Source organism: Brevibacillus fortis (assembly GCF_003013395.1).
In the GTDB taxonomy this organism is placed as follows: Bacteria; Bacillota; Bacilli; order Brevibacillales; family Brevibacillaceae; genus Brevibacillus; species Brevibacillus fortis.
The window spans coordinates 57,672-173,014 of the sequence record NZ_PXZM01000022.1; the positions used below are offsets into that span (position 1 = coordinate 57,672).

General features: G+C 47.8%; 107 protein-coding genes and 2 other annotated features (2 of these 109 cut by a window edge). Of the genes, 14 read left to right on the forward strand and 93 right to left on the reverse strand.

The window, feature by feature from the left end; genetic code table 11:
- The 3 genes from secF to C7R93_RS13675 form a co-directional block, all read right to left on the reverse strand.
- On the reverse strand, positions 1–281 hold the start of the coding sequence (gene secF / locus C7R93_RS13665; protein WP_106839327.1) for a protein translocase subunit SecF. The gene continues 637 nt to the left of window position 1, outside the view; 281 of the gene's 918 nt are visible here — the first part of the coding sequence; it begins with the start codon at positions 279–281; its stop codon lies off the left edge, out of view.
- Positions 271–1,509, reverse strand: a complete 1,239-nt coding sequence (gene secD, locus C7R93_RS13670; RefSeq protein ID WP_106839328.1) for a protein translocase subunit SecD — start codon at positions 1,507–1,509, stop codon at positions 271–273. The genes secF and secD overlap by 11 nt, the downstream gene beginning before the upstream one ends.
- A gap of 185 nt (positions 1,510–1,694) precedes the next feature.
- Positions 1,695–1,931 carry a post-transcriptional regulator gene (locus tag C7R93_RS13675; RefSeq protein WP_106839329.1) on the reverse strand — a complete coding sequence of 79 codons (237 nt, stop codon included), beginning with the start codon at positions 1,929–1,931 and terminating at the stop codon, positions 1,695–1,697.
- 87 nt (positions 1,932–2,018) lie between these two features.
- Here C7R93_RS13675 and spoVB point away from each other — a divergent pair, with 87 nt between their 5' ends.
- Positions 2,019–3,605 (forward strand): stage V sporulation protein B, encoded by a 1,587-nt coding sequence (gene spoVB, locus C7R93_RS13680; protein ID WP_106839330.1) that lies wholly within the window; start codon positions 2,019–2,021, stop codon positions 3,603–3,605.
- A 3-nt stretch (positions 3,606–3,608) separates the two neighbouring features.
- Here the strand turns inward: spoVB and C7R93_RS13685 are convergent, their stop codons facing one another.
- On the reverse strand, positions 3,609–4,322 hold the full coding sequence (locus C7R93_RS13685) for a DUF421 domain-containing protein (protein WP_106839331.1): 714 nt from the start codon (positions 4,320–4,322) through the stop codon (positions 3,609–3,611).
- Positions 4,323–4,393: 71 nt separating this feature from the next.
- On the reverse strand, positions 4,394–5,371 hold the full coding sequence (corA, locus tag C7R93_RS13690) for a magnesium/cobalt transporter CorA (protein WP_106839332.1): 978 nt from the start codon (positions 5,369–5,371) through the stop codon (positions 4,394–4,396).
- A gap of 130 nt (positions 5,372–5,501) precedes the next feature.
- On the opposite strand from corA, the gene C7R93_RS13695 reads away from it, so the two are divergent.
- Positions 5,502–5,918, forward strand: coding sequence for a TIGR04086 family membrane protein (locus C7R93_RS13695; RefSeq protein WP_106839333.1), 417 nt, complete (start codon positions 5,502–5,504; stop codon positions 5,916–5,918).
- A gap of 49 nt (positions 5,919–5,967) precedes the next feature.
- Here C7R93_RS13695 and yajC read toward each other — a convergent pair whose 3' ends face one another.
- From yajC to C7R93_RS13740, 9 genes are all read right to left on the reverse strand, one after another.
- Positions 5,968–6,288, reverse strand: coding sequence for a preprotein translocase subunit YajC (yajC, locus tag C7R93_RS13700; protein WP_106839334.1), 321 nt, complete (start codon positions 6,286–6,288; stop codon positions 5,968–5,970).
- A gap of 18 nt (positions 6,289–6,306) precedes the next feature.
- On the reverse strand, positions 6,307–7,437 hold the full coding sequence (gene tgt, locus C7R93_RS13705) for a tRNA guanosine(34) transglycosylase Tgt (protein WP_106839335.1): 1,131 nt from the start codon (positions 7,435–7,437) through the stop codon (positions 6,307–6,309).
- Positions 7,438–7,555: 118 nt separating this feature from the next.
- Complete coding sequence (gene queA / locus C7R93_RS13710) at positions 7,556–8,584, reverse strand: tRNA preQ1(34) S-adenosylmethionine ribosyltransferase-isomerase QueA (RefSeq protein WP_106839336.1); 1,029 nt, start codon at positions 8,582–8,584, stop codon at positions 7,556–7,558.
- A gap of 43 nt (positions 8,585–8,627) precedes the next feature.
- Positions 8,628–10,562 (reverse strand): SpoIID/LytB domain-containing protein, encoded by a 1,935-nt coding sequence (locus C7R93_RS13715; protein ID WP_106839337.1) that lies wholly within the window; start codon positions 10,560–10,562, stop codon positions 8,628–8,630.
- A 158-nt stretch (positions 10,563–10,720) separates the two neighbouring features.
- Positions 10,721–10,939, reverse strand: a complete 219-nt coding sequence (locus tag C7R93_RS13720) for a DUF2905 domain-containing protein (protein WP_106839338.1) — start codon at positions 10,937–10,939, stop codon at positions 10,721–10,723.
- Positions 10,936–11,934 (reverse strand): Holliday junction branch migration DNA helicase RuvB, encoded by a 999-nt coding sequence (gene ruvB / locus C7R93_RS13725; protein WP_007724532.1) that lies wholly within the window; start codon positions 11,932–11,934, stop codon positions 10,936–10,938. Before ruvB ends, C7R93_RS13720 begins: the two co-directional genes overlap by 4 nt.
- A gap of 4 nt (positions 11,935–11,938) precedes the next feature.
- Positions 11,939–12,556: a Holliday junction branch migration protein RuvA gene (gene ruvA / locus C7R93_RS13730; RefSeq protein WP_106839339.1), complete on the reverse strand. Its 618-nt coding sequence runs from the start codon at positions 12,554–12,556 to the stop codon at positions 11,939–11,941.
- Entirely contained in the window at positions 12,553–13,053 is a 501-nt protein-coding gene (gene ruvC, locus C7R93_RS13735) for a crossover junction endodeoxyribonuclease RuvC (RefSeq protein ID WP_047072773.1), read from the reverse strand. Before ruvC ends, ruvA begins: the two co-directional genes overlap by 4 nt.
- 163 nt (positions 13,054–13,216) lie before the next feature.
- Positions 13,217–13,408: a hypothetical protein gene (locus C7R93_RS13740; RefSeq protein ID WP_047072775.1), complete on the reverse strand. Its 192-nt coding sequence runs from the start codon at positions 13,406–13,408 to the stop codon at positions 13,217–13,219.
- Between the two features lie 129 nt (positions 13,409–13,537).
- On the opposite strand from C7R93_RS13740, the gene C7R93_RS13745 reads away from it, so the two are divergent.
- Positions 13,538–14,626, forward strand: coding sequence for a hypothetical protein (locus C7R93_RS13745; RefSeq protein ID WP_106839340.1), 1,089 nt, complete (start codon positions 13,538–13,540; stop codon positions 14,624–14,626).
- Positions 14,627–14,711: 85 nt separating this feature from the next.
- On the opposite strand, the gene C7R93_RS13750 is transcribed toward C7R93_RS13745, so the two are convergent.
- Positions 14,712–15,284: a BofC C-terminal domain-containing protein gene (locus tag C7R93_RS13750; protein WP_106839341.1), complete on the reverse strand. Its 573-nt coding sequence runs from the start codon at positions 15,282–15,284 to the stop codon at positions 14,712–14,714.
- Positions 15,285–15,498: 214 nt separating this feature from the next.
- Here C7R93_RS13750 and C7R93_RS13755 point away from each other — a divergent pair, with 214 nt between their 5' ends.
- Positions 15,499–17,487, forward strand: coding sequence for a bifunctional 2',3'-cyclic-nucleotide 2'-phosphodiesterase/3'-nucleotidase (locus tag C7R93_RS13755; protein WP_106839342.1), 1,989 nt, complete (start codon positions 15,499–15,501; stop codon positions 17,485–17,487).
- A 47-nt stretch (positions 17,488–17,534) separates the two neighbouring features.
- Here the strand turns inward: C7R93_RS13755 and C7R93_RS13760 are convergent, their stop codons facing one another.
- The 7 genes from C7R93_RS13760 to C7R93_RS13790 form a co-directional block, all read right to left on the reverse strand.
- Positions 17,535–18,563: a phosphotransferase gene (locus tag C7R93_RS13760; RefSeq protein WP_106839343.1), complete on the reverse strand. Its 1,029-nt coding sequence runs from the start codon at positions 18,561–18,563 to the stop codon at positions 17,535–17,537.
- 12 nt (positions 18,564–18,575) lie between these two features.
- A complete protein-coding gene (locus C7R93_RS13765; protein ID WP_106839344.1) occupies positions 18,576–20,243 on the reverse strand; it encodes a LysM peptidoglycan-binding domain-containing protein in 1,668 nt (555 codons plus the stop codon).
- Between the two features lie 115 nt (positions 20,244–20,358).
- The gene (gene pheA, locus C7R93_RS13770) at positions 20,359–21,222 is read right to left on the reverse strand and encodes a prephenate dehydratase (protein WP_106839345.1); all 864 of its coding nucleotides are present in this window, start codon (positions 21,220–21,222) and stop codon (positions 20,359–20,361) included.
- Between the two features lie 22 nt (positions 21,223–21,244).
- Positions 21,245–22,174, reverse strand: coding sequence for a homoserine kinase (thrB, locus tag C7R93_RS13775; protein WP_106839346.1), 930 nt, complete (start codon positions 22,172–22,174; stop codon positions 21,245–21,247).
- Positions 22,171–23,253, reverse strand: coding sequence for a threonine synthase (thrC, locus tag C7R93_RS13780; protein WP_106839347.1), 1,083 nt, complete (start codon positions 23,251–23,253; stop codon positions 22,171–22,173). The genes thrB and thrC overlap by 4 nt, the downstream gene beginning before the upstream one ends.
- Positions 23,253–24,554 carry a homoserine dehydrogenase gene (locus tag C7R93_RS13785; protein ID WP_106839348.1) on the reverse strand — a complete coding sequence of 434 codons (1,302 nt, stop codon included), beginning with the start codon at positions 24,552–24,554 and terminating at the stop codon, positions 23,253–23,255. Before C7R93_RS13785 ends, thrC begins: the two co-directional genes overlap by 1 nt.
- Before the next feature lie 39 nt (positions 24,555–24,593).
- Positions 24,594–25,037, reverse strand: coding sequence for an ACT domain-containing protein (locus tag C7R93_RS13790; RefSeq protein ID WP_106839349.1), 444 nt, complete (start codon positions 25,035–25,037; stop codon positions 24,594–24,596).
- Between the two features lie 185 nt (positions 25,038–25,222).
- On the opposite strand from C7R93_RS13790, the gene C7R93_RS30325 reads away from it, so the two are divergent.
- Complete coding sequence (locus C7R93_RS30325) at positions 25,223–25,375, forward strand: hypothetical protein (RefSeq protein WP_167402472.1); 153 nt, start codon at positions 25,223–25,225, stop codon at positions 25,373–25,375.
- Between the two features lie 50 nt (positions 25,376–25,425).
- Here C7R93_RS30325 and C7R93_RS13795 read toward each other — a convergent pair whose 3' ends face one another.
- From C7R93_RS13795 to C7R93_RS13835, 9 genes are all read right to left on the reverse strand, one after another.
- Entirely contained in the window at positions 25,426–26,604 is a 1,179-nt protein-coding gene (locus C7R93_RS13795) for an NAD(P)/FAD-dependent oxidoreductase (RefSeq protein WP_106839350.1), read from the reverse strand.
- A 42-nt stretch (positions 26,605–26,646) separates the two neighbouring features.
- On the reverse strand, positions 26,647–27,102 hold the full coding sequence (locus tag C7R93_RS13800) for a helical membrane plugin domain-containing protein (protein WP_007728644.1): 456 nt from the start codon (positions 27,100–27,102) through the stop codon (positions 26,647–26,649).
- Positions 27,103–27,396: 294 nt separating this feature from the next.
- Entirely contained in the window at positions 27,397–28,062 is a 666-nt protein-coding gene (locus C7R93_RS13805; RefSeq protein ID WP_106839351.1) for a PilZ domain-containing protein, read from the reverse strand.
- A gap of 8 nt (positions 28,063–28,070) precedes the next feature.
- Positions 28,071–29,348, reverse strand: coding sequence for a GTPase ObgE (gene obgE, locus C7R93_RS13810; RefSeq protein ID WP_106839352.1), 1,278 nt, complete (start codon positions 29,346–29,348; stop codon positions 28,071–28,073).
- Between the two features lie 13 nt (positions 29,349–29,361).
- A complete protein-coding gene (locus C7R93_RS13815; protein ID WP_106839353.1) occupies positions 29,362–29,946 on the reverse strand; it encodes a Spo0B C-terminal domain-containing protein in 585 nt (194 codons plus the stop codon).
- A 108-nt stretch (positions 29,947–30,054) separates the two neighbouring features.
- Positions 30,055–30,348 carry a 50S ribosomal protein L27 gene (gene rpmA, locus C7R93_RS13820; RefSeq protein WP_005832382.1) on the reverse strand — a complete coding sequence of 98 codons (294 nt, stop codon included), beginning with the start codon at positions 30,346–30,348 and terminating at the stop codon, positions 30,055–30,057.
- 7 nt (positions 30,349–30,355) lie between these two features.
- Positions 30,356–30,706 (reverse strand): ribosomal-processing cysteine protease Prp, encoded by a 351-nt coding sequence (locus C7R93_RS13825; protein WP_048032113.1) that lies wholly within the window; start codon positions 30,704–30,706, stop codon positions 30,356–30,358.
- 13 nt (positions 30,707–30,719) lie between these two features.
- A complete protein-coding gene (gene rplU / locus C7R93_RS13830; RefSeq protein WP_106839354.1) occupies positions 30,720–31,031 on the reverse strand; it encodes a 50S ribosomal protein L21 in 312 nt (103 codons plus the stop codon).
- Between the two features lie 10 nt (positions 31,032–31,041).
- Positions 31,042–31,120 (reverse strand) — a sequence feature (ribosomal protein L21 leader region).
- 57 nt (positions 31,121–31,177) lie between these two features.
- The gene (locus C7R93_RS13835) at positions 31,178–32,653 is read right to left on the reverse strand and encodes an Rne/Rng family ribonuclease (protein ID WP_106839355.1); all 1,476 of its coding nucleotides are present in this window, start codon (positions 32,651–32,653) and stop codon (positions 31,178–31,180) included.
- A gap of 107 nt (positions 32,654–32,760) precedes the next feature.
- Here C7R93_RS13835 and aac(6')-35 point away from each other — a divergent pair, with 107 nt between their 5' ends.
- Positions 32,761–33,300 carry an aminoglycoside 6'-N-acetyltransferase AAC(6')-35 gene (gene aac(6')-35, locus C7R93_RS13840; protein ID WP_106839356.1) on the forward strand — a complete coding sequence of 180 codons (540 nt, stop codon included), beginning with the start codon at positions 32,761–32,763 and terminating at the stop codon, positions 33,298–33,300.
- 10 nt (positions 33,301–33,310) lie between these two features.
- Here the strand turns inward: aac(6')-35 and C7R93_RS13845 are convergent, their stop codons facing one another.
- The 22 genes from C7R93_RS13845 to C7R93_RS13955 form a co-directional block, all read right to left on the reverse strand.
- Positions 33,311–34,147: a M50 family metallopeptidase gene (locus tag C7R93_RS13845; protein WP_106839357.1), complete on the reverse strand. Its 837-nt coding sequence runs from the start codon at positions 34,145–34,147 to the stop codon at positions 33,311–33,313.
- Positions 34,140–34,925: a M23 family metallopeptidase gene (locus C7R93_RS13850; RefSeq protein WP_106839358.1), complete on the reverse strand. Its 786-nt coding sequence runs from the start codon at positions 34,923–34,925 to the stop codon at positions 34,140–34,142. The genes C7R93_RS13845 and C7R93_RS13850 overlap by 8 nt, the downstream gene beginning before the upstream one ends.
- A gap of 158 nt (positions 34,926–35,083) precedes the next feature.
- Complete coding sequence (locus C7R93_RS13855; protein WP_106839359.1) at positions 35,084–35,284, reverse strand: cold-shock protein; 201 nt, start codon at positions 35,282–35,284, stop codon at positions 35,084–35,086.
- 310 nt (positions 35,285–35,594) lie between these two features.
- Positions 35,595–36,725, reverse strand: a complete 1,131-nt coding sequence (gene rodA, locus C7R93_RS13860) for a rod shape-determining protein RodA (RefSeq protein WP_106839360.1) — start codon at positions 36,723–36,725, stop codon at positions 35,595–35,597.
- Positions 36,726–36,783: 58 nt separating this feature from the next.
- Positions 36,784–37,578 (reverse strand): septum site-determining protein MinD, encoded by a 795-nt coding sequence (minD, locus tag C7R93_RS13865; protein ID WP_106839361.1) that lies wholly within the window; start codon positions 37,576–37,578, stop codon positions 36,784–36,786.
- A gap of 20 nt (positions 37,579–37,598) precedes the next feature.
- Complete coding sequence (gene minC, locus C7R93_RS13870; RefSeq protein ID WP_026042972.1) at positions 37,599–38,276, reverse strand: septum site-determining protein MinC; 678 nt, start codon at positions 38,274–38,276, stop codon at positions 37,599–37,601.
- A gap of 151 nt (positions 38,277–38,427) precedes the next feature.
- Complete coding sequence (locus tag C7R93_RS13875; protein ID WP_106839362.1) at positions 38,428–40,866, reverse strand: peptidoglycan D,D-transpeptidase FtsI family protein; 2,439 nt, start codon at positions 40,864–40,866, stop codon at positions 38,428–38,430.
- A 21-nt stretch (positions 40,867–40,887) separates the two neighbouring features.
- Positions 40,888–41,412, reverse strand: coding sequence for a rod shape-determining protein MreD (gene mreD, locus C7R93_RS13880; protein ID WP_106839363.1), 525 nt, complete (start codon positions 41,410–41,412; stop codon positions 40,888–40,890).
- Entirely contained in the window at positions 41,412–42,365 is a 954-nt protein-coding gene (gene mreC / locus C7R93_RS13885) for a rod shape-determining protein MreC (RefSeq protein ID WP_106839364.1), read from the reverse strand. The genes mreD and mreC overlap by 1 nt, the downstream gene beginning before the upstream one ends.
- A 14-nt stretch (positions 42,366–42,379) precedes the next feature.
- Positions 42,380–43,423, reverse strand: a complete 1,044-nt coding sequence (locus C7R93_RS13890) for a rod shape-determining protein (protein WP_106839365.1) — start codon at positions 43,421–43,423, stop codon at positions 42,380–42,382.
- Between the two features lie 118 nt (positions 43,424–43,541).
- On the reverse strand, positions 43,542–44,240 hold the full coding sequence (gene radC / locus C7R93_RS13895; protein ID WP_047072826.1) for a RadC family protein: 699 nt from the start codon (positions 44,238–44,240) through the stop codon (positions 43,542–43,544).
- Positions 44,241–44,341: 101 nt separating this feature from the next.
- Positions 44,342–44,929: a Maf family protein gene (locus C7R93_RS13900; protein ID WP_106839366.1), complete on the reverse strand. Its 588-nt coding sequence runs from the start codon at positions 44,927–44,929 to the stop codon at positions 44,342–44,344.
- Positions 44,930–44,937: 8 nt separating this feature from the next.
- Positions 44,938–45,177, reverse strand: a complete 240-nt coding sequence (locus C7R93_RS13905) for a DUF4321 domain-containing protein (protein WP_026042971.1) — start codon at positions 45,175–45,177, stop codon at positions 44,938–44,940.
- A 159-nt stretch (positions 45,178–45,336) separates the two neighbouring features.
- Entirely contained in the window at positions 45,337–46,629 is a 1,293-nt protein-coding gene (locus tag C7R93_RS13910) for a hypothetical protein (RefSeq protein ID WP_106839367.1), read from the reverse strand.
- Positions 46,630–46,746: 117 nt separating this feature from the next.
- Entirely contained in the window at positions 46,747–47,181 is a 435-nt protein-coding gene (locus tag C7R93_RS13915; protein ID WP_106839368.1) for a prepilin peptidase, read from the reverse strand.
- Between the two features lie 106 nt (positions 47,182–47,287).
- Complete coding sequence (locus C7R93_RS13920) at positions 47,288–48,283, reverse strand: ketoacyl-ACP synthase III (RefSeq protein ID WP_106839420.1); 996 nt, start codon at positions 48,281–48,283, stop codon at positions 47,288–47,290.
- Positions 48,284–48,775: 492 nt separating this feature from the next.
- Positions 48,776–50,158, reverse strand: a complete 1,383-nt coding sequence (gene murC, locus C7R93_RS13930; RefSeq protein WP_106839370.1) for a UDP-N-acetylmuramate--L-alanine ligase — start codon at positions 50,156–50,158, stop codon at positions 48,776–48,778.
- Between the two features lies 1 nt (position 50,159).
- Positions 50,160–51,533 carry a bifunctional folylpolyglutamate synthase/dihydrofolate synthase gene (locus C7R93_RS13935; protein ID WP_106839371.1) on the reverse strand — a complete coding sequence of 458 codons (1,374 nt, stop codon included), beginning with the start codon at positions 51,531–51,533 and terminating at the stop codon, positions 50,160–50,162.
- 43 nt (positions 51,534–51,576) lie between these two features.
- A complete protein-coding gene (locus C7R93_RS13940; protein ID WP_106839372.1) occupies positions 51,577–54,249 on the reverse strand; it encodes a valine--tRNA ligase in 2,673 nt (890 codons plus the stop codon).
- Between the two features lie 57 nt (positions 54,250–54,306).
- Positions 54,307–54,548, reverse strand: a binding site (T-box leader).
- A 58-nt stretch (positions 54,549–54,606) separates the two neighbouring features.
- Positions 54,607–54,933 (reverse strand): STAS domain-containing protein, encoded by a 327-nt coding sequence (locus tag C7R93_RS13945; RefSeq protein ID WP_007726674.1) that lies wholly within the window; start codon positions 54,931–54,933, stop codon positions 54,607–54,609.
- A 107-nt stretch (positions 54,934–55,040) separates the two neighbouring features.
- Complete coding sequence (locus tag C7R93_RS13950) at positions 55,041–56,279, reverse strand: ATP-binding protein (RefSeq protein WP_106839373.1); 1,239 nt, start codon at positions 56,277–56,279, stop codon at positions 55,041–55,043.
- Positions 56,280–56,306: 27 nt separating this feature from the next.
- Complete coding sequence (locus tag C7R93_RS13955; RefSeq protein WP_106839374.1) at positions 56,307–57,509, reverse strand: PP2C family protein-serine/threonine phosphatase; 1,203 nt, start codon at positions 57,507–57,509, stop codon at positions 56,307–56,309.
- 250 nt (positions 57,510–57,759) lie between these two features.
- Here C7R93_RS13955 and C7R93_RS13960 point away from each other — a divergent pair, with 250 nt between their 5' ends.
- A complete protein-coding gene (locus C7R93_RS13960; RefSeq protein WP_327950762.1) occupies positions 57,760–57,942 on the forward strand; it encodes a hypothetical protein in 183 nt (60 codons plus the stop codon).
- Between the two features lie 39 nt (positions 57,943–57,981).
- Here C7R93_RS13960 and C7R93_RS13965 read toward each other — a convergent pair whose 3' ends face one another.
- From C7R93_RS13965 to C7R93_RS14015, 11 genes are all read right to left on the reverse strand, one after another.
- A complete protein-coding gene (locus tag C7R93_RS13965; protein ID WP_106839376.1) occupies positions 57,982–58,977 on the reverse strand; it encodes a protein kinase family protein in 996 nt (331 codons plus the stop codon).
- Complete coding sequence (locus tag C7R93_RS13970; protein ID WP_106839377.1) at positions 58,964–59,962, reverse strand: phosphotransferase; 999 nt, start codon at positions 59,960–59,962, stop codon at positions 58,964–58,966. Before C7R93_RS13970 ends, C7R93_RS13965 begins: the two co-directional genes overlap by 14 nt.
- Before the next feature lie 14 nt (positions 59,963–59,976).
- Positions 59,977–61,461 carry a LysM peptidoglycan-binding domain-containing protein gene (locus C7R93_RS13975; RefSeq protein ID WP_106839378.1) on the reverse strand — a complete coding sequence of 495 codons (1,485 nt, stop codon included), beginning with the start codon at positions 61,459–61,461 and terminating at the stop codon, positions 59,977–59,979.
- Between the two features lie 94 nt (positions 61,462–61,555).
- Positions 61,556–62,965, reverse strand: a complete 1,410-nt coding sequence (hemY, locus tag C7R93_RS13980) for a protoporphyrinogen oxidase (RefSeq protein ID WP_106839379.1) — start codon at positions 62,963–62,965, stop codon at positions 61,556–61,558.
- 12 nt (positions 62,966–62,977) lie between these two features.
- The gene (hemH, locus tag C7R93_RS13985) at positions 62,978–63,910 is read right to left on the reverse strand and encodes a ferrochelatase (protein ID WP_106839380.1); all 933 of its coding nucleotides are present in this window, start codon (positions 63,908–63,910) and stop codon (positions 62,978–62,980) included.
- Positions 63,911–63,927: 17 nt separating this feature from the next.
- Positions 63,928–64,965 carry a uroporphyrinogen decarboxylase gene (gene hemE / locus C7R93_RS13990; RefSeq protein WP_106839381.1) on the reverse strand — a complete coding sequence of 346 codons (1,038 nt, stop codon included), beginning with the start codon at positions 64,963–64,965 and terminating at the stop codon, positions 63,928–63,930.
- Between the two features lie 138 nt (positions 64,966–65,103).
- The gene (locus tag C7R93_RS13995) at positions 65,104–65,952 is read right to left on the reverse strand and encodes a DUF4097 family beta strand repeat-containing protein (RefSeq protein WP_106839382.1); all 849 of its coding nucleotides are present in this window, start codon (positions 65,950–65,952) and stop codon (positions 65,104–65,106) included.
- 1 nt (position 65,953) lies between these two features.
- Complete coding sequence (locus C7R93_RS14000) at positions 65,954–66,505, reverse strand: HAAS signaling domain-containing protein (RefSeq protein ID WP_106839383.1); 552 nt, start codon at positions 66,503–66,505, stop codon at positions 65,954–65,956.
- Positions 66,492–66,821: a PadR family transcriptional regulator gene (locus C7R93_RS14005; RefSeq protein WP_017247513.1), complete on the reverse strand. Its 330-nt coding sequence runs from the start codon at positions 66,819–66,821 to the stop codon at positions 66,492–66,494. The genes C7R93_RS14000 and C7R93_RS14005 overlap by 14 nt, the downstream gene beginning before the upstream one ends.
- Positions 66,822–66,928: 107 nt before the next feature.
- Positions 66,929–68,803, reverse strand: coding sequence for a bifunctional metallophosphatase/5'-nucleotidase (locus C7R93_RS14010; RefSeq protein WP_106839384.1), 1,875 nt, complete (start codon positions 68,801–68,803; stop codon positions 66,929–66,931).
- Between the two features lie 86 nt (positions 68,804–68,889).
- Positions 68,890–69,681, reverse strand: a complete 792-nt coding sequence (locus C7R93_RS14015; protein WP_106839385.1) for an alpha/beta fold hydrolase — start codon at positions 69,679–69,681, stop codon at positions 68,890–68,892.
- Between the two features lie 106 nt (positions 69,682–69,787).
- Between C7R93_RS14015 and C7R93_RS14020 the strand changes: the two genes are divergently transcribed.
- A complete protein-coding gene (locus C7R93_RS14020) occupies positions 69,788–70,465 on the forward strand; it encodes an alpha/beta fold hydrolase (RefSeq protein ID WP_106839386.1) in 678 nt (225 codons plus the stop codon).
- Between the two features lie 54 nt (positions 70,466–70,519).
- Here the strand turns inward: C7R93_RS14020 and C7R93_RS14025 are convergent, their stop codons facing one another.
- The 7 genes from C7R93_RS14025 to hemA form a co-directional block, all read right to left on the reverse strand.
- Positions 70,520–70,996, reverse strand: coding sequence for a GyrI-like domain-containing protein (locus tag C7R93_RS14025; RefSeq protein ID WP_106839387.1), 477 nt, complete (start codon positions 70,994–70,996; stop codon positions 70,520–70,522).
- 121 nt (positions 70,997–71,117) lie between these two features.
- A complete protein-coding gene (gene hemL, locus C7R93_RS14030) occupies positions 71,118–72,407 on the reverse strand; it encodes a glutamate-1-semialdehyde 2,1-aminomutase (RefSeq protein WP_106839388.1) in 1,290 nt (429 codons plus the stop codon).
- A 7-nt stretch (positions 72,408–72,414) separates the two neighbouring features.
- Positions 72,415–73,389 (reverse strand): porphobilinogen synthase, encoded by a 975-nt coding sequence (gene hemB / locus C7R93_RS14035; RefSeq protein WP_106839389.1) that lies wholly within the window; start codon positions 73,387–73,389, stop codon positions 72,415–72,417.
- Positions 73,373–74,185, reverse strand: a complete 813-nt coding sequence (locus C7R93_RS14040; RefSeq protein WP_106839390.1) for a uroporphyrinogen-III synthase — start codon at positions 74,183–74,185, stop codon at positions 73,373–73,375. Before C7R93_RS14040 ends, hemB begins: the two co-directional genes overlap by 17 nt.
- The gene (gene hemC, locus C7R93_RS14045) at positions 74,182–75,111 is read right to left on the reverse strand and encodes a hydroxymethylbilane synthase (RefSeq protein WP_106839391.1); all 930 of its coding nucleotides are present in this window, start codon (positions 75,109–75,111) and stop codon (positions 74,182–74,184) included. Before hemC ends, C7R93_RS14040 begins: the two co-directional genes overlap by 4 nt.
- Before the next feature lie 24 nt (positions 75,112–75,135).
- Entirely contained in the window at positions 75,136–75,954 is an 819-nt protein-coding gene (locus C7R93_RS14050; protein WP_106839392.1) for a cytochrome C assembly family protein, read from the reverse strand.
- Positions 75,955–76,054: 100 nt separating this feature from the next.
- Entirely contained in the window at positions 76,055–77,419 is a 1,365-nt protein-coding gene (hemA, locus tag C7R93_RS14055) for a glutamyl-tRNA reductase (protein WP_106839393.1), read from the reverse strand.
- 233 nt (positions 77,420–77,652) lie between these two features.
- Between hemA and C7R93_RS14060 the strand changes: the two genes are divergently transcribed.
- Entirely contained in the window at positions 77,653–78,594 is a 942-nt protein-coding gene (locus C7R93_RS14060; RefSeq protein WP_341866934.1) for a DMT family transporter, read from the forward strand.
- 48 nt (positions 78,595–78,642) lie between these two features.
- Here C7R93_RS14060 and C7R93_RS14065 read toward each other — a convergent pair whose 3' ends face one another.
- The 12 genes from C7R93_RS14065 to racE form a co-directional block, all read right to left on the reverse strand.
- A complete protein-coding gene (locus C7R93_RS14065) occupies positions 78,643–79,995 on the reverse strand; it encodes a protein O-GlcNAcase (protein WP_106839395.1) in 1,353 nt (450 codons plus the stop codon).
- Between the two features lie 39 nt (positions 79,996–80,034).
- Complete coding sequence (gene yihA, locus C7R93_RS14070; RefSeq protein ID WP_106839396.1) at positions 80,035–80,682, reverse strand: ribosome biogenesis GTP-binding protein YihA/YsxC; 648 nt, start codon at positions 80,680–80,682, stop codon at positions 80,035–80,037.
- Positions 80,679–83,018, reverse strand: coding sequence for an endopeptidase La (gene lon, locus C7R93_RS14075; protein ID WP_106839397.1), 2,340 nt, complete (start codon positions 83,016–83,018; stop codon positions 80,679–80,681). Before lon ends, yihA begins: the two co-directional genes overlap by 4 nt.
- Before the next feature lie 247 nt (positions 83,019–83,265).
- Entirely contained in the window at positions 83,266–84,963 is a 1,698-nt protein-coding gene (gene lonB / locus C7R93_RS14080; protein WP_106839398.1) for an ATP-dependent protease LonB, read from the reverse strand.
- Positions 84,964–85,161: 198 nt separating this feature from the next.
- The gene (gene clpX, locus C7R93_RS14085; RefSeq protein WP_007722243.1) at positions 85,162–86,427 is read right to left on the reverse strand and encodes an ATP-dependent protease ATP-binding subunit ClpX; all 1,266 of its coding nucleotides are present in this window, start codon (positions 86,425–86,427) and stop codon (positions 85,162–85,164) included.
- Between the two features lie 20 nt (positions 86,428–86,447).
- Positions 86,448–87,029: an ATP-dependent Clp endopeptidase proteolytic subunit ClpP gene (clpP, locus tag C7R93_RS14090; RefSeq protein ID WP_007722241.1), complete on the reverse strand. Its 582-nt coding sequence runs from the start codon at positions 87,027–87,029 to the stop codon at positions 86,448–86,450.
- Positions 87,030–87,161: 132 nt separating this feature from the next.
- Positions 87,162–88,454, reverse strand: coding sequence for a trigger factor (gene tig, locus C7R93_RS14095; protein WP_106839399.1), 1,293 nt, complete (start codon positions 88,452–88,454; stop codon positions 87,162–87,164).
- Between the two features lie 125 nt (positions 88,455–88,579).
- Entirely contained in the window at positions 88,580–89,119 is a 540-nt protein-coding gene (locus C7R93_RS14100) for a metallophosphoesterase family protein (protein ID WP_106839400.1), read from the reverse strand.
- A gap of 30 nt (positions 89,120–89,149) precedes the next feature.
- The gene (locus C7R93_RS14105) at positions 89,150–89,743 is read right to left on the reverse strand and encodes an XTP/dITP diphosphatase (RefSeq protein ID WP_106839401.1); all 594 of its coding nucleotides are present in this window, start codon (positions 89,741–89,743) and stop codon (positions 89,150–89,152) included.
- Entirely contained in the window at positions 89,736–90,497 is a 762-nt protein-coding gene (rph, locus tag C7R93_RS14110) for a ribonuclease PH (protein WP_106839402.1), read from the reverse strand. The genes C7R93_RS14105 and rph overlap by 8 nt, the downstream gene beginning before the upstream one ends.
- 215 nt (positions 90,498–90,712) lie before the next feature.
- Positions 90,713–91,765, reverse strand: a complete 1,053-nt coding sequence (locus C7R93_RS14115) for a GerMN domain-containing protein (RefSeq protein WP_106839403.1) — start codon at positions 91,763–91,765, stop codon at positions 90,713–90,715.
- 96 nt (positions 91,766–91,861) lie between these two features.
- Positions 91,862–92,674: a glutamate racemase gene (racE, locus tag C7R93_RS14120; RefSeq protein ID WP_106839404.1), complete on the reverse strand. Its 813-nt coding sequence runs from the start codon at positions 92,672–92,674 to the stop codon at positions 91,862–91,864.
- A gap of 170 nt (positions 92,675–92,844) precedes the next feature.
- On the opposite strand from racE, the gene C7R93_RS14125 reads away from it, so the two are divergent.
- On the forward strand, positions 92,845–93,876 hold the full coding sequence (locus C7R93_RS14125) for a superoxide dismutase (RefSeq protein ID WP_106839405.1): 1,032 nt from the start codon (positions 92,845–92,847) through the stop codon (positions 93,874–93,876).
- 79 nt (positions 93,877–93,955) lie between these two features.
- Here C7R93_RS14125 and C7R93_RS14130 read toward each other — a convergent pair whose 3' ends face one another.
- Positions 93,956–95,062: a peptidylprolyl isomerase gene (locus C7R93_RS14130; RefSeq protein ID WP_106839406.1), complete on the reverse strand. Its 1,107-nt coding sequence runs from the start codon at positions 95,060–95,062 to the stop codon at positions 93,956–93,958.
- A gap of 245 nt (positions 95,063–95,307) precedes the next feature.
- Here C7R93_RS14130 and C7R93_RS14135 point away from each other — a divergent pair, with 245 nt between their 5' ends.
- The 4 genes from C7R93_RS14135 to C7R93_RS14150 all read left to right on the forward strand — a co-directional run bounded on the left by C7R93_RS14135 (position 95,308) and on the right by C7R93_RS14150 (position 98,195).
- Complete coding sequence (locus C7R93_RS14135) at positions 95,308–96,048, forward strand: Gmad2 immunoglobulin-like domain-containing protein (RefSeq protein WP_106839407.1); 741 nt, start codon at positions 95,308–95,310, stop codon at positions 96,046–96,048.
- A 103-nt stretch (positions 96,049–96,151) separates the two neighbouring features.
- Positions 96,152–96,670 (forward strand): sigma-70 family RNA polymerase sigma factor, encoded by a 519-nt coding sequence (locus C7R93_RS14140; RefSeq protein ID WP_106839408.1) that lies wholly within the window; start codon positions 96,152–96,154, stop codon positions 96,668–96,670.
- Positions 96,654–97,595, forward strand: coding sequence for a DUF4179 domain-containing protein (locus C7R93_RS14145; RefSeq protein ID WP_244191541.1), 942 nt, complete (start codon positions 96,654–96,656; stop codon positions 97,593–97,595). The genes C7R93_RS14140 and C7R93_RS14145 overlap by 17 nt, the downstream gene beginning before the upstream one ends.
- A 153-nt stretch (positions 97,596–97,748) precedes the next feature.
- Positions 97,749–98,195, forward strand: a complete 447-nt coding sequence (locus C7R93_RS14150; protein ID WP_106839410.1) for an acetyltransferase — start codon at positions 97,749–97,751, stop codon at positions 98,193–98,195.
- A gap of 273 nt (positions 98,196–98,468) precedes the next feature.
- Here the strand turns inward: C7R93_RS14150 and C7R93_RS30330 are convergent, their stop codons facing one another.
- The 9 genes from C7R93_RS30330 to C7R93_RS14190 all read right to left on the reverse strand — a co-directional run.
- On the reverse strand, positions 98,469–98,630 hold the full coding sequence (locus tag C7R93_RS30330) for a hypothetical protein (protein ID WP_164724411.1): 162 nt from the start codon (positions 98,628–98,630) through the stop codon (positions 98,469–98,471).
- A gap of 2 nt (positions 98,631–98,632) precedes the next feature.
- Positions 98,633–99,193 (reverse strand): MauE/DoxX family redox-associated membrane protein, encoded by a 561-nt coding sequence (locus tag C7R93_RS14155; RefSeq protein WP_106839411.1) that lies wholly within the window; start codon positions 99,191–99,193, stop codon positions 98,633–98,635.
- Positions 99,194–99,208: 15 nt separating this feature from the next.
- Positions 99,209–100,993, reverse strand: a complete 1,785-nt coding sequence (locus C7R93_RS14160; protein WP_106839412.1) for an ABC transporter ATP-binding protein — start codon at positions 100,991–100,993, stop codon at positions 99,209–99,211.
- On the reverse strand, positions 100,990–101,523 hold the full coding sequence (locus C7R93_RS14165; protein ID WP_106839413.1) for a TlpA family protein disulfide reductase: 534 nt from the start codon (positions 101,521–101,523) through the stop codon (positions 100,990–100,992). Before C7R93_RS14165 ends, C7R93_RS14160 begins: the two co-directional genes overlap by 4 nt.
- 256 nt (positions 101,524–101,779) lie before the next feature.
- Complete coding sequence (locus C7R93_RS14170; RefSeq protein ID WP_106839414.1) at positions 101,780–102,217, reverse strand: hypothetical protein; 438 nt, start codon at positions 102,215–102,217, stop codon at positions 101,780–101,782.
- A gap of 584 nt (positions 102,218–102,801) precedes the next feature.
- Positions 102,802–103,104, reverse strand: a complete 303-nt coding sequence (locus C7R93_RS14175; RefSeq protein ID WP_244191542.1) for an immunity 53 family protein — start codon at positions 103,102–103,104, stop codon at positions 102,802–102,804.
- 2 nt (positions 103,105–103,106) lie between these two features.
- Positions 103,107–108,515 (reverse strand): RHS repeat-associated core domain-containing protein, encoded by a 5,409-nt coding sequence (locus C7R93_RS14180; RefSeq protein ID WP_106839415.1) that lies wholly within the window; start codon positions 108,513–108,515, stop codon positions 103,107–103,109.
- 58 nt (positions 108,516–108,573) lie between these two features.
- Entirely contained in the window at positions 108,574–109,572 is a 999-nt protein-coding gene (locus tag C7R93_RS14185) for an RCC1 domain-containing protein (RefSeq protein ID WP_244191543.1), read from the reverse strand.
- A 6-nt stretch (positions 109,573–109,578) separates the two neighbouring features.
- On the reverse strand, positions 109,579–115,343 hold the 3' portion of the coding sequence (locus C7R93_RS14190; protein ID WP_106839416.1) for an Ig-like domain-containing protein. The gene runs 4,801 nt beyond the window's last position; only the last 5,765 of its 10,566 coding nucleotides appear in the window; its start codon lies off the right edge, out of view; it ends in the stop codon at positions 109,579–109,581.

A 115,343-nucleotide genomic window follows, 5' to 3' on the forward strand; every position in this document is an offset into this window, starting at 1 on the left:
AAACGTGTATAGGCCTGATTTGTACCGTACGGAGTAACCTTGCTAAAATTCACATCCGGAATCTCTTTCTTGATTACTGTTTCTAAATCTGTCGGATTGAATTCTTTTCCAATGAACATATCCAAGCGAGTTCCTGCCTTAAAGTCAACGCCAAGGTGAAGCCCTTGAAATAGCGTAAACAGAAGGCCGATGATAATAATCGCAGAGGAAGCGATAAAAAACTTCCTGCGATTTTTCACGATGTCAAATCGGACTACAGTATGGTCTTTATCATAGCTCACGGATCTCACTCTCCTTTACCCCGAACCAGAACGGCTTTTTAAACATGTTGGAACGGACAACCAGCCAGAGGAGGAAGCGAGACCCAAACACGTTGGTAATGATACTTACGATAATCGTCATCGCCAATACAACCGCGAAGCCTTGTACGGAGCTCGTCCCGAAAAAGAACAGTACGCCCGTTGCAATCAGTGTCGTCACGTGAGCATCGATAATCGTAACCAAGGATCGACGTTCACCTGCACGGAAGGCAGAGAGGACTGTCTTGCCAGAACGAATTTCTTCCTGGATGCGCTCATATGTAATGATGTTAGCATCCACGGCAATCCCCACGGCCAAAATAAATCCAGCAATACCTGGCAGCGTCAGCGTTGCATTCATCCAGTCGAGTACGACCATACAAAAATAGGTAAATCCAGCCAAGGTAATGTTCGCAATCATACCTGGCATACGGTAAACAACTACCATGAAAATAAAGATCAGCGCAGCTCCGATATACCCTGCATACAAGGTCTTCTCCAGAGCCAGAGTTCCCAAGGAAGCACCTACGGACGTTACTTGCTTCTCAACCAGCTTGGCTGGCATCGCACCGGAATTCAGCAAATCTGCCAATTCCTGTGCCGTTTCCTGTGTGTAATCTCCAGAAATTTGTGCGCTGCCACCGGTAATGACCGATTGAATAATCGGATTGGTTTGCATCGTCTCATCCAAAAAGATGGCCATTGGCTTGTGCAGGTTTGCACGTGTGACTTCCTCTAGCTTCTTCGGATCAGAGAATTTCAGAGTAACGAGCGGTCGTTTCAGTTCGTCGTAACCAACTGCTGCCCCGTTTGGAGCCAAGTCACTACCTTGCAGCATAATCTTGCCATTTTCATCACGGAACGTCAGATGAGCTGGTTTTCCGATCAACTCACGAAGCTTGTCCTGATCCGCCGATTGTGATGCAATTTGTACACGAATCCGGTTTGGCAATTCCGTCGTGGTGACTGGTTCAGCCACGCCACCGATGTTAATCCGCTTTTCAATCATGTGTGCTGTTGATTTCAAAAGCTCGATATCAACTTGGTGTCCAGCCTCGAGAGGCTCTACCTCATACAGAATCTCAAACCCGCCCTGCAGGTCCAGACCGAGTGTGATGTTTCCTGCCACCTGTTTGGTCGTAGTTGCAATAAGCGTACCCAATAGCCCTACAACGACCAGAAACAGGAGGAATCTTCCCCATTTTATCATCCTAGTAATACCCCTCTTTCCTAACAGGGTCTCGTCCTAGACGAGAAACCAATATGCCCATTATAACGAAGTACAAAAAAACGTGTCAATTATTGCTGGAAAAGTCAACCATGGTAACCAACCCCTTGCGTTTTTCACGACATGTACGTATACGAAAAGGGCAGCCGGAAGTTTCTATAAAATCGCTAAGAATTTTTGTACATTTGAATCATGAGGTAATTCATATACTTGTTTGGTTTCAATGACAAAATGTCGTTGACAAGCTGGTGTATCGGTGGCATTTCTTTATAGCCGTTCGTGACGCATTCCCAAACGTCTTCAGCTGCCACATTGTCGTACCCCAAGAGAGCAAATTCCTCGGCCTTGCTTACACAAAGACTTGCGACTTGCCCATACCATTCCTGTTTTTGCGCTTGGTCCATCCCAATTTCCCCCTCAAAGTAGTCATGCCGACAGCGGCACGTCCATATTCTTTACTGAGTGAATTTATCCTTGCAAAGGAGCCTTCCATGAAACAATCCTTCTTTTACGGAACGGTCATCCTCATTATTGCTGGTGGCATTACCAAAGTGTTTGGCTTTGCTCACAGGATCGTGTTGTCGCGCATTATCGGAGCGGAAGGAATGGGGCTTTATCAGATGGTTGTGCCCCTTTTATACTTTCTGATTACTGTGACGACATTCGGACTTCCGGTTGCCATTGCGAAGCAAGTGGCAGAGACGGAAGCGGCTAATAATCCGCGACTGACTCGCCGGTTTCTGTTAGTAGCCTTGTCTGTCACAGGCGGGATTAGCCTCATCATCTGTGTCCTGCTCCTCTTGTTCTCCCAATGGATTTCCGGAATGCTATTCGCAGACCCTCGTGCACACATTGTACTGCTTGCGGCCATTCCGGTCATCCCGATTTCCGGTATTTCTCTTGTCCTGCGAGGATACTTCCAAGGCAAGCAAAACATGATCCCTACTGCGGTCTCTCAGCTTGTAGAGCAAGTCGTCCGTATGGCACTGGTCGTTGTCATGACGATGTCATTTCTTTCGGCAGGTATTGAGTACGCCACAGCAGGTGCTGTCGCCAGCATTATTTTTGGAGAAGCCGCTGGTCTCCTGTACATTCTCTGGCAGTATCGCAAAGGCAGCAAAAAAGCAGCAGCCGAGCTCCTGGATAAGCCCTTGCTCATGACGGTTTCAGCAAGCAAAAAGAGCTTGTCGCAACTCATCCATGTCGCACTCCCTGTCACGCTAAGCCGCGTCATCGGCTCCATTGCTTACGTGCTAGAGCCTATGCTCGTACCCTACGCGCTCGTCATTGCTGGTTTTACCACCTCGACGGCTACTGGTTTGTACGGACAGTTTGCCGGGATGGCCGTTCCTTTGTTGCTTTTCCCCACTTTTTTAACGTATTCCTTGTCCGTTTCTCTCGTTCCTGCCGTGGCCGAAGCGGCCTATCAAAAAAATGCCCCACTCGTGCATCGCCGCATTTATCAAGCCATGCGGATTACACTCGTCATCGGAGCACCTTGTACCGTCTTGCTCACTATTTTTGCAGAACCTTTATGTGTCCTGCTTTACGGCAATCAGTATCGGGAGGTTGGCGTGCTGCTAAAAGAGCTGGCACCGTTCTCCGTCTTCCTGTTTTTCCAAGCACCGCTTGCCGCCGCCTTGCAAGGCCTCGATTTCGCCCAGGTCGTTTTTCGAAATACGCTGATCAGTGCCATCGTCAAGACTGTCGCCATGTTTTTTTTCACCGCGCATCCAGCCTTCGGCATTCATGGCGCTGTCATTGCTCTTAATATCGGCATTACGCTTGGGACATTATTGCATTTTGCTAGCCTGATCAAAAAAATCGGGTTTACCATCGACCTTTGGGAATTCGGCAAAATCGCTGTCGCCATGCTACTTATGGGGTACTCCGGTTCCTACATTGCCAAGCACTGGTTTATGGACATATCGATTGGACAGCTACTGACTGCAAGCACCTTCATCAGCACCTTGCTTTATGTTGTCCTGCTCGTCGCCATGCGCGTCTTGGGCAAGCAAGACGTGCGTCGCATTCCGTGGATCGGCGAACAACTCGCCGTGTTCTTCCCTCGCCGCTAGCGCTTATTGCAGCGGCTTGTCTTTTTTGTCCAAATACATGATTCCACGTTCGTCAATGCTGCAAAAAGAAATCTCTCGAATGTCCTTAATTCCGTATTTCCGGATCTCTCGTTTCAGCCAAAGCTGGTTTTGTCCGATCTTGTTCAATGCCTCCGTTCTCACTTTTCCATCGAGAATCAGTGGGATAGGCAGACCTTTGTACGAGACAGGACCGACTTGCGGCCTCTTCATCAACGATAAATCTTCCCTCGTAATCTTTTCTTTTTGCTCCTTCAAAAACACACTCATCTGTCCGGTTGGCTCCAATAACGCAAATTCAACATCGGCAATGTTTTTTACGTCTTTTTGCCGCAGATGTACCATCAAATCATCCATGTTCAAGCGATTGCGCCGCATCGCCTGTTCCCTGATTTGCCCATTTTCTATAATCAAGTCGGCAGAGCCGTCCACTGTATCGCGGAATTTCTTGCTCTTCAATGACAGATAAGCAAAGGCGACCTCCAATAAGGCAATCAGCAGCATCGGCAAATAAAACCGAAGAGCAGGCTTATCAACATCCTCAATCGCCAGTGCAGCCATTTCTGCAAGCATGATCGAGATGACCACATCAAAAACGGACAGCTTTCCCAATTCCCGCTTCCCCATCAACCGCACTAAGATCAGGAGGAAAAAATACGAAAAAAGGGTGCGAAGTAACACCATTGTAAGATTATCCACTTGCGCTGCCCCCCAAAGAACAACATTTGATACTAGTGTTCAACAGGGGGCAGGGAAAGTATTAGCACCAATTACAGCCACTTTCGCTTGCGGAAAATATGAAGCATGGTAAACGTCATGGCTAGCATAATCACGAGAGCCACGATCAGCATATACGGCTCTGCTTCTTCACCCAGCCATGCGAAAGTATTCATCCCGAATAGTCCGGTGATAAATGTCAACGGAAGGATGATCGTAGAGATAATCGTAAGAACCCGCATCGTCTCCGTTGTTTTGGCGCTAATGATGGTGTAGTACGTATCCAATGCACCGTTAACAAGATCACGGAAGGTTTCGGTCGAATCCGAAATCCGCTCCAAGTGGTCTGTTAGGTCGGTGTAGAACGGAACGTTTTCCTCGGAAATGTCGAAGGAGTAACGACCGTTGACGTTTGCGAAAATTCTTTTTTGCGGCATAATCACACGCCTGATTAAAATAATCGTTCGCTTCAACGCCAGGAACTCTTCGGTAATTTCCTCCATCTGATGTTCATAAATCTCGTCCTCCAGCTCGTCAATCCGCACACTAATCCGATCAATAATAGGAAAATATTCATCGGTAATCCCGTCTACAATGGCATACAACAAATAGTCAGGACCTCTGTTCAAGTAAGAAATGTTGCGGTGACACATGGCAGCGATCCGACCGATCGTATTCATCGGTGACTTGTGGATCGTCACGATGTAGTTAGGGCCGAGAAAAACGTTCAGTTCTACCGTTGTGATCTCGTCATCGCTTTCTTCATTGTAACGCAGGGCGTGAAAAACGAAGAAATAGTAGTCATCGTACTTGTCTACCTTGGCACGTGGACTGACGTGCAAGCAGTCCTCAATTGCCAACGGGTGAAAATCAAAGATCTTGGCAATATAGGGCAGCTCATTGTTTCCCACATCATACAGATCGATCCAGAGTAGATCCTCTGGTGATTTCAGCCATTGATCCTTCGTCGCTAGATCAACGTCGTGAAACATCTTCTGTTCCGAGTGGTTATAAAAGTACGTTTTGATCAATCTTCCTCACCCCCGTCTCGTTCCCCATCCATCATACGAAAATTCCTATCAATGTTCAACGCGAAGATGAATACGTGAGCCAAGCCTCTCATATAGATGTACAAACACTTCCAATGAGGGGGTAAATACCGTGCGAAGTGCATCCACCTCTGTGCTGACAGGTCTATTGTATACGACATGTCTTGTTTTAATTGGAGCGTTGCTTGCGACCTTGCTCCTTAGCTTCACCTCGATACGGGAAGGCACGCTGCCCTATTTTACGTATGTGATCAATGCGATCGCGCTTTTGACCGGGGGATTCGTCACTGGACGTCGTTGCGGCGGCAAGGGCTGGTACTACGGCGGACTTACCGGACTCACTTACTTCCTCTTCATCCTCTTGATCGGCTTCCTCGGCTTTGACGCCCCGATGCAATGGGGGACCTTCCTGTTCTTGTTCGGCGCTTTTGGAGTGGCTGCGTTAGGTGGGATTCTCGGCGTGAATTCGGCTAATTCCAACAACAAGCATAAAGGCGGTAAACCTAAAGTTATCAAGCCTCGCCGCTAAAACAAGACAGAAAAAAGCAGGTGGATTACCCACCTGCTTTTCGCATGTATTATTTGGATTCTTCTTTTGCTTCTTCGCTTTTCGCTGGTTCACTCTTTGCAGGTTCGTTGCTGGAAGAAACTACGCTGTTGATCGCACCACGATCGAACGTAACGTTTACGTTGTGAGCAATACGCAACGTGACAGTATCATCAGACAGGTCTTGGATCGTTCCATGCACTCCACCGATTGTTACGATCTTGTCGCCTTTTTTAATAGCTGCAAGCATAGCGTTGCGTTGTTTTGCCTTCTTTTGTTGCGGACGAATCAGCAAGAAGTAAAAAATCGCAAACATGATGATAATCGGTAAAAACTGAGTCAAGCCTTCCATGAAAAAAATCCCCCTCGATTAAAAAGATCTATCTTCACCCAATCCATATTGAGCGAAAAACTGGTCGCGGAAATCTTGCAAGCGGTCTTCGGCAATCGCCTGACGCACTTGTTCCATTAACTTCACCAAGAAGTGCAGGTTATGGTAAGTAGTTAATCGAATGCCAAAGGTTTCCTCCGACTTGACCAGGTGTCGGATGTAAGCACGTGTGTAATTTTTGCAGGTGTAGCAATCGCAATTTGGATCAAGTGGGGTAAAGTCGCGCGCGTATTTTGCATTGCGGATGACCAGTCTTCCCTGGCTTGTCATGCATGTCCCATTGCGGGCAATTCTTGTCGGCAACACACAATCAAACATATCGATGCCTCGGATCGCTCCATCGATAAGAGCATCTGGTGAACCTACCCCCATCAAATAGCGGGCTTTGCTTGTCGGAAGCAGTGGAACGGTATGCTCCAGCACTTCGTACATCAAAGGAAACGGTTCTCCCACGCTCAAACCGCCGATTGCGTATCCCGGGAAATCCATGGACACGAGATCTCGTGCACTTTGTGCGCGCAAATCGTTGAACATTCCACCCTGAACGATTCCAAACAACGCTTGTTCGTTTGGACGAGTATGCGCCTTCAAGCAACGCTCTGCCCAGCGGGTTGTTCTCTCCATCGATTTTTTTACGTAATCGTACTCCGCAGGGTACGGGGCACACTCATCGAATGCCATGAAAATATCGGCACCCAACGCGTTTTGAATCTGAGTAGCCTCTTCCGGGCCAATAAACAGCTTTTCTCCGTTTAGATGGGAACGGAAGGATACTCCTTCCTCCGTAATCTTGCGGAGGTTACTAAGGCTAAATACTTGAAAACCGCCGGAATCTGTCAGAATGGCACGGTCCCAATTCATAAAGCCGTGCAATCCGCCTGCCTCACGAACAATTTCATGCCCTGGACGAAGAAACAAATGGTACGTATTACTGAGGATGATGCCCGCGCCAATAGCTTTTAACTCCTCGGGGCTCATCGTCTTTACTGTCGCTTGTGTACCGACAGGCATAAAGACAGGGGTGTCAATCGTCCCATGAGGGGTATGTAGCTTACCGAGACGTGCACCAGTTTGCTTGCATGTTTTGATTAACTCGTAGCGTACAGCCAAATCTTTTGCACTCCTCAAGCTATGTATGTAAGTCTTACCTATTATAGAAAAACTTCTGGGTGAAGTAAACCCACCTGACTAATAAGTATACACTTATACAGGTGGGTTGTTCACATTTTTATAGAATTAACATCGCATCGCCAAAACTGAAGAAGCGATACTCCTCTTCCACAGCCGTTTTATAAGCACGCATCACATTCTCTTTCCCAGCCAAGGCACTCACTAGCATCACAAGCGTAGACTTCGGCAAATGGAAATTCGTCAGGAGCCCGTCCAGGATGGAAAACGTGTAGCCCGGATAAATGAATATATCCGTCCAACCGGAGGTCGCGACCAGCTTTCCTCCATTCGCGCGCCCTACTGTCTCCAATGTGCGGCATGATGTCGTCCCGACAGCGATGACTCTTCTACCTTCGGCTTTTGCCAGGTTCACCAGCTCTACTGTTTCCTCGGGAATCTCATAGTACTCCGCGTGCATGACATGCTCTTCCACGGAATCCGCTGACACTGGTCGAAAAGTCCCAAGTCCCACATGCAGTGTCACGTAAGCCAACTGTATTCCCTTTGCAGCGATTTGCTCCAAGTACGACTTCGTGAAATGCAGTCCGGCTGTCGGAGCTGCTGCTGAGCCGCGCTCCTTCGCATAGACTGTCTGGTAACGCTCGCTGTCTTCCAATTGTGCGTGAATATACGGAGGCAAAGGCATCGAGCCTAATTGGTCGAGAATCTCATAAAAGATTCCTTCGTACAAAAAGCGAACGATCCGTCCACCCGTCTCTGTCACGTCTTCACAAACACAACGCAAAAGACCGTTGCCAAAAACCACTTCTGTCCCCGGCTTCATCCGCTTTCCGGGCTTCACCAGCGTCTCCCAGCGATCGTCACCGAGTGATTTCAACAATAGGATTTCTATTTTCGCACCAGTATCAGCCTTTTCTCCAATCAATCTGGCAGGTAATACGCGGCTGTCATTCATGACGAGTACATCCCCTGCCTGGAGGTGATCGATTAAATTGGTAAATTGCTGATGAATGATATTGCCTGTTTGTTTCTCTAACACGAGCAATCTCGATGATGTTCGGTCTTCTAAAGGGTGCTGGGCAATCAAATGCTCCGGCAAATCAAAATCAAATTGTTGCACGTCCACGAAATCGTTACTCCTTTTTGCGGTAGATCTTGTGGCAAACGACTTACTTTTCGATTGTCACATCCTGGTAGTAGTGTTGCAAGATATCTTTGTAGTCATACCCTTCTTCTGCCATCGCACGAGCTCCGTATTGCGAGACGCCAAGACCGTGCCCAAAACCAGTACCACGGAAGATGAATTGTGAACCATTAATCATTTCCACTTCAAACTTCGTACTGCGCAGAGAAGTCCCACCCTGTTGGAAAACGGAACGGAATGCATCTGGCGAGGAAACGACGATTGGCGTACCATTGGCTTCCATCGCAATGACACGTCCCGATGGCCCCCGCTCCGTCACTTTCAGGCTCGTTACGTTTCCTGAAATACGTGGAGCTTTGTTCTTGTCATGCGCAGCATTGATCATGGCTGCAATCTCTGTAGAGGTAAACGGACCGCGCGTCCATGCATACGCATTTTCTTCTTTTACTTCTGAGAGGATGGTTACCTCCGCGCCAGTAGGGAGTACAGACAACACACGATGAGTCGTTGTACTTGGACCTGAGCGCAAATTGGTATTTTCGGTCGAAATGACCGCCATTCTTTGTCCCTCTGAATTGCTCTGGCCTGTTTCGGTTACCAGATCATTTCTTACATAGCCCTGCGTTCCATCAGCTAAAGCCACGCGATACCATATGCTCGCATTCTCCATTGGATATGTGTCTTTACTCTCGACAGAACGCAAATAAGGAACCGGATTGCCCCATACTTCTGTGCCGTCTGCAGTCATACCGCCTGCATTGGAATAGAATAGCGACTCAGCTGGTTTGCCTTGGTAGTAAATGATTTTGCCTTCTGTCTCGTCGACGGCCTCACGTACATCATCAGACTCTTTTGTATAGCCATAATACGCCTGTTCGAAAACCGTATCGGACACATTGGCAACTCCATACTTATTGCCTTGCCACACAGCACGAGTTCTCGACAGGACCGCCTGCGTTTTCAATGCTTCTATCGGCCAGCCTGGAGCCATTTCAGACCCTACAACTCCATACAGATACTCTTCCATCGGAAGTTCATTTACTAGTGTCAAGTGACCATTGTATTCCGATAGCTCCATCTCGCCGCGATATGTGCGCTGCTCTCGTTCGATAACACCTATCACAGATGCATCGCCTGCTTTAATCGCTTCAACTGTCAGCTTTACTTGAGGGGAGAATACATACTTCCAAATCACTTCATCTGGTGATCCGTATACATCCTGCTTCAATATAACATAAGATTGGCTGTCTGGCTCCTGGTAGGAGAAAGAAGGGAATGCGGCACTTGCTCTTCGCTTCAATTCTTTCACGGCATCAGGACTAGCTTCGTCCCCGATCCAAACCGCATATTTGACTTTATCCCCATCTGAAACCATCACGGGATAAGCAGGAATACCTGCTGCTTCAAATGACGCTTGCCATTCTTGTGCTTCCTTTAAGCTTTTGAATTTACCCGCTTCGAGTCGAAGTGGACCTTTTACCAGCGGATTCTGCCCGATCGCTTGGGCAACCGTTTTTGCCTGATTGGCTGCAGCCTGATACGTGTCATAAGTTCCGCTTACGACCTGATAGACGGTCTGACCATTGCGCTTTGTCACCTGGATTGAGCCCTCGTATTTTCGTTGGCTCATTTGCTGTGCAATCTGCTGAGCGCGATTCCAGTCACTTGTTTCAGCAACGATCAGATGATATTCATCAACTCGGTAACGAGCTGCTTCTCCCTTTAATTCAGGTAAATCTGTCTTGCCCTCGGGTCCATTGAGTACAACTTCCATTCCGTTTTCAGCGGTTAGCGTAATGGAAGGAACGACTCCCCGATACCCTTGACCTGTATCCACAAATAGCGCAACTCTGATATTGTCGCCGGCTGCCTGCGCTGGTACTTGTCCTCCTACGAGAACTACTGTTAGTAGGCCCACTGAAAGGACTTTCCCCATCCATTTCTTTCTCATGTCGTCCATTGTCCTTTCTTCACCTGATTTTCAACAAAAATTGGCATGTCTTCCCATGTTTTTCGACAATCCCAGGCTGATCTCCTGCCTTTTTCGTAAAATGGGACCAAACACCCGCACACAAAAAAGCCACCGGAACATTGAGCTCCGATGGCCTTCACACTTGCCTATTTGAACAGCCGAAATAAATACATGCCAAGAGACAGGACGATACTAATCACAATACAAGTCACAATCGGAAAGTAGAACTTGACGTTTTCCTTTTCTACCACGATATCTCCCGGCAAACGCCCCAGCGGAAAAAATCTGCCTCCTACCTGCCACAAAAGACCGATTACGATTAAAGCAGCACCACCGATAATAAGTAGCTTGGCTACAGGATTCACGACTTCATCTCCCGACCAAAGTGCTGGTACGCACTCGGGGTAAGAACACGCCCCCGCGGCGTCCGCTGCATAAAGCCAATCTGCATGAGGTATGGCTCGCAAACATCTTCCACCGTTTGTGACTCTTCTCCGATTGTTGCTGCGATGGTATCTAGTCCAACCGGTCCACCGTCAAAGCGATCAATAATCGCTAGCAACAGTTTATGGTCGATATGATCGAGACCGCAGGTATCCACTTGCAATCTTTCCAGCGCTTCTTTGGCAATCTCTGTCGTAATGACGCCTTCGCCTTTTACTTGGGCAAAATCGCGCACCCGCTTCAGCAAACGATTTGCCACCCGGGGTGTCCCACGTGATCGTCTGGCGATCTCCTCTGCTCCGCCTTCTCGAATGACGACCTGCAAGATGTCGGCTGCCCGCGAAACGATAAAGGTCAATTCCGGGACCGTATAAAACTCCAGGCGATTTACAACCCCGAAGCGATCTCGAAGCGGCGCGGACAGCATTCCAGCTCGCGTCGTGGCCCCGACCAGTGTAAATGGCGGCAAATCCAAACGAACACTGCGAGCGCTTGGCCCTTTACCGATAATGATGTCCAGCGCAAAATCCTCCATAGCCGGATACAGAACTTCCTCTACGCTTCGGTTAAGCCTATGAATCTCGTCAATAAACAGGACGTCACCCTCTTGCAAATTCGTCAAAATCGCTGCCAAATCACCCGGACGCTCAATTGCTGGACCAGACGTCGTGCGGATATTCACACCTAGCTCATTTGCGATAATTTGCGACAGGGTCGTCTTTCCCAGACCTGGCGGACCGTACAGCAGTACGTGATCCAACGATTCTTTACGCATTTTGGCTGCTTCAATAAAAATTTTCAGGTTTTCCTTCACGTGCTGTTGACCGATGTATTCGTTTAAATAACGAGGACGGAGGCTCAGCTCCGCCGCATCTTCTTCCCAATTCATATGCGTCGTGATGATCCGAGAATCCAAAATCCTACCCCCTCATGAGCAACGCAAGCCCTTGTTTGATGAGCTTTTCTACACCATCGCCCTCTTTTGATTTCTCAGACAGCGTGTTTCTGATTTTTTGCAGTTCACCATCAGAGTAACCTAGTGCGGTCAATGCATCGAGTGCTTCGTTCAGTGCAGACACAGCTTGCTCGCCTGCTGTCAAATCACCCGCTGCAACAGTCAGAATCGCAGATGGCGTGTACCCTACCAATTTATCCTTCAAATCGAGGATAATGCGCTGGGCAGTCTTTTTCCCAATCCCCGGAAATTTCGTCAAATAGGTAACATTCTCCTGTTGAACCGCCATCACCAGCTGCTCAGGCGTCGCCGCAGCCAGAATTGCCAATCCGCCCTTTGGACCGATTCCACTTACATCAAGCAGCTTGCGGAACAAATCGCGTTCGTCACGAGTAGCGAAGCCGTACAGCAGGATGGCATCTTCCCGAACATGGTGGTGGGTAAACAATTTGGTTTTAATGCCTTCATACCGAACGAATTGATACGGGTTTGGGCAAAACAGTCGATAACCGATTCCGCCGGTTTCGATGACTATGTATTCCGAATCGAGATAACAAAGTGTGCCTTCTACAAAATCAATCATTTCTGGACCCCTTCCGAAATGGAAATGAACGCGCGAAACTGTGCGTGCGTAATAGCAATGCCCAATGCGTCCGCCACGTCGTCAGGCTTTGGTACTTCTTTTAACCGCAATAGGAGCTTCGTCATTTCCTGTATTTGTTTCTTCTCTGCTCCCCCGTAGCCAGTCACGGCTTGCTTGACCTGCATTGGGGTATATTCATATACCGGCACTCCAGCCAGCTCTGCCGCAAGCAAAATTACCCCTCGCGCTTGACCAACTGTAAAGGCCGTCGTCACGTTTTTATTGAAGAAAAGCTTTTCGACGGACATTTCATCGGGACGATATGTTTCCAGAAGACTCTGCATCGCCTCAAAAATTTGTTTCAATCTAAGCGGCACTGGCAATCCTGCTTCTGTCTGAATGCTTCCATATTGGACGGGACGCAATTGGCTGCCCTCTTTATCCACAACCCCGAAGCCAACAATCGCAATGCCAGGGTCAATTCCTAAAATGCGCATAGTCCACTCTCCGTGAGCAAAGATTCTACTCTCTACTGTAACACAAAGCACCTAAAAAGCGAACGTGTATTTCCATTTGAAATCCAAGTTCAATAAGTCGACTTTTTGAACTACCTAATAAAAAACCCGCTCCCTATAAAAGGAACGGGTGATACGGTGTCTGTTAGTGTTTGTTCATTCCGAGTGAATCCGACACATCATGCTGCATGTGGGCATAATCGTCCACACCACTTTGCATGTGCTCTTTGATCTTGTTGATCTGTTGGTAATTGAGCTTGTTGTGTCCCTGGTTCAACTGAACGTACAAACGCTGATGGAACTGGTCTTTGTAGCTACCTCTAGGCATGGTAGACATGGTCTAAAGACTCCTCCTTCGATCACCGTATGAAATCAGTATGGCGTAAGCGCAGTAGCGTTATGATACCAAGATTTACGCTACATGTATCAGACATATTAATGAAACGATAAGCAGTGGAGGTGTTGAATGTTGCGAAGCAAAGTCCTTATTTTTTGTATATGCCTATTCGTAATCGCTCTTTCAATGCCGCACTTTGCTTATGCCAAGGTCAAGAATGACATCACGGTCACCGTTTCGGTGTCACCTGAGTCCTCCTTCCAAACTACAATGCCCTTTCGTGATCAAAATCATTTTACGAAGCGGCTATTGCGCTCTTCTACCGTGGTTGCCTCCTACAACTTGCACTGGATACGTGCAACATTGACAGTCAAAAAACGAACGTATGTATATGATCACGATGGGCAGCTTTATGAAAAAGAAATGCCTCGTCGCTATGTATTGGGAAACGACGTTCGCCAGCGGATCGAAGAAATGGTCAAGTCTGTAGAGGCTGTCCATTTTGCACAAGCCATCCCTTGGGAACAGGTGAAAAAAACGTTGAAACGGATGGAATTCGGTACCGTGATTGACTTAGAGACAGGCCAACGTTTTGATGTCCAGCGCAGAGCAGGCAGTCGCCATGCCGATGTTCAACCGTTGACACGCAAGGACACCCAGATCATGAAGAACATTTATCAGGGGAAATGGTCGTGGAAACGCAGAGCTATTCTGGTAGAGGTAGACGGTACGTATTTTGCAGCATCCATGCACGGAATGCCTCATGGCGCTGGTGCGATTAAAGGAAATGAATTCCCGGGGCATTTTTGCATCCACTTCTTCGGCAGCTCCACCCATCGACGCACAGAGCCAGATCCTAGTCACAGTATGATGATTCTCAAGGCTTCTGGAGCACTTGCGGCTACAATTAAAGGGGCGTCACCTGAAGAGTTGGTCGGCTTTTTCCTCACCGCTCTGCATGAGCACGACACCCATACGATGCGGATGACAACGGACGGATTCTCACTTCCAGAAGGGCTGTCCTCGATCGAATCTGTGCGTACGTCAGAAATCATCATTCCGTCAGACGAACGCGGTCCCCTCTTGATAGAGGTTCCTGTTCGGCTCACGTATATCGACCGGGAAGGCGGAAATTTTCGTAGGACATGGCAGTTTCTTTTGCGCCGGGAAGTGCCGTGGGACCGCTGGAGAATCATTGCGGTTGAGCTGAATCCATAGCGGTTGAAACAAAAATCCCTTTCCATCCAATACGTGCTTGTTACACGAAAGGCTCGAAAGGGATTGTTTTTCGGTCCACCAGATTTCATCGTCCACTCCATTGGAATTCGCCATAGGTGGACACTACACTGTTATACTCTGCCAAATTCCGAATGCGAATCCCTCGTTTCAGATTCTCCCATTCCTCTTTTGGCAGACTCGCTTCCATTTTCGCCGTATCAATTCGATAAAAGGTTTGCACGACATCTTGTTCAGCAGGCAGGCCATGAAACAGGGCAAGCATGCCGTCCGCCGCTATTCCGATATGTCCATTTTCTTTGCACGCTGGCGCTATATCCTGCTCTCGCTTCATCAGGGTCATCTTGATAGGTTCTGCACGGACAATTTCCCAACCATTGTAATTGCCCATGATGTCTGCCAGTTGATTGGTACGAACTGACACCTGTTCTTCCTCTCGCACTCCACACAAATAATGGCGAGCTAAAACCAACTCGTACGACGTACCCGCGACTACGTCCGCTTTGCCTGCATGGGTCAGTAAGCGAGCAAGAAGCGAATCATTTCCGTCCTTTCCTACTAACAGAATGCCGACTACGACTCCCGTGGCTAATGCAGCACCCCAGGTAGCGTATACCATCCACTTTTTCTTCTCAGTCACACTGAACCCCTTCTCTATAGTCTTTTCTTCCTATTATTTCCACAAGAGAAGAGGGACATACGCGACCATTGGGGGATTGACCTTTTATTTTTTTATTTTTGTCAATACAAAAAATTAATATACTATTTCATCAAGCTATCTATCCAGCGTCCGAATCTAGTGATAAACTAATTTTGCTTGGCATTATTGTAAACTTATGGAGGTCATTTCAAACATGAAAAAAACGAACAAAAAAATGCTGACTGCTTTCCTCCTCAGCACTTCTTTGGTTGTTGGCGCACTCTCTTTTCCTCTTACTCCTGTAAGCGCGCAAACAGATTCTGTCCTCAAGCTCCGCCTGTTGGAAACGACAGATATCCACACTAACATCGTTAACTATGACTACTATCAAGACAAAAACACAGACGAGTTCGGCCTTGCAAAAACAGCTACATTGGTTAAAAAAGCAAGAGAAGAAGTGAAAAACAGCATCCTGATCGACAACGGTGACTTGTTGCAAGGAAACCCATTGGGCGACTACGTAGCAAAAATTGATCCGTTGAAAGCTGGCGAGACTCACCCTGCTTACAAAGCAATGAACCTGATGGACTACGATGTTGCCAATATCGGTAACCACGAGTTCAACTTTGGTTTGGAGTTCTTGGACACCAGCTTGAAAGGTGCGAAATTCCCTTACATAAACTCCAACGTCTATGTAGACGACAAGGACAAAAACCCTGACAACGACAAAAACAAGTACACTCCTTACGAAATCTTGGAGCGCACATTTAAAGATGAGAACGGTAAAGATGTAAAACTCAAAGTGGGCGTAATCGGTTTTGTTCCGCCACAAATCATGCAGTGGGACAAGGCTCACCTGGAAGGAAAAGTAATTGCGAAGGACCTCGTGGAAACCGCAAACAAATTCGTACCTGAAATGAAGAAAAAAGGTGCGGACATCATCATCGCGGTTCCTCACTCCGGAATCGGCCCTGTTGAGGGTGGTGCCCAATTGGAAAACGCTAGCTACCAGCTGAGCAAAGTAGATGGTATCGATGCGATCCTGTTTGGACACTCCCACTCCGTATTCCCTGGTCCTGGATTCGACAAAATTCCAGGCGTTGATGCAGAAAAAGGAACAATCAACGGCAAACCAGCAGTGATGCCTGGCTTCTGGGGTAACCACCTCGGCGTAATCGACCTGACGCTGAAACAAGAAAACGGAAAATGGAAAGTGGCTGAGTCCGCTACTAAAGTAGTTCCGATCTACGACAAAGCAAACAAAGCATCCTTGGCTGATGCAGACAAAGCAATCGTAGATGCAGTGAAAGAAGATCACGATAAAACAGTGGAATGGGTTCGTTCTGCTGTTGGGAAAACATCTTCCCCGATCTACAGCTACTTTGCACTCGTGCAAGATGATCCATCTATCCAAATCGTAACCAATGCACAAAAATGGTTCGTTGAGAAAAACGTGAAGGGTACAGAATACGAAGGCATTCCAGTTCTGTCTGCTGGTGCACCATTTAAAGCAGGAGGCCGTAACGGTGTAAGCTACTACTCCAATATCCCAGCTGGTACGATCGCCATCAAAAACGTATCTGACCTGTACATCTACCCGAACACATTGAAAGCTGTTCTGGTCGATGGAGCAACGGTGAAAGAATGGTTGGAGCGCTCCGCTGGACAGTTCAACCAAATCGATGTGAAGAAAACCGAAGAGCAAGCGCTTGTCAACGAGACTTTCCCAACTTACAACTTTGACGTAATCGACGGTGTTACTTATCAAATCGATGTAACCCAACCGTCCAAATACGCTGTAGATGGAAAAGTAGCAAACAAAGATGCAAACCGCATCAAAAATCTGTCTTACGATGGCAAACCAGTAAAACCTGAAGACAAATTCATCGTTGTAACCAACAACTACCGTGCAAGCGGAGGCGGTGCGTTCCCAGGTCTGGATGGCAAAAACATCGTAATCGATTCTCCAGATGAAAACCGTCAAATCGTAATCGACTACATCCTGAACCAAAAAAATATCGACCCAGCAGCAGACAACAACTGGTCTTTTGCTCCAGTAGATGCGAAGCTGAACGTTACATTCACTTCTTCTCCTGAAGCGAAACCATTCGCTGAAAAAATGTCCCACATCAAGTTTATTAATGTGTTGGAAACTGGCTTCGCGAAATTCTCTATTGATTTGTCCAAGCCTGCTTCCAAGTAAGTTTGTCACCAACACAAACATCCCTCTTTCGAGAGGGATGTTTTGTTTTATCCGACAAAATGGTAATGACCCCATGGAGAGCGCTGGAAAATTCGTTCTCCGTCGTTTAAAAAGCGTTGGCGATTCGCCATCACTTTGCCTTCCATTTGGAGCAGCTGCATGACGCCCCGCATGTGGTAGCCTGGGCGATGGCTATACAAGCCCGTTACCTCCCGCAAAAAATTATCTGGATAGCGAAGCAATTGATGAACAGCCCAAATCTGTGTATCCGATAAATAGTTGACGTTACTATAGGCTTCCATCGCTTCCACAAAGGAATCCATACGGTACTCTTGCATCAATAGCATCCGCGACATCAATTGTACGAGGTCAACAAGCTGAAGATCATGGCCTACTGTATCAAGGTCAATCAAATAGCAACTGCCTCGCTCCGTAAGCAAGAAGTTATGACTCGCCACGTCTCTGTGTGCGAGTGTCCCCCTCTCCATCGCTAAAAACATTTCTGGTGTCAAAGGCAACTTGTAGGCAGATTGCAGCAGCTCCTTGCCATCTTGAAGGACGTGATCTGCCTGTTGGGAAATGAGTTGCTCCAGTTTGCTCTGGGGTCCTTTATGTTCGATCGACCACATCAACCGCTCAAAGTATTCCAAGCGGCTCTCCCATTTATCTAAAAGAGCCGTTTTTCCTTCATACACATACGAATGGGCAATAGGAAAGCCCTGAGCTGCAACATGAAAACGTGCCAATGCTTCTGCTGTTTTTTTGACATCGAAAAGAGAAGCGTTATCTGCTTCCTGCCCATCAATCATTTTCATGATGGTGTAATGACGGTCTTCAAATGCAAAAATTTTGGACCCTTCATGATTCCCCACATATTGCACGGTATGATGAAAGCCCTTCTCATGTAGTGCATCCGCTAACTCAGTCACCCACACAGCTTTTTCGACCTGCTTATATCCCTTGAGTATCCAGTGGCCCCGGTCTGTTTTTAACAGGTTGACGTTTCGCTTCGGCTTCACCCCGTAGATTTGACAGCGAAAAGCCTTTTCAATGATGGATAAGATTTCTTTGTTCATCCCATACCCTCTTTAGTAAGAAGAGGATTCTTCATGCCCATCTCCCCAGTTCGGCCAAACCCCTTGTTCAGGCATGGAAGCCATACACGGGGAAGGCGGAAACATCTTGTTATTGTGAATCTCCTGTGGAGAACGATTGTACTTGCCTTTTCGGCCTTTGTACTCCGGGACTTCAGAAGAACACTCACATGAAGATGACTCCACTGGTTCCGGGCACACAGGCTTCTTCGCTCGGTGCCGCTTTAATGGCATGGGTGGAAATGGTGGTGGGCATGGATAAGGAAACGGCATCGGTCTGACCGGTGGAGGGCCGATCGGAAATGGCGTGATTGGTCGAAGGTGTTCTGGACTCACAATCGGTCGATTTGGAAAAAACGGGCGAATCCACGGGTTTCCGCACGGTGGGCACGGCGGAAATGGCGGGCATGGTGGCGGGAACGGTGGTGGGAATGGCTGGATCGGACGCACCTGTGGTGATGGCCTGCGCTCTTGCTCTGGACTTACTTTCGTCGATGGCTTCAGCTTCTGTTGTGGGCTCACTTTAGAAGGTGGCTTGAGCTGCTGTTGTGGACTCACCTTCGAAGGCGGCTTAAGCGGTCGCAACGGGCTCACCCGTGGCGGTGGGTAGTTTGGCTGCATCGGTTGCATCGGACTTACCCGTGGTGGCGGATAGTTTGGCTGCATCGGTTGCATCGGACTTACCCGTGGCGGTGGGTAGTTCGGCTGCATCGGTTGCAACGGACTTACCTGTGGTGGATAGTTTGGGTACATCGGTTGCAACGGACTTACCTGTGGTGGATAGTTTGGCTGCATCGGTTGCAATGGACTTACCCGTGGCGGTGGATAGTTTGGCTGCATCGGTTGCAATGGACTTACCCGTGGCGGTGGATAATTTGGCTGCGGGCAAGGTGGGCAATATGATGGCGGCCGTGTTGGCTGTAATGGCAAGACCTGTGTCGGCGGTCTATATGGAATGTTCGGCACATTTTGATTCGGTGGAAACGCTGGTGGATAAATATACGGGCTCACTCTGGTTGGAGGTGGAGTCGGTATGAGTGGACGTATAGGAACAGGCGGAATCGGAGGCAGCACATTTGGCTTGCCGGAAATGTTCGGCGGCTTATACGGTGTTGGCTTCTCAATCGGTTCTACAGGTTTTTCGATTGGTTTTTCGATTGGTTTTTTAATCGGCTCTGTTGGTTTTGGAATCGGCCGTGTCGGTGGTGGCGGCGGTAATGTTGGTGGTGCCGTTGGCCTGACTACCTCTGGTGAAATAGTAGGGACTGGCGGCCTTGGCATCTCCTTGGGTGGTCTCGTAGGAATGGGAGCCGGCGGTCGAATAGGACGGGGCTCCTCTCTGGACTCGATTTCCACCTCTCCTGATTCTTCCGGCTCAATTGGCCGCCTCTCGATTTGTTGCGGTACCTCCATCTCTTCCTCTTCCGTAATCGGTCTTTCTTTCACGTAAGGGGCCGCCTCACTCATTCGATGGGGGGGCGTCGTTCTTTGCTGTGGTCGGACGGGAACTTGTTTCGCCGGAATCTTGATTCTCGCTCCAGGATAAATTGTATCGGGAGTTTTTAATTGACTATTAAGGCGTAACAGTTCTTTGTAATCGACGCCATATCTTTTGGCGATCTTCCACATCGTATCGCCTTTTTGGACGATGTGTATTCTCAATGTTTTTCTCCTCCCTTGCACCAAACTCCCTAACATCGTATGCAGTCATGGGCGTTTTGCTCCTTGACGCCACTCCTTTGTTGGGAGGGAGCAGAAAAAGAAAAAACCAATCCCTCTAGGAATTGGTCTGATGCATATAAAATGGATACGTCCCGAGCTGACGAACTTGACAACCAATGGCTTCAATCTCCGCAAACGCTCCTGGTAGCAAAACGTCGTCCATCTTCTGCTCAATGTCGATGACAAAAAAATAGCTTCCGAGTGCTTTTTTCGTCGGACGTGATTCGATACGAGACAAGTTGACTTTTCTCCAAGCAAAAGCAGCCAGCACTTGATACAAGGCTCCTGGGAAATCTTCCGGCAGCGTGACCAGTATTGTCGTCTTTTCCTTGCGAGATACCGGCAGATCAAGACTTTCCTGACCGACAAGAACAAAGCGCGTGTAGTTATTCGAATAATCTTGAATTTGTTCACGCGCAAACTCCAGTGGATAGATCTCTACATTTAATCGAGTACCTACAGCAGCCCACGGCTCTTCTGGATGCTCACTCACCATTTTTGCAGCCAATGCCGTACTGTTTACCGTTTCGATCGCTGCTCCTGGCAAATTCTCACGCAAAAAGTTATGGCTTTGTGCAATCGCTTGAGGATGTGACAACACTCTCGTAATCGCTGACAAAGGCAACGGGTGCTCTCTTTTTGCCACCAGCAAGTTTTGCGTAATGGGCAGTGCAAGCTCTGCCAAAATGGGCAGATCTACTTCGTGAATGAGCCAATCCAATGTGGAATTGACTGTTCCTTCAATGGAGTTTTCCATCGGTACGACACCATATGCCACTTCATTTTTGGAAACAGCGTCTAGTACTTCAATAATACTTGGGTACGGAACGAAAGATAGCTTTTGTCCGAGCGACAATATTCTCGCTGCTTCTTCGGTGAAGGTTCCACGCGGTCCTAGAAAAGCAAGTTTCTTCTCCATGGCTACTCCTATCCACTATGCTCTATCTCTGATGGATTTCTACCTGTACGCCATTTTCGTCTGGTTGCAAGATCATCACGCGGTACGAGATGTCGTGCCCTTTCATCACTCTGTCCACAAATGCACGCAGCTTCTCTAATTCTTCATCCGAAGAGAAAAAGCAGAGGATCGTCGGTCCAGCACCACTCAAAGCAGCCCCCAGTGCGCCGTGTTCAGTCGCTTTGTCCAGGATTTCGTTCAGGCCAGGTACAAGCTTTGCTCGATACGGCTGATGCAGCCGATCAGACATTGCCCGCCCCATCAGGTCTAGTCTGCCTTGTGCCAGTGCAGCAACCAGCAAACTACTATGACCCACATTATATACAACATCCTCTCTGCTGTACACATGCGGCAAGACGTTCCGCGCTTTTTCTGTCGAGAGCATGAATTCTGGGATCACGACGAGCGTCTGCAATCCCGCAGGGGCAGAAAACCGTACATAAGGAATGGGTTCCCCAGGTACTTCAGGCATCGTCGCAACAATGATACCGCCAAACATCGAAGCTCCTGCATTATCCGGATGCCCTTCCAGGCGTGTTGCCTTTTCAAACAACTGTTCACGAGTAAATGGTTCGCCAGCGAGATGGTTGGCTGCTACGAGTGCACCTACAATCGCTGCAGCACTGCTCCCCAATCCCCTGGTCAGGGGAGCGTCACTGGAAGCGCGGATCGCGAGCTCAGGAATGGCGAGACCAGCTTCCTGAAACAAACCCGCCGCAACTTTGTAGAGAAGATTGTTTTTGTCCGTCGGTGTTCCTTGCAGCTCCTCGCCTACCATCTCCACTGTCGTATGCTCACTGATTTCCATTTCTACGACAGAATACAACTGGAAAGCCATTCCCAGCGCATCGAATCCCGGTCCCAGATTCGCTGTCGTTGCCGGTATAGTTACTTTTACACGTCGTCCATTCATGATACAAATTCTCTCCCACCTTGACGAACCAGCTCCATCACAGCTTCATGTGTCGCCGGAACAGAACGTGGCTCTTCACCTACCAGCTTCAACGCGATATTCGGATCTTTCAGTCCGTTTCCAGTCAGTACGCATACGATCTGACTGCCAGGTTGAAGCCTTCCAGCCTCATGTAGCTTGATAATACCAGCCAGCGATGCTGCCGAGGCAGGCTCACAAAACACCCCTTCACTCTTGGCCAGCAAATGATACGCGTGCAATATTTCTTCGTCCGTCACACTATCGACGAGACCGCTTGATTTCGAAATGGCATTCAAAGCGCCATCCTTGCTCGCCGGGTTGCCGATGCGAATAGCTGTCGCAATCGTTTCAGGGTTGGCTACTGGTTCGCCATGAACCAACGGAGCTGCACCCGCTGCTTGGAATCCGTACATCTTAGGCAAACGACTCGATTTTTTGGCTGCGAAATATTCCTCGAAGCCCTTCCAGTATGCTGTAATGTTACCTGCGTTGCCAACTGGAATCGCCAAAATTTCAGGTGCGTCTGACAGCGCATCGCACACTTCAAATGCCCCGGTCTTTTGTCCTTCGATCCGGTATGGGTTCACGGAATTCACCAGTGTAATCGGCTCTTTCGCTGTGATTTCGCGAACGATATCCAGCGCTTCATCAAAATTACCGTCAATAGCGATGACTTCTGCACCATAGGCGATAGCCTGTGCCAGCTTGCCCAGCGCGATATTGCCATTCGGGATCAGGACGATGCAACGCAAACCTGAGCGTGCCGCATACGCCGCTGCTGCTGCTGATGTATTCCCCGTCGAAGCGCACATGATCGTGTTGCTTCCCTCTTCTACCGCTTTGGCTACAGCCATGACCATGCCTCTATCTTTGAAAGAGCCTGTCGGATTGAGCCCCTCGTACTTGACGTACAGCTCCACCCCAAATTGTTTGGATAGGTTCGGGGCATGGATCAGAGGAGTGTTTCCTTCATGCAAACTGATCAATGGAGTTTTTTCGGTAATCGGGAGAAATTCCCGGTAACGTGCCAGGATGCCAGACTGTCGATCAGAACCCATTATTTGTCCCCTCCTTCTACACGGTAGCAGCTCTGCACAGTTGATACGATATCCATCTGTTCCATGTAAGCCAGTACCGCATCCATGTCACTTTTGGAAGACATGTGTGTAATCATGATAATCTCCGCTTCACGTCCATTGTTAAACGGCTGCTGGATGACCTGCTCAAGGGAAATATTTTTGTCAGCCAAAAGCTGTGTAATTTGAGCAAGAACACCGCGTTTATCTGCAACTACGATGCGCAAGAAGTATTTAGAGAATTTTTCGCTGTCTTCTTTCAATACTTTTTCTTTGTATGGAGCAACCATTCCGCGTCCATTCACTCCTAGCTTTCTGTTTTTGACGACAGTGACCAGGTCAGACACAACGGCGGTAGCAGTCGGCAATTCACCTGCGCCCGGCCCGTAAAACATGGTTTCTCCTACTGCTTCCCCATGTACGTACACGGCATTAAAGACGCCATTTACGGAAGCGAGTGGATGGGATTTCGGAACCAGAGTCGGCTGCACACTTACCTCAATCGCCTCTTCGTCACGACGAGCCAGTCCGAGCAGCTTGATTTCATAGCCCAGTTGCTTGCCATAGGCGATATCTTCCTTGCTCACGGAGCTGATCCCTTTTACGTCCACATCTTCGAGTTTCATCGGTACACGGAAGCCCAATGTTGCCAGAATCGCCATTTTGCGGGCGGCATCAAAGCCTTCCACATCGGAGGTAGGGTCTTGCTCCGCATAGCCCAGCGCTTGCGCTTCTTTCAATACCTCGCTATAGTCCGCGCCTTCCTGACTCATTTTGGTCATGATGTAATTGGTGGTCCCGTTGACGATTCCCATCATTTTCGCGATACGGTCTGAGGAGAACCCTTCTACTAACGCACGTAAAATCGGTATTCCACCTGCCACGCTTGCCTCGTAGAAAACGTCACAGCCCTTTTCTTGCGCCTTCTCTAAAATTTCGGCGCCGTGCAAAGCCATCAGATCTTTGTTGGCTGTTACTACGTGCTTGCCTCGTTCGAGTGCACCCAAAATGTATTCCTTTGCAGGGTGAATTCCGCCAATCACTTCTACGATGACTTCAATTTCTGGATCATCCAAAAGACTAGCTGGATCAGTGGTCAGTGCGCTCTCCATGGATGGAATATTGCGAGATTTTTCCGCGTCCTTAACAAGAATGCGGGAAATCTCTATACTGAGGCCGGTTTGCTTTTGCAAATCCTCCTGATGCGCTTGAATAATGCGTACTACACCAGTCCCGACTGTCCCAAAACCCATTAATCCCAATTTAATGCTCTGCTTCTCCATGTCTCTCTCCCCTGCCTTTTCTTTGATTATTTTTTTTGCTTAGCCTCTACCGACGATCATCGCTTTGCGAACGCCTGGGATCTGTTGCAAGTTATCCAAAAACTCCGTGCTAGATACGCGAAGATTAGCCATATCGACTGACATGGATATGGTAGCAATCCCTTGTAGTGGTATCGTCTGATTGATGGTCAATACGTTTCCACCTTGATCTGCTACATATGTGAGCACTTTGGACAAGTAACCTGACATGTGATCCAAAGAGAAAGTAAACGTCATAATTTTTTCGCTCATCATCGCATTGAACGGAAAAATGCCATCTTTGTATTTGTAAAAAGCACTGCGGCTCAATCCCACTCGTTCAACCGCTTCATTCACGGTATCCACTTCGCCGGATTCAAGCATCTTCTTGGCTTCAATCGTTTTGGCAATCGATTCTGGCAGGATGTCAGATCGAATCAAGTAGAATTTTTCTTCCTTTTTCATGCCTTATGTCCTCCTGAGAAAAACAGTTGTTTCTTCATAGGGGACATTATAACGGAAAGCACGTAATGTGACAATCCTTATCCATCACTTTTTTTCATCGGATCATATTTGGTTTACTTTGATTACATGAGGGGGAGCTTCTTCGCGCACAATAATGCGTATCGCATGGAGGAGGTGAAAGGCAAATGGCCGGACGTGGAAAGTCAGATAAATCGGAGCGCCGTAATAATCACCCCGCTGGTAAGCCAAGCAGTCTCGAACAGTTTGGCAATGACACCCGAGGCAAAAAGATGGCACAATCCCCAAACGTGATTGAAGATCCTAGCGGTAACGGATAAACAAGCACAAAAAACCCGGGACATCATGATCCCGGGTTTTCCTGATTCGATTAGTATGCCAAAGAGGACAGACCGTTGATATGAGTCAAGTACCGAACGTTACTCGCTTCTTTCATCAAGGTTGCAGGCAAGCCTTTCAACTTCAGTTGGCTTGCACCAATCGTTCCGATCGCGTCTTTACGGCCCAGGCTACCCAGTGTACCGGAGAATACCGGTTTGAAGGTATCCATTTTGGTGCCGTTGAAGTGTGCGAAGAGATTGTGACCCACTACTTCACCCATTTGCCAAGCCAATTGGGCAGTTGGAGGGAATGGACGACCTTCTGGCCCCATTACTACCGCACTGTCACCTGCGAGGAATACATCAGGGTGAGAAGTGGATTGCAGGAATTCTGTAACAGTTGCACGCCCGCGATTTACTTCCACGCCGCACTCTGCTACCACGCGATTTCCTTGGACGCCACCTGTCCATACCATTGTTTTGGTTTCAATGGTACCGCCATCTTTTAAGCAAACTGTGGTTTCTTTCATTTCCGTTACAGGTACGCCTGTCAGGAACTGAACGCCACGTTTTTCCAAGCTCGTTTTCGCACGCTCAACCAGGTCAGGAGCAAAACCAGCCAAAATGGATGGACCTGCTTCTACGCAGTAGATGGAGACGTCTGCAAAATCTACACCGTGTTTGTGGCACAGATTTGGCAGCATATCAGCGAATTCCCCAACAAGCTCGATACCTGTCAGGCCGCCACCACCTACAACGAAGGTAGCATCTGCTTTATTTTTGCTCGTCTTGTATTCAATCACGCGCTCTTCGAGGTGTGCACGCAGACGATTTGCTTCCTCTACAGACTTCAATGTGAAGCTGTACTCTTGGAGGCCTGGGATTCCGAAGAATGCTGTTTCGCTACCAAGTGCAATCACCAATGCATCGTATTTGATGGACTCGCCGCTCGCCAGTGTTACGCGTTGGGAATCGAGACCAATATTTTCTACCGCGTCTACTACCAGATTAATCTCTTTGCCACGCAGCAATCTTTCCAGAGGGAGCGCCACGTTTTGTTCAGACAGGTTTCCTACTGCCAAGCGGTGCAGTTCCGTAATGATTTGGTGAGTAGGAAAACGGTTTACCACCGTGATCGACGCTTCTTCAGCCGTCATGTATTTACGTGCAGTCAATGCGCTGAGCAAACCGCCATAACCGCCGCCTAGAATCAGAATATGCTTCGCCATGCCCAATCCTCCGTCCTTGTCTTACATTCCATAATGAAAAAACTAGCGTTTTTGTTGTTGACGTTCTGCCGATACTTCCAAGAATGCTTGTGCGAAACGTAATGTTTTTTGTACTTGCGGATCTTTGAGCATTTTGAGAATACCGAACAAACCGATAGTAGACTCTTCTACGTGAACACGGTCATTGGCTTCAATGGCTGCTTGCGCAATACCTTTCGCTTTATCAGAGATCGGTTTTACGAACTCTTCCATTCCGCCTTTGATGTCGTCGATCAATACGTGATCATTTGCTACCGTTTGTACCAAATCATATGTTTTGGTCAAAAGAGTTGTCAGTTCCGCCAATTTAGGCAGGTTCGCCACCAATACGTTAAGTGACTCTTGGATTTCTGGTTTCATCAACTGATCAAGTACATCTTGTTGTTGCGCTGGTGCCAGAGTTGCAGTGCTTGCTACTTCAGCAGCAGCTTGAGCTTGTTGCGTAGTTGTTTGAGACATAAAAAAAACGTCCTCCTTTGCTTTGGAATAGAGGCCTTTCATTCTCGATGCCTGTTCATACGAGTAACGGCCGCTATTCTCCCTGAAAATCCGGTAATAAACTCGTTTGTAACATTTTTCACAAAGTTAAACAGACAACGGATTCGAATAATTAAAAGTGAATGATTTCACAAGAATTTATTCAGATGAAAGCGTACACAACAAATCCATTAAGTGAACAGGCTCGATTTAGAACTCTATGTACTCTACTATATACCTTCTTCACAGGAACATCAAAGGAAAAAAACCGCTTCCTTAGGAAGAAGCGGTAGTTGAGAGCTTTTTATAGTAATCTTTGATGAGTTCATGGTGCTTTTCATTGATATCTGTAAAGATTAATTCAATGATCGATTGTTTGTCTTGAAACGTTTTTTCCACGATTTTCGCCATCATGACGATCTCCTGCGCTTGCTTCGGTATCTTGAAAGACAAGTGGAGAAAATCGCCTTTCGACACATAACCGTCCGTTCCCAAAACAAGACGGGTAGGAGAAAATTTCAGCAACACTGCCTCGCCTTTTTCTTCGATCGGTCTAGCTCCCATCACCTTGTAAGGGACAGAAATACCGAGATCTGGGGAGATAGGATCCTGCTTACGCTTTGGTGTAATTTCTACCCCTACACTAATCGGAATCATCCCTAAAAGCTTGATTGGCCAAAGCGTTTGCTCCGAAACCACTTCCAAATCAATTGTGTTCACTGCCGCATCCGTTTCCCAACGAATGCGTACAGTTGATCCGAGGAGCTCTGCTTTCGTTTCAAGCTTCATCTCATAGGAAGCTACGAGATAACTGCCCTTTACATGTTCGACCAAAACTTGGACAGGTGACGTCACCTGTTTGGAGATGATTAGCGGTAGCATCGCACCGCGTTGGAGTCGTTTATCCCCCATAAAGGGATTCAGTGATGGGACATCAATCATGGTTTTTGTCACTCCACAAAGTCAAACTCTAATTTTCCGATCCGGACGGTATCCCCGTCTTTTGCTCCAAGCTTACGCAGAGCATCATCTACACCCATGCTGCGCATTTGTCTTGCAAAACGCTGGGCTGCATCATAGCTGTTCAGATTGGTCATGCGTACGAGCTTCTCAATTGCCTCGCCGCTGACGACAAACACTTCGCTATCACGCGTAATTTCGAATGCCTCTGGTTCTTTTTCTGCTCGGAAGACCACGCGCTCTTCCACTTCCGCAACTTCCTCGACAGCAGGCTTGTCCGGAATCGTCGCCAAGGTATCCCCAATCGCATACATCAATTCTTGTACGCCTTTACGGGTTGCAGCGGAAATCTCGTACACCTTAACATCTGGAGCCTTTTCCTTGAAAATCCGCAGGTTTTCCTCTGCTTCTGGCAGTTCCATTTTGTTCGCGACTACAATTTGCGGACGATCTTCGAACTTCAGGTTATACATAGTCAGCTCTCGGTTGATCTGCAAATAATCCTCGTACGGATCGCGTCCATCTACCGCTGCCATGTCAATCACATGGACGATCAAGCGCGTACGCTCTACGTGACGCAGGAATTGGTGACCAAGACCCACACCTTCGTGTGCCCCTTCAATCAATCCTGGCAAGTCAGCCAGCACGAAGCTCTGCTCGCCCAAGTCCACAACACCCAGATTCGGTGTCAGTGTTGTAAAGTGGTACGCAGCGATTTTTGGCTTCGCCGCAGTTACACTGGACAACAACGTGGATTTTCCGACACTCGGATAGCCAACCAAGCCCACATCAGCAATCAGCTTGAGCTCCATGACAATGTAACGCTCTTGACCTGGCTCTCCGTTCTCCGAGATGTGTGGGGCTGGATTCGAAGAGTTGGCAAAACGAATATTGCCTCGTCCACCACGTCCGCCTTTTGCAATCACAGCACGTTGTCCCTGCTCCACGAGATCGACAATCACTTCTTTGGTATCATCATCAATGACAGTTGTTCCCGGTGGCACGCGCACGACCATATCTTCCGCGCCTGCTCCGTGCTGAGATTTGTTGCGCCCATGCTCTCCGCGAGGTGCTTTGAAATGTCGTTGATAGCGGAAATCTACCAGTGTGCGCAGACCTTCATCCACGACAAACACGACATCTCCACCTAGACCGCCATCTCCACCTGCTGGACCTCCCAGCGGTACGTACTTCTCCCGGCGAAAGGAAACGGCTCCGTTACCACCGTCCCCGCCTTTTACATATACTTTTACCTGATCGACAAACATGGTGTCACCTCTTTCATTCCGCGAATGGGACCACCAATTTCAGGACCCATTCTTCTTCCGTATGTATCCACTCGGTGACCTCCACCGTACTCTGTTCGCTTTTACGTATCAGCTTTTCCAATTCTTCCATTCCGGATGCACGAAGTACACCGGCCAGGTCAAAACGAAAATGAACGCCACCCTCATCCATCTGCAAGCTTACCTGCATGCTGGCTGCTTCGTACCCGCTCTGGTCTACATGATCGTTCACTGTGCATAATATCTCTGACACCAACTGAAACAAGTCTTGCTCGTTCAAAACTACTCGCGTGAGATCCACATGATTGCACACGTCTACTTCTAAAAGCAATTCATTGTTCAGTGCATTAAATGTCAAGAAGAAGACGGACAACAAGGAGCTCTTCAATCGGGCAACCATCGATTCCTGCATCGCCATCTGTGCGATGCGCTTCAAATGGGCCTCTCCTTGTTCAGTACGGTTCAAATGCAAATAGCCGAGCAGAACCTGAACGTGGTTCAACCAGTCATGCCGCTGCCTGTTCAGAACGGTCAGCATTTGGTCTGTCTGATGCGTAAACAGCCTCCGCTCGTCCCCCATCACATTCACCCAAGTCGATAAGAATATCTTTCCCATCTATTGTACCATAAAAAAGAGCCGGACAAAAAGAAAACCCAGCTATATCGCTGGGTTTTTCTTAACAAATATTTACGCTTCAGAAGCAACTGGCTCGATCACAACTTGTTTGCGATCACGGCCCAGACGCTTGAAACGAACAACACCATCTGCAGTTGCAAACAGAGTGTCGTCTCCGCCTTTCATTACGTTCGCACCTGGGTAAATCTTTGTTCCGCGTTGACGAACGAGAATGTTACCAGCAGTAACGAATTGCCCGTCGCCACGTTTCACGCCCAGACGTTTGGAAATGGAATCGCGACCGTTCTTTGTGGAACCTACCCCTTTTTTCGATGCGAAAAACTGAAGGTCCAAGTTAAACAGCATGTTCATATCAGACACCTCCCTGCCATTTACGATCATTTACTTTTACGTATTTACCGTAATTCGCCTCAACTGACAAAAGAGCAATTACCATGCTCTCTGCCAAAAGCTGTTGTTTCTCGCGCGTAGCCTCATCATCCGAAGAAGAAAGACTCCACTTCAAGAACCCACCGCCTTCTTGTGCGACAGCGACATCAGGAGTGATGCCGGTCAAAGGTTGGATGGCGTTTAATATACCAAAGCTGATGCCTGATACAGCAGAACAAACGATGTCTGCCCCATAGGCACCCGCATTGGCATGTCCGGAAATACTAATTTCATGGATACCGTGCTGCGCACGGCTCACGATCACTTCAATCATAACAAGTCACCAATTAAGCGTTGATCTTTTCGATCACAACTTTAGTGAATGGTTGACGGTGACCTTGTTTGCGACGGTAGTTTTTCTTGGCTTTGTATTTGTACACGATAATTTTTGCAGCTTTACCGTGTTTTTCTACTTTACCAGTTACCGTAGCACCAGCTACTGTAGGAACTCCTGCAGTAACTTTGCCGTCTTTGTTTACGAGAAGAACCTTGTCAAAAGTAACTACTTCACCTTCAACGTCAGCCAATTTCTCGATGAAGAGAACTGCTCCCTCTTCAACTTTGTATTGCTTTCCACCGGTTTCGATAATTGCGTACACTGTGTGCACCTCCTATACTCAGACTCGCCTTTACAGGTGCGTCGACAAGCGACGGCTTATGTACCTGATTCGTGCGGTTACAGTATGCACGAGGCATATCTGCATGACAACCATTAGGTTATCATAGCTACAATAGCCCAGTCAAGTTATTTCGATTGTAAACGCTGTGCCTCTGCCCGATTTCCGACGTATCCAATTCGAAACTCGTCTGGGCTCATCACAGGGACAAGCTGCTTGTAGACATGGACAGGCCATGTAATTGCTTCTGCCCTTTCCCACTCCTCTATCATGTCCAACAATCTTGGCGGCATGTCCACGAGAACAGCCTCCGCATCCTGGCTCTTTGCCAATGCGGTAACTTCGGCGTACAAGCGCCGGAACAGCTCGTCTACACGCCAAACTCTCCCCTGTCCCTTACATGCAACACACGGCTCCGTCAGCCGCTCCGTCAGACTCGCACGGACTCTTTTCCGCGTCATCTCCACTAATCCAAGCGACGTCATCCCGAGAACAGTCGAAGGGACACGGTCTTTCGCCAGCTCTTGTTTCAATCGCGAGATCACTCGCTCCTTATTACTTTGCTCCTTCATGTCGATGAAATCAATGATCACGATGCCACCGATGTCTCGCAGCCGCAGCTGCCAGGCGATTTCCGTTGCCGCCTCCAAATTGGTCGCCGTCACTGCCTGCTCCCGCTGTTGCCCTCCCCCACCTGTGAACGAACCGGTATTTACATCGATGACCGTCATCGCTTCCGTCCTGTCGATGACCAAGGACCCTCCGCTCTTGAGCGGCACTTGACGATCACGAGCACGAGTCAGCTCCGCCTCTACACCCAAGAAGTCAAAGAGCGGCTGTTTGCCCTGATACCAGCGAAGCTTCTCTTGTACTTCCGGAGCAAAAGCAGCCACCGCCGCTTTTACCTGCTGATGAGTCGCCGCCCCTTCTACCAACAGCTCATCCATGCCATTTGCCAAGCCATCTCGGAGCGCCCCCTCAATCAACTCTGCATCCTGAAAAATCCGCCCGGTCGAGCGCAGTCCTTCCGCTGTTCGCAGCATGTCCTGCCAGCGATTACGCAAATAGGCCAATTCACTAATGAGTGCCTGCTCTTCTGCTTCCGCCGCTTCTGTGCGCAGAATACACCCTTCTCCTTGCTCTACTGTTGAAGAGATCACCTGTAACAGTCGTTTTCGTTTTGTATCATCGGTTATTTTACGTGAAAGCGATATGCCCTCTTCAGTCGGAAGGTACACCAGGAAACGACCCTGCAAGCTGATTCGCATCGTGATTTTTGGCGCCTTCATTTCCAACGCCTCTTTACTCACTTGAACCAATACCTTTTGCCCTGCGTGAACGCGTTCTGCAATGCTTGGTTTCGCTGCTCCACCTGACTCCATACCAATCGTATCATCTACGTACAAATAAGCATTTTGGTCTATACCGATATCAACAAAGGCGGATTGGATGCCAGGCTTCACATCCGCGATGCGTCCTTGGTAGATGTCGCCAACGCTTGCGTGTGCCCCCACATCCTGTGTACGCCATTCCTGCAATCTTCCGTTTTCCATAAATGCGATGCGGATGGTGCCACCTTGTGCACTTATCGCTATTTGCTTCACTGCCTTCACTCCTTATTCCCCGTACAAACGTTGCCCAAAAGAAGGATAACCGGGCTCATAGGAAGTAATCTAACATAGCTACCAAGTCAAGGTAAAGGAGATAATCCATGATTCATGCTGGTGATCTAAAAATAAGAGCCTTATCACCCAATGATACCGTTCACTTAGTCAAATGGCTTTCTGACGAGCGCGTTTTAGCCTATTATGAAGGTCGTGATCGGCCACATGACGAGACCCTTGTGCAACAAAGCTTTTTTCCAGAAGACGACGGTGAAACTCGCTGCCTGATTTTGTATGCGGACAAACCGATTGGGTATGCGCAATTTTATCCAATTGATGCCCCGGAAAAACAACTGTATGGGTATGCAAATGACGACGTTGTCTACGGCATGGACCAGTTCATCGGAGAGCCTGCTTACTGGAATCGCGGTATTGGCACTCAGCTCGTTAAAGCCATCCTCCACTTTCTCCACAAGGAAAAACGAGTACAAAAAGTAGCGATTGACCCGCAAGCCTGGAATGAACGAGCCCTGCGTTGCTATGAAAAATGCGACTTTCGAAAAGTAAAAGAGCTTCCTCTGCACGAATGGCACGAAGGAAGCATGCGTGATTGCTGGCTAATGGAATGGATCTCTCCTGCTGAGTAAGGACGAAAGACTAAAGGAGCTTGCCCACTGCCGCGTCGTGCTTCTGCTCAAACAGAAGGGCATACAGAAGCTGTTCCTCTGCCAAGAGACCCGCTCCTTGCACGTAGAAAAGATGGGAGCATCCCCGCCGCAGCTTATGTGAGACAGCCAGTACCGTTTCCTCGGGATGCACGCGTATCGCTTGAACGGCAGCTTCTTCTTGCTGCCGTTCGTATTTCTCCACAAGAAAGCGAAAAAATTGATAAGGAAACCGTAAAAATGCCTGAATGTTCAACGCCAATAAATAAATCCCGATCACTGCCAAATTGTACTTCAAATCCAAGCTGGACAACCCCACCATAATCCCCGCAAACAGCGTACTGCCTGTCATCGATATCATCGTCGCCTGCCTATACGACATAAACCAACAAAGAATGGCCAACAAAATTCTTCCGCCATCCAAGGGCCAGATTGGCAACAGGTTAAACAAAGCAATCGTCAAATTGCTTATCAAGAAAAAGCGAGCCCACTCCTCCGTCCATATTCCCATAAACCAAAACAAGTACGACGCAGCCATCATCACCATATTTAAGAAGGGCCCTGCGAGTGCCACGACAATCTCATCCATTGGGTCCGTGGCGTACGAGTCTTCCATCGTCGCTACTCCACCAAAAGGCAGAAGCTGCACTTCTTTTACGGTCCACCCGAGCTCACGCGCCATCGCAACATGCCCCAATTCATGGATCAGTACGATGACAAACAAGGTAATGACCTCCAAAAAATGGCCTGTCACCACGGACAAGCCGATCACCGCCCAAAATAGCAGGTGAATGCGAAACCGAATGTCCAGCCAGCCTCCCCTATTCAAACGGAATCACTTCCAGAGGATTGACAAATTGCTCATTCGCTTTCGCCCCTAAATACAGATGACGTGATGTCTGGTCCATTACTCGAGCAGTTCCGATGACTTGACCAGGCATAAGGACCTCGTCCTTCGCCACCCCTATACTATCGAGATTACCCAGCCATATTTCCCGCCCTTTGGTTAGACGGACAATCACTGTCGTCCCATAATCAGGCTTTTCTCCGACAAAAGCGACCCAGCCAGCTTCTCCAATCGTGATTTGATCGTTCATTCCCGTATGCAGGATCACATTTGCGCTCGCTGGATCATAGGATTTTACGACTTTCCAGCTGCTGGGGAGCTTCCACACAGCAGCTGCGTCCTTTGATGTACTCGTTGCTGGCACGGCAGGAGGACTCGTAGGTATCGTAGGAAGCATCGTGGGAATCGGACCAAATCTCGCTTCATACCAGTCCGCTACCCCAGAAAAATTAAAGTCCCGTGTCATGACTTCCCGCGCAGAGCTTTTCCAAGAGGCAGGGATCAGCGTTGTTTGAAACAAAACATAAGCAGCACCAATCAATAAGACAGATGCAAAAATTTGCACGCCCCACTTTTCATGGGACGGTGGCTGGTCCATCATATCGTTCTCGCGTGGCGAGTAACTGAATGGGTCTGGCGTTTCTTCGATGGGATCTTTCCAATCGTCGACGTAGGGAGTATAGCTGTCTCGTGACTGTGTGCGGATTCTTTCCAACCGCTCCCTCCGTCTTTCTTTTACTCGATCTACTCTTTCAAACATGTCCATCCCTCCGCAGGCCAAGCCTTTAGTATCATCCTATGACTTGTCTACCTGCTTTATGACGACCGTTGCCGCTCTCCAACGGCCCGGCATATCGGGCGAGAACACGCAAAAAAGACAGTCTCCCCATTGAGAGACTGCCTTTGAATCTGTCGATTTTACAGTTTAGTTACGCTAGCAGCTTGTGGTCCACGGCTACCTTGAACGATTTCGAACTCAACCTTTTGACCTTCGTCAAGAGATTTGAAACCTTCTGACTGGATTGCGCTGTAGTGTACGAATACGTCGTCGCCACCCTCAATTTGGATGAAGCCGTATCCTTTTTCTGCGTTAAACCATTTTACGATACCTTGTTGCATGAAACAAAACCTCCCTGAACATTACGCCCCACGAGGCGAAAGAGTGTAGCGTTAACCTCTTTTTTACAGATAAGCCTTTTGCGTCAAGGAAAAAAAGTCATACGAATTGGATTGACAATTGGTGACGTCACTCACAATACGTACGACTCCATACCAATCAATCAAACACTATAACTTGTAAAAATGGTTAACTTAGGATAATTTTAACATGAGTTTTTGCATTTGTCACGCATTTCATGAGTGTTCAAAAAGTCTTCCATTCGGCACCGAGAAATTGGCGTGAACCTGAAGACTTTTTGAACAGCCTCATTTAATCAAAACGTAACTTATCCTTGCGCATCCCAATATTGAGCACCACACCAATGATCAGGAAGTTGGTTAAGAGCGAACTCCCTCCGTAGCTAATGAACGGAAGTGGAATACCCGTAATCGGCATCAACTGAATCGTCATCCCAATGTTCTCGAAGATCTGGAAGGTAAGCATCCCTACGACACCTGCTACAACGTAGGAGCCGAACGGATCTTTAGCCTCCATCGCAATGCGGATCATTCGGTAAATCAAGACGAAAAACATAATCATCAGCAAGCCCGCTCCGACAAAGCCCAGCTTCTCTGCGATGACAGTAAAGATAAAATCACTTTCTCCTACCGGCACCCATCCAAAGCTCGCTTGCGTCGGCGTATCAATCCCTTTTCCGAATAATTGCCCTGAACCAATGGCAATCAATGCTTGCTTGAGCTGGAACCCTCGTCCCATCGGTTCAAGATCCGGGTTCATCCAAAACAGGATCCGATCCCATTGATACGGCTTGATAATCTTGAAAAAGATATCCTGCTTGTATTGATACAACAGCGTCATGGCGGCAAAGAAGCTGCCGACCAATCCTCCCATGTACAATACATGCCTCATCCGTATGCCACCCACGATTAGCATGGTGGCAAGCATTCCTGTAAAAACCATGGCCGTACCCAAATCGGGCTGAACCAAAATCAAAAGCAATGGTACACCAACCAAGGCCAATACCGGAATCAGCTTGTAAAAATAGTAAAACCGATCTGGCTCGTTTGCTCTCTTGGACAAGAAGCGAGCCACTGTTATTATCGTGAACAGCTTCATCGGTTCAGAAGGCTGAACCAACACAGGACCTAGGTCATACCAGCTCGTCGTATTGTTAATGGGCTTCGTTTGAAATACCCCAATCAAAAGAATCAGACCGAGAGCATATAAAACATAGGCCATGTTGTGGAATAGACGATAGTCAAATAGCAATGTCACCCCTAGCACAATAAAACCGATGACATACCAAAGGACCTGCTGATGCGCCTTATCTACACCTGCCGCAGAACCGGAAATCCCCAAATAGCTGAAGACACCCAGCCCTGCCAAAATCAAAATGATGGTCCAGTCAATTGTTTTTAGATGACGTTTTTCCAGGTCCATCCGTTTCCTCCTAGAAAACGTGACTCCCCTCTATAAAAAGAAGGGAGCCATGTATTACCTATTTTAATCCAAAGAATTTACGCATTTTGTGAAGCACACCCGCTTTTTCTTCCAATGGTTGTAATGGAACAGCTTCACCCAAAAGGCGACGAGCTACGTTCCGATACGCAATGGAAGCACGCGATTCGTGATTCATCACAGCCGGCTCACCTTGGTTCGCGGATTTAATGATATGATCATCATCCGGCACTACACCAATTAAGTCAATGGCTAACAAATCCAAAATGTCTTCTACATCCAGCATGTCGCCATTTTTCACCATGTGGGAGCGAACGCGATTGATTACTAGCTTAGGCATTCCGATTTTTTCACGCTCTAATAGGCCAATAATCCTATCAGCATCACGCACAGCGGCTTTTTCTGGTGTAGTCACGACGATCGCTTGATCAGCCCCTGCCACAGCATTGCGGAAGCCTTGCTCAATACCCGCAGGACAATCGATGATGACATAATCATATTCCCGCTTTAGTTGCGTGATGATTTCCTCCATCTGTTCGGGAGATACTGCTGACTTGTCTTTCGTTTGTGCAGCCGGAAGCAATGCCAGATTGTCAAACCGCTTGTCTTTGATCAGAGCTTGCGGCAGTCGGCATGCGCCTTCTGCAACGTCCACCAGATCATAAATAATTCGGTTCTCAAGTCCCATGACTACATCCAGATTGCGCAAGCCAATATCGGTATCTACCATGCACACTTTTTGTCCCAACAATGCGAGCGCAGTTCCCAAATTGGCGGAAGTGGTCGTCTTACCCACGCCGCCTTTACCGGAAGTTACGACAATTCCAATCCCCACGTCCGTTCCTCCTCTTTCCCTCAACCCTCACGCTTTTTCTCACCCAGATCAGGGCGGATTCGCGACAAGTAGTTCATTTTCGCTACCAGCATGATCTCATTTTCCAGATAGGCAAATTCTGTGCCTCCGGAATTATTCGTCCATTCCTCTCCCGGCTTGCTGATCACATCTGCAATCCGCAACTGGGTAGGACTCATGACTGCAGCCGCAATAATTACCTGTGAGTCACCGGAAATACCTGCGTGCGCGTACCCTCTGAGATGCCCCAGCACGTAGATGCTTCCTGTACTGCGAACCGTTCCCCCGGGATTGACATCCCCCAATAAGAGCAAATCACCGTCAAACTCCAGTACTTGCCCAGAGCGTACCGTATTTACCTGTATGGAAAAATGGGTTTTCAGGCGTTCAGCCATTGCTTCTTCCCGCGTGATCAAATCAGATTCGATTGTATGGATCACCAGGTTGCCCTTCGTTCGAATAATTTGAGTCAACTGCTCTTGTTGCTCGGGTGAGCAGTATCGTTTTCCCAATTTTATAGATACCCGTATGAGTGGCCCCGACAAAATCTGTTGGTGGCTATGCTCTATTTTTTCACGCATATCGGCCAGCAGTTCGTCGAAGGAACAGGTATCATCCATAAAGAAGACGAGACCCTCTTTAGTCCCTTTGATCGTGACCTTGCTTTTCACAGTCGTCACCGGTTTCACCTCGACCGATACCATTCGCCATGCAGAAAGATTTTTCCTGCTCTACGTGAAAAAATTGCCGAATTGGGTCAGATACTGGCACTTTACAAGAGCTGGACTCCATTATTCTCTTGGGCTTGATTGCTCTGGACAACCATCGTAGTTACTTCGAGGACGGTGGATTAGGCTTCGGAACCCCACCAGTAAGTACACCTGGATTCAATTCATTGTAAGCTTCGAGCAATCGACGTGAGATTGGACCTGTAGCATCAGAACTGGATGTACCGTCTCTCAAACTGTTCGGCGCAATGACGACGAAAACAAGTTGAGGATTTTCATAAGGCGCAAAGCCGACAACCAGTGCATTTTCCGCTGGCTGCGACGTTTGTGCCGTACCAGACTTGGCTGCAACCGTGAAGGGCAAACCATTAAATCGTTGAACGGTACCACCTGGCTGAGTAACCATCCGCATTCCTTCTTTTACTACCTGTATATGCTTCGGATCGATATCAACCCGGTTGAGCACTTGTGGTTCAATTACCGAGAGTGTTTGTCCCGGCTTTTTCGGATCGGTGGTTCCCGTGCGAATTTCTTTTACAAGGTGTGGGCGTATCCGGTACCCCCCATTGGCAATGGTTGAAACGTATTGGCCCAACTGCATCGGCGTGAACAGATCATATTGACCAATCATCACGTCCGCCAAGTTCCCGTAGTAAAGGTTTTGGTTTTCCCAACCGGTATGTTCATTCGGTAAGTCCACACCTGTTTTCACGCCAAGACCAAACTGGGCATTGTAGTAATCATAGACAGAAAACTGCTCCTCCCAGCCGTTTTTCCCTTTTCTTGCCAAGCGAATCGCCATTTCGTACATGTACGTATTGTTCGACACCTGCAAGGCACGTCGAGCGTTAACGGGTCCGTGACCACTTGCCTTCCAGTTACGTTTATACGTATTACCGACATTCAAGCCGCCTCGGTCATAGATGACTTCGTTCGGTGTAGTCAACCCTTCCTGAAGCGCAATCATGACAGACAAAGGCTTATACGTAGAAGCAGGTGGATACGGCGTATAAATGAACCGGTTTGATTCATTCGGCAAAATTAGAGAGGTGTAATTCTCGTTGAATTTCTTGCGGTCGTAATACAGATTCAAATTGTAATCTGGATAACTCGCCATCGCCAATATTTCACCCGTATTCGGATTCATCACCAATACGTGTGCGTCTTTAAATTCTTTGGGCGTAGTCGGGCGCTTCTTGAAAGATTCTACCTCTTCTTTCAAGATGGCCTCTACCTTGCTTTGATAACGCCAGTCCATCGCCAATACAAGATCGTTTCCTGGCTTAGGGGCTTGGTCTGGACGCATCTTTTTCTCTACCGTCTCCGAATTTTTGTTCACGTGCACTTCCATAATTCCGTTTTTGCCGCGCAAATAACGTTCATAGGAACTCTCCAAACCCGTTACACCGACTCGGTCGATAGCGTTGTAACCTTGTGCCTGGTACTCTTTCAAGCTCTCAGGGCGAATCGCATTGATGTACCCGAGAAAGTGAGTACCAAATGCCGAACCATCCGGGTCTTCGAAAATCTGGCGAACAGGCTCGAGTTCCACACTAATCCCCGGCAGTTCGGTGCGTCGTTCTTCGATTTGGAACATTTCCTGCTCCGTGATGTTGACTTTGACACGTCTAGGAATGTAGCTGGCCATCTGCGGCGAACGCATCTCCTGCAATAACGAGAGCTTGTGCCACTGAAATTGGCGTTGCTGCTCTGTCAACGGCAGTTTGATGTCCATATCGAACAACGAGGCATAGCGCAGCAAATCCATATCAGACTTCTCTGCTAAGCCTTCGGGTGTTGGCAAAACTTTGATCTGATCCTTCACTTTTTTGGCGAGATCGCTACGATCTTCCTTGTCCAATTTCAGTGTGAGGGTCATATTGGCGTTTATCGCCATCTTTAACAGCTCGAAATCCGTAGTGTTCGCTTCTGTAATAGCAGGTGTACCCGGCTTGGCAGCATTCAGTTTCTTAATAAGGTCTGCTCTCTCTTTGTCATCAAAGGGAGAACGAACGCGCATCCCGACATACACGGCAGTTTTTACCAGCTCAAAGTCCGACATCTGATCGACGGCCTCCACTTTCGGAACGGCTTTCAGCTTCGCCGCAACCTTTGCCTTGAGATCGCTTGTTTCCTGAGCATTAAAAGCAACGGGCAAGGTTGATTTCAGTTCGATCGTCTTCTTTAACAGTTCCTTATCCGTCCCAATTTTGCCGCCATCGGGGATGAGGATTTTTGCCAGACGATCCGCTACTTTCTCTTCATCAATGTCCTGCCCTTGTTCTTCTACGTATTGAACGGTGTACACAGGCTTATTCGAAACGAGTACCTCGCCATTTTTATCCAAAATACGGCCACGAGGAGCGGAAATCGGCAGTTCGCGAATACTAAACTTTTCCAATTCGTGCATGTACTGTTCGCCTTCCACCAGCTGCACAAAGGCTAGCCGCAAAATAATGGCGGCGAAGAACAAAAATACAATCACAAACAATATATTGAGCCGAATAGGTATGTCTGATTTCGGTTCTTTGACTTCTTCCACGAACTCTCCTCTCCTTTGCCCTTACTGCATGTGCATTTCCTTTTTCGCCAGAATCTTGTTGCATACATTCTTGATCGGAAAGTATACCAGTAAGCCAAAAGCGAGATTTAACAGCACACTAGGCAAAATTTGATGTGTCAAAATCCATTGAACATCGAAGGGGGCAGCGGAAAACAAGCGGAACAAGGAATACAAAAGCCACTCATGTCCGAACAAAATCAGGAAGCTGGTAATGAAAACCATCCCGAACCCTCTCTGGAACAAAAGAACGATCATCCCTGCAAAGTAGCTGGCCACCATCATGGACATGGTATAGATTCCAATTAGTTGCCCAAACAGGACATCTTGTAAAAATCCGAAGACGATCCCGTAATACAAACCTTCGCGCCTACCGAGATACATCGAAATAAAGATACAGCAGACAAGCGCAAACCGGGGTACCGCCATCCAAGACAGACCCCATGTATCAGGCGTAAATACTTGCATCACAGTTCCTTCCAAAACAAACATGATCACAACGCCCAACGTCAATAAAAACCGAGCCATTACTGACCACCCCCGCTAGCAGGTGGAGCCGGAGGCACAGATGTCTGTGTCTGGCCAGCTGGCTGTTGGGGGATCAAATCACCATTGGGAGCGATTGTAAAGTCTCGTTCCACTACCATGACTTCATTCAATTGTGAAAAATCAGCGCTTGGCTGGATGTAAGCGGTTTGAGTCAAGCCATAATCATCTGGTTCTACGCGAACGATATAGCCGATCGGCAAATTGCGAGGTACAACTCCTCCCAAACCTGATGAAATGACTTGCTGATCTTTTTTAATTGCCTGTCCCCAAGGGATTTTGCGCATGACGAGCAATCTCTTTTGCGGGTCGTATTCTTCAATGACACCACTAATTGGACGGAACACTGTCTTCCCTTCGACCACTTGCTGCGTCAATATATCCGCTGAAATGTGGTCACGTCGTTCGTAGCTCGTCAACAATTCAACGGTAGCCGAAAAATTGGCTACACTTTGTACGCGGCCGATCATCCCTTTGGCTGTAATGACCGCCATATCCTTCTTGATGCCATGTTTCAGCCCTTTGTCGATCGTGATGACGTTGTTCCATGTATCAGGGTTTCTCGCCACGACTTCCGCATAGCGGAGGCGGTAAGACTTGAGTGAATCTTTTGCCTGCAACATGTCTCGAAGGCGATCATTCTCAGCCTTGAGCGTGTGCAGTTCAGCACTTAGCTGGGCGTATTGATCCAGCCCTGCCTTAAGTGCCTTGTTTTCTTCATATACGCCGTACGCTTCTTCAATTTCCTGAAAAAAGCCAGAAACAGCCTGGGCAGGGCGATAGAAAAAGCCCTGCACCACGCTGAAGGTATCTTTGAAGAACATTTCTGGCCAGGTCAGGCTAACCCGTTCACGAGAAGTGAAGCCCACGACGGAGATAAGCAGGACCAAGCCTACAAGTACAATGATAAGCCGCTTATTCCCGAAAAACGACATGCCCTACCCTCCGTTTATTTACCCCGTTTTAGTCGGGAAGAGGTGATGCCTTGCTTGGATTTGAACAGATGAATGTTCTCCAATGCACGACCTGTTCCAATCGCTACGCAATCCAGTGCGTTTTCCGCGACATGCACGGGCATACCCGTTTCCTTAGCTAACAGGCGATCCATGTTACGCAAGAGCGCACCACCGCCTGTGAGTACAATTCCACGATCCATGATGTCCGCCGCGAGCTCAGGCGGGCTTTTTTCGAGTGTTACCTTCACCGCTTCCACGATAGCAGAAATGGTTTCCGCCAATGCTTCGGCAATTTCTGTGCTGCTTACCGAGAGCGTTTTTGGCAATCCGGTTACAAGGTCACGACCGCGAATGTCAACGTTTTCGACCTCATCAGGAGCAATCGCAGAGCCGATCTCGAGCTTCAAGGTTTCTGCTGTCCGTTCCCCGATCATCAAGTTGTAACGGCGCTTGATGTACTGAATGATCGCCTCGTCCATCTCATCCCCGGCCACACGAATAGAGCGGGATGTAACAATCCCTCCGAGCGAAATGATTGCAACTTCTGTTGTACCGCCGCCAATGTCAACGACCATACTTCCAGTCGGTTCCCATACTGGCAAGTCTGCACCGATCGCTGCTGCAAACGGCTCTTCAATCGTATGTGCTTCCTTCGCCCCAGCCTGTTTCGTAGCGTCTTCGACTGCGCGCTTTTCCACCGCAGTAATGCCGGAAGGTACACAAACCATTACGTTAGGACGACGTGTAAACAGACCTTGATTTTTTTGTGCTTGATTGATGAAATAGCGCATCATCGTCGCAGTCGTATCAAAGTCAGCGATAACCCCGTCTTTCATTGGACGAACCGCTACGATATTACCTGGCGTACGACCAATCATACTTTTCGCTGCATTCCCTACTGCTTCAATGGAATTGTTATTGGTACGAATCGCTACTACAGAAGGCTCACGCACCACAATTCCTTTGCCCTTCACAAAAACAAGTGTATTGGCAGTGCCGAGGTCAATCCCCAAGTCACGTGTAAATCCACCAAACATAAAAAAACTCCTTCCAAATATTAATCCATTTGACAAGCATAAGAAAACCTCTATCGAGGTCTCTCCAAGGTAGAGCGACCGCGTTTTTGTGGAAGGTTTTCATGCGCACAAAAACATGTTACAAGTACCCTTGCTCTTTGAGACTCACGTACTTGCCTTCCCCGATAATAACATGATCCAACAATGAAATCCCCACCAGTTCACCAGCGTCACGCAATGTATGCGTAATCGCGATGTCTTCCCTGCTAGGTGTCGGATCGCCGCTCGGATGGTTATGTAGGCATATCACCGATGCGCTGCTACGACGGATCGCTTCTTTAAAGACTTCTCTCGGGTGTACGATGGAAGCGTCCAGACTGCCTACGAAAATCGTCTGCTTGCCAATCACGTGGTTCTTGGTATTCAGAAAGAGACAGACAAAATGTTCCTGTGTCAAATGAGCAAGCTCTGGCGACATCAAATCAGCTACGTCCCGTGGTAAACGGATAGAAGCCCTATATTCTCGAGGCACTCCCATCAATCTACGCCCAAGCTCAAACGCAGCATGCAATTCAATCGCTTTGACTGGACCAATTCCTTTTAGCTCCGTTAACTCAGCATGAGAGGCTTGGGCTAAACCACGCAGGTCTCCAAACCTGGCTAACAAGCGCTGAGCCAGCTGATGAGCCGTCTCTTGTTCCCTGCCTGTCCGCAGTAAAATGGCAAGAAGTTCAGTATCAGACAGATGGACCGCTCCTTCGCGAAGCAGTCGTTCACGTGGACGGTCATAGTAAGGGACGTTTTTCAACAGCGTTTTGTTACAGGTATTTGTTGCCATTTTATAACCGCCTCCAGCCATATTCACATTTTCGAAAACGGCTGACATGGAGATGTTCATGAGGCGTATGGCCGTCGTCGCTTGCTTCAAGCATGACAACTTTACAATATTGGCATCCCAAAACGTGTCAAAAGGGTAGATGTCAGGCCTAACGGAAGACCAACAACAGTGAAGTAGTCTCCGGTTATTCCTTCTACGATCGTGGCTCCAATACCCTGAATGGCGTATGAGCCCGCTTTGTCCATCGGCTCACCTGTCGCAATGTACGACTTGATTTCTTGCTCCGTTAAAGCTCGAATTCTTACGTGTGTTAGACTATGAGAGACTTCCGCACGGCCTGTCTCCACATCTATCAAGGCGACTCCACTATAAACGGTATGCTCTTGCCTCTGGAGCATGGACAACATGCGATATGCGTCCATTTCGTCAACGGGCTTGCCCAATATTTGGCCATCAAGAACGACTACCGTATCAGATCCTAAAACGACGCCTTCCGTCAAGCGAGAAGCCACTTCCTTGGCCTTGCGCAAAGACAATTCTTCTACTACTTCCCTCGCAGATAAATGCTCTGCTGTCGTCTCATCTACATCACTGGTGATGATGGTAAATGATAAGCCTAAAGTTTGCAGAAGCTCCCTTCGACGCGGCGAAGATGAAGCCAGAATGAGAGAAACATTTTTTTTCGTCATTTTTCAACCTACTTTATTCGTCGATGTATCCAAAATGCGAGGGCTAAGCCTCCGATACTGGCTAGATTTAGTTTTACCTGAAAGTTCAGTTCGTACTTCAAAATTTCTAAATCTGCCGCAGGCGACCAAGTAATCACTTTGCTCTTGGTCAAAAAAGGTAGCCAGGGACTCAAAATCTCCCCGATAATGCTGCCAAACAAAAGTCCACTCACCAACAGAAACACGAGAATAAGCGTTTCTTTCCCCATTTTCCCAACTCCCTTTTTATAAGGGATTCTCTTTTTGCCAAACATAAGTTTAGCAAATGGGGAGAAGCGAAACAATCCCTGATTGCTCTTGGTAGTTACTGTATAGAAAGAAAAGGCCTCCTGCAAGAAAACCTTGCGGAAGACCATATAAACATGCATTTATGTGGATGAACCTGCATTTTGAATCCAGCTCGCGTAGCTCTCGAAAAAGGCAAGGATACCTGCCTGTACCTGCCACGCATAGGATTCGGCGCTTTCCACCTTTTTGCCTGCGCTTGCTTCTGCCATTTTGTCCCTGGCTGCCAACGCTTGATTCACCCCATTTACCATCCCATCTAATAATGGCTTCCAGGCTTCCTTTCCTTCAATACGGCGGCTTTCCTCCAAAAATTGGCGATGAATTTCTTTTAATTCTGCCGTTTCTTTTGCCGTTGGCGAAAGTTGACCGGTCGTTATTATCAGCCCTGATTGTGCTGAAAGTGTTTGGATGAGTTTGACTCCGTGGGTGAAAAAGGCATTGACGTTAGGGTCAGCGGATGCGTTGGCAGCTTTTCCGACAGGGACAGACCCTTCAAAAGCGGGAAAGGAAAATTCTTTGACGTATATGTCCATGCCTTTGTTTTTCAGGCTGGCGGCAAAGCCAAGCACAGCATCTCTTGTCGGAGCAGCGGCGGCGAACATGTACTGCTTGCTTGCGTCCTTATAAAGCAGATGAGGAATGCCGGCTTTCTCCAACGGCTCCACAGCTGTTTGCGGCGATGCATCCGGCTGGAATACACCTGCTTGTGCGACATACATGTTTATGGCTGGCAGTTGTAAAGCTACCTCTTTTAGACCTACTGCGCTACCATTCGCCTGCGCACCTTGCGTTTGCTGACTTTCATCAGCCAGAGTGGGACCTGCCACGCCATTTTTCACGTTCGCTTGTTCAGTGCCTGCACCGGGCGAAGTCAACGTCTGAACCGTATCACTCAGAACATTTCCGTAAGACTCGGAAAACTCCTTCTGGGAGAAGACCGTCAAAACAAGAAATCCGAACAAGAGGCCAATTGCTATAGCCCCACCTGTTGTTAAAGTCGTGCGCCAAAAGGACCCCTTTGGCCATAACGCCGCGAGTCGACTACCCGGGCTATTCCGGTATTCCTTCTCTTCGGTATCGTCGAACGAATAATCGGATTCATAGGAGTCGTTTGCCGTCTGATCGAATTCAATGTTTGGCTTCGTTTCTCTCGCGACAGCTCCACGTAGCTGCATCATCCGTTCCCATGCTTCGTTGCCCTTCTCCTTAAAAGGGTCAGTAAACGGCAAGGGAGGAGCCTGAAAGCGAATACGTGGCGTGTCATCCTTTGGAGTGCGTTTTTTACTTGCTTCCTTTGAGATGTCGTCCCGCTTTTCATCCCAGAACCTTCCGTTCATTTTGACAGTCACACGATTTTTATTTTGTCCGCTCATACGCTTGCCCTCCTAGTCACAGGCTCTTTGTACTAGCATACGTTTCGGTCGGACGGGTTATGACTTCTATCTAGTGATTCTATCGAATTTGTTTCTACTACGGTTCCTCTTGCAATTTCAATAGGTATCGCTCATATACAAAATGACAGCTAACCCAAACGTTACAAAAGGCGCAAACGGCACTTCGCCTTCTATACTTACTTTTCGCATCAGCAACAAAGCGAGAGAGACGAGCAAAGCTGCCATGCTCGCAATCGTAAGAACGACTACAAAATCGCGGACCCCAAGTCCATAGCATACTAGGGCGAGCAGTTTCACATCCCCCATACCAAGCGCAAGCGGCCTGTGCCAGCTGATCCATCCAAATACCAATAAACAGAGAATCGCAAAGAGTCCAGCTATCAGCCATTCCATCGGCGAAGAGAGAATGAGCTCCAGAAGAGAGATCAGTACAAACCCTGCACCTAATGCCCGATTGGGTATGCGTCTATGGCGAAAATCTATCCACGAGAGGTAAAGGCAGAGCCCGAATAATATCACAGCGTTTGCCATTGCTTCTTCCCCCAGTCGAAAACTGTCTTTAAGAATACGTTTCTTTCCTGGGACAAAAAAACTGCCCAGAACGGATCTGGACAGCCTCTCGATTTACAAGCATCTTTTACGGATTCCAAGTGAACAAAAGGCCAGCGTGGACGAGACCACCGCCAAACCCATACATCAGGATCGTATCCCCTGCTTTTACTTTACCTTCCTTGATCCCCAAGGCGAGCGACAATGGTATGGTAGCCGCTGATGTATTGCCGTAGTGTGTCAGACTGTACAATGTCTGATCGAGAGGGAACTCACTCTTCTCGCATATGGATTCGATCATGCGTAAATTGGCACTGTGCGGGATGAACCAGTCGACATCTTCGAGCGTTTTGCCCGCCCGGCTCACTACCTCCTGCATCCCCTTTGGAACAGTTGTTACTGCCCATTTGTACACTTCTCTCCCGTTTTGGACCATGCATCCGTTCCCGCTCAATTCTCGTCCGTCCATATGTGTTGACAAGCCCGATCGGTATACATGAATCCCTCCGTCTCCCTTTGAGCCTAAATAGGCGGACAAAAAACCGGGAGCTGTAGAATCCTGCTCAACCAGCACCGCACCCGCTCCATCCCCAAATAGGATACACGTCGTACGATCCGTATAATCGGTTACTTTTGTTAACGTTTCTGCACCTACTACCAACACTTTGCGATGCAAACCAGAGGTGATGAGCGCATTTGCCATATGGAGCGCATACGTAAATCCTGCACAGGTAGCGGAGAGGTCCATTGCTCCGGCCTGCTCGACTTGAAAATGCGCCTGGATTTGGCTTGCGACACTTGGAAATGGATAGTCTGGCGTACTGGTCGCGACCAAAATCATATCGACATCGCGGACATCTTTTTCATAATTTGCGATCATATCGTGGATCGCAGCGATGGCCAGATCACTGGTAAATTCATCTTCCCTTGCCATACGGCGCTCATGAATACCCGTTCGTTGTAAAATCCACTCATTCGATGTCTCCACTAGCTTTTCCATATCTTCATTGGTAAGAACGCGACTCGGCACATACGTTCCGATAGCGGTAATCCGCGATTTGAAGGGGCTAGCATTTGTCATGATCAGATCATCACCTTCCACTTTTATGATCTGATTATAACACTAGATATTAGTATCTGGTACTAATTTTTCGTAATTAAAAACTTAGGAAGGGGGGTTCTGGTTTGAGTCAACATAGTGGAGGAGAAGAAAAAGCACAGTTCTCTTCGACTCTGACACGCCAGCATGGGGGATTCACTGGCCGTCTCCACTTCCAAAAGGGGACCGTCGATCCAAAGCCACCCTACGGGCGGAAGTTTCTCAGAGGAGAAGTGTTCGACAAGCGTGGTCCCCTTTTGGAAGTTCCGACTGAGGGGGCGTTGTCAAGGTCTACGAGCCCTGTGCTTTTTCTTCTCACCAGCTTTTTGAGTACGGCGCTACTTTCTAAAACTTAGGAAGATCTTAGCAGTATTAACACAAGCCTTTGGCATAGCTTTTTTGAGATAGGTATTATCTTCAATTAATATAAAAAGACTTGAAACCCGTAGGCTCCAAGTCTTCATATGTCGCTATCCGTTATTTTTCTAGCTTTTCAGCCAGCCAGTAAGCGGATTTCCAAATATCTCCTGCACCCATTGTCAACACTAGATCGCCCTCTTGCAATCCTTGGAAGACATGCTCCTGCATTTGTTCTTTCGTCGGAATGTACTGTGCTCGCGGGTGACTGTTCGTGCGGATTTTTTGCACCAACACCTCGGAGGTAACACCTTCGATTTTTTCTTCTCCCGCTGGAGAATAGATATCCGTGATAATCACTTCGTCTGCTTCTGCAAAGGCACGACTGAATTCATCCATGAGGAAATACGTGCGTGTGTAGCGTTGTGGTTGAAACACAGCGATCACGCGTCGGCCTGATGCCCGGGCACCACTCAGTGTAGCGATAATTTCCGTAGGGTGATGTGCGTAGTCGTCTACGACCAGAACGCCTTGTGCATCCCCGATAATTTGAAATCTGCGCTTGGCGCCGCTAAACGTAGACAGTGCCTGTGCAATTTTTTCAAAGGAAAGGCCTGTATCCAGGCAAACGATGATCGCAGCCAGTGCATTTGCAATATTATGCTTGCCTGGGACTGCGAGGCACAATTCACCCAAAAGCTCATCCTTGTGATAAATCTGACACGTGCTGCAACGATCCCCACATTCAATCGATGTGGCAGAAAACTGAGCTTGTGCCACAAAATTCGGATCGACTGCATACGTCACAACCGTTTTTTCAACGGATGGCATGACTTCTCGCACATGTGAATCATCGATGCACAAGATCGCTTTTCCATCTGGTTTGAGATGACTCAAGAACTGGACGTACGCCTGTTTCAAATTGTTGAAGTCGCCATCGAAATGCTCCAAGTGATCTGGTTCGATGCTCGTCACAATTTCATACATCGGTCTGTATTCCAAAAAGGAACCGTCGCTCTCGTCTGCCTCGGCAATGACATACTCACTGGTACCTGCCTTTGCGTTGGTTCCAGCACTCATCAATTCACCGCCGATGATGAAAGTCGGGTCTACACCGCACTCTTCCAGCACATGAGAGATCATCGATGTCGTGGTCGTCTTGCCGTGTGCTCCGGCTACTGCTACTCCTGTGCGTTCGTTCAATATGAGAGCAAGCATTTGGGAACGGTGCATGACCGGGATTCCTAATGTTTGACCTGCGATCACCTCAGGATTGTCTTTGGAAATACTGGTGGAGTATACGATGCTGTCTGCTCCCTCCACGTGGGCAGCATTATGGCCAATATGAATGACCGCCCCTCTTGCTTCCAGCTTTTTCGCCAAATCGTTCATGGCGACATCCGAGCCGGTTACCTTGTATCCAAGGTCGATCAAGACGCGGGCAATGGCACTCATGCCATAACCGCCGATGCCCACAAAGTGGACGTGTTGGGCCTGATCCACCCTATTCACCTGCCTCTTCTACTATAGTGGGAAAGAATGTGCGTACTTGGGCGATGAAGTAGAGCGATCCGCAGACGACCAACCAGTCATCCGCCTTCGCTGATTGCTTCTCCCGCATCCAAGAAAGGAGAAACGCCCGCCAGTCTGGGACCGCATCGAGAAACTCCTGCTCCCAGCCACCGGCTATAAACGACTCTTGTAAGCTATTGGCTTCGGCTGCACGCGGGAAATCAAAGGTTGTCACATGCAGCTTTGTGATTTTTGACTTTAATGGTGCGAGCGACTCTGCCATTTTGGCAAGCGGCTTATCTGCCAATCCAGAAAAGAGCAAATGCAACCGTGCTCCGTCCGGTAACAACCGATCCAGACTGCTTACAAGCGCCTCCATTCCTTCCTGATTGTGTGCCCCATCCAAGATAAGCATTGGTCTTGGAGAGATGACTTCTAGACGACCAGGCCAACGCGTTTGTTGCAAACCGCGAGATATTTCTTCTTCCTCCAGCAAGAAAGAGAAGTAATTTCGCAGGACATCAATGGTCATTAAAGCAACGGCTGCATTGGTTGTTTGGTGAATTCCATTCATGGTAAGACGGTAGGAGGCTTCCGCTCGACGGTGAATGCTTTTATAACGAAGCTGTTGTTCACCCAGTTGCTCCTCTACCTGCTCTGCCTGAAAATGCTCACCTATATGGTATAGCGTACTCTTCGTTTGTCTGGCGCGCTCCTCAAAAACCGCGAGAAGTTCCGGCCTGACCTCACCTGTGACTACAGGAACACCCGGCTTGATAATCCCCGCTTTTTCCCGGGCAATGTCTTCCAAGCTTTCTCCCAACACTTGTGTATGGTCCATGCCGATATTCGTGATGACCGAAACAAGCGGAAGGACAACGTTTGTCGAATCCAATCGCCCGCCTAGTCCTGTTTCCCATACGACTACCGCTGGTCTCGCCACTCTTGAAAAATAAAGAATGGCGATCAGCGTAATCACTTCAAATTCGGTAGGAGAACCGAACTCGGTTTCTTGTTCGCATCGTTGCACCCATACCTTGACTTCATTCACCAACTGCAATAGATCTTCTTCCGGGATCATGCTGCCGTTGTAACGGATGCGTTCACGGAAATCAACCAAATAAGGAGAGGTAAATGTACCTACACTATATCCGGCTTCCATCAGCATTTGCGTCAGGAATGCGCAGGTTGAACCTTTTCCATTGGTGCCAGCCACATGAATAAATGGGATTCTCCGCTCAGGATGTCCTACTTGCTCCAAAACCCACTGCATTCTCTCTAGCCCCGGCCGTTGACCGAACCTGAGCAATCCATGCAGCCAGTCGAGCGCTTGCGTGTATTCTACAAACCCTTCTTCTGCATGCATACCACAATGCTCCATTCTCAAAAATATGCGATGGTATGGCGGATCATTCGCCCTTCAATTCGGCAAGTCGTGCAATCACTTTATCCCGCTTATCCATGTAGTCTGCCATCTTCGCTTTTTCCTCTGCGACTACTTTTTCAGGTGCCTTGGCCATAAATCCGGCATTGTTGAGCTTTTTCTCAATACGCTCCACTTCGCCGTTGAGTGTCGCCACTTCTTTTTCCAGACGGTTCAGCTCTTGCTCGATATCGATCAAGCCTGCCAGTGGAAGGAACAATTCTGCTCCCGTAATCACAGCAGACATCGCTTTATCAGGTGTCGCCAGATCCAGACTGATCTCCAGACGCTCAGGGTTGCAGAAACGGCTGAGGTAGTGTTCACCGCGTGTCAAACGCTCAGCCGACAGTGCATCGCTTGGCTTGATCAAGAGTTCAATTTTCTTGGACATCGGTACGTTTACTTCTGCACGGATGTTGCGTACGCTGCGGATGATATCCATCAACTGGTTCATTTCGCTTTCTGCTTCAGCAAAAATCCATTGCTCGTTAACGGTTGGCCAAGGTGCTACTGTGATGCTCTCGCCTTGATGCGGCAATGCCTGCCAAATTTCCTCTGTGATGAACGGCATGAACGGATGCAACAGCTTGAGCGTTTGATCCAGAACGGTCACCAGAACGGATTGGGTTGTTTTCTTCGCCGCTTCATCAGTGCCGTATAATGGCAGCTTCGCCATCTCGATATACCAGTCACACAGGTCATCCCAAATGAAGTTGTAAAGCACACGGCCCGCTTCACCGAATTCAAAAGCGTCAGACAGACGGGTTACATCTGCGATTGTCGCTTGTAGGCGGGAGAGAATCCATTTGTCTGGTGTAGACAGCTCACCGCTCAAATCGATTTCTTCGTATTTGAAGTCAGCCAGGTTCATCAAGGCAAAACGAGACGCATTCCAAATCTTGTTCGCGAAGTTGCGGTTTGCCTCCACCTTTTCCCAATAGAAGCGTTGGTCGTTCCCTGGGGAGTTCCCCGTCGCCAATGTGTATCGCAGCGCATCCGCTCCGTACTTCTCAATTACTTCCATCGGATCGACACCGTTGCCAAGTGATTTGGACATTTTGCGGCCCTCAGAGTCGCGAATAATGCCGTGGATCAAGACGGATTCAAATGGACTTTTCCCAGTAAATTCAAGACCTGAAAACATCATGCGAGCAACCCAGAAGAAGATGATATCGTAGCCTGTTACCAGGACATTCGTTGGATAGAAGTACTTCATATCCTCGGATTCTTCTGGCCAGCCCAGTGTAGAGAACGGCCATAGACCAGAGGAGAACCATGTATCAAGAACGTCGTTGTCCTGCTCCAGCTTGTGACTGTGGCAGCTTGGGCACTCCGTCACATCTGTACGAGATACAATCGTTTCATTACAATCTCCGCAATACCATGCAGGAATTCTGTGACCCCACCATAGCTGACGAGAGATGCACCAGTCACGGATGTTTTCAATCCAACGCAGGTAATTTGTCTTGAAGCGCTCTGGGACGAATTTCACGCTCTCTGGGCTGTTTGCATTCGCCAGAGCTTCATCAGCCAAAGGCTGCATTTTTACGAACCATTGGGTAGAAAGGTATGGTTCTACTACGGCATCGCTACGCTCACTATGTCCAACCTGATGAATATGCTCCTCGACCTTGAACATAACGCCTTGCTCGGTCAAATCTTTGATGATTTGCTTGCGGCATGCAAAGCGATCCAAGCCCTTGTAGATACCTGCCAGTTCGTTCATCGTGCCCGTCTCATCCATGACAACGATTTGTGGCAACTGATGACGAAGACCCAATTCAAAGTCATTCGGATCGTGTGCTGGCGTAATTTTTACAGCGCCAGAACCAAACTCAGGATCAACATAGTCATCTGCTACGATTGGAATTTCGCGTCCTACGATTGGCAAAATCACGGTTTTGCCGATCATGTCCTTGTAACGCTCATCTTCCGGATGTACCGCTACAGCCGTATCACCGAGCATCGTTTCAGGACGGGTTGTAGCTACCTCGATATAACCAGTGCCATCTGCCAATGGGTAACGCATGTGATGCAGCGCACCTTTTACTTCCTTGTAGATTACTTCAATATCGGACAGAGCCGTGCGGGCAGCAGGGTCCCAGTTAATGATGCGGTTGCCGCGATAGATCAAGCCTTTTTCGTACAAGCGAACAAATACCTCGCGTACAGCTTGGGACAAGCCTTCATCCATCGTAAAACGCTCGCGGGAGTAATCTAGGGCAAGACCGAGCGTTTCCCACTGCTCACGAATATGCGAAGCGTAAATGTGCTTCCACTCCCATATCTTTTCCACGAATTTTTCGCGGCCCAGATCATGACGAGAGATGCCTTCTTCACGCAAAGTTGCTTCCACGCGAGCTTGAGTTGCGATTCCAGCGTGGTCCATACCCGGTAAGAACAAGGTGCTGTAGCCTTGCATACGCTTGGTACGCGTAATGATATCTTGCAAAGTCGTATCCAGCGCATGGCCCAAGTGCAATTTACCAGTTACGTTCGGCGGTGGAATGACAATCGTAAACGGACGTTTATTCGGGTCACGTTCTGCTTTGAAAAATTGTTTTTCGATCCAATACGGATACCATTTGTTCTCTGCTGCCTTTGGATCATAGTTCTTCGGCAGCAATTGGTCGATGTCGGTTGTTGGCTGTGTAGACATATACGACTCCTCCTATTCGCATAACTTGCTTTGCAAAAAATAAAAAAACCCTTCATCGCAAAGGACGAAAGGATTATTTTCGCGGTACCACCTTTGTTAACACACGATAAACGCCATGCTTATGGTGTGTTCACTCTGACAAGATAACGGTTGCGAACCGGTTTCGGCTAGGCACATGCTTTCACCGAAAAAACTCCTGGGCGACCTTCAGCCATTCGTTACCCTAGAGAATCTCGCAGCAACTGATTCTCCTCTCTGCCAAGGCGTCCTGACTTACTCTTCCCACTCATCGTTCATATCCTATGTAGTTGTCTTATTATTAGCTTTCACTATTATATACAATCACGCTGTTTGGCGTCAAACCCGGGTTTCGCCCACTTTTCCAACCGCAATACCCAGTGCTTCGGTAAAACCGAGCACGCCCAAAATATCGAGAATCTCTTCTCGGACATTGACGATTTCTACCTGTTTCCCCATGGCCAACAGTTCCTTCGTAGTAAAAAACAGGCTTCCAATACCGGAAGAATCTACAAAGGAGACACCTTGAAAATCGACGGTAACGGATTGATTTCGCCCTCCATACTGCTGGAGCAATTCACCTACTCGATCTCCTACAGCCATGTCCAACTCTCCGACGAAAAACAAAGTAGCCTGTCCGTTCGCCTCTGTTGCGCGGTAGTCCATGCTCAAACTCCTCTCAATAGGTATCGGTACACCCAGTCTGCTCGTCCTTTTACTATATTACCCATTTTCATTCACTTGCAAACATTTGGCGTTTTGGAAATCGTGGCTTACCGAGAAAGAATGCACTCTAAAATAAGCTTCGTACCTGCCAGCGAGCTGCTCAAATAAACACGATCACAGTATTGCAGGATCACGTGAAAACCAGCCCCAAGCGAGTGGCGCGTAGAAAATCCTTGCTGTAGGGTAGCTCGCGGGATATCCTCGAGTAAAATTCCTTGTCCTTCATCATGGATCACAGCCCGGCACATCTGCTTATCATTCGATAGGTATAACGTAACCACCCCGCCATTTCCGTGCTTCAACGTATTGGAAGCAGCTTCGTTGACAGCAACGAGAAACTGCAACAATCGTTTATCAGAAATGCCTTGTGGTTCCAAAGCTTGCTTAAACAATCTGCGCAGTTCTGCAAGCTGCTCCGGTAAACGGATATCGATGGCCAAGAGCTTATGCCCTTCCCGTAGCAAGAAAAATAATTCTTCATCACTAAGCAACAATAGCTTACCTTCTGTGACCACACCCAGAATATCTCTATAGATCTCCCATTCCCGTCTTTTGCGTTTTCGTTCTTCTGCAATGACGGCGGTGACATCAATCAAGGCGATTCCACAGGTCCGATCTGGCAGTACAGATGTGTATAATTCAAACACCTTTGTGCCATCAGCAGTGACAATCTGCTCCCTCACAGGTCCCCCCGATCCAGCCGCCTCTTCGACCAGTCGTTGCATTTCTCGCTCTACTTCCGAATTTGCGCGAACATCCCCCAGCGGACGCACTTTCCCTTCATCGTAAAGATAGAGGAAAATCGTCTCGATCTGACGCAAAATCGATAGCTTCTGAATCTCTTGTTTTATTAATCGCCCCCGCTCGTCGTCTCGATCCTTCCAATGTAACAAGACGTCTGCAGGGTCCAATTCGCCACTCATGTGCCACGTGTGAAATTCTTCCAGGAGCAATCGCTCCAGAACATCTTCCCGTCGCAAAACTTTTTCGATATCGATAATGTAGTAAGGATCACCTGCTATACCACGTAATCCGCTACCGATAATTCGGAAATCATAGGCGAGCTCTATTTCTATGCGTCCGTGCAAATCATGGTCAGAACTGCTTAACCCAATGGTCGTCCGGCTCACTGCTACCAGCTTCGCTTGGAACGATTCCATTGTTGCCAAGTTCGTCACCTTTACAGTGCGGGGCGGAACTACTTTGCTCGCTGCACCGCCAGAACGTAGCGCGACAAGGCAATTATCGCAAGTGGGATTGTCCGGACAACGCTCACACAAAATCACAGTTCATCCTCCTATTCACTGGCGCAACTACACGAGAGCTATACTCTTTTCAGGCTCAAATTGAAGAATCAACACAGAAATATCATCCGTTTGTTGTCCCTGCTGTGTTATCTCCATTAAGTAGGCCTCAACTCGATTCATCGACTCCTGCTTACTATCACCAGGCATATTCAATAAGGAGGACAGTTCTTCTAGCCAATGCCTGCTACCTCGAAACACTTCTTTTCTCCCTGTATCCAGCAAACCATCTGTGTAGAGCAATAGCATGCCCTCTTCTTCTAAGGGTACCTCCTCCATTTGATACGTGCTATCGGGCAAAAGCCCTAGGCCGACGCCACCCTTGCTAGCTAAAACGGTTTGATTCGACTTGGACAAATAAAAAGGCTGTGGATGCCCTGCCCTCCCATATCGAATTTTATGTTCCACCTCGTCATAGACTGCAACCAGCATCGTAATGTATGAACGGGTTTTCATCAAATCTGCATAAAGCAACTGATTGAGTCTTTCCAAAATCTCATCCGGCGAATAGCTGGTCTGCAAAACCTGACGTACGGCAATCCTAATCCCCGTTGCCCAGATACTCGCCAAAAAACCGTGCCCGGATACATCCGCAATCATGAAACAGGTGTAGCGATCATTGATTTGTCTATAATCGATGTAATCTCCGCCTACATAATCGACTGGTACGTAAACCGTTCTTGTTCGCAAACTGGTTAACTTCAATTCTTCTGTGGGAATGAGCATCGACTGCATGCGTCTAGCCAGCTTCATCTCCATCTCGATTTCTCGCTGCCCTGATGACTGGTCCTGTTGACACCTGAGGATCAACGCCCGAATGTTCACGAGGAGCAGCCCATAAAAAGATTTCTCCAGTTCCTTTAATTCACGGTCATTGACGTTACTCTGGGCGAACAAGCGGACATAGCGCGGTGTTTGAGCTGTGTCAAGCTGTTCCGAGACAACAATGCGCTCCTCTATTTCGCGCTTCACTATTACGCTCTCTTTGCTGCCACGCTCGATCCGAAAATAAACAGCACCTTGATCTGATTCAAACGTGATCGATAGGAAGCAAGGCTTGTCCATTTTCACGAACCACGTATCGACCAACTCTTCTATAAATGGCATAAGACTCTCGTAATTGACTTGGCGGTTGCTCTGCTCATTGCTGGTCATTACCAGATACTCGTAATTCTGTTTCAATTCCATAAGTTTGACCAATTGATGATTCATCCCCGAGCCACTCCCATACACACTTTAGCATAATTCTTTCTTTCGGGAATTGCGAAAAGGGTTATGGCAATTTTCAAAAACATTGTGATCACCTTTATTCGTTTCGTCCTAGCCTTCCTGCCCTACACCTTCCCTTTTCAGGCACGATTCAAACCACTATCTACCTTGAATGAAAATGTTTTAGGCGTTTGCTCAAGGTTGTAGACACTGTCCAAAGTTGCTGCGCATATGCTGGAATGAGGTGATTGTGATGAATTTTCGTTGGAAGTATAACCCCACGTATTTACGGATCAAATACGGATTCAAACAGGTGCTCTTTCCTTTGTTAGTTTTTCAGTTTATCCGAACGATTGTGTTTCCTACCTCTTTTGATGTCATCCTTCTCGGTTTGCTAGCCATGCTCTATGTTGCCATCTCCCTCGAATGGTTATAAAAAAGAAAAACAACGCCCCACGCGGTGAGACGTTGCTCATTAAAAGGCTTGCTGGACCCAACGATGCAGACGCATCAGGCGGTCCATATCTTTTTCAAAACGTTGGACAGCGTAGAACTCGGTCCACTCGCGGGGATGATGATAATAAATATCCAAGTCCCTCATGATCCTCTCCGGGTAGGACAGAAACGCAGCCATCAGTTCAATTTCTTCCGGCCGCAGAGGAAATATCTCAGCATAGCGATGGAATAGCTGAGAAGCCCCAGCCTCATCCCCCGCCATTTGAAAATAAGTACGATAAAATAGCGTCAAATCGCGCACGGGTGTATCGAAGCTCGCACGATCAAAATTAAGGAGCCTTCCTTTACCCGATCGATCTGGCACAACATGCTCAGGATTCGGGTTACCATGGATCAAGGATAAGCGAAAATGCGCGTGCGTCTCATGCCGCTCTCGCCAATCGATCAATAAGTCTGTCGCTATTTGAGCCATTTCCTCAATAAACTCCTTGTTCGCCAAAAACACCAGATCAAAAGGAGACGGATATTTGCGTTCCTGCGCAAGGACTGCTGCCTTATTAATCTGGTCTTGCCAATATTGCCAACGATTCAGCAATGAGTCGACAAGCGGCTCTACCTGTCTCGGATCATCATACCGATAGTTTTGTGTCAAATGATGGAGCTCCGCCAAACGCTCCAAGGCAGGAGGCGCCCAAGACAAGGGCTCCCCGACCCACTCCTCGTTTCCTGGCTGCCAGGGCGTTACGTAATAGGCGGCGCTACCCTGCTGGACAAAAGGATCATCGTATTTCGTGTACGTAAAAGGAACGGCTCCATCCCATCCCCGGTGCTGCAATTGACGCAGCATATCGCTGACGAACACAAGACGTTGCGCGGGTATTTGCGATCGTTTGCAGACAAAGGAGCCGTAGGGAGTCGTCGCCTTAAATACATTTGGCTCCTTTAAAACGTCAATGCTCTGGGCATACATGTCATACTCTTTGAACAAAGGAGCAATGTCATCATACCGACTCATAGACTCCCTCCCTCCTCGAACGCTCGGCCCGCTCTGCAATGTGCCGAAGCAGTAAGTCAACCGATTGTTGGCTCTGCAAGGCCTGCTCAATACCAGTGATCGATACTTCTTGATCCGACGATACTCGCTTCACGTAGGACTCGATACTCCTGTACACTTCACGAGGACGCGCCATAAAGGCGAGGATCAACGAATAGTTTCCATAGGTGAGTGACTTGATTTCTTCATAGCCGTCAAAAAAAGCGTCAATCTGCTTAAGATCCTTGTGGGTTAAAAAGTGATCGCGCAAAAAGGTGGCAACGTCGCGTTGCTGGACAGATATCACTGGCCGGAAGAAGCCTCTTAAGTACAGCTTCCCGTTTACCATTCCCCAGTTGTCATGCAAAAGGTCCCGATGTGATACAGCGACCGCCTCCGCCGTAATTCGCTCATGAGCAAGCATCGCAGCAGAACGGTCCATTCTTTGTAGCATCGGGGTCATGAGTTCCGATACCCAGCGATTTTCCTTAGAATCCCGCCCGTATTTAGCACGAAACGATTCGACCAGCGCTTTGGCGCGACTTCCTTTTTCTTCGACTTGCTGCTTTTCCTGCTTGAGCAAGTCACTTCCGGACAGTAAAGGACTTTCCTGCTGAGACTGATGCATCATCGCAATCACGCGCCCGCATTGCCTCGCAATATCCTGGCCAGACTGATATTCTTCGATTTGTCGGTGGTGGTCGGTCATGGTAACACCGCGTTTACCCAAAATCAAAAATGGCTTGGTGTCTCTCGTCCGAATAAACCGCTCCACTTCTCGAAACCCCTGACGAGCCAGTCGTTCGCGCCAGGCAAACGACCAGCGCATCACATCTACACGCGGCCAAACGTGGAGTTCTTTGGGGCCCCGGTTTGTCTCCAGTAAATAGCAATCATCAAGGGGCGTAATTCGGATTACGCGCGCCCGATATTGCTGGCAAACCTCAGAGAGATCAATTTTGTCCACGGTCCCCCACTCCTCTATTGTGGGATGTACAGAATCTGCCCTGCTACAAGCTGCTCGGAAGCTAATCGGTTTACTTCCACGATTTTGGAGACAGGTAAGGAGTATCGTTGTGAAATATGCTCTAACGTCTCATCTCGCTGAATAATGCACATTTTCAGCTGACTGGAGCGCTCTTCTTTTTTCCGGACAAACGACGTGAGATTTTGCATGGCCTCCATCATAGACGCGCTGGCATTCGCCGCAGAGCCATGTCGCGAAGAGCTAGATGAAGATTCCGCCTCCAACGCCATCGCTTCCTGTTTGGCACGACTCGCTTGTGAGAAGATGGAAGTAATGTTCACGCGACTTCTTTCTTCCTGGGAGGGTTTTCCTGAAATCGCCACTCGCACTTCTACATCTTCCACGGCAGCCTCTGGTTGTGCAACGACTGGTTCTGCTTCTTGCTCGAGTGCCAGTTCGGATACACCACTGGCTTCCACCGCTTCTTGCACGGCTTCCTGCGACTCTGCCTCGACTGCCGACCCAGTAGGTTCATTGGAAACTTGCTGGTATGCGATTGCCTGTTGATCGTGAATAGCCAGTATAGGCTCCTCATGTTCTTGATCTTTCTCCGCTATTTCTCTCATCTGCTCTTGCTCATCTTCCAATACTGCCTGCCCGGAATAAGAGTCAGATGAATCGTACGAAGCAGATTGTTGGGAATCAAAATCATACGAAATAGGAGCGGTCTCCCAGCTCTCCAAAGGATTGGACTGTGCCACTTCCAGCACATCGCCATATTGCTCGTAGTATTCATCCTCATCGGATTGAGCAATAGCCGGAGTATCGAACATAGAAGGCGATTCGGGTGATTCATAGGATGCCGGCAATGCCTGCCGCTCCAATTCCTCCTCCAGAGCACTCAGCTTTTGATCAATGTCATCGAGGGACGTCGGTTCTGTATATTCTTGCCCATCATCTCCAGCAGCGAAGGCGTATTCCCATGCCCCTTCGCCTGGAACTGCAGCCTGCGTTTCGATCTCCTCCGCTTGTTCAGTTCTATCCCCCAAGACTATCCCCAAAATCTTTAGATCGGCATCGATTAGCATTTGATGTGATGATTCCAGTTTGTAGTCAAAGCTGTCCACAATTGCGTAGATGTCTCCGATCTCCGTAATCCGATCCAACGGAATGGTGATGTTTAACGGAATGCGATGACCGATCTGTTCCTCCCAGCCATAAAAGGCTTGATCCGATGCTTCCTGGCGAAAGGGAGTAAAAGTCATGGCCTCAACCAGCGATTCTCCTTCGCAGCCTGTCGCTTCTGCGGCTTCCCTGATTGGCTCGTACTTCCCTACTAATTGCAAGCAACCCGTGATTGAGATGTAGGAATCGTTTTCCAACACTTCCACATCTGGAACCAATTCCAGCTCTTGCAATTCACCTATTCCAGCTCTATCGGATGAGAGGAAAATGGTCTCCTTGATGGCAAAAGAGAGTTGCCCATCCTGTAATGCCATTCGTGCTCCTCCTTTCAAGTGCAGGACATTTCCCTATACTATATGGACAGGACGAGCCGTTTAGCACCGAAAAAAAAGGAAAAACCGGGGTTATCTATCTCCCCGGTTTTACAGACGCGATCCATTCTGCTATTGCTTTTTTCCCCTGATCAATACAATCTGGTACACCTACACCACTGTACGATGCACCTGCTACGATAACACCAGGGAGTATTTCTTTTAATTGATTGTTCACTTCCTGCACCCAAGCCTGATGTCCGACTACATACGGAATGGCATTTTGCAAGCGTGATACGTTATAAAAATCTGGCTCAGCTCGAATCGTCATGATCTTGCGCAGATCGCGGAGGACAACCTCCAAAATTTCCTCGTCTGTTTGCTCCATGAAGGTTTGCTCTCCCGCTCTCCCTACAAAGCTACGCAGCAAGGCTTTGTTTTTCGGCGTCGTATGTGGCCATTTGCGATGCGCCCACGTACACGCCGTAATTTTTGCTCCTGAATGCCGCGGTACTATAAATCCTGTCCCTTCCATCCCTAAATCAATCGCTGACTCTGGAAACGCCATAGCGATGGTTGCAACCATATGCGGCTTTGCTTGTGGCAGGGTAGGAACTTGTACATAAGAACGGAATAGCGGCTCTGCGACAGCATGTGGTACGGTGAACAGCACCGTATCCGTCTCGATCGTTTCCCCATTTTTCAATACCAAGGTGTACTTCCCGTCTGGTCGTTTCACCAGTTCTTTGACACCGGTATTCTTGGAGATGACTTCTTCAGGCAAGCTTTTCTCGATTCCCTCTACAAAGGACTGCAAGCCGTTCTTCAACGTCAGGAAGATGCCTTTTGGCTTTCCTTGCGTTTTTATTTGCGGGCGAGAATGCTTCATCGCTAAAATCAGGCTGCGATGCTGACTCTCCATTTTGGCGAAGTGAGGAAAACTCGCAAGCAAGCTGAGATTGTCGAGATCCCCGGAGTAGACACCGGACAATAAAGGCGCTATAAGATTATCAATAACTTCATTACCTAGCCTACGCCGAAAAAAGTCACCCACGGAGATATCGCCGTCTCCTTTTGATGCAGGAAGAACAAGATCCAAAGCTGCCCGAAGCTTACCCGGCAAAGAAATGAGATCGGTCGTGACAAAAGGCATGAGCTTCGTCGGTACACCCATGACCGCGCCTTCTGGTATAGCCTTCAGGCGATCCTGATGCCAAATATAAGCTTGGCCTGTACTGTTGCGAACGAGATCATCTGCAAGTCCCAAGTCCACTGCCAGCTCAGCCGCACTTGTTTTCCGCTCGAGAAACGAATCCGGGCCTTGCTCAATAACAAACCCTTCGTGACGCCATGTCTTGATTTTCCCACCAAGCCGTCCCTGCTCTTCAAGCAGTTGAAAACGGATTGGCAAGCCTTTTGCTTCGATTTCCTTTTGTAAGTAATAAGCAGCGGTCAAACCTGTGATGCCACCGCCTACAATCGTAATATGATAGGTATTATCGCTCATATGATCGATCCCCTAATTCGCCAGCTTCTTTCCGACAGCATCAGCCAGACAGGAAATGAACGCAGGTCTGGCGTTAGGCATCGGAGGACGATAGTAATGTACCCCTAGCTCATCTGTAACCGCTTTGCATTCCACATCATTATCAAACAGAACTTCCAAATGCTCCGCGATAAATCCGACAGGACAGTAAACAAATGCTTGGTAGCCTTTTGCTTCGTACAGCTCTCTGGTCAAATCCTGTACATCCGGTCCCAACCACGGATCAGGTGTATTTCCGGCACTTTGCCATCCGATTGCATAAGAAGTGATCCCTGCCTGCTCGGCAATGAGCTTTGCAGTCTCTTCCAGTTGCAATGGGTACGGATCACCTGACTTCAAGATTTTTTCCGGCAGGCTGTGAGCGGAGAAGATCACAACTGCTTGTCCACGCTCTTCATCCGTCATCGAGGCAACCTTCGCTTGAATGGCATCTGCCCAATATCCGATGAAACCTGGCTCCAGATACCAGCTCTCAATGCTGTGGATGACCGGTCCCCCGATTGCTGCGGAATGCTCTTGTGCTCGTCCATTGTATTCTTTGACGCTGTAGCTAGAATAATGAGGCGCCAGAACAAGACTGATCGCTTCCGTAATCCCATCATGCTTCATTTGCTCTATTGCGTCCTCAACAAACGGAGCAATATGCTTCAAACCAAGGTACCCTACAAATTCACGGTCTGGGTAGCGCTTGTTCATTTCCTGCTCGAGAGCGCGCACCTGCTCATCCGTAATGTCTGCAAATCGATTCAATCCATCTACAGCCTCGTAACGCGCCATCAAATCATCGAGCAGTTCTTGTGGTGGCTTACGACCACGTCGAATGTGCGTATAGTATGGTTCAATCTGTTCAGGACTGCGTGGCGTTCCATACGCCATTAACAAGAGTCCGATCTTCTGCTTTGACATGTAAGCGCCCCTCCTGATTAGACGTCCCTTTTGTAACTATGGATGAACTTCGTCAGTTGTTGCAGCGTTTCTACTTTGGCATCAGGGAATACACCATGTCCCAAATTGAAGATGAAGCCTGGTTGCTTTGTGCCTTCATCCAAAATTTCCTTCGCCTTCGCTTCGAGCTTCTCCCATGGAGCCAATAGCAGCGTTGGGTCCAAATTGCCTTGCAGTGTCTTCGTCACACCCATTTCACGAGCAGTCGTAATCGAAGTACGCCAGTCCAGACCAACTACATCAACAGGCAAGCGGTTCCAATCCATCAAAAGATGACCAGCCCCGATACCAAAATAGATCATTGGCACACCAGTATCTTTTAGCGCGTTGAAGATACGCGTCATAACTGGTGTAATGTACTCGCGGTAATCTTCGTCATTCAATGCTCCGACCCACGAATCAAATACTTGTACAGCTTGTGCACCTGCTTTAATTTGAGCTTTGAGGTAGGTGATTGTCATATCACCCAGTTTTTCCATCAGCGCCTGCCAAGCAGCTGGCTCCGTATACATGAATGCTTTTGTCTTATGATAGTGCTTGGAAGGGCCGCCTTCGATCATGTAGCTAGCCAGTGTAAATGGTGCACCCGCGAAACCGATCAATGGAACAGATAATTGCTGACGCAAAATCTTAATGGACTCAAGAATGTAAGGCACATGCGTTTCCGGATCAAGCTCAAGCAGACGCTCAACATCCTTCAAGGATTCGATCGGGTTTGCGATCACAGGACCAATGCCAGATTCGATGTTCACATCCACGCCAATCGGTTTTAGTGGCGTCATGATGTCTGCAAACAAGATTGCAGCGTCCACGCCCAGTTGATCAACGGGCAGACGTGTCACTTCCGCGCAAACTTCCGGTATGTAGTTCATTTCAAAAAAGCTATGCTTCGCGCGGATGGCGCGGTATTCTGGCTGATAACGCCCTGCCTGACGCATGTACCAGACCGGGACATGCTCTGTCGCTTCACCGCGACATGCTTTCAAAAACGTATCGTTAAAAGTTTTTGCGGTCATGAATAAACCTCGCTTTGCACAATTATGTTTCCTTCAATATGATACCATTCGTCATTCGACAAGTAATGTCTCTTTTGTGTCAAAATCTTTTCGTTTCTTCCGTTTCCAATCCTATCCATCAGTGTTTCCAAACTTCTCCTAATGAATGCGAACCTCCCCGTTAGAACTTCGCACAGTCATCTTAGGTCCACCCGAACCAATCGATGCCTTCACTTTGTAATCCTCTTTCTTTTCATAAGAGAGGTTCGACCAGGTGGTTTCGATGCCTCCTGTATCTGTCGTTACTTCTAGCTGTGCTGCAGCAGGCTCCTTGGCTACCGTCACTCGAATATCACCCGTATCCGTCTTAATCGAAACGTCATGGGTCAACTCTGGCATGCTCAGTTCATCTATCTCGCCTGTGGAGCTTTCAATTACAACTGCCGAGCGAATATTCGCCAGATTGATATCTCCCGTACCTGTTTGGACGTCGAGACCTTCTCCTTCATAGCCCGACATATCCACATCTCCTGAGTTGCTGATTACTTCCGTGTTTTTTGCACGCAGCATCCCGCTCTTGATATCCCCTGTCATTGTTTCAAGCTGGACATACTCATACACTTTTTCTGGCAATAAGAGCTCCAGCTTTACCTTACCATTGCGAGGATAAAACATATTAACGTGAGGTCGTTCACGCATTTCCACGAGCAGCGTACCATCTGGTGAGACTACACTTCGAAACTCCAGTCGCTCCTGCTGTTGCTCGGATACTTCACCGACCATCCGTACACTCACCTTTGGTTGCTTGGTTGCCATGATTTCCACATCAGCTACTTCTGTAAGCACCTCAATCGCTTTTATCTCCTGCTCGATCGTGCGCTCTTCATTGACGTGTTTTAACGAAAATGAGAAATTTTCTTGCTTCGTAAAGAGCCAGATGATTCCACATACACCGATGATGAACAATAGAAGACTTATGCCAAACAGTCTTTTCCCCAAATTTCGCATCTTATTTCCCCCTGATCATCTTTACGTTGAACTGGAGATAACGCAAGAACTGGCGATACAGCCATTTCGTCAATTTCAGCAAGCCGATGGCAAACATTCCGCCCAATCCTACGGAAACCATGCTGGAGAACAACAGGAAAAGTCGCTCTTGAGAAGGGGCAGGAATTCCGTAATCCAAGAATATTCCGACTGGCGCGACCAAAAGAGCCGCAGTCATCGCATACAACCCAAGCAGTATGCCGATCAGGCCTAGAAATGGTCCCAAAACGAAGACGAGATTGAAAAATCCCAAGCTGATCGTCGCGACAATCGCCCTCGTCATATTCCCTACCGATGCGTTGGACTGTGCCTGATCAATTCGGTAGCCAGCCAAAAGCTCGCGTGCCACTAGCTTCGGACTTCCCAATCCTTCCGAAATTTCATGCTCAGTCTTCCCTTGATTCATTCCCAGGAGAAAATGCTCTGTATAATCGGCAAGGATGTCTAAGCGTTCTTTATCAGGCAAAGCGCTAAGCAAAGCATTTAACTCATCCATAAACTCACGCCTTGTCATATCCGAGTCCCTCCTCTATGATTTCATTTACCCCACGGTTAAATATTCGCCACTCCAAGACGAGGTCGTTCATGTATTGACGTCCGCGATTTGTCAGCTGGTAATATTTCCGTGGGGGGCCCTCTTGTGATTCCGCCAAATAGGTCGTAAAAAATCCTTCCTGGGTCAAACGGCGGAGCAAGGGGTACACCGTGCCTTCAGAGATATGGAATTTTTCTGAGATGCTCGCAACCAGTTCGTAGCCGTATCTGTCCTGCTTAGCTGTCAAGACGAGAACACACAGCTCCAGAACCCCTTTTTTAAACTGTACGTTCATCAACATCACCCATGACAAAGCTTACCAAATAGGTACTGTATATTGCAAGGTACTTCATAATAAAAGACGGACAGGGAGGTTTTTCTCCATCCCTGTCCGGTCAAACCTTATTTTACTTCAACAATACGGCCTTCTACTTTTGGATTGACAGTTTTACGCTTGATCAAGCCTTCTTCCACGATGCTGTACATGGACAGACCTGTGTTGAAGAATGGCTTTTTCAACGATTCATAACCATCTCCACCTGCTGCCAGGAAGTCGATCGTCGCCAATTTATACGATTTGGTCAGGTCAAGCGGCTTGTCCCCAACTTTTACTTCCTGTACGCGCTCGCCAGCTGGCTTGGAAGGGTTGTAAGTGAAGCTCATACCGCTTACTTGCGGGAAGCGTCCTGCGCCCTCTTCTACCTTGCTCACGCCGTTTTCGAGGGCTTTTTTCAGCTCTTCGCCGGTTACTTCTACGATCGCCAGTGTATTGTTCTCAAATGGCAGGAGCGTGTACAGACCTTTTTTCGTGATGTCGCCTGCTGGCAGCTGAGTACGGATTCCTCCGCCGTTCGCCAGTGCTACATCTGCCTCGTAGCCTTTGATAGACTGCGTGCGCTCCAGCATGATATCCGTGATCAGGTTACCTACGTTTGTTTCTTTCGTACGTACCAGTGCGCGGTCACCATCGAGCGGCACTTCGGATTTCGCGATCACAACGTTCATTACGGTATCGATCTTGCTTACAACTTCTTTTACCATTTTATCTACATCTGGATCAGCTACAACTGCCTCGTCGTACTCTTTCAGACCGCCGCTGAATGCAACCAGTTCTTTTCCGAGGTAGTAGAGGTCTGCACGACCGAGAGACTTACCGTATTCCCAGTCTTGCACGATGTACGTACCGTTTACCAGTTCAGGCGTTTTCAGTGGCGTATGCGTGTGACCACCAACAATCAGGTCAATGCCAGGAACGTTTTTCGCGATTTCACGGTCTACGTTCAGTCCGATATGGGAAACAACAATGACGTGATCTACTTCTTTTTTCAGCTCAGGTACAAGTACTTTCGCTACTTCTACCGGGCTTTTGAATGTCAGCCCTTTTACGTTGTCAGGGTGAGTCAATACAGGTGTGTCTTCCGCTACGAAACCAACAAAGGCGAATTTCTTACCGCCAATCTCTGCTTTGAAAATAGGTGGCAGCAATTCTTTTCCATCTGCCTTGAACACGTTAGCAGAGATGACTGGATGCTCGAGCATGTCACGCAGCTTGAGCAGTTGCTCATAACCGAAGTCAAACTCATGGTTACCTGCGGCCATTACGTTGTAGTCGAGGCTGTTGAGGATTGGAACAACAGATTCGCCTTTGAATTGGTTCACGAAAACGGTACCTTGGAAGGTATCACCAGCGTCCAAGAGCAAGAAGTTTTCGTTCTCTGCACGCCATTCCTTGAGCAAGGTTGCGATTTTGGCAAAGCCGAATTCTTTTTGGTTCTTGTCTTCTTGAATATGACCATGTGTATCGTTAGTGTGTGCGATCGTTACATGCGTGGTAGCCGCATTACCCAATGCTTGGAAAAATTCGCCGCGCGTAACAGTCGCTTTGTTGTCGAGCTTCATTTTGTAGCCCAGTTTGTCAGCCATTTGAGTCAACTTGGCAGACGTTATGACTTGCGCAGGGTTTTTATAGTCGTCTTGTGTGAGAGCACCTTGGCCCTTTGCCCAGTCGAAGTAAGGAGTAGACCAATGAGCACCTTTAGCGGCAGCTCCCACTTTTGCCTCTTTCAATTTGGAGAAAACCACAGTAGCTTCAGCGAGAGTCACGGCACGATCCAAAGCAAGATCGCCATTTTGACCCGCCGATACAATTGCCTTTTTAACCATCCAGTCAGTGTGCTGTACGGGATGCAACGGTGCTGCAAATGCTGAGGAAGACATCAGCGATGCAAAAACGATAGACGCAAACGCCGTCATCGTAATCCGACGTGCCTTTTTCATGATAATTTCCCCTCTCGTCTATGTATAAATAAATAGGATAACGTTTTCATTATAGCAAAATTTGCTAGGACGATGGTGTGATTTTGTTACTTTTTGTTGAGAAAGCTCCCCAATGCTGCAGCCATTTTCTCTGGCGCTTCTACCATGCCCATATGCCCAACATCAGGCAGCAGCACTTGCTCGACGTTATTTTTATCAACTGTAAAAGTTTTTTCAGCAGGAATGATCTGGTCCTCTGTTCCTGCGACTAATAGCACAGGTAGCGTCGTTTCTTGCAGCATCTGATTACGATCCGCTCGATCACGCATGGCGATTAATGTTTGGATCGCTCCAACTGGGCTCGTCGTAAAGCCAATCTCTTTTGCTAACTGGACTTCTTCTCTCATCGATTCGATATGCGAAGGTGCGAACAGCTTCGGGATAAGTGCTTTGATAAAAGGCTCCATACCATTTTCCCGAATGCTCTGGGCTCCTTTATCCCGATTCGCTTTGGCAGCGTCGTCATCCGGATATGGGGTCGAATGGATCAACCCAAAGCTCGCCAGCTTTTCCGCGTATTGATTGGCAAAAGCCAGGGTCACATAGCCACCGAGCGAATGACCAAACAGATGAATCTTCGCTAAACCCAGCTCATCTACAAACAAAGCCAGATCGTCTGCAAAGCGCTCCATCGAATACGGTTCATCAGGGGCCGAGCTGTCTCCATGTCCACGCAAATCAATCGCCATGACACGATGCGTTTTAGACAGGAGCGGTACTAGCTTATGCCAGTAGGATGAGCTTCCGCAAAAACCGTGGATCAAAACAAGCGATTCCCCCGATCCTTCTTCTACATAGGCTATTTTGATGCCGTTACTCAGTTGAACTTCCTTTTTCATGAATCATGCTCCTTTATCGTTTTTATTTCTTGTCACCCGGTTCTTCTGCATTTACGATTGGATCATATTCCCTGTTCAGTGAATGTGAAACGAGGTGCACACGTAAATGGTATACCCAAAAATAGGTTCCGTGATCGTAAGAAACGACAGTGAAATATCGTACACACTCATTCAGCCAAATCAAGCTCCGTCTCGCTCCATCTGTTTTTTCTTTCCTGGAGCAAGCTACTCGTTTGACAGACCTTATCTGTATTATTCTACCATGCTTTTTTTGAGCAAGCAGATTGATCTCGTCCATGTACATGCTGCTTATGGACAAGAAAATACGGATTTTTGGAACGGTTCGTTCACAAAACGCAGTGCATGGATCAGCAAGGATATGCAAACCGTTGTCTCTCATGTGCTAGACAAGCAAAATTATGACCGTGTTTTCTTTCTCGGGAAGTCGCTCGGCACAGCTCCAATCATATGTGGCTTGCTCAAGGAAGCTCGTTTTGCCCGTTCGTCATCGATCCTGTTGACGCCCTTGCTGACTGAGGAGGTGGTCAGCACGGACTTGCTGACTCTTACTCAACCGATATTTCTCGTCTCGGGAACTGCCGATCACTACTACAATCAGGGTGTGGTAGATCAGCTATGCGCTACCAAACCAAACATTCAGCTCCATCTGCCGCAAAATGCCAAGCACTCCCTTGATGTTGAACTCTACGTCGATGATTCCCTTCAAGTGCTACAGTCTGTCATGGGTGAACTATCACGTTTCTTGGACAAGGAACTGAATTGACCTCAAAAACAACACCTCTTGCTCGTACAATGAGAGGTGTTGTTCTCTTGTTTTTTACCGAAGCGGGATAAAAATTTCATACGCATTGTCGACCCGAGCAGACTCATGCACAGAAGGAACATACCGTTGATCGTAGCGCTCCATGCGAAGAGCTTGCTCGTTCACCTGATGGCCATTCTCGTTGAGCCAGCCAAAAAGGCGCTGGTATGTATCTTGTACCTCTTCCATTGGTCCTGTGTGGGTGAAACGAGCGTAGGACTTCGCTAGAATCGTGAACCCGACCATGCCCTCAGGGATATGCTCGAAACGCTCTACTTCCACCACGATGTACTCCGTATACATTTGGAACATCCGATTCTCATCGCTGATGTCGTAGCGAACCTCTGGTGAAATCACGAGAGGAATCTCATTCTGGCGCTTCAAAAAAGTCTCCCACAGCTTGGGCATGTACTCGACAAGCATGGGAAAAGAACCGGAGAAGCTTAGACCAACCAAGTGCTTTTGTGGTACGTGAACAATTGTTCCTTCCATGTCTCCACCTCATTCAGCTGCATTTCCCCTCGTATTTTGACAATCGGTGTAAAAATCCTGCAAGAAGTCAAAAAAGCACCTCCTGCATGAGCAAGGAAGTGCTTTCTTTTTTTCAATCCTTTTATTCAAACGCTTTTTTCATCGCGTGGTAGCTCGCTTCAATCGTCCGTTCGATATCTTCGTCAGTATGAGCCAAGGAGACGAACATTCCCTCAAACTGGGACGGCGGAATCATAATGCCTTCTTCCAGCAGATGGCTAAAGTACGCCGAGAAACGCTCCAGATCAGATGTTTTCGCTGTTTCGTAGTTGATAACCGGCGTCTCTGTAAAGAACAAGCAAACCATGGAACCCACACGATTGAGCGTGTGTGGAATGCCCAGCTTCTTGGCATTGTCAGCCAAGCCTTCAGCCAAGCGCGCTGACATCTTTTCCAAGCGTTCGTAAGTGCCCGGTTTGCTGAGCTCTTGCAAGGTAGTCAAGCCGGCTGCCATCGCCAAAGGATTCCCTGACAGTGTACCTGCCTGATAGATTGGTCCTGCAGGGGCCACTTGCTGCATGATCTCCCGTTTGCCGCCGTATGCGCCTACTGGCAAGCCACCGCCGATGACTTTCCCCATCGTTGTCAAATCAGGGGTAATGCCGTACAGCTCTTGTGCACCGCCCAATGCTACACGGAAGCCAGTCATGACTTCATCAAAAATCAGCAGTGTCCCATGTTTCTCCGTAATTTCACGCAGTCCTTCGAGGAAGCCTGGCTGTGGAGGAACGACCCCCATATTGCCGCCGATTGGCTCCACGATGACTGCTGCTAGATCATCGCCAAACGCTTCAAAGGCAAGCTTGACGCTTTCCAGATCATTGTAAGGAACCGTAATCGTATTGTGCGCTGTTCCCTCAGGTACGCCTGGGCTGTCAGGAAGGCCTAGTGTAGCCACACCGGAACCAGCTTTGATCAAAAGGCTGTCTGCATGACCATGGTAGCAGCCTTCGAACTTCATGATTTTGTTGCGGCGGGTATAGCCACGCGCGAGGCGCAGTGCACTCATCGTCGCCTCTGTACCGGAGTTCACCATACGCACGACTTCTACAGATGGTACGATCTCACAGACGAGCTTCGCCATTTCTGTTTCCCGCTCAGTCGGTGCACCAAAGCTAGTTCCAAGCGCGGCTACTTCAGTAATCGCTGCGAGAACACGCGGATGTGCATGGCCCAAGATCAATGGACCCCAAGAGCCGATGTAGTCAATATAGCTGTTTCCATCCACATCAAAAATACGGGAGCCTTCTCCTTTTGCAATATAAACAGGATTGCCTCCGACGCTCTTAAATGCACGAACTGGACTGTTTACTCCACCTGGTATGTAATGCTGTGCTTCTGCAAATAACTGAGTAGATTTTTCTCTCTTCATCTCATGCTCACCTCGCCAGCCATTTTGCAACATCTTTTGCATGGTACGTAATGATCATATCTGCACCTGCACGTTTGAAGCCAACCAATGTTTCCATAACGATACGCTCTTCATCGATCCAGCCATTCAAAGCCGCCGCTTTAACCATGGAATACTCAGCACTCACATTATAAGCCACGATCGGCAGATTGAAGTTTTCACGCAGACGAAGAACCATGTCCATAAAGGCAAGGCCTGGCTTCACGATCAAAAAGTCCGCGCCTTCTTTTACATCGGAAGCTGCCTCGCGCAATCCTTCACGTGCATTGGCCGCGTCCATTTGGTAGCTTTTGCGATCGCCGAATTGTGGAGTAGATCCTGCCGCATCGCGGAATGGACCGTAGAAGGCAGAAGCGTATTTCACTGCATAGGACATAATCGGAATATGCTCAAAACCAGCCTCGTCCAAAGCTTCACGGATTGCAACCACGAACCCATCCATCATGTTGGAAGGTGCAATAATATCTGCTCCAGCTTTTGCTTGGGAAACGGCGGTCTGACCCAAAAGCTTCAATGTTTCGTCATTCACTACTTCGCCTTCGTGAATGACACCACAGTGTCCATGATCCGTGTATTCACACAGACAGGTATCTGCAATCACGATCATTTCCGGATGAGCTTCCTTGATCAGACGCATTGCCTGCTGGGTAATCGCATCATCATTGTACGCCTCTGTTCCGCATGCGTCTTTATGCGTTGGTACCCCAAACATCAAAACAGCTTGAATACCCAGAGCGACGATTTCCTTCATTTCTTCGGCTAGTGTGTCCAAGGAGAGCTGATACACGCCTGGCATGGACGGAATCTCATTTTTAATACCAGTTCCTTCCACTACAAACAACGGATAAATCAAGTCTTCCACCCGTACGTGGTTCTCCCGCACCAGATTGCGCATAGCCGCGCTCTTGCGCAGTCGGCGATGACGGTCAAATGTTTGTGCCATGTCGATTCCCTCCCAGATTATCTAGTATAGCTCCTAGCAAGCCTTCCACGGTGTACTCACTCGCTACCACATGAACAGTAAGCCCGTTTTGTTTTGCTGTATCTGCCGTTATTGGTCCGATGCAGGCTATCTGAACGTGCTTGAGCCAGTCAGATGATGTATAGGGCTCCATCGCTGCCATAAAATGCGTCACCGTTGAAGAGCTAGTAAACAAGATGATATCAATTAGACCTTGCTGTAGCTTTTCCGCTGCGTCTGGAGCCTGCTCTGCATCAATGACAGTGTGATACACGTCTACCTCTGTCACAGCAAGCCCCAAGCGAACAAGCTCCTTTGGCAGTGCCTTGCGGGCAATATCTGCACGTGGCAGCAAAACACGCTGACCAGGCAACAGCTGATCATACAAGCTCGATAGCAATCCCTCCGCCACGTAATCGGACGGGATGACAGCTACTTTAAGCCCTTGCTGCTCAAGGGCCTTAGCAGTCTTCGGACCAACCGCAGCAATTTTGCCAGTGATCGCTTCGAGTCCAACCCCGACCTCATGCATCCGCTCCAGGAAGAAGCGCACACCATTCACACTCGTGAACACCACCCAGTCGAATGTTGGCAACTGGGTGATGGCTTCGTCGAGCTTGGCGGTGTCCGTCGGCGGCATCATTTTTAACAGGGGAAATGCGTACGCTTCTCCACCTAACCGCTCAATATGTTCAACGAGCTCGCGAACTTGACTTCTTGCCCGCGTTACCATGATGCACTTGCCAATCAGCGGCTTGTGCGATCCGTGGACAATCATTGCTCATTCTCCCGCAATACTTGTGCAAGGACTTCTCCCGCTCCCTGCGCCAGAAGAGCTTCCGCCACTTGAATACCCAGCGCTAACGGATCTTGGCCAGTCGCCGTGTTTTTAAACATTTGCTTCCCATCTGGGGAGCCAACCATTCCCGTCAAAGTAATTTCATTGTTCTCTCCAACCGTTGCGTATGCGCCAATCGGCACCTGACAGCCGCCTTGCAGCTTGTGCAGGAAGCTGCGCTCTGCCGTTACCGCCAAACGCGTCGGTGCATCATCCAACTGCTTCAAGAGAGCGAGTGTTTCCTCATCATCTGCACGGCATTCGATGGCAAGCGCTCCTTGACCGACTGCTGGCAAGCTGATTTCAACAGGCAGGAACTGCGAAATGCTCCCTTCAAAATTCACGCGCTCAAGTCCAGCCGCAGCGAGGATGATGGCATCAAAATTGCCTTCTTCCAGCTTACGCATACGCGTATCAATATTGCCTCGCAGAGATTCGATCTGAATATCAGGGCGATGTGCGAGAATTTGTGAAGAACGACGCAAGCTGCTGGTTCCTACCAAAGCTCCTTCTGGCAGTTCATCCAACGTCTTGCCATCCTTGGAAAGCAGAACATCTCGAGGATCAACACGCTTCGGAATCGCGCCGATTACCAAGCCCTCTGGCAATTCAGACGGCATATCCTTCAAGCTGTGTACCGCAAAATCGGTTTCCTTATCGAACAGGGATTGTTCAATTTCTTTGACAAACAATCCTTTTCCGCCTACTTTGGACAAAGTCACGTCGAGGATTCGATCGCCTTTTGTCACGATTTCATGCAATTCAAAATCAGCTTCAGGTGCGAACCCCTTCAGTTTTTCTACGACCCATTTCGTTTGGGTGAGCGCCAATTTGCTGCGACGCGTTCCCACTTTCCATTTTCCCATGACAGCCTCCTTGATGAACAGCCCCTACCACCAGTCGTGAAATGTAGAAGTAGTGAAGCCTAAAAAATTGATAAGCAGTAACAAAAACGCCAGGACGTTCCACTGCGCGAGTCTGCGCATCTGCACCGTATCCCGATAGCGTTGGTACAGCCACAGCGAATAAATCGCAAGAACTAGCACAGAGAGCACTACTTTTGAATCAAACAAAAATTTCTCTGGCAAAACCATTTTACCCCAAATGATACCTAATACAATCGAGAGCAAGAGCATTGGTACACCCAGCATGTTCATTCGGTACGCATAGCCTTCCAATTGATCAAGACTAGGCAAACGCCTGAGCAACGGCGACCAGCGTCTTCCCTTGAGCATTTTATGCTGAAGCAAGTACATGGCCGAGAAGATCATAGAGAGCGAGAATGCCCCGTAGCTGAACATGGCCAGTGTCACATGTGTCAACAATAGCTCGGAGGTCAAAATGCTCGATACAGCCTCAATCGGCGTTTCCGGCAAAAACATCGACATGACGAGCACGACGAACCCGATAATATTAGTAAAAAAAACCAACAAATCAATCCGAAAAAAATAGTGAATGGCAAGCGACAAGCCTACCAGCACCCATGAATAAAAAAAGAGCGTCTCAAACAGCGTAATGACAGGAAAATACCCCTTCATGACTGCCTGTGAGACAAAAAATGCGGTTTGCAAGGCCCAAACGACAACAAGCAACCCGAAAGCCAGACGATTGACTTTCCGGTTGCTTTGCAAGAAGTCGTTAAAATAGAAGAGAACACTTGCAGCGTAGAGAAAGATCGTCAAGTCGTAGATCCATCTCACCTCGGCCATGCACTCTCTCCCCCACTTTCCCAATCGGTTTCTAACAATACGAGTTCAAAAAGACGACTTTTTGAACAACCTCTAGTAGCAGATAGATTGTCAGGCCAGCTTAGTCAGGGAACCGGGAAGCGAATACCTGCTCCCGAGAAGAAGATGTCTGTTTATTTTTATCGTCCGCCCAGATTGCTTCCTGCTCTTTTCGTTCCAGGATTTCTTCCAACGCAAACATTTTCTCGAAAATATCCAGTACTTCTTCCCCATCTTTGGTAGCTGCCATTTCTTTTAAACGCACGACCGGATCGTGCAACAGTTGATTGACAATACCCTTGGTTGTCTTGCGGATGATGTGCATCTCTCGCTCAGACAAGTTCGGCAACTTGTTTTCGATTTTTCGCATCGCTTCGCTTTGGATCGTGTTTGCCTTGTCACGCAGTGCAGCGATGAGTGGCGCCACGCCAAGAGTCTGGTACCAGGTCGTGAATGCCACGATCTCTTCTTGAATCATGACATCCAGACGTTCCGCTTCACGAGAACGTTCCGCAACGTTACTCGCAACGATTCCTTCGAGATCGTCAATATCATATAAGAATACGTTATCAAGATCATGCAAGTCAGGATTCAGGTCGCGAGGAACTGCGATATCCACCATGAACAACGGACGATGCTTCCGTTGTTTCATGATCGGAGCCAGTTCTTTTTTGCCGAGGACATAACCTGTCGCTCCGGTCGAGCTGATGACGATGTCTGCTGTGAGCAGTGCCTCAGGCAGCTGCTCCATCGTACAGGAGTCACCCTTAAACTTTTCTGCCAAAAGCTGCGCTCGCTCCAAAGTACGATTCGCTACCATGACGTGCTCCGATCCGTTTGCATGCAGGTGCTTGGCGGTCAGTTCGCTCATTTTGCCCGCTCCGACGATCAGGACAGACTTCCCTGCGAAGGACCCGAAAATCTTTTTCCCTAGTTCGACAGCAGCGTAGCTGACAGAAACCGCATTTTGTCCAATCGCTGTCTCTGTATGGGCACGCTTGGCAAACGTGATCGCTTGCTTGAACAAGGTATTGAAGACGGTCCCTGTCGTTTGTCGCTCCTGCCCCAACAGGAACGCATCACGGACTTGTCCGAGGATTTGTGTTTCTCCCATTACCATCGAATCAAGACCGGAAGAGACGCGGAACAAGTGCTCGATTGCCTGTTCGTTCTCTTTTATATAGAGATGATCCTTAAATTGTTCTTTCTCCACACCGAACCATTCAGCCAAAAAACGGCGCGTATAGTCTCGGCCAATATTAGCCTGGTCGCAAACGACGTAAATTTCCGTCCGGTTGCACGTCCCCAGGATGATACATTCTGCGATACTCTTCGTCTGGGAGAGAAGATGAAGAGCGCGTGCTGTCCCATCGTCGCTGAATGTAAACTTTTCGCGAATTTCGACAGGAGCTGTTTTGTAGTTTAAACCCAGCAAAAGAATATCCATAATGTCCTCCCAGAATGACAAACCTGTTAGCGGCATATGTAAAATGCACTATTATTATAACATTATGTCCCGAACCGGATAGGAGTAATTGTGAAAAATTTATTAACGGAGTGTACTTTGGGTATATCCTGTATAATCCGCTTGCGTTCTTTCCGGGAATACCTTATTATGTCGGCTATACATGAAAACAGAAGAAAAATTGCGAAAATGCCAGAAAGGAGAGGAAAGAAGCTTTGAGAAAACCATGGATGGCAGACATAACGCTGTTCCTCGTCGCTTTTATCTGGGGAACCACGTTTTTGATCGTACAGCAGGCAATCGCATCGCTGCCTCCCAATACGTTTAACGCCGTACGCTTTACCATTGCCGCGCTATTTTTATTGATCATCTATTTCATCCGCAATCGTTATCGTGGGCAGAACTCTGAATGGAGAGGGCCACTGCTTCGTGCAGGCGTCATCCTCGGTTTTTGGCTCTGTCTGGGATATGCCTTTCAGACTGTAGGACTTTTGTATACATCGCCGTCCAAAGCTGGCTTTATCACAGGTTTAGCCGTCGTATTGGTACCGCTTTTCTCGTTTTTGCTCTTGCGTGATCGGGTGAAGCCTTTTGCCATTATCGGCGTGATTCTAGCGGCGTTCGGCTTATATTTGTTGACGCAGAACCAGTCGTTCTCCTTTAATCTCGGAGATGCATTGGTCTTCGGCGGTGCGATCTGCTTCGCCATGCAAATCGTATTTACCGGCAAATACGCACCTCGTTTTGCAGCGCTGCCGCTTGCCATTACGCAATTAGGCACGGTAGGTGTCATGAGCTGGCTATATTCCTTTTTCTTTGAGGATTGGAGTCGTGCCTTTGATCCGGCGATCTTGTTCAAGCCTGAGGTGGCCTTTGGTTTGATCGTCACTTCTATTTTCGCTACGGCACTTGCCTTTCTCGCTCAGACGGCCTTGCAAAAAGAAACCAGCTCGACGCGGGTCGCTCTCATTTTCGCTTTGGAGCCCGTTTTTGCTGCACTCACCTCATACGTCTTTATTCACGAAGTATTGAGTGGAAGACAGTTGACCGGATGTCTTTTGATTTTCACCGGAATGATTTTGGCAGAACTTCCGATTCAGGAATGGTTACGGAATTTCCGACAGAGAAAACCAAATGACGGTCGTGAATCCGCCTGATATGAAAAGCAAAAAAGTTCCTTCTCCCCTGCGGGAAAGGAACTTTTTTTATGAGCTCTTCTTGACCTCTAGCATTACGGCATCCACAAAAAGCTGCATGACCGGTCCGCACACTTCTTGCGGGTAACGCTCCGTTCGTTTGAGCCATTGTTTGAGCCGGAGCAGGTGGTAGGCTGCTTGTGGAAGTCGCCCTCTTGTCCCATGATCGATGAGAGCAACTGCCGATAGACCGACCTTGGTCCACAGATGGAACTTCTCCACCCAGGGCCTCGTTTCTTCCGCAAGCTTCTGATTCGTCATCCCTGCCAACAGCTTGTCCGCCGCCGCCTCCATCTTCTGAAAAAGAGTCGTCAAGTCAGCAATGGCTTTTTGCCGATCCCCTTCCAAGAAATGAAAGCGGAAGGTCAGGATAGCTTCTAGCAATCGCGGCGATTCCACCTCGCATAAAAACGAGCTCTGCACGTTCTCAGCAAAGGTGAAGAAAGCATCTGCGTCCTTTTGTCCTGCCACTTCCTCTACGGCTTGTTTCCACACCGTATCAGGATCGTAGCCGATCGGATCTCGCAAATAGGCTGCCGTCGTAATCAAAGGAATCTTCGAGCACTCTGGTCTAGACATCGCATTCGCCACATAGCCTGCTGCGTATTTCCACAGATCAGGGTCACGGTGACGCAATGGACCGATATGTAGTTCGTTCGCCATGGCCAAATCATTCACCGGGTAGTTGTCCCAATAAAATGGCTGATGTCCCGTGTACTCCTGAAAGCGAATCGCATCGCCGTCCGTCAGGTAGGGCGAACAGACGAAACGTCCCGTCCAGAACAAATCGATTTCTGGCGGCAAATGCTGGCCAAGGTACATGATGTACGCTTCTTTTCCAATCCCGTTGTATTGTGTAGGACAGACAACCAGCTTGACTGGATCGCCCCAGCTGCGTATCAAATCCCATACGTAGTGTGTCGTATGAGCATGTGCCTCAGCCAAATGGGCAAATTCGGCTACATCCTTGTCATGCAACAGGTACATGGGGATATCATCGAACAATAGCGCAAAGTAACGCACACCGCGATCATACAAATCCCGATACTTCCTACCCAACAGCTCCAAGTGCTGACGATTCGTATATTCCATGCTGAGTCCAGGACCCAGGCAATAAATAAACTGCATATTGCGAGTCTGTGCCCGCAAGATCAGCTCGCCTAGCTGTTGATTGGCTTTCGCAGGAAGCGGCTCCATCCAGCGTTCCCTCAGATACTCGTCATTTTTGGGGGCGTAGAAATACGCGTTGTAATCATGTCGGTGCAAAAAGTCGATCATATCCAGCCGCTCTTCATGAGTCCAAGGCGTTCCATAGAAGCCTTCGATTACACCACGTACAGCAAAGCAAGCACTCCCGCTCACTCAGATGCTCCCTTCCCCACGACGAATTGGGTCTAAGAATTACTCATTGACTGGAGTAGTCTCCTCAGCCTTGGCAGCGGTCTCCCTGGCCATTTCCTCTCCAGCACGGATACGACGCATGATTTCTGCCCACAGCTCATCCTTGCCTTGACCTGTCTCCGAGGAAAATACGATGATCGTATCATCCCCGCGCAAATTCAGGCTTTGACGGATGATTTTCGTATGCTGTAGCCAACGCCCGCGAGCGATTTTATCACCTTTCGTCGCTACGACTACGGTTGGGATTCCGATTTGCTTGCACCAATCGTACATCGCAACATCGTCTTTACTCGGAGCATGGCGAATATCGACCAGTTGAATAATAAAGCGAAGCTCTTTCCGGTTTTTCAAATAGCCCTCGATCATTTTTCCCCATTGTTCCTTGATCGTCTTCGCTACCTTTGCATACCCATAACCCGGGAAGTCAACGAAGTAAAGCATTTGATTCACACGGAAATAATTCAATGTCTGGGTTTTCCCCGGACGAGAACTGATCCGGGCAAGCCCTTTACGGTTCATCATTTTATTGAGCAGTGATGATTTTCCTACGTTAGAGCGTCCTACCAGCGCGATCTCATGGAGACCATCCGTAGGATACTGCTTCGGTCCAACCGCGCTGATAATAAACTCTGATGATGTTACTTTCATGCTTTGTCACCTACTGGCTGTTTAGTTAGCGCGTGACGCAGCACTTCATCTAAATGATCAACTGGATAGAATGTCAGTTCACCGCGTACGCTCTCTGGGATATCCTCGATATCCTTCTCATTGTCTTTTGGTAAAATGATCGTGGTTAAACCTGCGCGGTGAGCAGACATGCATTTTTCTTTCAGCCCACCAATTGGCAGAACCCGACCTCGCAGCGTAATCTCCCCGGTCATCCCCACTTCTTTTTTCACAGGGATTTTCGTGAGGGCGGATACGAGCGCGGTTGCCATGGTAATCCCAGCAGACGGACCGTCTTTTGGAATTGCCCCTTCTGGAACGTGGATGTGGATATCGTTCTTCTCGTGGAAGGACGGATCAATTCCCCACTGATCTGCACGGGAGCGAATATAGCTGAACGCAGCCTGCGCAGACTCCTTCATGACGTCACCCAGTTTCCCTGTCAGGGTGAGCTTTCCTTTTCCAGGCAAAATGCTGACTTCTACATTCAGCGTATCTCCACCTGCTTGTGTCCAAGCGAGACCCGTAACGGAGCCCACTTGATCTTTTTTCTCCGCAAGTCCATAGCGGAAGCGCGGTTTGCCGAGCAGCGTCTCCAACGTCTTGACCGTAACCATGACGCGCTTCTTCTCACCGCTCACGATCAGCTTGGCAGCTTTGCGGCATACGTTGGCTGCTTCGCGATTGAGGTTGCGAACACCCGCTTCTCGCGTGTACAGACGAACGAGCTTCAGCATCGCATCGTCGTTCATTTTCAGCTTATCTTTGCCCAAGCCGTGATCCTGCATTTGCTTCGGCAAAAGGTAATCGCGCAAAATGTTCAGCTTTTCCAGTTCTGTATAGCTGGAAATCGAGATGACCTCCATCCGGTCTAAAAGCGGACGCGGAATCGTATCGAGACTGTTTGCGGTCGTAATAAACATGACGTTCGTCAAATCATAGGTCTCTTCGATATAGTGGTCACTGAATTTATCATTTTGGTTTGGATCGAGCACTTCGAGCAGAGCAGACGCAGGATCTCCGCGGAAATCGGATGCGAGCTTGTCGATCTCATCCAGCAAAAAGACAGGATTAATCGTGCCAGCTTGCTTCATTCCTTGTATGATTCGTCCTGGGAGAGCACCTACATAAGTGCGGCGGTGTCCGCGAATTTCTGCTTCATCGCGTACTCCACCCAAGGAAATGCGAACGAAATTGCGCCCAATTGCACGCGCTACGGAACGGGCCAGAGAAGTTTTCCCGACACCCGGAGGACCTACCAGACAAAGGATCGGTCCACGCATGGAGTTTACCAGCTTTTGTACAGCCAAATACTCCAAGACGCGCTCTTTTGGTTTATCCAAGCCGTAATGATCTTCATCGAGAACTTGCTGTGCATGCTGAATATCCAGATTGTCTTCTGTCGTCTTCGTCCAAGGCAGTGCAAACAAGGTATCGATATACGTGCGGATGACCGAGCCTTCCGCCGAAGTCGCCGGCATCTTTTCCAGACGCTCGAGCTCCTTCTCGATCTTCGTTTTGATCCGCTCAGGAGCGTCTGATTTTTCGAGCCCGGCACGCAGCTCATCTACTTCACCTTGGCGTCCGTCCTTGTCGCCCAGCTCTTTTTGGATAGCTTTCATTTGCTCACGCAGGTAATATTCCTTTTGCGTGCGCTCCATTTGTTTCTTCACGCGGTTGCCGATCTTACGCTCTAGCTCTAGTACCTCGCGCTCGTTGTTCAAAATGGTCAAAAGAATCTCGAGACGTTCCTTGATGTTCGTCGTCTCCAAAATTTCTTGTTTGTCCTTCATCTTGAGCGGCAAATGCGAAGCAATCACATCGGCTAAACGTCCCGGTTCCTCAATATCCTGCACAGAGGTTAACGACTCTGGAGAAACCTTTTTGGACAGCTTGATGTACTGCTCAAAGTGGCCCAGCAAGGAACGCATTAAAGCTTCCACTTCGTTTTGTTCTGTTTTTTCATCTTGCAAATATGTAATCGACACGACGAAATACTCTTCTTTTTGAAGATACTCCTCGATCTTCGCGCGTTGCAAGCCTTCTACCAATACACGGATTGTCCCATTCGGCAGCTTCAGCATTTGTTTTACACGCGCAACGGTACCAATACTGTAGATTTGCTCAGCATCTGGCTCTTCTATATGGACCTCTTCCTGTGTCGCAAGCAAAATCTTGTTATCGTCTACCATGGCTTGCTCCAATGCGCGGATGGACTTTTCCCGTCCAACGTCCAAATGGAGTACCATTGTCGGATAAACAAGCAATCCTCGCAACGGGAGAAGCGGTAATTCTCGTTTACCGGAACGTTCGCCCAAGCGGATGCACCTCTCCTTGTTGATCTACCCTCTTACAAAGAGCCTTATAACAGACAAAAACGGCCCTCAAAGCCGTTTTTTAAACGCCCGCCCGGCCCCAAAAAAAGAGACAAAAAAGATCATACGCAATCATTTTTGTGGAGCTCGTTTCAGGCCGGGCAAGGCCTCAGGCTCTTTGCAAGCAGAAGCTTTTTTCCATTGTAGCGCAAACACAATCCGATGTCTAATCCGCGAGCATACCCGACTGTTACAGTGATACCGGAGAGGAAGCGAGATCCTCTGCCGGGATTTGCAAAGTAAATCCTGGCGCCTCTTCTTCTTGCATGGCAGCTTGCGGTACAGCTAGCTCGATTACTTCAGAGACCGTGGACACTGGAATGACCTCAATCCCTTTCATGTCAGTAAAAATGCTTTGCCAGTTTTCCTGTGGAATGATGACTCTGGTCGCTCCGGCTTGTTTGGCTGCCTCCACCTTCGCGACTACACCCCCAACTGGCTTTACCTTCCCATGAATACTCACTTCACCAGTCATAGCCAGTAAATTATCGACAGGCTGATTCAGAATCGCCGAGTAGATCGCCGTTGCAATGGTAATTCCTGCTGAAGGCCCATCGACAGGGATGCCCCCTGGAAAATTGATATGCAGATCATAATCATACGGGCGAACACCCATTCTGTTCAGGACAGTCAAAACGTTTTCGATCGATCCTTTTGCCATCGACTTTCGGCGAATTGTCCGAGTGCGGCTGCCCATCTCCTCTTCCTCAGCCATTCCTGTCATCGCCATTCGACCTTGACCTGGGACAGCGGCAGGAGAAGCAGTCACTTCCAGCTCCATCACACTGCCCATGTTTGGACCATACACTGCAAGACCGTTGACCAATCCGACCTGGGGCGTATCATGCACCTGCTTTTCGGGACGCGGCGATTTTTGGCTACTGTGCATCACCCATTCCACATCGGCAGTCTGGACATCCTTGCGCTCTTCAGTCAAGGCAATTCCAGCAGCGATTTGCAGTGTATTGATCGCTTCACGTCCATTGGTCGCATAGCGCTCGATTACGGAAACAGCGCCGTCTTCTATATTCATATTCATTTTAGGCACGGCCGTACGCACGATACTCCCAATTTCTCCAGCCTTCAATGGGCGGAAAAAGATTTCCAGGCAACGGGACCGAAGCGCAGGAGGTAGTTCTTCTGGCAACCTCGTCGTCGCTCCAACCAGACGGAAGTCGGCGGGCAAACCGTATTTGAAAACGTCATGAATATGCGAAGGAATCTGGTTATTTTCCTCGCTGTAGTAAGCACTTTCCAGCATGACTTTGCGATCTTCGAGAACTTTTAGTAATTTATTCATTTGAACAGGATGAAGTTCCCCTATTTCATCAAGAAAAAGCATGCCACCGTGCGCTTTCGTCACAGCTCCTGGCTTTGGCTGCGGAATACCCGCCTGCCCAAGCGAGCCTGCTCCTTGATAAATAGGATCATGGACAGAGCCGATTAGCGGGTCAGCAATCCCGCGCTCATCAAAACGAGCAATCGTCGCATCAATTTCAATAAACTTGGCATCCGAAGTAAACGGGGATAGCTGATTTTTCTTCGCTTCTTCCAGCACAACCCTAGCCGCTGCGGTCTTGCCTACACCAGGCGGTCCATAAATAATGACATGCTGCGGGTTGGGACCACACAAAGCGGCACGCAACGCACGAAGCCCATCTTCCTGTCCTACAATTTCTTCCAAAGTCGCTGGTCTTGTTCTCTCTGACAGAGGTTCTGTCAACGCAACCATTCTCATTTTACGAATGGAATCAAGATCCTTGCGTGATTCCTTTTCGGTTGAGGTTTTCGTGTTTCTCTGCGCTCGCAACAAGTTCCAAAAGTAGGTGCCGATCACGATACCAACAACCACTTCAATGACAGCAATGACCAATGTCGTATAGTCCATATGCAGTCCCTCCCATGCGTCTTCGCTTACGGTCAACTTTTATCCCCCGAAGAGAGGGGATCACGTTCATAACCGCTTTGTGCATATGTAAAAGCTTCTCTTGAACGATATCAAGTAGTATTGCCCCGCAAGCGTGGACGTAAACCAACAACAAAAAAACCACCTCGCTTATAACGAGATGGTTTTTGTATACGATGCTTATGCTGTTTCTTCGTGCAATTCCTGGCCTTCCTTGGTCAACAGTTGCGGCTTCACTTTGTCGCGTACCGTTTCTTCGGTAATCACGCACTTGTTGACGTCTTCTCTGGAAGGAAGTTCATACATCATATCGAGCATGATTTGTTCGATAATCGCACGCAGTCCGCGCGCACCCGTGTTGCGCTTAATCGCTTCTTTGGCGATTTGCATGAGCGCTCCGTTATCGAACTCCAGCTCAACACCGTCGAGACTCAGCAATTTTTGGTACTGTTTCACCAACGAGTTTTTCGGCTCTGTCAGGATACGCACGAGCGTCTCCTCATCCAGCGGCTCCAAAGTAGCCAGAACTGGCAAACGACCGACGAACTCCGGAATCAGACCAAATTTCAGCAGGTCTTCCGGCAAAATGTATTTCAGGTATTCTCCGGCTTTCAGATCGCCTTTTACGCCATCGCCGAAGTCTGCACCGAAACCGATGACTTTTTTACCCAAACGACGCTTGATAATTTGCTCGACGCCATCAAATGCACCGCCGCAAATGAACAAAATGTTCGAGGTGTCGATTTGGATGAACTCTTGATGAGGATGCTTGCGTCCGCCTTGTGGTGGAACACTCGCAACTGTACCCTCCAAAATTTTCAAGAGCGCTTGCTGAACGCCTTCACCAGATACATCACGTGTGATGGATGGGTTTTCCGATTTGCGGGCTACCTTATCAATCTCGTCGATGTAAATGATTCCTTTTTCAGCCTTCTCGACATCATAGTCAGCAGCCTGGATGAGCTTGAGCAAAATGTTTTCAACATCTTCGCCCACATAGCCTGCTTCTGTCAGAGAAGTTGCGTCCGCAATCGCGAAAGGTACATTCAGAATGCGCGCCAATGTTTGCGCGAGCAACGTTTTCCCGCTACCAGTCGGACCGATCAGCATAATGTTGGATTTTTGCAGCTCCACATCCTCGATCTTCGCCCCGGAATTAATCCGTTTGTAGTGGTTGTACACCGCTACAGACAAGGACTTCTTCGCCATATCTTGACCGATAACATAGTCGTCCAAGATTTTGCGAATTTCCACTGGCTTTGGAATTTCTTTCATATCGATTTCTTCTTCAGTACCCAGCTCTTCCTGTACAATTTCATTGCACAGTTCGATACATTCGTCACAAATGTAAACACCAGGACCAGCTACCAGCTTGCGCACCTGTTCCTGGGACTTGCCGCAGAAGGAACACTTCAGTTGGCCTTTGTCGTCGTTAAACTTAAACATGCGCTTCACCTCACAACGGGTCAGTTTTTGCGTTCAATAATAGAGTCAATCAATCCGTAGGCCTTTGCTTCTTCTGCGCTCATGAAATTGTCGCGGTCTGTATCTTGCTCTACGCGTTCGTAAGGCTGACCTGTCCGCTCAGACAAAATCTCATTCAGCTGGCGCTTCGTTTTCATGATCCATTCCGCATGAATGCGGATGTCTTCTGCTTGCCCGCGCACACCACCGAGTGGCTGGTGAATCATCACTTCGGCATTTGGCAGAGCGAAGCGCTTGCCTTTGGCACCAGCAGCCAACAAGAAAGCACCCATGCTGGCAGCCATGCCCACACAAATCGTGGACACATCCGGTTTGATGTACTGCATGGTGTCATAGATGGCCATTCCTGCTGTAACAGAACCACCTGGAGAGTTTATGTATAGCGATATGTCTTTGTCCGGATCTTCTGCCTGCAAGAACAGCAACTGGGCGACAACCAGATTGGCAATTTCATCATCAATCTCGGTGCCCAAGAGAATAATCCGGTCTTTCAGGAGGCGCGAGTAAATATCGTAGGAGCGCTCGCCCCTGCTTGTTTGCTCGATGACCATAGGGATCAGCATTATGTATTTTCCTCCTTTGCCGAAAAAAGTCAATGGTGGAAAAACAAGGCACGATACACTCGTGCCTTGTGGTCTTGACAACCAGTGCTCAGGGTTAGCCTGCCCACTGACCAGTCATGCGTTCTTCTAAGCTTATGCTGTTACTTTGCTTTCTGCAACCAGCAAATCTACTGTTTTGCGAGTTTGCACATCGCGGTACAGAGCAACCATGCCATCTTGTGCGGAGAAGATTTTGCGCAGTTCATCTGCTGGGCGGCCGTATACGCCAGCCAGTTTATCGAGTTCTGCGTTTACGTCTTCTTCTGTTGCTTCGATGTTTTCTGCTTTACCGATCGCTTCCAAAGTCAAGGAAGTGCGAACGCGGGATGTTGCGTCTGCACGCAATTGATCACGCAGTTGGCTCTCATCCATACCGGAGAACTGGTAGTACAGCTCCAGAGTCATTCCTTGGTATTGCAGACGTTGGCCAAACTCATTTACCATTTGATCCAATTCATGCTCAACCATTACTTCTGGCAGATCGATTTCAGCGCTTTCAGCTGCTTTCAGAACGAGCTGTTCACGAACATATTGATCTTTTTCTTGCGCTGTTTTTTCTTCGAGTTTTTTCTTGGTGTCTGCTTTCAGCTCTTCCAGCGTGTCGAACTCGCTCACGTCTTTGGCAAACTCATCATCCAAAGTAGGCAGGTTTTTGCGCTTCAGGCTGTTCAGCTTCACTTGGAATACCGCTTCTTTACCAGCGAGGTTAGGAGAGTGGTACTCTTCAGGGAAAGTTACGGTAATTTCTTTTTCTTCGCCGATGGAAAGACCAGCCAATTGCTCTTCGAACCCTGCGATGAAAGTACCGGAACCCAGTTCCAGAGAGTAATCTTCTGCTTTACCGCCTTCAAAAGCGACTCCGTCTTGGAAGCCTTCGAAATCGATGATAGCGATATCGCCTGTTTGTGCAGCACCCTCTTCTACTGCTACGAGCTCAGCATGACGCTCTTGCATACGCTTCAGTTCAGCGTCAACGCTCTCTTCTGTTACAGAGAAGTCTTTTTCTTCGATGGACAGACCTTTGTAGTCGCCCAGCTTCACTTCAGGCTTCACAGTTACAGTCGCTTTGAAGATCAGGTTTTTCCCTTGTTCCATTTGCGTTACGTCTACTTCTGGACGATCTACTGGCTCAATACCAGCTTCACGAACAGCTTGTCCGTATGCAGTTGGAAGCAGAATGTCAAGAGCGTCTTGGTACAGAGATTCTACACCAAAACGGGATTCGAACATTTTGCGTGGTACTTTTCCTTTGCGGAATCCTGGAACTTGAACTTTTTGAACCACTTTTTTAAACGCTTGATCCAATGCTGCGTCTACTTGCGTAGCATCTACTTCAATCGTCAGGACTCCCTGGTTATTCTCTACCTTTTCCCAATTTGCTGCCACGTAAACTTCCCCTCCTAAATCGAATCAACAGAACATCGCCAGCCGCGCCATGGTATCTTCGCAGGCTCGGATGATAATATTCTAGCCATTATAACCATTCTAGTATAGCACAAATCTTTTAGTTTTCAAGAAGACCTCGCTTGGCGGCGAATAGAATAGTTCCCTCCCAATTGCGGAACCGCGTTGCCTAGATGGTCATAAAAGTCGACAGATATGTAAACTTCAGTTGTACTCGTTCCTGTCTCTTCTAAAAGAGCATATGTCGGTACGTGAAATCCGCGCGGCATTTGCAGGCTACCCGGATTCAGAAACAAGATGTCTCTCTCTACGCCACAGGCTGGTACATGAGAGTGACCGAATACGACTACATTTGCCCCGACCTCTTCTGCACGGTAATGAAGGCGCAGAAGAGAGCCTTTCACTCCGAAAAGATGCCCGTGCGTTTGCAGGATGTGAAGGTCGCGCCATTTGGTCTCTTGCTCAGTCGGCACCTCTTGTGTCGAATCGCAATTGCCTCGGACAAGCGTCATGTTGGAAAACGGCTCGCGCTTGTGGTCGACACAAAAATCGCCACAATGCAAAATCTTTTCGACATGATGTCGGTTGACGACCTGGCTTACTTCCCGAACCAAGCCGTGGCTATCGCTCATGATGAGAATTCCCATCACGCCTCACTCTCCTGTTTTCTCACTTGTCTACTTGATGATGTCAAGCAGTTGCTGCATGGCACGAGCGCGGTGGCTGATCTGATTCTTTTCTTCTGGCATGAGTTCGGCCATCATTTTGTCCATCGAGGGGATGTAGAATACCGGATCGTACCCGAAGCCGTTTGTCCCTTTTGGCTCACGGCCGATGACACCCTCACAAGCACCAGTGGCAATGATTGGCTCTTCGCCTGGAATCACCAGCGCCAATGTACAACGGAAGCGAGCTGTGCGTTCCTCTGTCGACACTTCTTCCAGCTCTTTCAACAATTTACGCCAATTCTGCTCGTCTGTTGCATCTTCCCCGGCGAAGCGTGCGGAGTAAACACCAGGGCGTCCTTCCAGCGCATCTACTTCCAGACCAGAATCGTCACCGAGGGCTGGCATGTTCAAGTATGTAGAGATTTCGATTGCTTTTTTCAGCGAGTTTCCTTCGAAGGTGTCTTTGTCTTCTACTACCTCAGGCACACCTTCAAATTCAGCGAGGCTAATTCCTTCCCAGCCTGCCTCTGCGAACAGCCTGTTGAATTCTTTCACTTTTCCCTGGTTACGTGTTGCGAGAACGACTTTTTTTCGATTAGGCATGACTTTCCTCCACTACCGATTGTGCAAAAGAGAGCGAAACATCAGCCAGCGCCTCTTTTTGGTTGTTAATCAAGTTGTCTATGCCGATTTTCGCAAGGGCAATCATTTCTTGTAGCTGTTCAGGAGAAAATGGAGCATCCTCGCCTGTTCCTTGCAGTTCGACAAACTTTCCTTTTCCCGTCATGACGACATTCATGTCGACAATCGCTGTAGAATCTTCTTTGTAGTTGAGATCAAGCACTGCTTCCTCGCCGACCACCCCTACTGAGGTCGCTGCCAGGAAATCGTTGAGCGGCAGCTGTTTCCAGGTGCCACTGTCCACTAGCTTTTGCATCGCGTCTACCATTGCCACAAAGGCCCCAGTAATCGAAGCTGTTCTTGTACCCCCATCTGCCTGGATGACATCGCAATCCAGCCAAATGGTGCGTTCACCCATAGCTTCAAGGTTCACAACGGAGCGCAGAGCACGCCCGATCAGACGCTGAATCTCCATCGTTCTTCCACCGACTTTTCCTTTGGACGACTCACGCGCGTTGCGGGTCGCTGTTGCTCGGGGAAGCATGGAATACTCGGCTGTGATCCAGCCCTTCCCGCCACCACGCATAAAAGGCGGTACCCGGTCCTCCAAAGTCGCCGTACAAATCACCTTTGTGTCTCCGACTTCAATCAGGCACGATCCTTCTGCGTGTTTAATATAATTGCGCGTAATGGTTACGGGGCGCAATTGATCATGGGCACGGCCATCCACTCTCATTCCAAGTTCCTCCTAAATCGCTTTGTTACACTCCGCTCATTATACCAGACGCAGGAAACGATCTGCCACTGCACAAACGCCTCTTCCCTATTTACGTTAATTGCAAATATTCTTGTCACTTCCTTCTCCTTTTTCGCTTCGGCTCTGTACGTGCAGGGACAGCAAGCAAATCACGAACAAAAACCACGCTCGTTAATACGGGCGTGGCTCGGTCATTACAACTGTATGGGATTGAGTTGAACCGGGCGACTCACTGGCTTGGTGAACTCGCCACTATCTAGCGGTTTTCCTTCCACCAGTAGCTGCACTTGCTTCGCTCCTGTCGTTTCTGTCAATGACAAGACGAGCGATTGCAGGGCCTCTGGGCTCGCTTCCTTGCCATCGTCATACTTGAGGATGTCACTGCTCAAATCGACCGTCACCAAATCTTTTTCCTGCTTCACATTCAGAACACGTGTCGTACGGAGCAAGGAGCTAAATAGCTGCGATCCTTGTTTCGGTCCTTTGATCAACTCTTCAACGGTTGCTTTGGCGATGTCAGCCGTTTCAGGAACCAGGCGAGTGACTGGGACATAATACGTACGTGTATCATCCAGCTGTCCTTGGAAATAAACCGTCACAGTGGAGGTATCTCCTGGTACGGCCCCATCGCCCAATTCGAGATTGACTCCTTGATTCCGGTCTAATAGCGTGATCGGTGTTTTGGCTGCTGGCATTTCTGTCAACGGCGTGCCGTTTACCCAAATTTGCACAGTCTTGACGTTGCTGAATTCTGTCAACGCCCGGGTGACTGCATCGACAATTTTCTTCTCGTCTTTCTCCTCGTACGTTTTGAAGTCTTTGGAAAAATCGACGGTGGCTACGCCGCTTTTGATGACAAGTCCTTTTACTTCTGTCCCTTTCGGCAAGACAGCAGAGAAGCCACTCTGGAGCATGCTCTCGACCGGACCACCTTTTACCATATAGTTCAATACTTGTTTGGCGGGACCTTCTGATTTCGGAAGAGTCATCGAGACAGGAACGATATATCCGTTAGCATCCTGCAAGTAAACCATTCTCTCTCCAGTCTCCTGAACGACCGGTTGTGCACCGTCTTTTGCAGCATCCGGGGACGGCGTGCCGTTTGGCAAATCAACTGATACCTCTGACTGTGGTGGTGCATCAATACTAATCGTTTCCTTTTCCGGGCCAAAGAGACCGCAGCCCGACAAAAGCACTGCGCTAACCCCCAGCACGGCCGTCATTTTCCCGATGTGCCTTATCTTCATTTCCCCAGCCTCCTCCAGACACTTTGTACTACCATGTATACGAGCTAGGCTTGGGTTTATGCGTTTAAAGTTTGTTTCGCCAGACAAGATCTTCCATCAGGGCTGGACGGATTTTTCCAATGAGTGGTGCTGGACGTTCACTTTGCAATCCAGCCATTCTTCTGCAATGATCCGGAATTTGTGAGCGTCCCCACTCGTTACAAACAGATGTTTCGGGCGCTCTATTTGCTTGCTTTCGGCGTCCGTCGCGATTTGCAGGGACAATTCTCGCGCTGTCTCCTCAGCTGAGTTGATCAGACGAACTCGATCTCCCATCACTTCTGATATGACTGGTGCTAGCAACGGATAGTGTGTACAGCCCAAAATTAACGTGTCCAAATCTTCGTGTAAGAACGGAGCGAGCGTTTCTTTTACGACTCTTCTTGCTTCCTCCGAGTTCGCCATATGGCTCTCCACCAGCGGCACAAATGCGGGGCAAGCCATGCCTGCGACGTACAGATCAGGTTGAATCCGTAAAAGCGCACGTTCATACGCTTTGGTACGAATGGTCGTTTCCGTCCCGATGACACCGACCCTTCCGTTTTTCGTCACTTGAACAGCCGCACGTGCCCCTGGGTCGATCACCCCGATGACCGGCAGCGGCAAATCTCCCATCGCTTCCTCCAGCACAACGGCAGTCGCCGTATTACAAGCGATCACCAATGCTTTTAACGGTGTACGCATCACAAAATCAATCATTTGAAAACTGTAGGCACGAATCTCTTCCGGCGATTTGGAGCCATACGGACAACGGGCATTATCGCCTACATAAACAATCCGTTCTTCGGGTAGCTGACGCATGACTTCCTTCGCAACAGTTAATCCTCCCACTCCTGAATCAATAACGGCAATCGCTCGTTCTCTACTCATGCTAATGTGTCTCCCCTGTTGAAATGAATATAGTACAGCATACCACTCAAACATTTGTGCTACTACCATATGCGGAGATGAAATTTCTTGTACTCCGCAAATGTCGCACCTTCTCTAGGCGCCCTTCATAATCTGGGGAGAGATGATGTGCCCACGAGGAGGAGAATCTTTTGGTAGAAGAAGCCAAGAATTTGCTGGACTGGAGCCAATGGGGCCGACAATGGATCGAGCATTTACGCAGACATAAAACACTGAATCGAGAACTCGAACGGCATCTGCACAAATTTGAAGAAACATTTACGCTGATCGGAAGGCAAGCATCAAAGCTTGATTCGACAAAAGAAGTCGACGAGCTCCCTGCTCTCATCACTCGCGCAGAACAGGTGCAGGAACAATTCCATCATTTTTTGCGCCTGGCTCAGTTGAGTGAAGATGAGCATGTGGAAGCAGACGTGAGGGAACCTGTTCAGGAAGCAATGAATCCACAGCCAGCGGTGGCGGAAGAAGAGCAAGTGCCTGTAATGCCAGCCCCCGTTTCCTATCCCGGTGCACGTGAGCCAGTCCGTGCGGCTCGCCCCGTGGCCCTCGGCCGACATACACTCCCTCCACTCCCTTATGCCTACAACGCTTTAGAGCCGTACATCGATGAAGCCACGATGCAAATCCATCACAATAAGCTACACCAAAAGTATGTAGACGATCTCAATACAGCAGAGCGGAAGCTAGCAGAGGCTCGAGAAAGTGGCAACTTTGATCTCATACGCCATTGGGAACGCGAGCTAGCCTTTAATGGGGCCGGTCATTACTTGCATACCATCTTTTGGCCATCCATGAGTCCAAATGGCGGTAACACTCCATCTGCTGATCTCGCCGCGGCAATCAATCGGTATTTCGGTTCGTATGACGGATTTAAGAGACAATTTAGTCAGGCGGCTGAAAAGGTAGAAGGTCCTGGGTGGGCGATCCTCGTTTGGTCCCCGCGAGCACATCATCTGGAGATTCTTACAGCCGAAAAGCATCAGAACCTGTCACAGTGGGATGTGATTCCGCTACTGGTTCTGGACGTTTGGGAGCATGCCTATTTCCTGGCGTATCAAAACCAGCGAGACAAGTATGTAGAAAACTGGTGGAATATCGTCAACTGGCCATACGTAGAAGAGCGATTCGAGAAAGCACGAAAACTGCGCTGGGAGCCGTATTGACTTGTACCTCCCCTTCATTGACAAACCCCCTCGTCATCCCAAAACGGCAGGAATGAGAGGGGGTTTTTATTTGCGTAACTTATTTGTTATACGGGACAAATTCGATCTTTTTCACTTTGATCGGATTTTGGATGGGCTTGGCATTCTCATCTGTTTTCTGGGCAGCGATTTTGTCTACGACTTCCATCCCGGCAAACACATGACCAAAAACAGTGTGGCGATTGTCGAGGTAAGCTCGTCCGCCAATTTCTTTATACTTCGCTTCTGCGTTCAACGGGAGTGCCGATAAATCGAGGTACTCCTGATCTACCTTCGGGCTTTGTACAATATAGAAATGCGTACTGTTCGTATTAGGTCCAGCGTTCCCCATACTGAGCGCACCTCTGAAGTTGAACAGATCCCGGCTAAACTCGTCCTCAAACGACTCTCCGTAAATACTCGGCAGCTCCTTGCCATCCTGCCCTTTCAAATCTCCCGCCTGAATCATGAAATCGTTGATCACACGGTGAAAGATCATATTGTTGTATTGTCCTTTGTTCGCAAGGGTTTTAAAGTTTTCCACAGCTTTTGGAGCTTTGCTCGGGAACAGTCTCAGCTTGATCACACCGGCATCAGTCGTGATCACGCATATTTCTTCGCCTTTGCGTGGCTTCTCCAGCTGAAACAGCTTTACATCTGACACATCGATGCCAGAGTCCTGCCAAATGACGCCCCAAGCTTTCCAGTTCACCGGGTCTGTCCCGAGCCTGGCCAAGCCAATATAATCCGTTTTTTCAATGGCCTTGTTAGCTGCGGTATACCCGACGTATTTGAATTTCACAATCGCACGGTAGTTATTGTAAGCGTCCTCCTTCGTGACGGTGTACAGCTTGTCTACTTTTGCTTCGATTACCTGAATGTTTTTGTATTGCGCCAATCCTTCCACGTAGGTTTTCATCGCAAAATTCGATAAGGAGTCGTCTGCTATCAGCTTTGCTACCTCAGCAGGATTTGATCGCTGCTTCACCAAGGACGCTATGAAATCATTCACTTCCTGCTTATCTCCCCCATGTGGGCGGAACTGGTTGACCTGAACTTCGCTACGATAATCATGAATAGCATTTGCAGCAGCATGTTGGACAAAAGTCGGACTCAGTAACGGGATCGCAATACTTGCAACGACTGCCAGAGAAACGAGTTTTTTCATTCTTTCCGCCCCCACTAAATTAGAAGATTGTTCCATGAAAACAGTATAGCTCAATCCGTGAATAAATGTCTGAAATATTTTAAAATTCAGCTAAATAAAGCGAGAAAATCTCATTTTTTCCCATGAAATCTCTTGCGTCTTTTTGCGTCCCTCCCCCGTCTAACCCATGTAAACTTCATGAAGCTACAACAATAAAACAATCAATCATTACGGCAATGCGCCATATAAGGGAGAGACATACCACCATGAATAAAAAAACCATCGCTGCTTCTATTTTGACTTGCTCTGTTTTTGCAGGAGCTCTAGGCACCACTTGGGCTAACCAGACTGCTACCCCAGTAACCACACAGCAAGCAACAAAAGCAAACGAAGCAGCCACACAAAATACGTTCCGCAATATTAAACTGGCAGAGCCAGCACTGCTGTACACGCTAAAAGGCGAAGCCAGCGTTTTTGAGGGTACGTACCAATACGCAGTAAAACAAGGCAAGCACGTATTGGCAAAAGGATTCGGAACGGCTTCACAAGGCGGGCCAGAATGGGGAACTTTTGCACAAACGGTGAAAATACCCGTAAGTGAGTTGATTGAAAACGAGCCATTGACGCTAGAAATGTTTGAAGTCAACCAAGAGAACGGCGAGATCATCAACAAGCTTTCCGTTCCACTGAATAGCTCCGATAAAGTAAAAAACAATAACGTATTTCGCAACCTGAAGCTAGCCGCACCGTCTGTCGTGTACACAGTAGCTGGCGAGGCGAGCGTTTTCGAAGGCACGTATCAGTATGCCGTGAAGCAAGGTGAACAAGTAGTCGCAAAAGGCTTTGGAACAGCTTCTAAAGGCGGCCCGGAATGGGGTCAATTCTCACAGGAGATTGTCATCCCACTGAGTAATCTGTCCCAAAATAAGCCAAGCATCCTCGAGCTGTTTGAAATCGATCAAGAAAACGGCCAAATGAAAAATATAATGGTGCTTCCATTGAAGTAAGGATAGAAGAATCTACGCTCCCGCAGTGTCTCTAGCGCTGCGGGATTATTTTCGATCAGAAAGGAAGAACCTAACATATTCAGCAAGGAGGGTGTGCAGCATCGTGAATCAAACTGAACGGGCACAAAGAGCCATTTCTGGTGATGAAGACAGCTTTACGCTTCTGATCCAAGAAAGTAGAGAAAAAATATATCGCATGGCTTTTACATATGTTCGAAACAAAGAGGATGCGCTGGAAATTGTGCAGGAGACTGTCTACCGCGCTTTTATCTCCATACACAAATTGAAGCAGCCGCAATATTTCCAAACGTGGCTGATCAAAATCGCCGTCAACTGCGCCTTGGATCACATTCGCAAAGCAAAAAAAATCGTTTACATGGATAAAGAGCATGAAGGCAACTACGAGCAGAAACCGCGGGAAGATGTCATCGACTTGCATGATGCGCTAGATCAGCTTGACGAAAAATCGCGTACGGTCATTATGCTGAGATACTTCGAAGACATGCCCATCAAGGACATTTCCGATGTGCTAGATATACCCCTCAGTTCCGTTAAATCGATCATTTACCGCGGACTGGAGAAATTGAAAGTGAACATTGGGGAGCGTGAATCTCTTGGATAAAAAGCTGGACGATTATAAACAAGCCTATCACGATATTGAAATTCCAGAGGAGCTGGCGGCAGTCACCGAGCAAGCCATCGAACGTGGAAAGCTTCATCGAAAACATGCGAAAGCAAGAACGCGTTGGGTTAAGCACGCTGGCGTAAGCGTGGCTGCTGTCTTTGTTCTTTTCACGGTCAGCGTGAACACGATGCCCGCCTTTGCAAGTGCTTTGGAAAACGTGCCTGGTCTGGGCAAGTTGGTAAAAATTTTGCAATTCAATAAAGGCAGTGCTGGCGGCGGTACTCCTCAGGATGCCGTAGATGTTAGCTTCATTACGGTGCAGAAGCAAGGAGACCAGGAAAACATCATCTTGAACTTTACCCAAGATAATGAGGTGCAGCAGAACGCTAGCTCCTTCCACGTGAGTTTTACAGAATATCCGAATACGATGACGTTTGCTGTTGGTGGTGCGCGAAGATTTTCGGCTGTCAAAGATTTCGAGACATTGAAGCAAAGCCCATATATTGAAGATGCCTATGAGATCATTTCGTTGGATGATTCGCTTGTGCGATTTAATGTGACCTTTACGGAAGCGATTGCCTATGAGGTGAAGGAGTATAAGCAGCCAGCGCAGGTTGTAATTACGATTTCTCCAAAAGAAGTGACGCCAGAAGAGCAGCAACCCGTGTACTCGGTGCGCACTGCTTCCGTGCCGTATGGAGAGACACTTGGGGTTATGGAGGAATCTCTCTTAGTCGCCGACAATATGCGGGTTTTGAAGGATAAACAAGGTGGATACTTTGTCGAAGCCGGTTATTATCGGACAGAAGCTGAGGCTCAGGAGAAAATGAAGCAGTTGAAGGATGAGTTTGGGGTTGTGGAGCCGTTGTTTGTAGAGAAGAGAGAGTATTTGGAGGTGCCTGGGGGGATTGTGGCGAGGTAGGGTTCCCCGCCCTCTTCCCTCTTATCAATAGTCAGATTCTTCCGGGAGGATAGAAAAGCTGTGAACATGGTAGGAAAGTTCCTAGCGACTCTATATAATAAGCTCTCAAGAGCGCTCTTTTCTGTTTTTTAGTTTGAATCGGGAGGTTTCATGATGAATACCAAAACTGTTGTTTATGAAGCCAGCTATCGTGATCAATTGGTAGATATTTGGTATCGTGCTGTTTGCCGTACTCACCATTTTTTGACGAAAGAAGATATTGAGTTTTATAAAAACATGGTAAAAAATGAAGCACTATCTGCCGTTGAGGTATGGATGGAACTAAACGAAAAGAAAGAGCCTGTTGGCTTTATTGGTCTTGATGGAACGAAAATCGAAATGCTGTTCGTTGATCCAGAATACCACGGAAAGGGTATTGGCAGCAGATTACTCGAACATGCAGAACACAAGTATGGCCCGAATCTGAAAGTAGATGTCAACGAGCAAAACGAAGAAGCTCACGCCTTCTACAAACGGTATGGGTTTGTACAAACAGGACGATCTGAACTGGATGGTTCGGGAAGGCCGTTTCCTTTGGTTCATTTAGATTTACAACGTTAATTTTCGGTTTTTCAAAAAACAAGACTGTCTCCGGTAGTAGATTCTCTACTTGCGAGACAGTCTTGCTCTACTTATGTGTCTTGAAAACTACCAAGGGCATTCACACAGAGGGCCATTTCTTACGCATCCTTTTTGGCATCCTGCAAATGCACTTGCTCCGAGCTTTTGGAGTAATTTCTTGAACATGCTTATCACCTCTTTTTTTTACATAATTTGTATCAACAGGAATATAATACATTACTTATATGAAAATTGAAAGCGTTTTCTGAAATTTCAAGAAGTAATATTTTTGTCGCTTCTTCTACTATTCTCTTCTGCTGCTTCCATTTTGTTAATGAACGTCCCGAGTACCTTTAATACTTGAAACAAGACGACCAAAATCGCGATGACCGTCACCCATAATACCCCGAACCCAATCATCCAGCCTGTAGACATCTTCATCCCTGCCTTTTTCGCAAAATTTGTTGGAACGTACTGATTTCTCCGCCAATAGCCATGAGCAGTGAGATGCACACACTCGAAAAGACGATAGCAATTACCCAATTGGCGATTTCGAAACTGCCAGACGATAGATAATGGTCAACACTCGCCCAGCCCCCGCTCCATTGCCCCACATAGACGGCCAGACTGATGAATACGAGGTTACGCAAAACAAGCTTCCACGATAAAAAATGGTTTCCCGCCATTCCGCCGCACCCGCAAGAAGTTTTTCTTCTGCCTCTTGCTAGATTAATACTGATCGCGAGTGTGTACGCCCCCAGCAACAAAATCGCTAGTGACAATCCCAGCGTTGTAAAAAGACCAAGCGACAAGGAAATCGCTACGGCGGCTTGCAGCCCCAGATCAAGATACGTAAAGCTTTTTGACCACGGATAAGGGATAATCTGATAGGCCCGCACAATGGACAAATGCGTGGCAATATCGCTTATTTTCGAGACAAACGTACTGAGAAATAAAAATGCGAGAATCAGCCGAAACAGCAGACCAAGCTCTTCCATAATTCCCCTCCTTCGTTACGCGAACCATTTCGCTTGCATGCCGTACATGCGCGAATATTCTCCGTTTGCATCCATTAGCTCATCATGATGCCCCACCTCTATCAGCTGACCCTGCTTCATGACAAAAATCCGATCCGCCATTCTTGCTGCTGCCATCCGATGGGAAATAAAAATCGCCGTTTTGTTCTGTGTGAGAGAATCAAACTGCTGAAATACTTCCAGCTCTGCCTGTGGATCAAGTGCAGCCGTAGGCTCGTCCAGAATAAAAATCTCGCCTCTTCTGTACAAAGCCCGCGCCAACGCGATCTTCTGCCACTGCCCGCCTGACAGGTCTTCGCCGTCCTGTAGCGTCCGACCTAATATCGTATCGTATCCACTGGGAAGCTTGCGAATAAAGGTATCTGCACCGGTTTCAACCGCTACTTGCCTCATCTGCGCGGGATTGATTTCCTGCGTCACTCTCCCAATGGTGATGTTCTCTCCAGCAGTGAAATTGTACCGAATAAAGTCTTGGAAAATGACTGTAATATTTCGTTGCAAGTCGGAAATATCAAGCTCATGAATCGACTGATTGTCGAACAAAATATTCCCAGAATGGATCGGATAAAGCCCCATCAAGCATTTGACGAGCGTCGTTTTTCCAGAGCCATTATCGCCGACAATCGCAATACGCTCCCCAGGCTTGATCGTAAAGGAAACTTCGTTGATCACATTGCGCTCCATTTTGGGATAGCAAAACGAAACCCGATCAAACGTAATTCCAGATTGCAGCTTGCTGGGAAACTCCGCTTTGCCAGTGAGCTGCGGAATCGTTTTATCCTCGTATTCCAGAAAGTCAAACAGATCAGCAATGTACAAGCATCTGTTGACGATATGTGCGAGATTAAAGGTCATGAGCGAAAGTATCTGTTGTGTATTTTGTACCGCTTGTGCAATCGCTACAAAGTCCCCTACCTTCAGGGCGCTCGCACGAAGCAGCGATACGACCAATCCCAAGCAGCCAATATACATCGAGGAGGTGAAGATTCCCGAGAAAATCAGTGCTTTTTCCCTGCGGTGGAGCAGACGAAGTACCTCTTTCATATTTTTCAAATACAGTCGAGACCATCTTCCTAGCAAAAAGTCCTTTAGCTGAAACAGTCGGACCTCTTTGGAACTGTCGCGCTCATTTAAGATCGAGCTTATGTAAGAGGCTTCGCGAATCTCTGGCGTCTGTAGCCTTGCGAGAAAATATTCCGACATACCAAATTTGATTTGGACAATTAGCAGCGGGATCACGGCCAGCAAGCTCATCACTGCCAGTCCCCAGTGAATGCTAAGCAAAAACACCGCATAGGAAATCAGAGTAATCAGATTTTTACCAAGATCCAATACCCTTTCCACAGGGTCCAGAAAGCGTTCCCCCATTGCCTCTGCCCGAATGCGGTGGTGGTGGTTGTAAAATTCCGGATCATCGAAATAAGAGAGCGGAACAGACGCTGCTTTCTTTGCTACCAAATGCTCCAAATGATATTCCAGCCTTTGCTCCGTATGGGCATCGAGAATACGCAAGATCGTTTCCAACGCATTGGTCACCAGCGTCACGGAAAACAATCCCGCCAGCAGCCAAAGCAATGGAAGGTAATCATCCGTCTGATCCAGCGCAATCGCCGTAACCTCGTTCACCATTTCTTTCATGATCCAGATTGATGCCAATGGGGAAAATGCTAGGATGATTCTGAGGGCAATGGAGCAAATGAGCCATAGCTTGCCGTGTGCCCAAATTAATCGAACCGTTTTTGCAAAATAGGAGCGTGTCATGCTGGTTCACCTGCTAGCGCCAAGAGCTTCTTTTTGATTTCCACAGCGGTTATTGGTTTGGCACGAATGACGTCCTGTTCGTCGATTACGAAAATGCTTGGGAAATGATTGATCTTGTATGCTTCCAGCATGGGTTCGTTGCCGATCAGTACAGGGATCCCGGATATGTTGTTTTCTTGCAGCCATCGGGATGTGGATATGTGCTCGGATTCTGTTGAGATAATAACGGATGCCTCTGTGAGTACCTCTCCCTCTGACAATAGTTCGTGCACATGATTGGCACAGTGCCCGCAGCCTGTATGGGTGAAGTTTACGATTAGTGGGCGGGGCAGATCATTTAGTTGTTGTTCTTGACCGTTTAGTGTAAGGAAAGGTAGTGATTTTAGTTTGGTGCCGATTGCTGGTCCGGTTTCTGGGATGAAAGGGTGGAAGTGATGGACCTGTCTCTGGGTTTGTTTTAATAGAGTGAGAAGTTTTGCCAGTATGAAGGCAAAGATAAGTAGAAAGATCAGGTTTATGGCTATGAGCAAATCTATCGATCCCCTTCCATGCGACTCGAGATAATACGAGAGGCGTAACGTATTTTTACAGAGAAAATACCATAATATTCTAATTTTGTCATTGTTTTATGTTTCGAATGTGTTTGTTGGTAGAAAAAGTTTTGTCCTTACAATGATCAGTTTGCTTCGGATAAATTCCATTTTTACCATTTTTGGTTAATAAGGAACTATATAGCCCCCAAAAAAGAAAAGCCATAGAAGGAAATGGATTCCCTATATGGCCAAACTATTGCCTTGCTTCAATGATACTACTTTCTCTTTTTAATGTTGTTTTATTGAAATAGAATGATTGACCTGTTTGTTTATCTAAGTTTTCCGCCATGGTGGTTACCTCACAACTGAGTGAAATGTACCGTGCCATCCAAAGTGAAATGTCGAACATTCGGTCATTAAATACTTCTTGGAATGAATCAGTAGTAGTTGCTCCAAGGAAGTATTGATAATCAGGCCACTTTTCACTATCATGTATGCTTCTTAATTCAACATCAAAGCCTAAAACCTCATAGTAACCCACTAAATCATTAGGTTCATCCTCCATATTTTCATATCTTATTTCAGGTATATTTAGTCCTTTTTCTATTTTTGAGCCTAAGTCTTGCAAAGAACCTTCGTATTGAATGAATACCTTTGAATAAGCACCATATACTTTGTCTGCCATTTGCATGTTCGCCTCCTCCTATTTACTTGATGGCTTAAATTTAATTGAGAAACCCTCTTTATGCGGCTTAAGCCCTTCAAATCCCGGCGTCTCTGAGAGGATTTTTCTAAATTCGGGATTAGCTTTTAGACTATTACCAAATTACTCGTACAAAATATCACTTTCTATTTATTTGAACCGGCACGTTACCGGATTCTTTTTAACCTTACATGGTTAATAGTAGGTACACCATACTGTTTAGTTGCGAATGACTTTGTGGGTTGTGGCAAGTAGGTAGACTTTTATCTGGATGAGCACGGGCTCAGTTGCTGTTTAATGGAATAAGATGAATCTAAGGTAAGTTTTTCACGAGAAAAAACGGTGGTAACTTTGGTAAAAATAGTAGAGATGATAGAGGAATTAGGGTAACTTTTTGTAGCTTTCTACGTGCGCACATCTCATTTCATGAAAACTATGTACGAGTATTACAAGGGTTATGTTCCCACTATAGAGATAAAAAGGTTCATTCGGCACTGGGTAGCCCCACCAAAAAAAGAAACCTTAAAAGGCTTACGCCTATCAAGGTTTCCTTAGTTAATACGAAAATAGATCTAATTTGTGTCTAGGCTTGAAGCCCACTGTCTAAAACAAGTCAATATTTCTTCTAAATTCCTTACTCCACCTGCACCATGAAATACTCCATCCCTGACTATACAGTAATACCAATCTTCTTCATCTCTTTCAACTTCTATTGAATTAAAATTTTCATGTTCTAAATTTGTTTCAACTATATTAATTTCAACAGACCAACCTGGATTATCTACAGTGTCGATCTTCACTCCAAAGTTATGCTCCCAATCACCGTTACAGTTTTGAAAATACCAATCTTGAAGCCATCTTAATGTATCCATCATCTCTACCTCTTCCTTGGAATTTCATTTGGATTCGCCGGTCTAACTCCACCAGGAATTGACTTACCATTTACATGAGGTGTAGGCACATTCTGCTTCGTTACCTTATTAATATGACCTTTGCCTATTCCATCATAACGTTGAACCTTATCAAAACCACTAGGATTTAATGGATTGGCTTTATAAGTCTCATAATTTGTAACCTCATGAGTTTTTGGATCTTTTTTTAGAACCGTATGGTCTCCTGTTGCTTTTGGATCGGATTTCATAAAGTTCTTAGCTTTTCCAGTATTTTTCTGTACAACTTCACCCGTCCCCTTAGACGTATTTTTCAACGTCCCCGCCGCTAATGCACCGGTGGCAGAAGCTGCTAATCCTAAATCAGGTACATCTCCTGCAATTCTTTGTGTCCTCGTAGCACCAATTTGAAATACAACCTCATGAACTTCCTGCTTTAAATTTGCGGGTACAATCGCCTCGACTGCTTCATCATAATCTATTTTGTGAGCGTCAGCATAAGTTACTGCTCTTCCTCCCCAAGACATCACAAGATCAACGTGATTACCACCAAAATATCCGCCACTTGTTTGATCAACTTGGTGCCCGCTAGGATCAACATATTTCTGCGGATTATTATGCGTATACGTATACCGATTTAATGTCAACGGATTATCCACTTGCCCCTTATATGTATCCTCCGATATAAACCGCCCGATCTTCGGATCATAATACCGGGCACGCAAATAATAAAATCCGCTCTCTTTATCGAACATCTCCCCCGCATACATAAACGGGTTGGAAATCGTCTCCTTGACCTTATCTGCGATCAGATTGCCCCAGATGTCGTAATCATACGTGTTCAGGACATTACCATTGGGGGCCTTGATTTTGACAACATCACCGTGGCTGTTGTAATAGTAATTGCCTTCAAGATTCGACGCATAGTCCTTTCGCCAAATCAACTGGTTGCCAAACACATTCCGCGCCTTGACCCTGCCATCCTGTGTCAGCTCTTCAATCACTTGGCCATTCAAATAGACGTAGTGAGTCGTATCCGTCACGCTGCCAGTCTGTTGCTTCGTCGCCCGCAATCCACCTGGATAATATGTGTACGTCGTTGTCCCCTTCTCGTCCTTATACTCCTGCAAACGATTAAACAAATCGTGTTTCATTTCATAGGAGCGCAGAATATCTACCGGAGCGTTTGCATACACTTGGCGGTTGCCGCGCTTGTCATAGGCGTATTGCTTGACGTTTCCTTCAACCGATTCTTCCTTGATCCGGGAAAGCTTGTCGTACACATACAATCCATAATTCGTGCCGGCACGCTTTTGACTGGTGATATTGCCAAACAGATCGTAACCATTTGTCTCATTCCAGCCGTCCGCGTGATTCAAGGCTGTTTTTTCACCAAATGAGCTGATCGATTGTTGCATCGCTGTCGGTTGTCCCGGATACGATACAGCATTACTTTCTCCTGAGTTACTGATATCGTACGTGTACGTGGTCGTTCCGACTCCTGGAATCGCCACCGAATTTAATCGGTTTGCGTTGTCATAGGTGTATTCGACTCTCATCGAAGGGGCAGAACCGGATACGGCGCTTCTGGCTGGGTATACAAGTGTATCTATCGTATCGTCGTTGTCGGAATACAGAAGCTGGTAATCCTTACCCATCATCGTTTGGCGATTATTCCGATGGAATCCATCGTAGCCATAGCTGATAGAGTTTCCTGTGTGATTATTTTCACTCAGAAGCAGACCAGACTGTGGATCGTACACCCGGTCTTCATAGAAAGAAGCGCCGGAAGAAACTTTCTTTAACTCATGGAAAGGCGTGTAGTCGTAGTTGAATGTGACGCCGTTTTTGTCCTTGTAACTCTTCACAAGACCGCTTTTTTCGTAGGTGTACGCCTCCGCTTTTGTCTCTGGATTCTTCTCCGACAGCTTCCACGACAGGCTATTGTAGGTATACTCTGCCGTAGTCGTGCCATTCTCCAATACACTGGTGAGATTGCCTAGACCATCGTATCCGTATACATTTACGTTATTTTCCGGGTCCTGCAAATAAACCAGCTTGTCGTTATGATCGAAGCGCATACTCCACGCTTGGGAAGTTTTGCCGTCCAAGATTTCTTTATTGGTTACTTTCCCGAATCGATCCGTCTGGTAGTTTGTCACACGTTGGTGACTGCCGCTTTGGGTCGTCTCCTCTGTGCTCTCCACTTTTCCATACAAATCGCGGTATGTGGTCGCGATAAAGCCATTCGGAGAGAGCGTTTGTTCCGTCAGACGGGGTAAGTATCTTGTTCCATCCGAGTAGGCATTGTTTCGATGTTGCTTAGTGGTTCCTAAGGAATTCGTCGTTTGGTACACAAAACCGTCCCAGTCATACAGGTACGAGGTACTTTGCTCCTGTTTCCCGTAAGGAACCGTGCGGCTAATCTCCATGCCATCCGGCGTAAACTCGTTTTCTACCAATGAACGCTTCGCACCTGTCGTGCCCACCTGCTCTTGATAGGCGGTATCTCCATATGGCGTGTAGTAAGTGATGAGTTTCGATTGATCTGGGGCAATTTTCTCCACGATGCCCGGTCCATCTGCACTCGATCCAGAGGCTTCGCCGTCCCGATAGACATACGTAATGGTTCGTTTTGCGCCTTGATTGTGAAAAGTCTCCGATAATGGTCGGCCTAACTCATCGTAATCGTATGTAGCCTTGCTTCCGTTCGGATAGGTCTGGCTTTTGATTTGGCCTTTATCGTCGATTTCATAGGAAAAATTCAACACATCCGATTTGCCGCTTTCCAGCTCGACACCTGCGAGTGCAATTTGTGTTGGCTGAATGCCATATTGATCATAGGCGGTAAAGGTCTGCGTTCTGGTCTTACCTGCGCCAAAGTTCTCCGTAATCGAATAGAGCTGATTATTGGTGTACTCATATGTCCGTTCGATCGATTGGCTCTTGTGATTATTGATCAAATTGGCAGGGAACGAATTGATCTCCGTTTCCTTTCGGAGCAAATATTGATTGTTGTACTCGAATGTCGTATTCGAATAATACGGATCGCCCGAGGCGGAGGTTGATTGTGTTCTGGCTGCCTTTAATACGGAGAAGGTCCGGAAGCCCCATGGATTTACACCTTCTGCATCATATGTCCATGTACTCTCGATCCCATCCGGTGCAATCTGCTTGATCAGTTGACCGTAATCGTTATATTCCAAATACATCTCTTGTGCGTAATTGTTGATCTTGGCCGCATACCGTGAGCGATTGGAAAGGTTCGGGTCTTTCAAGTAGGAATTGTAAACATCCAGATCGCTAACTGCCGATGTCGGTTCGAGGAAAACGTATTGATACGTCGGCTTTGTATTCCGGCCGGAATAGGCATAGGTTGTGTACGTAGTTGGATTGTACTCGACACGATACTTCGCGCCTGATACATTTGTTCCGCCTTTGCTCACGCCTGTTGTCTTCTCGCTTCGCAGCAACGTATTTCCGTCTTGATTGACCTTGTAAATGGAATTTTTCGTGTAACGGGAAGCCTCAGATTCTGTGACTTGGATGGTATCCCCATGGCGTTCCGCAAAATTCTTCAATCTTGGCAGTTGTTCCTTTGGTACCTTCCATATCTCGCGGAGGTTGTCGTTATTGGCATAGTTCTTTTCCAGCTTATACGTATTGGTTCCTTTTGGCGTTTTCTGCGTATAGCTGTACGATACTTTATTGACAGGATGATAAGCTACATAGCTTAGTGCATACTTGTCTTGAAAAATCCGTACGAGACCGTCATTGAACGTAGTTTGACCGAGTTGATAGGGACGATATTCGTAGTTGATTTTTAATCCTTGCAACGGATAGGAAACTTCTTGCATGAGCAAGTAATCGATTTCCTTACGCTTCTTTGTATCCGATTCCCAATACTTTGCTGAATCTTGAAGAGTTTGATCAGTTGGTAGCTTGTCCAGCGTGTATTCTTTGTTCAAATTGAAATAAGCAATGCCCTTGGTAGTAGGATTATGATAGGAATAATTTGCTACTGTATAAGGACCGTTTCCACTCCCTGCTGTCGGCAGGACTTCTACTCGAACAAGCTGATGGTAACTTCTCAATGCGAACTTTCGTTCAAAATGGTAGCGAATGTGCTTGAGCACAGTAGTCTCAGTTTTATCTTTATAGACAATCAAGTCTTGCGTGGTGTCGTTTTGCTTTCGTTTCAGCACCACATAACGACCGACACTGTCTTCGATGCTGACCGGCTCTCCGTCGCTATCCAGGTTGTACTTGATCGTGTCCCCATAAATATTGGATTTGACGACCGTTCCCAGCTTTACATCAAATTCATATCTCAAATTACGGTAATACAACGTGTACTTCTCATTCACTTTGTCAGTGATGAACATGATGTCTTTATACGGATAATTCACAAACTTGTTGAACCGATATTCTAAGGATGTCCCGTCCTCTAAGCTGATGTAATAACGATTCGACGTTGGACTCTTGTCTACGTTGGTGGAGTAAATTTGCAGGCCTGGATTATAAGGGTCGTCCCTTACCGTAGCTACCTGCTCCCGCGTGACGACATCCAGTCTTGGCATATTAAAATCCCAACCGGGTGCAAATTTCTCATTGATTAGAGCTTCATTCTTGTCTAGATCATCGTCCCAGCTTGGTACACCGATTTTACTACTCAGGGAGTGATATCTGCGCTTAATATCCAGATCCAGTCCATGCTTTCCTGGCAAGTAGAGATCTTGCTCCACTAGGTTCGCAGCGCGATATACATCATCTACGGATTGCTCTGTTTTTGAACGAGCAAAGCGAAACTCCTGATCTTTTTCTGTGTAGAGAACTTCTGGAGGAGTTGTATTCACTGCTTGAATGTCGAGCGTTTCCTCCAGACTCTTAAGTTCATTTACTTTCGATGCTACAAGGGGTGTAAGGCGATTTAAGAGGGCCTTATTTTCCTGACTGAAATGATCGAATTGAGAAACGAGCTGGTCACTGGTAAAAGTTTTGACTTCTGCTTGTTCTTCAGTTGAAAGCAGCTGCAATAGATCTGGATAGAAATAGGCAGCGTATTTTAGTAAGGTTCGGTCGAATGTTTGGTGTATTTCGATTGCTGTGTTAGCATCCAGCTGGGTCCATGTTAGTGAAGCGATGTCATCTGCGTTATATGAGGTTGGATCTTTTGCTTCTCTTTTTTCTGGTAGAGGGTTGAGATTTTGCTCTGCGATAGATTGCTGGATTTCATCTATTGTCTCGGTTGGAGTTGATGATTCTATACTTTGTGTATTTGATAAGTCTTGGATTGACGGTTCATTTGCCAGGGTACTCATCGGTGGTATAAGCGTCGTGAATAGGGAAATGCTTAATAGAAAAATCAAGATTGATTTTGTAGACAGGAGTTTCATATTGCCTCCGAAAGAAATGTTGTCCCCCTTGGTTAGAAGGGGGATTCACTAGTAATAATTATGGTGTAATTTTGACTTTTACAGGTTTGTTACTGTTTGTAGTTGTTCCATCTCCTAGTTGACCTCGATCGTTACTTCCCCATGCATAAACTGTTCCGTCTCTTTTTAAAGCAAAACTATGTCTCGCATTTGGCCCGCTTGCAATTTCATCAATTTCTGTTAATCCAGGTACATTTACTGGAGCCAGTCTATTATAAACACTGCCATCACCAATTTGTCCTTTTCCGCCGTCTCCCCACGCATACACTTTCCCATTTACATCAAGAGCCAAGCTATGAGAATCACCGGCAGCAACAGAAACAATATTTGAAAGTCCTTTTGTTTTAGTTAGACTTGACACCGCTGCTCCACTGTCAATGCCTAGCTGACCATACCCGTTTTCCCCCCAAGCCCATACTGTTCCGTCCTTTTTAAGAGCAAGACAGTGAGCTCTCCCAGCCGAAATTGCCGTAACGTCTGTTAGACTTGAATGTACTGGGATTGGAAATTTAATTGTTGTGCTACCATACCCATAAAGACGTCCCCACACCCACACCGTACCATCTTTCTTGAGGGCTAGTGAATAAGCGCTTCCAGCAGCAATCTCTGTAACATCTGTAAGGCCGACTGCTTGTACTGGTTTGCTACTATTCCCACTTCCACTATTACCCAACTCACCAGAACTATTTAATCCCCAACTCCATACTGTACCATCAGCTTTTAAAGCTACACTGTGGTTCGAACCTGCGGCAATACGCGAAACGTTTGTAATGCCTTTTACTTTGAAAGGAACGTTTGCTTTAACCGCAGGTGCACCGTCTCCCAATTGACCATAAGAATTATCACCCCATGCCCAAACTGTACCATCACTTTTCAGTATAAGAGAGTGCCCTTGACCCGCTGCACTACTCACTGCATTACTCGCTGCCAAAGTCGTCTCTTTTGATAGAAAAAGAACTGAAAGCATCATCAGTAAAATATTACTTATTAATTTTAACTTCATTAGATTTTTTTTCACTTAAACTCACTCCATTTTATTGTCATTCGTTAATACTGGAACTGTGCTATTTTGTAGACTATTATTTCCTAGCTGTCCCTTTTCGTTTTGACCCCATGCCCATACACTTCCGTCTTCTTTCACCATCAATGTATGTGCTCCACCTGCAGACCAGCGATTGACTTTCACTTTTGTCTCCCTGACTTCCACAGGAACTGTGATCGTTTTGTTATCGTAGCTGACTGTGATAGTCGCAGTTCCTACCGATACCGCTGTGATCACTCCTGCCTCATTTACCGTTGCCACCGTTGGGTTACTGCTCTCATACCTCGATTGTGTCGTGACATCTTGAGTGTCGTTGTTTAGATAGGTCGCCGTGATTTGCAATGACTTGCTTTGCGATGTTGGCAGCAACACCGTCCCTAGATTCGCTTTCACTTCGATATCCTTGACTTCCACTGGGACAGTTATCGTTTTGCTATCGTAGCTGACGGTAATGCTCGTTGTCCCTACCGATACCGCTGTGATCACTCCTGCCGTATCTACCGTTGCAACAGCTGGGTTACTGCTCTCATACGTCGACTGCGTCGTGACATCTTCGCTACTGTTGTTCGAATAGGTCGCCGTGATTTGCAATGGCTTGCTTTGGGACGTAAGCAACAACACCGTACTTGGACTCGCTACCAATTGTTGCGCCATGATGTTCAGCATAATTTCTATTGGCGTCGTCCGATTCTGTACCGTTCCATCTCCTAGCTGCCCTTTCTCATTTTGACCCCATGCCCATACACTTCCGTCTTCTTTCACCATCAATGTATGTGCTCCACCTGCGGACAAGCGATTGACTTTCACTTTTGTCTCCCTGACTTCCACAGGAACTGTGATCGTTTTGTTATCGTAGCTGACTGTGATAGTCGCAGTTCCTACTGATACCGCTGTGATCACTCCTGCCTCATCTACCGTTGCCACCATTGGGTTACTGCTCTCATACTTCGATTGTGTCGTGACATCTTGGGTGTCGTTGTTTAGATAGGTCGCCGTGATTTGCAATGGCTTGCTTTGGAATGTTGGCAGCAACACCGTCCCTAGATTCGCTTTCACTTCGATATCCTTGACTTCCACTGGGACAGTTATCGTTTTGCTATCGTAGCTAACGGTAATGCTCGTTGTCCCTACCGATACCGCTGTGATCACTCCTGCCTCATCTACCGTTGCAACCGCTGGGTTACTGCTTTCATACCTCGACTGCGTCGTGACATCTTCGTTACTGTTGTTTGAATAGGTCGCCGTGATTTGCAATGGCTTGCTTTGAGACGTAAGCAACAACACCGTACCCGGACTCGCTACCAATTGTTGCGCCATGATGTTCAGCATAATTTCTATTGGCGTCGTCCGATTCTGTACCGTTCCATCTCCTAGCTGCCCTTTCTCATTTTGACCCCATGCCCATACACTTCCGTCTTCTTTCACCATCAATGTATGTGCTCCACCTGCGGACAAGCGTTTTATCTTATCTTCTTTCAATACTTGGGCTACTTTTACATTCGCGTTTACCTTGGTTCCCAAATAGTCAATGGTTATTGAGGTGATTCCGTCTTTTATTCCCGTGAGGAGTCCACTTGCAGAAACAGATGCTATAGATGGATCTGCCATTGTAAATAATGATTTATCCGTTACCATTGCTTCAGTACCATCCGCAAGCTTCAATAGCACATTTAATTGTTGTGTTTTCCCCTCTTGAAGAGTGATGTCTTCCGGTACAACTTTGATGTTCTGAACCGGAATTTCTGCTGTAACAACAACAGGCACAGCCGCACTTGCTCCCCCAAAGGAAACGGTGATGTTCGTACTACCTGCCTTAACAGCCGTAACCACCCCGTTTGCATCAACGGATACCACTGTGGCATCTCCTGGCAAGTAGACTGCTTGTCCAGAAACATCCATGTTCTTGCCGTCCTTATAGGTCGCTGTTACTTGTAGCTGCTGCGTCTTCCCAACCAATATGTTCAGGCTGACTGGTGTAACGGACAAGCTCTGCACAGGCTCTTGTGTCTCTGTAACCTGAACAGGAACCGTAATTACTTTCCCACCAAAAGATATGGTTACAGTAGATGATCCTACTGCCACCCCAGTAACAGACCCACTTGCTTCAACACTGGCAATAGCAGGTTGCGAACTCTGATAAGTCGCCTGATTCGTTACAATCGTTTGGCTGTTATCACTGTAGGTCGCCTTCACTTCCAACTGCTGGTTGGCTCCTTTGCCAATGCTCACTGTCGCTGGCGTAACAGCCAAAGACACGAGAGTGATGGCATTTCCTGAAACCGTGACCGGAATGATCGTACTTTGCCCGCCGTAGCTAACCGTGACCTGCGTAGCTCCTGGCGAAAGTGCTGTTATCAGTCCACTACTTTCCACTGATGCAACATTGGCATTACTGCTTGTATACACGGCTTGCTTTGAAATATTTTCTTCGGCCCCGTTTGAATAAGTGGCCGTGACACTAAGCTGTTGAGTACCACCTGCAACCAATGACACTTGCACTGGGGTTCCTTTTATTTCCTGGATGGTAGCCCCTTGAACAGTTATCTGGCTGGATGCGTTTTTACCATCATAAGAAACGGTAATCGTCGCTGTTCCTGCTTTGATACCCGTTACGACACCTTGGCTGCTCACTTGCGCAACAGATGAATTCGAGGTGTCAAAGCTGGCAACGCTGCTGATATCTTTGTTGTTACCGTCTGAGTAATAAGCGGATGCATACAAGCGTTGGATCTGTCCTTCTGTTATTGTGGACTGCCCTGGTGCAAGACTGATCGATGTTAAATGAACAGAAGGTGCATCAACCGTAATGGTAAACGCCTTCGACTGCCCTCCGAAAAACAATTTGGCCCGCGTCGTCCCGCCGTTCACCGCATACACAATCCCTTTGTTGATAGAGGCAACCGAGGGATCCTCCACGACATATACAGCCTGCGCGCTTACATCCACCTGACTCCCGTTGTCCAATGTTGCCATGACCTTAATCGATTTGGAGTTACCAGGTGATACATCCACCTTCTCCATATCAAGACTCAAGGCTTTGGCCTTCGGTGGTATAGATGCGTTTTGCTTTACGCTTTTTGTGATATTTCCGTTCTCGTCATGATAGAAAATGACGCTTTCGACTCCATTTTCTTTGATCGCCTTAATTCGATTGTTCTGATCATATACATACTCGTAAACCGTTCCCCCAGCCGCTGGAGCAAAAACTGTAAATATTACATTGACTGGATTACTTTCTGTATTTGTCAGCTTAATCGTATAGGCACCTGCCGCCAAATCATAAATGACTTCAGCTGCACTTGGCTTCTCCCTCGGTGACACTTGAACCCCATTGGAATAGACCGTTACAGTTGGATACTTCTGACTTGGATTTTTCAATTGCGTAACCATGCGATACTTTCCAGGAATGATAGCATTCATGGCGATTTCTACCGTTTGTCCACCTGAAATCGTGATATCGTTTGGCTGATTAAAAACAAAGGCTTCGCCCCCTGGCTTTGCCAGAAGCGTAGCGTAAAACGCACTTTTTCCTACAATCTTCACATAATACGTTTTTCCGGCGGCAAATACTGGATTCACTCTACCATTACTTCCTGAAGAGATTTCCTCATGATCCAGCAAGCCCGCCCCTTTATAAACGGATATATTTGCATCTGCCGCTAATCCCGAGTCGTTATTTAACGTGAACTGATAAACTCCGCTCGTTTTCGCTGTGATTTTAAAGTATTTTGCCTGATCGGCAGGAAAATGCATCCGTACCGGATTATACTCTACCAACAGATTAAAATTGCTTTCTGCTGGTTTCGTTCGGACAGTGTAGGGGCTGCTGCTATAGCTGCTAGTACCGGATGAATTGTACGCCCAAAGTATGATTGTATAAGCGCGATCCGGTTGTAGGCCCGTGATGGTATAAGTGGATACGTTGCCTACCCGCTTGATCCCGCCGCCATCTACTTGAATGCCGTAGTCTATTGCGCCTGCGACAGGACTCCAAAATACTTTAAGGGAATTCGTATCTGCCTCTACACTAATATTATTAGGGGCATCTGGTTTCTTCTCGATAGTCAAGCTTCCGGGATAAACCGCTACAAATCCGCTGCGATTGGATACTTCGATGTTCGGGTAGGTACCTTCTCCAAGATCCCTGCCCCTCCAGCTAAGGGTCCAGTGACCTGAGCTGCCAGTGGTAGCAAAGGTTTTTGGTCCATCGTTGCGATTCATCCTTCCAGATATGACATCGCCTGCTTGAAGATGGGTATATACCCCTTCCAAGGTAAAGGTCTCATCAATATCAATGACTCTCTTTGCCCCAGGGGTATAAATGACGATCTTCGGGAGAGCATCTACCAATCGGGATGAGTAATTCGTTGGTGTAGTCCATGCCCCGCGATTATCCTGAGCTTGAACCGTCCAATACACGGTCTGATACAACATTTCTTTTGTGATGGGGAAAAAATATCTGCCGGACGCATTCCCATTTTGGCTCGATTCGGAAATCGTCTCTTCTTTCTCACCCAGCTCGTTTCCGCCTGGAGTCAGTCCCACTCTTAATTTTGTTGATACGATTTTGTCTGAAACATCATTATCTCTAAGCGAATAATTGATTAATCCTCTAAGGCCACTATCCATAATGACAAGCTCTGTATTCACGACCACAGGTGCTTGATTGGTGGCTAATAGATAGAACTCCAATTTAGCGGTACTGCCTTCAAGAATTTTCGGGGCATCACTCTTCATTACCGCTTTTAGGCGCACATCAATGAGTGCGTTTTTTTGTATATAGTTTGTATCAAATACATAAGAACGGGCTGTCCCTGTTAATTTCTCCCGTTTTGTAGAAGTGACATGCCCGCCCTCGCTGATATAAATGATTAATTCTTGCGAGGCTATATAACTTGGATACCCTTTACCGTTGTAGTAGTCCCAATCCAACGTAATCGACTGCCCTTTTGGTATTTCTTGTCGATCTTTCGGATATTTCCAATTTGCAGAAATGGTTATCGGGTCCTTTTCAGCTTGCGCTCTCATATCCAAGCTAATATCGACTTTTTCGACGAGAGATTTACTGGATTTCTGATCGACTGCCCAGACACGAAGTGAGTAGAGATGATCTGGCTTCAAATTGCGGATGGGCAAGTTGTACGAAAATTCATTTGCGCTCTCAGACGCCGTAAAACGAGTCAGTTCATGAGGATCTTCCTCATCCAGCTGATACCAAATATGAACTTGGTCTCCGATGTTCGGATCCATCGCAATACCTGATATGATGATGACATCCTCTGAATTAACAGTAAAGACAGCCTTCCCTACCATTGGTGAGGTCAAATAGACTTGGGGAGCAGAATTATCGTTCACCTCATTCGTTACGTAGGTGATTTCAGGTGTCCATTTGAGAAGATCCCCGACACTGTTTTCTTTCTGGTTTACTTGAAAAATTAGTGCGTCTCCTTCTTCAATGGAAAGCTCCTCCTGAAGTTCCACACCAATCTCATCGTTAAAGTCAATCGATTGCCAGCCTGAGGAAGGCCAAATTTGAGCATCGTTTTTCAGTAGTCGGACGTTGACTCCGTCTCCCTCTTCCACTTGGATTTTGGAAATCCAGCCGCTAACGTGAATTCGTCCTGAACGCGGCGCCTTCCATTTCAGGATAGGATCTGAGCTCCCAACTTTTATCCACGTATTTCCGATCGCGGTCTCGTTTTGATTACTCTTCCATTCCTCGGCAGCTTTGTCCCACTCCAAGTCCG

Coding starts and splice junctions, on each gene's coding strand:
- secD (WP_106839328.1), bottom strand. CDS start 1,509: ATGATAAAATGGGGAAGATTCCTCCTGTTTCTGGTCGTTGTAGGGCTA.
- C7R93_RS13675 (WP_106839329.1), bottom strand. CDS start 1,931: ATGGACCAAGCGCAAAAACAGGAATGGTATGGGCAAGTCGCAAGTCTT.
- spoVB (WP_106839330.1), top strand. CDS start 2,019: ATGAAACAATCCTTCTTTTACGGAACGGTCATCCTCATTATTGCTGGT.
- yajC (WP_106839334.1), bottom strand. CDS start 6,288: ATGGAAGGCTTGACTCAGTTTTTACCGATTATCATCATGTTTGCGATT.
- C7R93_RS13715 (WP_106839337.1), bottom strand. CDS start 10,562: ATGGACGACATGAGAAAGAAATGGATGGGGAAAGTCCTTTCAGTGGGC.
- ruvA (WP_106839339.1), bottom strand. CDS start 12,556: ATGATTGATTTTGTAGAAGGCACACTTTGTTATCTCGATTCGGAATAC.
- ruvC (WP_047072773.1), bottom strand. CDS start 13,053: ATGCGCATTTTAGGAATTGACCCTGGCATTGCGATTGTTGGCTTCGGG.
- C7R93_RS13740 (WP_047072775.1), bottom strand. CDS start 13,408: ATGTCTACCATGCCTAGAGGTAGCTACAAAGACCAGTTCCATCAGCGT.
- C7R93_RS13745 (WP_106839340.1), top strand. CDS start 13,538: ATGTTGCGAAGCAAAGTCCTTATTTTTTGTATATGCCTATTCGTAATC.
- C7R93_RS13755 (WP_106839342.1), top strand. CDS start 15,499: ATGAAAAAAACGAACAAAAAAATGCTGACTGCTTTCCTCCTCAGCACT.
- C7R93_RS13760 (WP_106839343.1), bottom strand. CDS start 18,563: ATGAACAAAGAAATCTTATCCATCATTGAAAAGGCTTTTCGCTGTCAA.
- pheA (WP_106839345.1), bottom strand. CDS start 21,222: ATGGAGAAGAAACTTGCTTTTCTAGGACCGCGTGGAACCTTCACCGAA.
- thrB (WP_106839346.1), bottom strand. CDS start 22,174: ATGAATGGACGACGTGTAAAAGTAACTATACCGGCAACGACAGCGAAT.
- thrC (WP_106839347.1), bottom strand. CDS start 23,253: ATGGGTTCTGATCGACAGTCTGGCATCCTGGCACGTTACCGGGAATTT.
- C7R93_RS13785 (WP_106839348.1), bottom strand. CDS start 24,554: ATGGAGAAGCAGAGCATTAAATTGGGATTAATGGGTTTTGGGACAGTC.
- C7R93_RS13790 (WP_106839349.1), bottom strand. CDS start 25,037: ATGAAAAAGGAAGAAAAATTCTACTTGATTCGATCTGACATCCTGCCA.
- C7R93_RS30325 (WP_167402472.1), top strand. CDS start 25,223: ATGGCCGGACGTGGAAAGTCAGATAAATCGGAGCGCCGTAATAATCAC.
- C7R93_RS13795 (WP_106839350.1), bottom strand. CDS start 26,604: ATGGCGAAGCATATTCTGATTCTAGGCGGCGGTTATGGCGGTTTGCTC.
- C7R93_RS13800 (WP_007728644.1), bottom strand. CDS start 27,102: ATGTCTCAAACAACTACGCAACAAGCTCAAGCTGCTGCTGAAGTAGCA.
- C7R93_RS13805 (WP_106839351.1), bottom strand. CDS start 28,062: ATGATTGATGTCCCATCACTGAATCCCTTTATGGGGGATAAACGACTC.
- obgE (WP_106839352.1), bottom strand. CDS start 29,348: ATGTTTGTCGATCAGGTAAAAGTATATGTAAAAGGCGGGGACGGTGGT.
- C7R93_RS13815 (WP_106839353.1), bottom strand. CDS start 29,946: ATGGGGGACGAGCGGAGGCTGTTTACGCATCAGACAGACCAAATGCTG.
- rpmA (WP_005832382.1), bottom strand. CDS start 30,348: ATGCTGTTTAACTTGGACCTTCAGTTTTTCGCATCGAAAAAAGGGGTA.
- C7R93_RS13825 (WP_048032113.1), bottom strand. CDS start 30,706: ATGATTGAAGTGATCGTGAGCCGTGCGCAGCACGGTATCCATGAAATT.
- C7R93_RS13850 (WP_106839358.1), bottom strand. CDS start 34,925: ATGTTTGAAAGAGTAGATCGAGTAAAAGAAAGACGGAGGGAGCGGTTG.
- C7R93_RS13855 (WP_106839359.1), bottom strand. CDS start 35,284: ATGCAACAAGGTATCGTAAAATGGTTTAACGCAGAAAAAGGATACGGC.
- rodA (WP_106839360.1), bottom strand. CDS start 36,725: ATGGACCTGGAAAAACGTCATCTAAAAACAATTGACTGGACCATCATT.
- mreD (WP_106839363.1), bottom strand. CDS start 41,412: ATGGCTCGGTTTTTATTGACGTTGGGCGTTGTGATCATGTTTGTTTTG.
- mreC (WP_106839364.1), bottom strand. CDS start 42,365: ATGTCGTTTTTCGGGAATAAGCGGCTTATCATTGTACTTGTAGGCTTG.
- C7R93_RS13890 (WP_106839365.1), bottom strand. CDS start 43,423: ATGTTTGGTGGATTTACACGTGACTTGGGGATTGACCTCGGCACTGCC.
- radC (WP_047072826.1), bottom strand. CDS start 44,240: ATGGCAACAAATACCTGTAACAAAACGCTGTTGAAAAACGTCCCTTAC.
- C7R93_RS13900 (WP_106839366.1), bottom strand. CDS start 44,929: ATGACGAAAAAAAATGTTTCTCTCATTCTGGCTTCATCTTCGCCGCGT.
- C7R93_RS13905 (WP_026042971.1), bottom strand. CDS start 45,177: ATGGGGAAAGAAACGCTTATTCTCGTGTTTCTGTTGGTGAGTGGACTT.
- C7R93_RS13910 (WP_106839367.1), bottom strand. CDS start 46,629: ATGAGCGGACAAAATAAAAATCGTGTGACTGTCAAAATGAACGGAAGG.
- C7R93_RS13915 (WP_106839368.1), bottom strand. CDS start 47,181: ATGGCAAACGCTGTGATATTATTCGGGCTCTGCCTTTACCTCTCGTGG.
- C7R93_RS13935 (WP_106839371.1), bottom strand. CDS start 51,533: ATGCATGCAGAAGAAGGGTTTGTAGAATACACGCAAGCGCTCGACTGG.
- C7R93_RS13940 (WP_106839372.1), bottom strand. CDS start 54,249: ATGTCTACACAGCCAACAACCGACATCGACCAATTGCTGCCGAAGAAC.
- C7R93_RS13945 (WP_007726674.1), bottom strand. CDS start 54,933: ATGGACTACCGCGCAACAGAGGCGAACGGACAGGCTACTTTGTTTTTC.
- C7R93_RS13955 (WP_106839374.1), bottom strand. CDS start 57,509: ATGAATCATCAATTGGTCAAACTTATGGAATTGAAACAGAATTACGAG.
- C7R93_RS13960 (WP_327950762.1), top strand. CDS start 57,760: ATGAATTTTCGTTGGAAGTATAACCCCACGTATTTACGGATCAAATAC.
- C7R93_RS13965 (WP_106839376.1), bottom strand. CDS start 58,977: ATGAGTCGGTATGATGACATTGCTCCTTTGTTCAAAGAGTATGACATG.
- C7R93_RS13975 (WP_106839378.1), bottom strand. CDS start 61,461: ATGGCATTACAGGATGGGCAACTCTCTTTTGCCATCAAGGAGACCATT.
- hemY (WP_106839379.1), bottom strand. CDS start 62,965: ATGAGCGATAATACCTATCATATTACGATTGTAGGCGGTGGCATCACA.
- hemH (WP_106839380.1), bottom strand. CDS start 63,910: ATGTCAAAGCAGAAGATCGGACTCTTGTTAATGGCGTATGGAACGCCA.
- hemE (WP_106839381.1), bottom strand. CDS start 64,965: ATGACCGCAAAAACTTTTAACGATACGTTTTTGAAAGCATGTCGCGGT.
- C7R93_RS13995 (WP_106839382.1), bottom strand. CDS start 65,952: ATGCGAAATTTGGGGAAAAGACTGTTTGGCATAAGTCTTCTATTGTTC.
- C7R93_RS14000 (WP_106839383.1), bottom strand. CDS start 66,505: ATGACAAGGCGTGAGTTTATGGATGAGTTAAATGCTTTGCTTAGCGCT.
- C7R93_RS14005 (WP_017247513.1), bottom strand. CDS start 66,821: ATGAACGTACAGTTTAAAAAAGGGGTTCTGGAGCTGTGTGTTCTCGTC.
- C7R93_RS14010 (WP_106839384.1), bottom strand. CDS start 68,803: ATGAAAAAGGCACGTCGGATTACGATGACGGCGTTTGCGTCTATCGTT.
- C7R93_RS14015 (WP_106839385.1), bottom strand. CDS start 69,681: ATGAAAAAGGAAGTTCAACTGAGTAACGGCATCAAAATAGCCTATGTA.
- C7R93_RS14020 (WP_106839386.1), top strand. CDS start 69,788: ATGGTATACCCAAAAATAGGTTCCGTGATCGTAAGAAACGACAGTGAA.
- C7R93_RS14025 (WP_106839387.1), bottom strand. CDS start 70,996: ATGGAAGGAACAATTGTTCACGTACCACAAAAGCACTTGGTTGGTCTA.
- hemL (WP_106839388.1), bottom strand. CDS start 72,407: ATGAAGAGAGAAAAATCTACTCAGTTATTTGCAGAAGCACAGCATTAC.
- hemB (WP_106839389.1), bottom strand. CDS start 73,389: ATGGCACAAACATTTGACCGTCATCGCCGACTGCGCAAGAGCGCGGCT.
- C7R93_RS14040 (WP_106839390.1), bottom strand. CDS start 74,185: ATGATTGTCCACGGATCGCACAAGCCGCTGATTGGCAAGTGCATCATG.
- hemC (WP_106839391.1), bottom strand. CDS start 75,111: ATGGGAAAATGGAAAGTGGGAACGCGTCGCAGCAAATTGGCGCTCACC.
- C7R93_RS14050 (WP_106839392.1), bottom strand. CDS start 75,954: ATGGCCGAGGTGAGATGGATCTACGACTTGACGATCTTTCTCTACGCT.
- hemA (WP_106839393.1), bottom strand. CDS start 77,419: ATGGATATTCTTTTGCTGGGTTTAAACTACAAAACAGCTCCTGTCGAA.
- yihA (WP_106839396.1), bottom strand. CDS start 80,682: ATGAAAGTAACATCATCAGAGTTTATTATCAGCGCGGTTGGACCGAAG.
- lonB (WP_106839398.1), bottom strand. CDS start 84,963: ATGGACTATACGACATTGGTCATTGCTGTCATTGAAGTGGTTGTTGGT.
- clpX (WP_007722243.1), bottom strand. CDS start 86,427: ATGTTTAAGTTTAACGACGACAAAGGCCAACTGAAGTGTTCCTTCTGC.
- clpP (WP_007722241.1), bottom strand. CDS start 87,029: ATGCTGATCCCTATGGTCATCGAGCAAACAAGCAGGGGCGAGCGCTCC.
- C7R93_RS14100 (WP_106839400.1), bottom strand. CDS start 89,119: ATGGGAATTCTCATCATGAGCGATAGCCACGGCTTGGTTCGGGAAGTA.
- C7R93_RS14105 (WP_106839401.1), bottom strand. CDS start 89,743: ATGCCTAATCGAAAAAAAGTCGTTCTCGCAACACGTAACCAGGGAAAA.
- rph (WP_106839402.1), bottom strand. CDS start 90,497: ATGAGAGTGGATGGCCGTGCCCATGATCAATTGCGCCCCGTAACCATT.
- C7R93_RS14115 (WP_106839403.1), bottom strand. CDS start 91,765: ATGAAGATAAGGCACATCGGGAAAATGACGGCCGTGCTGGGGGTTAGC.
- racE (WP_106839404.1), bottom strand. CDS start 92,674: ATGAGTAGAGAACGAGCGATTGCCGTTATTGATTCAGGAGTGGGAGGA.
- C7R93_RS14130 (WP_106839406.1), bottom strand. CDS start 95,062: ATGAAAAAACTCGTTTCTCTGGCAGTCGTTGCAAGTATTGCGATCCCG.
- C7R93_RS14135 (WP_106839407.1), top strand. CDS start 95,308: ATGAATAAAAAAACCATCGCTGCTTCTATTTTGACTTGCTCTGTTTTT.
- C7R93_RS14150 (WP_106839410.1), top strand. CDS start 97,749: ATGAATACCAAAACTGTTGTTTATGAAGCCAGCTATCGTGATCAATTG.
- C7R93_RS30330 (WP_164724411.1), bottom strand. CDS start 98,630: ATGTCTACAGGCTGGATGATTGGGTTCGGGGTATTATGGGTGACGGTC.
- C7R93_RS14155 (WP_106839411.1), bottom strand. CDS start 99,193: ATGGAAGAGCTTGGTCTGCTGTTTCGGCTGATTCTCGCATTTTTATTT.
- C7R93_RS14160 (WP_106839412.1), bottom strand. CDS start 100,993: ATGACACGCTCCTATTTTGCAAAAACGGTTCGATTAATTTGGGCACAC.
- C7R93_RS14170 (WP_106839414.1), bottom strand. CDS start 102,217: ATGCAAATGGCAGACAAAGTATATGGTGCTTATTCAAAGGTATTCATT.
- C7R93_RS14175 (WP_244191542.1), bottom strand. CDS start 103,104: ATGATGGATACATTAAGATGGCTTCAAGATTGGTATTTTCAAAACTGT.
- C7R93_RS14180 (WP_106839415.1), bottom strand. CDS start 108,515: ATGAAACTCCTGTCTACAAAATCAATCTTGATTTTTCTATTAAGCATT.